At 42.6% G+C, this 115343-nt stretch carries 109 protein-coding genes, 1 tRNA gene and 1 pseudogene (2 of these 111 only partly in view); 61 read left to right on the plus strand and 50 right to left on the minus strand.

The genetic code is table 11. The features are described 5' to 3' along the window. The 4 genes from recG to ubiB form a co-directional block, all read left to right on the plus strand. On the plus strand, positions 1–1063 hold the 3' portion of the coding sequence (gene recG, locus HII16_RS07365) for an ATP-dependent DNA helicase RecG (protein ID WP_211183457.1). Its footprint begins 1016 nt before the window's first position; only the last 1063 of its 2079 coding nucleotides appear in the window; the start codon falls outside the window, past its left edge; it ends in the stop codon at positions 1061–1063. A 97-nt stretch (positions 1064–1160) separates the two neighbouring features. Beyond that, on the plus strand, positions 1161–1916 hold the full coding sequence (gene ubiE, locus HII16_RS07370; protein ID WP_135438404.1) for a bifunctional demethylmenaquinone methyltransferase/2-methoxy-6-polyprenyl-1,4-benzoquinol methylase UbiE: 756 nt from the start codon (positions 1161–1163) through the stop codon (positions 1914–1916). Further along, complete coding sequence (locus HII16_RS07375) at positions 1916–2563, plus strand: SCP2 sterol-binding domain-containing protein (RefSeq protein ID WP_169128837.1); 648 nt, start codon at positions 1916–1918, stop codon at positions 2561–2563. Before ubiE ends, HII16_RS07375 begins: the two co-directional genes overlap by 1 nt. A 16-nt stretch (positions 2564–2579) precedes the next feature. Beyond that, entirely contained in the window at positions 2580–4211 is a 1632-nt protein-coding gene (gene ubiB / locus HII16_RS07380; RefSeq protein ID WP_169128839.1) for a ubiquinone biosynthesis regulatory protein kinase UbiB, read from the plus strand. Positions 4212–4237: 26 nt separating this feature from the next. Here the strand turns inward: ubiB and HII16_RS07385 are convergent, their stop codons facing one another. Continuing rightward, complete coding sequence (locus HII16_RS07385; protein ID WP_169128841.1) at positions 4238–5227, minus strand: hypothetical protein; 990 nt, start codon at positions 5225–5227, stop codon at positions 4238–4240. A gap of 182 nt (positions 5228–5409) precedes the next feature. Between HII16_RS07385 and tatA the strand changes: the two genes are divergently transcribed. From tatA to HII16_RS17120, 7 genes are read left to right on the plus strand one after another with little or no spacing between them, the layout of a single operon-like run. Continuing rightward, positions 5410–5643, plus strand: a complete 234-nt coding sequence (gene tatA / locus HII16_RS07390) for a Sec-independent protein translocase subunit TatA (RefSeq protein ID WP_135438408.1) — start codon at positions 5410–5412, stop codon at positions 5641–5643. 3 nt (positions 5644–5646) lie between these two features. Beyond that, positions 5647–6021, plus strand: a complete 375-nt coding sequence (tatB, locus tag HII16_RS07395; protein ID WP_169128843.1) for a Sec-independent protein translocase protein TatB — start codon at positions 5647–5649, stop codon at positions 6019–6021. Positions 6022–6029: 8 nt separating this feature from the next. Beyond that, positions 6030–6785, plus strand: a complete 756-nt coding sequence (tatC, locus tag HII16_RS07400; protein ID WP_169128845.1) for a twin-arginine translocase subunit TatC — start codon at positions 6030–6032, stop codon at positions 6783–6785. Between the two features lies 1 nt (position 6786). Beyond that, positions 6787–7365 carry a hypothetical protein gene (locus tag HII16_RS07405; RefSeq protein WP_169128847.1) on the plus strand — a complete coding sequence of 193 codons (579 nt, stop codon included), beginning with the start codon at positions 6787–6789 and terminating at the stop codon, positions 7363–7365. 9 nt (positions 7366–7374) lie between these two features. Continuing rightward, the gene (locus HII16_RS07410) at positions 7375–8160 is read left to right on the plus strand and encodes a TatD family hydrolase (RefSeq protein ID WP_169128849.1); all 786 of its coding nucleotides are present in this window, start codon (positions 7375–7377) and stop codon (positions 8158–8160) included. 13 nt (positions 8161–8173) lie between these two features. Beyond that, positions 8174–9187, plus strand: coding sequence for a porphobilinogen synthase (gene hemB, locus HII16_RS07415; RefSeq protein ID WP_169128851.1), 1014 nt, complete (start codon positions 8174–8176; stop codon positions 9185–9187). A 45-nt stretch (positions 9188–9232) separates the two neighbouring features. After that, positions 9233–10054 carry a DMT family transporter gene (locus HII16_RS17120; RefSeq protein WP_348981398.1) on the plus strand — a complete coding sequence of 274 codons (822 nt, stop codon included), beginning with the start codon at positions 9233–9235 and terminating at the stop codon, positions 10052–10054. A 12-nt stretch (positions 10055–10066) separates the two neighbouring features. Here the strand turns inward: HII16_RS17120 and HII16_RS07425 are convergent, their stop codons facing one another. Together HII16_RS07425 and rhlB are read right to left on the minus strand one after the other, a co-directional pair. Further along, entirely contained in the window at positions 10067–11578 is a 1512-nt protein-coding gene (locus tag HII16_RS07425) for a guanosine-5'-triphosphate,3'-diphosphate pyrophosphatase (RefSeq protein WP_348981395.1), read from the minus strand. A 5-nt stretch (positions 11579–11583) separates the two neighbouring features. Beyond that, positions 11584–12843: an ATP-dependent RNA helicase RhlB gene (rhlB, locus tag HII16_RS07430; protein ID WP_169128855.1), complete on the minus strand. Its 1260-nt coding sequence runs from the start codon at positions 12841–12843 to the stop codon at positions 11584–11586. A 219-nt stretch (positions 12844–13062) separates the two neighbouring features. Here rhlB and trxA point away from each other — a divergent pair, with 219 nt between their 5' ends. The 3 genes from trxA (at position 13063) to rluF (ending at position 15909) form a co-directional block, all read left to right on the plus strand. Continuing rightward, positions 13063–13386 (plus strand): thioredoxin TrxA, encoded by a 324-nt coding sequence (gene trxA / locus HII16_RS07435; protein WP_135438416.1) that lies wholly within the window; start codon positions 13063–13065, stop codon positions 13384–13386. A 222-nt stretch (positions 13387–13608) separates the two neighbouring features. Then, positions 13609–14868, plus strand: coding sequence for a transcription termination factor Rho (gene rho, locus HII16_RS07440; protein ID WP_135438417.1), 1260 nt, complete (start codon positions 13609–13611; stop codon positions 14866–14868). 102 nt (positions 14869–14970) lie between these two features. Beyond that, positions 14971–15909: a 23S rRNA pseudouridine(2604) synthase RluF gene (gene rluF, locus HII16_RS07445; protein WP_169128857.1), complete on the plus strand. Its 939-nt coding sequence runs from the start codon at positions 14971–14973 to the stop codon at positions 15907–15909. 137 nt (positions 15910–16046) lie between these two features. Here the strand turns inward: rluF and gpsA are convergent, their stop codons facing one another. The 4 genes from gpsA to HII16_RS07465 are packed head-to-tail and all read right to left on the minus strand — an operon-like array spanning position 16047 to position 18309. After that, positions 16047–17057 carry an NAD(P)H-dependent glycerol-3-phosphate dehydrogenase gene (gpsA, locus tag HII16_RS07450; RefSeq protein ID WP_169128859.1) on the minus strand — a complete coding sequence of 337 codons (1011 nt, stop codon included), beginning with the start codon at positions 17055–17057 and terminating at the stop codon, positions 16047–16049. Continuing rightward, positions 17057–17557: a protein-export chaperone SecB gene (gene secB / locus HII16_RS07455; RefSeq protein WP_169128861.1), complete on the minus strand. Its 501-nt coding sequence runs from the start codon at positions 17555–17557 to the stop codon at positions 17057–17059. The genes gpsA and secB overlap by 1 nt, the downstream gene beginning before the upstream one ends. 47 nt (positions 17558–17604) lie before the next feature. Then, positions 17605–17862 (minus strand): glutaredoxin 3, encoded by a 258-nt coding sequence (gene grxC, locus HII16_RS07460; protein WP_169128863.1) that lies wholly within the window; start codon positions 17860–17862, stop codon positions 17605–17607. Positions 17863–17883: 21 nt separating this feature from the next. Next, on the minus strand, positions 17884–18309 hold the full coding sequence (locus HII16_RS07465) for a rhodanese-like domain-containing protein (RefSeq protein ID WP_169128865.1): 426 nt from the start codon (positions 18307–18309) through the stop codon (positions 17884–17886). 191 nt (positions 18310–18500) lie between these two features. Between HII16_RS07465 and gpmM the strand changes: the two genes are divergently transcribed. Next, complete coding sequence (gene gpmM / locus HII16_RS07470) at positions 18501–20048, plus strand: 2,3-bisphosphoglycerate-independent phosphoglycerate mutase (protein WP_169128867.1); 1548 nt, start codon at positions 18501–18503, stop codon at positions 20046–20048. 46 nt (positions 20049–20094) lie between these two features. Then, positions 20095–21198 carry a peptidoglycan DD-metalloendopeptidase family protein gene (locus HII16_RS07475; protein WP_169128869.1) on the plus strand — a complete coding sequence of 368 codons (1104 nt, stop codon included), beginning with the start codon at positions 20095–20097 and terminating at the stop codon, positions 21196–21198. A 32-nt stretch (positions 21199–21230) separates the two neighbouring features. Here the strand turns inward: HII16_RS07475 and HII16_RS07480 are convergent, their stop codons facing one another. Beyond that, complete coding sequence (locus HII16_RS07480) at positions 21231–21791, minus strand: RDD family protein (protein WP_169128871.1); 561 nt, start codon at positions 21789–21791, stop codon at positions 21231–21233. Between the two features lie 368 nt (positions 21792–22159). Here HII16_RS07480 and HII16_RS07485 point away from each other — a divergent pair, with 368 nt between their 5' ends. After that, the gene (locus tag HII16_RS07485) at positions 22160–22975 is read left to right on the plus strand and encodes a divergent polysaccharide deacetylase family protein (RefSeq protein ID WP_169128873.1); all 816 of its coding nucleotides are present in this window, start codon (positions 22160–22162) and stop codon (positions 22973–22975) included. 17 nt (positions 22976–22992) lie between these two features. Here HII16_RS07485 and HII16_RS07490 read toward each other — a convergent pair whose 3' ends face one another. Together HII16_RS07490 and prsT are read right to left on the minus strand one after the other, a co-directional pair. Further along, on the minus strand, positions 22993–23784 hold the full coding sequence (locus HII16_RS07490) for a serine protease (RefSeq protein ID WP_169128875.1): 792 nt from the start codon (positions 23782–23784) through the stop codon (positions 22993–22995). Continuing rightward, positions 23765–26518, minus strand: a complete 2754-nt coding sequence (prsT, locus tag HII16_RS07495) for an XrtA/PEP-CTERM system TPR-repeat protein PrsT (protein ID WP_169128877.1) — start codon at positions 26516–26518, stop codon at positions 23765–23767. The genes HII16_RS07490 and prsT overlap by 20 nt, the downstream gene beginning before the upstream one ends. 126 nt (positions 26519–26644) lie before the next feature. On the opposite strand from prsT, the gene xrt reads away from it, so the two are divergent. From xrt to HII16_RS07515, 4 genes are all read left to right on the plus strand, one after another. Continuing rightward, a complete protein-coding gene (xrt, locus tag HII16_RS07500) occupies positions 26645–28036 on the plus strand; it encodes an exosortase (protein ID WP_169128886.1) in 1392 nt (463 codons plus the stop codon). Next, positions 28020–28934: a hypothetical protein gene (locus HII16_RS07505; protein WP_169128888.1), complete on the plus strand. Its 915-nt coding sequence runs from the start codon at positions 28020–28022 to the stop codon at positions 28932–28934. The genes xrt and HII16_RS07505 overlap by 17 nt, the downstream gene beginning before the upstream one ends. Before the next feature lie 34 nt (positions 28935–28968). Then, entirely contained in the window at positions 28969–30456 is a 1488-nt protein-coding gene (locus HII16_RS07510) for a right-handed parallel beta-helix repeat-containing protein (protein ID WP_169128890.1), read from the plus strand. Positions 30457–30552: 96 nt separating this feature from the next. Then, positions 30553–31890 (plus strand): alkaline phosphatase family protein, encoded by a 1338-nt coding sequence (locus HII16_RS07515; RefSeq protein ID WP_169128892.1) that lies wholly within the window; start codon positions 30553–30555, stop codon positions 31888–31890. A gap of 7 nt (positions 31891–31897) precedes the next feature. Here HII16_RS07515 and HII16_RS07520 read toward each other — a convergent pair whose 3' ends face one another. The 15 genes from HII16_RS07520 to HII16_RS07590 are packed head-to-tail and all read right to left on the minus strand — an operon-like array spanning position 31898 to position 48897. Then, positions 31898–33397, minus strand: coding sequence for an oligosaccharide flippase family protein (locus tag HII16_RS07520; RefSeq protein WP_169128894.1), 1500 nt, complete (start codon positions 33395–33397; stop codon positions 31898–31900). After that, positions 33394–34416 (minus strand): glycosyltransferase family 4 protein, encoded by a 1023-nt coding sequence (locus HII16_RS07525; RefSeq protein WP_211183444.1) that lies wholly within the window; start codon positions 34414–34416, stop codon positions 33394–33396. Before HII16_RS07525 ends, HII16_RS07520 begins: the two co-directional genes overlap by 4 nt. 28 nt (positions 34417–34444) lie before the next feature. Further along, the gene (locus HII16_RS07530) at positions 34445–35176 is read right to left on the minus strand and encodes a hypothetical protein (RefSeq protein ID WP_169128898.1); all 732 of its coding nucleotides are present in this window, start codon (positions 35174–35176) and stop codon (positions 34445–34447) included. Between the two features lie 2 nt (positions 35177–35178). Further along, positions 35179–36450: an O-antigen ligase family protein gene (locus HII16_RS07535; protein ID WP_169128900.1), complete on the minus strand. Its 1272-nt coding sequence runs from the start codon at positions 36448–36450 to the stop codon at positions 35179–35181. Beyond that, complete coding sequence (locus HII16_RS07540) at positions 36447–37529, minus strand: GNAT family N-acetyltransferase (protein ID WP_169128902.1); 1083 nt, start codon at positions 37527–37529, stop codon at positions 36447–36449. Before HII16_RS07540 ends, HII16_RS07535 begins: the two co-directional genes overlap by 4 nt. 1 nt (position 37530) lies before the next feature. Beyond that, complete coding sequence (locus HII16_RS07545; RefSeq protein WP_169128904.1) at positions 37531–38478, minus strand: hypothetical protein; 948 nt, start codon at positions 38476–38478, stop codon at positions 37531–37533. After that, on the minus strand, positions 38475–40226 hold the full coding sequence (locus HII16_RS07550) for an asparagine synthetase B family protein (protein ID WP_169128906.1): 1752 nt from the start codon (positions 40224–40226) through the stop codon (positions 38475–38477). Before HII16_RS07550 ends, HII16_RS07545 begins: the two co-directional genes overlap by 4 nt. Continuing rightward, positions 40213–41391 (minus strand): hypothetical protein, encoded by a 1179-nt coding sequence (locus HII16_RS07555; protein ID WP_169128908.1) that lies wholly within the window; start codon positions 41389–41391, stop codon positions 40213–40215. The genes HII16_RS07550 and HII16_RS07555 overlap by 14 nt, the downstream gene beginning before the upstream one ends. Further along, positions 41385–42377 carry a polysaccharide deacetylase family protein gene (locus tag HII16_RS07560; RefSeq protein ID WP_169128910.1) on the minus strand — a complete coding sequence of 331 codons (993 nt, stop codon included), beginning with the start codon at positions 42375–42377 and terminating at the stop codon, positions 41385–41387. Before HII16_RS07560 ends, HII16_RS07555 begins: the two co-directional genes overlap by 7 nt. Continuing rightward, positions 42377–43552, minus strand: coding sequence for a hypothetical protein (locus HII16_RS07565; RefSeq protein ID WP_169128912.1), 1176 nt, complete (start codon positions 43550–43552; stop codon positions 42377–42379). The genes HII16_RS07560 and HII16_RS07565 overlap by 1 nt, the downstream gene beginning before the upstream one ends. Continuing rightward, the gene (locus HII16_RS07570; RefSeq protein ID WP_169128914.1) at positions 43553–44692 is read right to left on the minus strand and encodes a glycosyltransferase family 2 protein; all 1140 of its coding nucleotides are present in this window, start codon (positions 44690–44692) and stop codon (positions 43553–43555) included. Positions 44693–44694: 2 nt separating this feature from the next. Next, a complete protein-coding gene (locus HII16_RS17055; RefSeq protein WP_169128916.1) occupies positions 44695–45201 on the minus strand; it encodes a DapH/DapD/GlmU-related protein in 507 nt (168 codons plus the stop codon). Beyond that, entirely contained in the window at positions 45198–46301 is a 1104-nt protein-coding gene (locus HII16_RS07580) for a glycosyltransferase (RefSeq protein ID WP_169128918.1), read from the minus strand. Before HII16_RS07580 ends, HII16_RS17055 begins: the two co-directional genes overlap by 4 nt. Continuing rightward, positions 46294–47505: a TIGR04063 family PEP-CTERM/XrtA system glycosyltransferase gene (locus tag HII16_RS07585; RefSeq protein ID WP_169128920.1), complete on the minus strand. Its 1212-nt coding sequence runs from the start codon at positions 47503–47505 to the stop codon at positions 46294–46296. Before HII16_RS07585 ends, HII16_RS07580 begins: the two co-directional genes overlap by 8 nt. Before the next feature lie 9 nt (positions 47506–47514). Further along, entirely contained in the window at positions 47515–48897 is a 1383-nt protein-coding gene (locus HII16_RS07590) for a TIGR03013 family XrtA/PEP-CTERM system glycosyltransferase (RefSeq protein ID WP_348981396.1), read from the minus strand. A 175-nt stretch (positions 48898–49072) separates the two neighbouring features. On the opposite strand from HII16_RS07590, the gene HII16_RS07595 reads away from it, so the two are divergent. From HII16_RS07595 to HII16_RS07615, 5 genes are read left to right on the plus strand one after another with little or no spacing between them, the layout of a single operon-like run. Further along, the gene (locus HII16_RS07595) at positions 49073–49708 is read left to right on the plus strand and encodes an XrtA/PEP-CTERM system exopolysaccharide export protein (protein ID WP_135438446.1); all 636 of its coding nucleotides are present in this window, start codon (positions 49073–49075) and stop codon (positions 49706–49708) included. A 52-nt stretch (positions 49709–49760) separates the two neighbouring features. After that, entirely contained in the window at positions 49761–51362 is a 1602-nt protein-coding gene (locus HII16_RS07600) for an XrtA system polysaccharide chain length determinant (RefSeq protein ID WP_169128922.1), read from the plus strand. A gap of 1 nt (position 51363) precedes the next feature. After that, positions 51364–52356: an XrtA-associated tyrosine autokinase gene (locus HII16_RS07605; protein WP_169128924.1), complete on the plus strand. Its 993-nt coding sequence runs from the start codon at positions 51364–51366 to the stop codon at positions 52354–52356. Next, a complete protein-coding gene (locus HII16_RS07610) occupies positions 52328–53929 on the plus strand; it encodes a TIGR03016 family PEP-CTERM system-associated outer membrane protein (RefSeq protein WP_169128926.1) in 1602 nt (533 codons plus the stop codon). Before HII16_RS07605 ends, HII16_RS07610 begins: the two co-directional genes overlap by 29 nt. 2 nt (positions 53930–53931) lie before the next feature. Next, positions 53932–55017, plus strand: a complete 1086-nt coding sequence (locus HII16_RS07615) for an AAA family ATPase (RefSeq protein ID WP_169128928.1) — start codon at positions 53932–53934, stop codon at positions 55015–55017. Positions 55018–55161: 144 nt separating this feature from the next. Here the strand turns inward: HII16_RS07615 and prsR are convergent, their stop codons facing one another. Both prsR and prsK read right to left on the minus strand, forming a co-directional pair. Beyond that, positions 55162–56517, minus strand: a complete 1356-nt coding sequence (gene prsR / locus HII16_RS07620; RefSeq protein WP_169128930.1) for a PEP-CTERM-box response regulator transcription factor — start codon at positions 56515–56517, stop codon at positions 55162–55164. A 9-nt stretch (positions 56518–56526) separates the two neighbouring features. After that, entirely contained in the window at positions 56527–58560 is a 2034-nt protein-coding gene (gene prsK, locus HII16_RS07625; RefSeq protein WP_169128932.1) for an XrtA/PEP-CTERM system histidine kinase PrsK, read from the minus strand. Between the two features lie 222 nt (positions 58561–58782). Here prsK and HII16_RS07630 point away from each other — a divergent pair. Beyond that, positions 58783–58859: transfer RNA gene (locus HII16_RS07630), tRNA-Arg, on the plus strand. Between the two features lie 52 nt (positions 58860–58911). Here the strand turns inward: HII16_RS07630 and HII16_RS07635 are convergent. Together HII16_RS07635 and HII16_RS07640 are read right to left on the minus strand one after the other, a co-directional pair. Further along, positions 58912–59553, minus strand: coding sequence for a hypothetical protein (locus tag HII16_RS07635; RefSeq protein WP_211183445.1), 642 nt, complete (start codon positions 59551–59553; stop codon positions 58912–58914). A gap of 42 nt (positions 59554–59595) precedes the next feature. After that, positions 59596–59778, minus strand: coding sequence for a hypothetical protein (locus tag HII16_RS07640; RefSeq protein ID WP_169128936.1), 183 nt, complete (start codon positions 59776–59778; stop codon positions 59596–59598). A 169-nt stretch (positions 59779–59947) separates the two neighbouring features. Here HII16_RS07640 and HII16_RS07645 point away from each other — a divergent pair, with 169 nt between their 5' ends. Together HII16_RS07645 and HII16_RS07650 are read left to right on the plus strand one after the other, a co-directional pair. Beyond that, entirely contained in the window at positions 59948–60652 is a 705-nt protein-coding gene (locus HII16_RS07645) for a response regulator transcription factor (RefSeq protein ID WP_169128938.1), read from the plus strand. A 95-nt stretch (positions 60653–60747) separates the two neighbouring features. Further along, the gene (locus HII16_RS07650; RefSeq protein ID WP_169128940.1) at positions 60748–61938 is read left to right on the plus strand and encodes a HAMP domain-containing sensor histidine kinase; all 1191 of its coding nucleotides are present in this window, start codon (positions 60748–60750) and stop codon (positions 61936–61938) included. Positions 61939–62153: 215 nt separating this feature from the next. On the opposite strand, the gene HII16_RS07655 is transcribed toward HII16_RS07650, so the two are convergent. Further along, positions 62154–62402 carry a cupin domain-containing protein gene (locus tag HII16_RS07655; RefSeq protein WP_169128942.1) on the minus strand — a complete coding sequence of 83 codons (249 nt, stop codon included), beginning with the start codon at positions 62400–62402 and terminating at the stop codon, positions 62154–62156. A 7-nt stretch (positions 62403–62409) separates the two neighbouring features. Next, a complete protein-coding gene (locus HII16_RS07660) occupies positions 62410–62691 on the minus strand; it encodes an SDR family NAD(P)-dependent oxidoreductase (RefSeq protein WP_211183446.1) in 282 nt (93 codons plus the stop codon). A gap of 129 nt (positions 62692–62820) precedes the next feature. On the opposite strand from HII16_RS07660, the gene HII16_RS07665 reads away from it, so the two are divergent. Continuing rightward, the gene (locus HII16_RS07665) at positions 62821–63369 is read left to right on the plus strand and encodes a hypothetical protein (protein WP_169128946.1); all 549 of its coding nucleotides are present in this window, start codon (positions 62821–62823) and stop codon (positions 63367–63369) included. A gap of 545 nt (positions 63370–63914) precedes the next feature. Here the strand turns inward: HII16_RS07665 and HII16_RS07670 are convergent. After that, on the minus strand, positions 63915–64607 hold the full coding sequence (locus HII16_RS07670) for a FadR/GntR family transcriptional regulator (RefSeq protein ID WP_169128948.1): 693 nt from the start codon (positions 64605–64607) through the stop codon (positions 63915–63917). A gap of 287 nt (positions 64608–64894) precedes the next feature. Here HII16_RS07670 and galE point away from each other — a divergent pair, with 287 nt between their 5' ends. The 6 genes and pseudogenes from galE (at position 64895) to HII16_RS07700 (ending at position 69975) form a co-directional block, all read left to right on the plus strand. Next, positions 64895–65902: a UDP-glucose 4-epimerase GalE gene (gene galE / locus HII16_RS07675; protein ID WP_169128950.1), complete on the plus strand. Its 1008-nt coding sequence runs from the start codon at positions 64895–64897 to the stop codon at positions 65900–65902. 15 nt (positions 65903–65917) lie between these two features. Beyond that, positions 65918–67063 carry a UDP-glucose--hexose-1-phosphate uridylyltransferase gene (locus HII16_RS16905; protein ID WP_169128952.1) on the plus strand — a complete coding sequence of 382 codons (1146 nt, stop codon included), beginning with the start codon at positions 65918–65920 and terminating at the stop codon, positions 67061–67063. Further along, positions 66952–68025, plus strand: a pseudogene (galK, locus tag HII16_RS07685) (galactokinase); the annotation flags it as partial. The gene HII16_RS16905 and the pseudogene galK, both read left to right, overlap by 112 nt. 154 nt (positions 68026–68179) lie before the next feature. Next, a complete protein-coding gene (locus tag HII16_RS07690) occupies positions 68180–68854 on the plus strand; it encodes a single-stranded DNA-binding protein (RefSeq protein ID WP_169128954.1) in 675 nt (224 codons plus the stop codon). A gap of 9 nt (positions 68855–68863) precedes the next feature. Beyond that, entirely contained in the window at positions 68864–69295 is a 432-nt protein-coding gene (locus HII16_RS07695; RefSeq protein ID WP_169128956.1) for a thermonuclease family protein, read from the plus strand. Beyond that, a complete protein-coding gene (locus HII16_RS07700; RefSeq protein WP_169128958.1) occupies positions 69292–69975 on the plus strand; it encodes a VTT domain-containing protein in 684 nt (227 codons plus the stop codon). Before HII16_RS07695 ends, HII16_RS07700 begins: the two co-directional genes overlap by 4 nt. Before the next feature lie 121 nt (positions 69976–70096). On the opposite strand, the gene HII16_RS07705 is transcribed toward HII16_RS07700, so the two are convergent. Genes HII16_RS07705 through ccoG form a run of 3 tightly spaced genes read right to left on the minus strand, consistent with a single transcriptional unit; the run spans position 70097 to position 73194 of the window. Next, on the minus strand, positions 70097–70735 hold the full coding sequence (locus tag HII16_RS07705; protein WP_169128960.1) for a thiol:disulfide interchange protein DsbA/DsbL: 639 nt from the start codon (positions 70733–70735) through the stop codon (positions 70097–70099). 27 nt (positions 70736–70762) lie between these two features. Then, entirely contained in the window at positions 70763–71740 is a 978-nt protein-coding gene (locus HII16_RS07710) for a serine/threonine protein kinase (protein ID WP_169128969.1), read from the minus strand. Between the two features lie 8 nt (positions 71741–71748). Further along, the gene (gene ccoG, locus HII16_RS07715) at positions 71749–73194 is read right to left on the minus strand and encodes a cytochrome c oxidase accessory protein CcoG (RefSeq protein ID WP_169128971.1); all 1446 of its coding nucleotides are present in this window, start codon (positions 73192–73194) and stop codon (positions 71749–71751) included. 249 nt (positions 73195–73443) lie between these two features. Here ccoG and HII16_RS07720 point away from each other — a divergent pair, with 249 nt between their 5' ends. Further along, positions 73444–73800: a hypothetical protein gene (locus HII16_RS07720; protein WP_169128973.1), complete on the plus strand. Its 357-nt coding sequence runs from the start codon at positions 73444–73446 to the stop codon at positions 73798–73800. Between the two features lie 139 nt (positions 73801–73939). Here the strand turns inward: HII16_RS07720 and HII16_RS07725 are convergent, their stop codons facing one another. Both HII16_RS07725 and hutG read right to left on the minus strand, forming a co-directional pair. Next, positions 73940–75325 carry a formimidoylglutamate deiminase gene (locus HII16_RS07725; protein WP_169128975.1) on the minus strand — a complete coding sequence of 462 codons (1386 nt, stop codon included), beginning with the start codon at positions 75323–75325 and terminating at the stop codon, positions 73940–73942. A gap of 21 nt (positions 75326–75346) precedes the next feature. After that, entirely contained in the window at positions 75347–76135 is a 789-nt protein-coding gene (gene hutG, locus HII16_RS07730; protein ID WP_169128977.1) for an N-formylglutamate deformylase, read from the minus strand. 238 nt (positions 76136–76373) lie between these two features. Between hutG and HII16_RS07735 the strand changes: the two genes are divergently transcribed. Then, on the plus strand, positions 76374–77144 hold the full coding sequence (locus HII16_RS07735; RefSeq protein WP_169128979.1) for a DeoR family transcriptional regulator: 771 nt from the start codon (positions 76374–76376) through the stop codon (positions 77142–77144). A 15-nt stretch (positions 77145–77159) separates the two neighbouring features. Further along, entirely contained in the window at positions 77160–78989 is a 1830-nt protein-coding gene (gene glmS, locus HII16_RS07740; RefSeq protein WP_169128981.1) for a glutamine--fructose-6-phosphate transaminase (isomerizing), read from the plus strand. A gap of 389 nt (positions 78990–79378) precedes the next feature. Here glmS and HII16_RS07745 read toward each other — a convergent pair whose 3' ends face one another. The 3 genes from HII16_RS07745 to HII16_RS07755 form a co-directional block, all read right to left on the minus strand. Then, complete coding sequence (locus HII16_RS07745; protein ID WP_169128983.1) at positions 79379–81181, minus strand: ATP-binding protein; 1803 nt, start codon at positions 81179–81181, stop codon at positions 79379–79381. After that, positions 81182–82315 (minus strand): hypothetical protein, encoded by a 1134-nt coding sequence (locus tag HII16_RS07750; RefSeq protein ID WP_169128985.1) that lies wholly within the window; start codon positions 82313–82315, stop codon positions 81182–81184. Between the two features lie 150 nt (positions 82316–82465). Next, entirely contained in the window at positions 82466–83188 is a 723-nt protein-coding gene (locus HII16_RS07755; RefSeq protein WP_169128987.1) for an NYN domain-containing protein, read from the minus strand. Positions 83189–83547: 359 nt separating this feature from the next. Between HII16_RS07755 and HII16_RS07760 the strand changes: the two genes are divergently transcribed. The 8 genes from HII16_RS07760 to HII16_RS07795 all read left to right on the plus strand — a co-directional run bounded on the left by HII16_RS07760 (position 83548) and on the right by HII16_RS07795 (position 92802). Then, positions 83548–84384: a TnsA endonuclease N-terminal domain-containing protein gene (locus HII16_RS07760; RefSeq protein ID WP_169128989.1), complete on the plus strand. Its 837-nt coding sequence runs from the start codon at positions 83548–83550 to the stop codon at positions 84382–84384. Then, on the plus strand, positions 84374–86494 hold the full coding sequence (locus tag HII16_RS07765) for a hypothetical protein (protein ID WP_169128991.1): 2121 nt from the start codon (positions 84374–84376) through the stop codon (positions 86492–86494). Before HII16_RS07760 ends, HII16_RS07765 begins: the two co-directional genes overlap by 11 nt. Positions 86495–86504: 10 nt before the next feature. Further along, on the plus strand, positions 86505–88166 hold the full coding sequence (locus HII16_RS07770; RefSeq protein WP_169128993.1) for a TniB family NTP-binding protein: 1662 nt from the start codon (positions 86505–86507) through the stop codon (positions 88164–88166). Further along, positions 88135–89625: a TnsD family Tn7-like transposition protein gene (locus HII16_RS07775; RefSeq protein ID WP_169128995.1), complete on the plus strand. Its 1491-nt coding sequence runs from the start codon at positions 88135–88137 to the stop codon at positions 89623–89625. The genes HII16_RS07770 and HII16_RS07775 overlap by 32 nt, the downstream gene beginning before the upstream one ends. A 21-nt stretch (positions 89626–89646) precedes the next feature. Beyond that, positions 89647–90246 (plus strand): antitoxin Xre/MbcA/ParS toxin-binding domain-containing protein, encoded by a 600-nt coding sequence (locus HII16_RS07780; RefSeq protein ID WP_169128997.1) that lies wholly within the window; start codon positions 89647–89649, stop codon positions 90244–90246. A gap of 452 nt (positions 90247–90698) precedes the next feature. Next, positions 90699–91520: an AraC family transcriptional regulator gene (locus HII16_RS17125; protein ID WP_348981397.1), complete on the plus strand. Its 822-nt coding sequence runs from the start codon at positions 90699–90701 to the stop codon at positions 91518–91520. 139 nt (positions 91521–91659) lie between these two features. Then, positions 91660–92460 (plus strand): SDR family NAD(P)-dependent oxidoreductase, encoded by an 801-nt coding sequence (locus HII16_RS07790; protein ID WP_169128999.1) that lies wholly within the window; start codon positions 91660–91662, stop codon positions 92458–92460. Positions 92461–92583: 123 nt separating this feature from the next. Further along, positions 92584–92802: a hypothetical protein gene (locus tag HII16_RS07795; RefSeq protein WP_169129001.1), complete on the plus strand. Its 219-nt coding sequence runs from the start codon at positions 92584–92586 to the stop codon at positions 92800–92802. Between the two features lie 503 nt (positions 92803–93305). On the opposite strand, the gene HII16_RS07800 is transcribed toward HII16_RS07795, so the two are convergent. From HII16_RS07800 to HII16_RS07835, 8 genes are all read right to left on the minus strand, one after another. Further along, on the minus strand, positions 93306–94607 hold the full coding sequence (locus HII16_RS07800; protein ID WP_169129003.1) for a serine/threonine protein kinase: 1302 nt from the start codon (positions 94605–94607) through the stop codon (positions 93306–93308). 301 nt (positions 94608–94908) lie between these two features. Beyond that, the gene (gene yghU, locus HII16_RS07805; RefSeq protein WP_169129005.1) at positions 94909–95763 is read right to left on the minus strand and encodes a glutathione-dependent disulfide-bond oxidoreductase; all 855 of its coding nucleotides are present in this window, start codon (positions 95761–95763) and stop codon (positions 94909–94911) included. After that, a complete protein-coding gene (locus HII16_RS07810) occupies positions 95760–96281 on the minus strand; it encodes a gluconokinase (RefSeq protein WP_169129007.1) in 522 nt (173 codons plus the stop codon). Before HII16_RS07810 ends, yghU begins: the two co-directional genes overlap by 4 nt. 13 nt (positions 96282–96294) lie before the next feature. After that, complete coding sequence (locus tag HII16_RS07815) at positions 96295–97317, minus strand: Gfo/Idh/MocA family oxidoreductase (protein WP_169129009.1); 1023 nt, start codon at positions 97315–97317, stop codon at positions 96295–96297. 9 nt (positions 97318–97326) lie between these two features. Then, the gene (gene arsJ, locus HII16_RS07820) at positions 97327–98526 is read right to left on the minus strand and encodes an organoarsenical effux MFS transporter ArsJ (RefSeq protein WP_169129011.1); all 1200 of its coding nucleotides are present in this window, start codon (positions 98524–98526) and stop codon (positions 97327–97329) included. 9 nt (positions 98527–98535) lie between these two features. Further along, entirely contained in the window at positions 98536–99543 is a 1008-nt protein-coding gene (locus tag HII16_RS07825; RefSeq protein WP_169129013.1) for an ArsJ-associated glyceraldehyde-3-phosphate dehydrogenase, read from the minus strand. 12 nt (positions 99544–99555) lie between these two features. Continuing rightward, complete coding sequence (locus HII16_RS07830; protein ID WP_169129015.1) at positions 99556–100053, minus strand: dual specificity protein phosphatase family protein; 498 nt, start codon at positions 100051–100053, stop codon at positions 99556–99558. Between the two features lie 10 nt (positions 100054–100063). Continuing rightward, positions 100064–100402, minus strand: coding sequence for a metalloregulator ArsR/SmtB family transcription factor (locus HII16_RS07835; RefSeq protein WP_169129017.1), 339 nt, complete (start codon positions 100400–100402; stop codon positions 100064–100066). Between the two features lie 254 nt (positions 100403–100656). Between HII16_RS07835 and HII16_RS07840 the strand changes: the two genes are divergently transcribed. The 5 genes from HII16_RS07840 (at position 100657) to HII16_RS07860 (ending at position 103329) form a co-directional block, all read left to right on the plus strand. After that, positions 100657–101388, plus strand: coding sequence for a glutathione peroxidase (locus HII16_RS07840; protein ID WP_169129019.1), 732 nt, complete (start codon positions 100657–100659; stop codon positions 101386–101388). A 532-nt stretch (positions 101389–101920) separates the two neighbouring features. Next, on the plus strand, positions 101921–102160 hold the full coding sequence (locus HII16_RS07845) for a VF530 family protein (RefSeq protein WP_135438552.1): 240 nt from the start codon (positions 101921–101923) through the stop codon (positions 102158–102160). Between the two features lie 10 nt (positions 102161–102170). Continuing rightward, positions 102171–102590 (plus strand): GFA family protein, encoded by a 420-nt coding sequence (locus tag HII16_RS07850; protein ID WP_169129021.1) that lies wholly within the window; start codon positions 102171–102173, stop codon positions 102588–102590. 143 nt (positions 102591–102733) lie between these two features. Continuing rightward, entirely contained in the window at positions 102734–103048 is a 315-nt protein-coding gene (locus HII16_RS07855; RefSeq protein WP_135438554.1) for a TraR/DksA family transcriptional regulator, read from the plus strand. A 26-nt stretch (positions 103049–103074) separates the two neighbouring features. Beyond that, complete coding sequence (locus HII16_RS07860; protein ID WP_169129023.1) at positions 103075–103329, plus strand: DUF465 domain-containing protein; 255 nt, start codon at positions 103075–103077, stop codon at positions 103327–103329. Positions 103330–103410: 81 nt separating this feature from the next. Here HII16_RS07860 and HII16_RS07865 read toward each other — a convergent pair whose 3' ends face one another. Further along, positions 103411–104262 (minus strand): EamA family transporter, encoded by an 852-nt coding sequence (locus HII16_RS07865; RefSeq protein WP_169129025.1) that lies wholly within the window; start codon positions 104260–104262, stop codon positions 103411–103413. A gap of 191 nt (positions 104263–104453) precedes the next feature. Here HII16_RS07865 and HII16_RS07870 point away from each other — a divergent pair, with 191 nt between their 5' ends. From HII16_RS07870 to HII16_RS07885, 4 genes are all read left to right on the plus strand, one after another. After that, positions 104454–105038, plus strand: coding sequence for a YhgN family NAAT transporter (locus HII16_RS07870; protein WP_169129027.1), 585 nt, complete (start codon positions 104454–104456; stop codon positions 105036–105038). A gap of 93 nt (positions 105039–105131) precedes the next feature. Beyond that, positions 105132–107210 (plus strand): hypothetical protein, encoded by a 2079-nt coding sequence (locus tag HII16_RS07875; RefSeq protein WP_169129029.1) that lies wholly within the window; start codon positions 105132–105134, stop codon positions 107208–107210. 86 nt (positions 107211–107296) lie between these two features. Further along, the gene (locus HII16_RS07880; protein ID WP_169129031.1) at positions 107297–107890 is read left to right on the plus strand and encodes a YjaG family protein; all 594 of its coding nucleotides are present in this window, start codon (positions 107297–107299) and stop codon (positions 107888–107890) included. A gap of 71 nt (positions 107891–107961) precedes the next feature. Beyond that, the gene (locus HII16_RS07885; protein WP_169129033.1) at positions 107962–108177 is read left to right on the plus strand and encodes a dodecin; all 216 of its coding nucleotides are present in this window, start codon (positions 107962–107964) and stop codon (positions 108175–108177) included. Here HII16_RS07885 and rsmD read toward each other — a convergent pair. Beyond that, positions 108164–108757 carry a 16S rRNA (guanine(966)-N(2))-methyltransferase RsmD gene (rsmD, locus tag HII16_RS07890; RefSeq protein ID WP_169129035.1) on the minus strand — a complete coding sequence of 198 codons (594 nt, stop codon included), beginning with the start codon at positions 108755–108757 and terminating at the stop codon, positions 108164–108166. The two genes, HII16_RS07885 and rsmD, sit on opposite strands and share 14 nt — an antisense overlap. Before the next feature lie 187 nt (positions 108758–108944). Here rsmD and ftsY point away from each other — a divergent pair, with 187 nt between their 5' ends. The 5 genes from ftsY to HII16_RS07915 all read left to right on the plus strand — a co-directional run. Then, positions 108945–110345 (plus strand): signal recognition particle-docking protein FtsY, encoded by a 1401-nt coding sequence (gene ftsY, locus HII16_RS07895; RefSeq protein ID WP_169129037.1) that lies wholly within the window; start codon positions 108945–108947, stop codon positions 110343–110345. Between the two features lie 56 nt (positions 110346–110401). Continuing rightward, positions 110402–111094 carry a cell division ATP-binding protein FtsE gene (gene ftsE, locus HII16_RS07900; RefSeq protein WP_135438563.1) on the plus strand — a complete coding sequence of 231 codons (693 nt, stop codon included), beginning with the start codon at positions 110402–110404 and terminating at the stop codon, positions 111092–111094. Beyond that, positions 111087–112061, plus strand: a complete 975-nt coding sequence (gene ftsX, locus HII16_RS07905; RefSeq protein ID WP_135438564.1) for a permease-like cell division protein FtsX — start codon at positions 111087–111089, stop codon at positions 112059–112061. Before ftsE ends, ftsX begins: the two co-directional genes overlap by 8 nt. Positions 112062–112325: 264 nt before the next feature. Then, entirely contained in the window at positions 112326–113195 is an 870-nt protein-coding gene (gene rpoH / locus HII16_RS07910; RefSeq protein WP_135438565.1) for an RNA polymerase sigma factor RpoH, read from the plus strand. A 284-nt stretch (positions 113196–113479) separates the two neighbouring features. Continuing rightward, positions 113480–115343: the 5' portion of an EAL domain-containing protein gene (locus HII16_RS07915; RefSeq protein ID WP_169129039.1), read on the plus strand. 134 nt of this gene lie beyond the right edge of the window; 1864 of the gene's 1998 nt are visible here — the first part of the coding sequence; it begins with the start codon at positions 113480–113482; the stop codon falls past the right edge of the window.

A 115343-nucleotide genomic window follows, 5' to 3' on the forward strand; every position in this document is an offset into this window, starting at 1 on the left:
GTTTGAACCACTTGGCATTCGCGTCGGTTGGCTGGCCAGTAAAGCCAAAGTCAAAGAAAAGCGACAGGCACTGGAAGATATTAAAAGCGGTTCTCTGCAAATGGTGGTTGGCACCCATGCCTTGTTTCAAGAACAAGTTGAATTTCACAATATGGCCTTAGCTATCATTGATGAGCAACATCGATTTGGTGTGCAGCAACGCTTAGCGTTGCGCGAAAAAGGCATGTTTGAAGGCTGTTATCCACACCAGTTGATCATGACCGCAACACCGATTCCGAGAACATTGGCGATGACCGCCTATGCGGATCTAGATACCTCAATCATCGATGAATTACCGCCAGGCAGGACGCCAATACAAACCGTCGCCATACCAGATTTACGTCGCGATCAGGTGATAGAACGGGTCAGACATAATTGTTTGCACGATAACCGCCAAGCCTATTGGGTATGTACGCTTATTGAAGAGTCAGAAGTACTTGAATGTCAGGCCGCAGAAGATACCGCCGAGCATTTACAACAGCAGCTTGCCGAGCTTAAAGTTGGCTTGGTGCATGGCCGCATGAAAGCCGATGAAAAACAAGCTGTTATGGACGAATTCAAAGCGGGTAACATTCATCTATTGGTAGCCACAACCGTTATTGAAGTAGGTGTTGATGTGCCTAATGCCAGCTTGATGATCATTGAAAATCCAGAGCGCCTTGGTTTAGCACAACTGCATCAGCTACGCGGTCGGGTCGGTCGTGGTAGTGTCGCCTCGCACTGTGTATTGATGTACAAGAACCCATTATCGAAAACTGCAACCAAACGACTTGGCGTATTGCGAGAGTCCAATGATGGTTTTTATATCGCCCAAAAAGATTTGGAAATCCGTGGCCCTGGGGAATTATTAGGCACCCGACAAACCGGCCTGGCCGAACTTAAAATTGCCGATCTGGTACGTGATGGCGATCTCATTCCTGAGATTCAACAACAGGCCTACCTGCTATGGAAACAACACCCTGCATTGGCACAAAAACTGATAGAACGCTGGCTGGCCAACAAAGAAAAGTACTCTAACGCCTAATATTAGTACTTTGTTATTGTTAAAACTATTTTCCCTACCCGCAATAATCCTTTACACTAAGCCCATACCCTGGTTTAGGCAAAAGCAAGCATTTCCAATGAGTAACGACAATAAAGACACCACCCATTTTGGTTATAAAACCGTTAGCAAAGACGATAAAGAATCTATGGTTGCCGGCGTATTTCATTCGGTCGCCAAGCAATATGATGTAATGAACGATTTAATGTCGTTTGGCGTACACAGATTATGGAAACGTTTTACTATCGATGCCAGTGGCGTACGTCCAGGAAACCATATCCTTGATTTAGCTGGTGGTACCGGTGATCTAACCGCAAAATTCTCCAAATTGACCGGCCCAACAGGCAAAGTCATTTTAGCGGATATCAACTCATCCATGCTGCAAGTTGGTCGCGACAAATTACGTGACAGAGGCATCGTTGGCAACGTCGATTACGTGCAAGCCAACGCCGAGGCATTGCCTTTTGAAGACAACAGCTTTGACATTGTTACCATCGCCTTTGGCCTGCGTAACGTCACCAACAAAGACAAGGCATTGGCCTCTATCTTTCGCGTTCTTAAGCCTGGCGGTCGTTTACTGGTATTGGAATTTTCCAAACCTGAACACGAGTTGTTAAATAAAGCCTACGACTTTTATTCGTTTAATATCTTGCCGAAAATGGGTGAGTTGGTTGCTAAAGATGGCGAAAGTTATCAATACCTGGCGGAATCGATTCGCATGCACCCTGACCAAGAAACCTTGAAGCAAATGATGGAAGATGTTGGCTTTGAACAAACCAGCTACCATAACCTGACGGGTGGCATCGTAGCCCTGCACAAAGGTTACAAGTTCTAATGAACGACACTGAGGCGACAGCGACGCTCGATCAACTGATGCCCAAGCAAGCGTTGACGGCATTATTAGAAACCCTTGCCAATCACCTATTGGCTTTGGATAACAACACGGCTGCAGCTCTGGAAAAACTCGACAATCGCTCATTAACATTGCTGATAAATGAAGTGGGTTTTCCGTTGACCTTTCACGTCAGTAATCAACACATCAATGTCATCGCCAATAAGCTCAATGATGATTGCCTTATTGCCACCAATTTAGACACCTTGATCAAACTCAAAGATCTTGAATTGCTGACCTCGCTAATAAAATCGGGCGAGCTCGACATCATTGGTGATGTTAAGGTCGCTCAACAGTTTGCCGCGATTCAGGAAAACCTAGACATCGATTGGCAAACATTACTGGCCGAACGCATCGGTGACGTACCAACTCATCAATTAACTAAACTGCTTGATTGGTTGCAACGTAAGATCAATTTTGCCAAACAACAAATCAGCGAAGATGCCAGCGAATATTTTCTCCACGAGGCCCGATTAGTGGTCACGGAACCAGAAATATTAGATTTTAATCAACAAGTTGCAGAACTCGCCAAGCAGACTGATACTTTACAACAACAGCTCAATTCCATATTGGCCAAACTAACAAAATAATAGGGTAGAAATTCGGGTGCGCAGCAAACGCCTTTATAAAATCGTCAAAACCTTCCTCACCTATGGTTTGGATGAGCTAATTCCTCGTGAGCGACTACCATTCGCCGCTAAAGTGGCGCGCGCGTCGCTGTTTTGGCTGCGTAATAAACACAAAGACAAGCCGGTTGAGCAGCGTTTTAGATTAGCGATTGAATCACTAGGGCCGGTGTTTATTAAGTTTGGCCAAATGCTGTCTACCCGCAGAGATTTGCTGTCTGATGATTTGGCGAAAGAGTTGGCCTTGCTGCAAGATAAAGTGAATGCCTTTGACGGTGAGCAAGCCAAACGCATCATTGTTGATGCCATTGGCGAAGAGAAATTTCAGCAAACCTTCAGTCATTTTGACACACAACCACTCGCTTCAGCGTCAATAGCGCAAGTGCATGCAGCTTTGATGACCATCGATGGTGACGAGAAAAACGTGGTGATTAAGGTTATTCGCCCACGTATCGAAAAAGTTATTCATGCCGATATTCATGTCATGCAAACCTTCGCGGCATTGCTTAGCCGCTTTTATACCGAAGGCAAGCGCCTGCGCCCGGTGGAAGTGGTCAACGAATACAAGAAGACCATTATTGATGAGCTTGATCTGCTGCGTGAAGCTGCCAATGCGATTCAATTAAAACGTAATTTTGAAGGCGACCCTGTGCTGCATGTACCGGAAGTCTATTCTGAATACTGCAGCAAAAACGTCATGGTGATGGAGCGCATTTACGGTGTTGGTGTCGGCGAAGTCGATAAACTTCATGAGCTCAATGTCAATATGCCATTATTGGCAGAACGTGGCGTTGAAGTGTTTTTCACGCAAGTATTCAGAGACAGCTTTTTTCACGCTGATATGCACCCAGGTAATGTCTTTGTTGATGTTAGTAATGTCAACGATCCAACTTGGATAGCCATTGATTGCGGTATTGTCGGTACGTTAAATAAAGAAGACAAACGCTATTTGGCAGAAAACTTTGTCGCCTTTTTCAATCGTGATTATCACAAAGTGGCGCAATTGCACGTCGATTCTGGTTGGGTGCCGCGAGACACCAGCATTGATGAATTTGAGTTTGCTATTCGTACCGTTTGCGAACCGATTTTTGAAAAGCCGTTAGCAGAAATATCCTTTGGCCAAGTGCTGGTCAACCTGTTTAATACTGCACGTCGTTTTAATATGGAAGTGCAACCACAGTTAGTGTTATTGCAAAAAACCTTACTTTATATCGAAGGCCTTGGTCGACAACTTTACCCACAATTGGATTTATGGAAAACCGCCAAGCCATTTTTGGAAGACTGGGTAAAAGAGCAAATGGGCCCGAAAGCTTTGTTCAAATCGATTAAAGAGAACCTACCTTATTGGGCAGAGAAAATGCCTGAGCTACCGAATATGGTGTACCAGTATCTAGATTCTGGCCATAAGAATGCTGAGCAGCAACAGCTGTTGTTGGCCGAGATGCAGCATCGTCAGCATAAGCAATTTAAGCGTTTGCGTTTGGCCATTATTGGTTGTTCACTGATGATCACCAGTGCCGTGTTGTATTCTTTTGAACATGGTGTGAGTGCAGCGATATGTGCTGGGTTAAGTGCGTTTGTCTTGGCATTATCTATGCGCCGAATACGCTAGTGTCGATGCAATTAGCGTCGTTCTAGCTAGTTAGGCTTTTTCTCAAAGTAACCTTCAATGCGAAAGGCAATACCCGGTGTTGCTTTATAGTCTTCTTCTTCTGGCCATTCAACAAACGGCTCTATCTCGAAAAATAACCAACGTCGATAGGCGTTCATGCGAAAGCGGTAATTAAGTAAGTAATTATCGACTAAAAAGCCGCGCTCACCATTGTTTTCACCATTTATAACAACCCCCAAACTGGTGGCCCGATATCTGTCTATTTGATACAGGTAATGATAGCCATTGCGCCAGCGATAGCCGTTAAATGACTCAGATGTACGAATACTGTAATTAGCGCGAAATTGCCGTTTTTCGGCGAAGTTATAGTCATATTCGGTAAAGAATCGGCTACCAAAGCCGTCATCAATATAATAGTAAATCGATGGTTGAATCTCTAATTGGTGCTTGGTGCCAAAGTAATAGGTTATCTTGGCCCGGGATTTTACGAAAATATCGCCACCGGAGATACCGATTCGGGTATCGACAAATTCGCCAATGTTATCAACATTAATCAAACGCAATGCGGCGGTAAAAGTATCTTCGTCTTTATCGCGGTTTGCGACTCGACCACCACCTTGTTTATTGACATCACTGCCGTCATCGTCATCATCGGACAATAACAAGTCCACTTTATCTTCAAGATGTGGCAGCTTGAGGCGCAAGCGGAACTTTTGCGTAAACACATCAAAGTTACGAGCTCGTGGCTCATAACCTAGGCGAATGCGCGCCAACGCCTTAGGGGAAATCTCTTCCGCTTCATCGGTCGCAAAGAATTTATCGAACCACTGGGCCGTACCAAAAACGGAATCGCTTATGGTATTGTGAAAGCCAAATAGCCAGTCTTCTTCTGGATCCGGATAAATTATCATCGTTTCGGCGTATTCTTGCTCGTCTGGTGTTAGCTCTTCAGTAGCAAACCCAGGACCTGAAATCAGCAAAAATCCAGCTAGGATCCAATTCCCCTTTATTCTCATTTACTTAGTTGGTCACAGACATCCTATATCTAAGTATAACCATGTTAACAAAATGACAAAAAATCAATAAGAATCATGCAAATAATTTGTAACTTATAGATTAATCGTTAGGCATTAGGGTTTGTAAATTGATATGATATGACGCAAACTTACAGTAGATATCAATATATTGGGGAAAGCGTATGGGTGGCATTAGTATCTGGCAACTGTTAATCATCTTTGCAATTATCATTTTGTTGTTTGGGACCAAAAAGTTACGCAACATAGGCAGTGACTTGGGTTCAGCCGTAAAAGGCTTCAAAAACTCGGTAAGCGATGACAACAAAGCCGAAACCGAAGATGACAAAGTAGAGCAGCTAAAAGAAGCGCCAAAAAGCGACGAAAACATTACGACTAAAGAAAAAGATCAGGCGTAAGCTATGTTCGACATTGGTTTTTGGGAACTAACGGTTATTGCTGTAATGGGGTTAATTGTGCTCGGCCCTGAGCGCATGCCTGTGGCAATACGTACAGTAAGAGGTTGGCTCCGTAATATCAAACAATTTAGTTCCAATGTGCAAACCGAGTTAAAAGAAGAGTTACGTATTCACGAGCTCCACGAAAATTTGCGCAAAGCCGAACAGCAAGGCATGGATAATTTATCGCCTGAGTTGCAACAATCTGTCGATCAATTAAAAAGTGCAGCTGAGCAAGCCAATAGGCCCTATGCCACGTCGGCAGATAGTGAGCCTAACGCAACACCAGATTCCCCATCTGTAGAGACTGACTCGAACAGCGACAACGTAAACAAGTGATTTAACTGATGACAAACGCATCTTCCGGCTCTTCTCTTTTTGAACATTTACTTGAACTGAGAACCAGGCTTTTGGCCATGGTCGTCAGTGTTTTGTTGGTGTTCTTATGCTTGGCATATTTTGCCCAAGACATATATCAATACCTTGCCGAACCGCTACTTGCCGTAATGCCTGAAGGCAGCAATATGATTGCTACAGATGTCGCCTCACCGTTTTTTGCACCGTTTAAGCTAACCATGGTGGTGTCGGTATTTGTTGCCATGCCCTACATTCTCTATCAAATATGGAGTTTTATCGCACCGGGGCTTTACGCCAATGAAAAGCGCTTAGTGGCGCCGTTATTACTTGGTTCCAGCCTATTGTTTTACGGTGGTGTGTCGTTTGCGTATTTTGTCGTGTTTCCTTTAGCATTTTCGTTTTTCAGCAGTGTCGCTCCAGAAGGGGTCATCATAGCCACCGACATCTCCAGTTATCTTGATTTCGTTCTGAAACTATTTTTCGCCTTTGGCGCCGCGTTTGAAATACCAATCGCAATTATTCTGATGTGCTGGACCGGCTTTAGCAGTGTCGCTAGCTTAAGAGCCAAACGACCGTACGTTATTGTCGGTGTATTTGTGGTCGGTATGCTATTAACGCCTCCAGACATTATTTCACAAACATTATTGGCATTACCCATGTGGTTACTGTTCGAACTTGGACTGGTTTTTGCCTCCTTTTATCGTCCCCGTGATGAGCAGGACGATACAGCTCAAATAGGTGAGTAAGATGAAACGTTTACTTTTAACAATAACAATATTCGCATGTGCCAACGCTATGGCTTTTGACAACCAGCGCTGGTTAGATTGCAGCAACATCAATAACAATGATGATCGCCTTGCCTGCTACGACAGAGTCGCTCAGTCGATTCAATCGAGAGAAACTGTACGCAGCGATAATGCTGTTGATAACAGGGACGACATCCCAGAGCAACCCTTGGTTATTTCGTCATCATCTGCTGAAGCTACTCAGCTGATCTCAGAACCGATCATTCCTGTTAAGGTTGAAAAGCAAGAAGAACAAATCAGCGCCGCAGAAATAGAAGCAGGCTTTGGTTTAGAGCATAAAAAAACACAACAAGAAGAAGACACTGAATCGGTATCGTTCACTATTGAAAAGGCCAAAAAAAGCATTCACGGCAAGTGGACTTTATGGTTTGATAACGGCCAGAAATGGCAAACCATTTCTTCTGAAAAGCTAAAATTCAAAGCCGGTCAAGACGTAAAGATCAGCCGCGGTGTGTTTAATTCATTTGTTTTAAATGTTGAAGGCTCAAATCGCACTGTGAAAGTGAAAAGAACAAAATAGGGTTGCCCTGTGCTTGTTGATATTGGCGTAAACCTGACCAACAGTCGATTTGATAAAGATCGCTCAGACGTTATTGCCAACGCTCGTTTAGCCGGTGTCGAAAAGATGTTAATCACCGGCACCAACGTTAATGAAAGCCAACAAGCGGCAATGTTATGCGAGCAGTTTGATAATCTGTTCAGCACCGCCGGTGTGCACCCACATGATGCCGATAATGTCAGCCGTGATTACCTAGAACAACTGCGTCGCTTGCTTGAACAACCTAAAGTCAAAGCGGTCGGTGAGTGCGGTCTTGATTTTAACCGCAATTTTTCCACACCAGAAAACCAACAAACCGTCTTCGCTGAACAACTGGCGTTAGCGGCAGAGTTAAAGATGCCACTGTTTTTGCATCAACGTGATGCGTTTGCTACCTGGCAAGATATCTTGTTGCAGTATTGGTCGCAAATTCCTGGTGGCGTTAGCCACTGTTTTACGGGTGACTTAGCGCAATTAAAACACTGTTTAGATATGGGCTTGTATATCGGTATTACCGGTTGGATATGCGATAGCAAACGTGGCAGTGAACTCTATGATATCGCGCGCTATATTCCTCTCGATCGTATTATGGTGGAAACCGACGCGCCATACTTAACACCAAAGAACATTCGACCTAGACCCAAATCTAGTCGCAATGAACCAAAATATTTACCGCATGTTGTCAGCACCTTGGCAACGGCGATGCAGGTGGAAGAACACCTGTTAATTGAACACGCAACGCGCAACAGTGAACAACTGTTTGCCTTATCTTGCTAGGAGTTTTGTTACCATGAATAACGTAAATCAATTCGGCCAATTTCCCGCTCGACGTATGCGTCGTATGCGTCGCGATGACTTTTCTCGTCGCTTAATGGCTGAAAATCAGTTAACCGTTAATGATTTGATTTACCCTGTGTTTGTCCTTGAAGGCGAACAACAATGCGAAGCTGTGCCATCGATGCCCGGCGTTGAACGCAAAAGTATCGATCTTTTATTAGAAGAAGCACAAGAATTGGTTGAGCTTGGTATTCCAGCCATTGCCATCTTCCCGGTAACACCACAAGACAAAAAATCGTTAATGGCAGAAGAAGCCTACAGCGATGACGGTTTAGCACAACGCACCGTTAGAGCCCTTAAAGCGAAGTTTCCAGAGCTTGGGGTTATCACCGACGTTGCCCTTGACCCGTTTACCACCCATGGTCAGGACGGCATTATTGATGATAAAGGCTATGTGCTTAATGACGTCACTAAAGACATCTTGGTCAAGCAAGCCTTATCTCATGCCAAAGCTGGCGCCGATGTGGTTGCTCCTTCGGATATGATGGATGGTCGCATTGGCGCGATTCGTGAAGCACTTGAACAACATGGTCACGTCAATACGCGCATATTAGCCTATTCAGCCAAGTACGCGTCAAATTACTACGGTCCGTTTCGTGATGCGGTTGGCTCGTCTAGCAACATCAAAGGCGGCAATAAGTTTTCTTATCAGATGGATCCAGCCAATTCCGATGAAGCATTGCATGAAATCGCGCAAGATATTCATGAAGGCGCGGATATGGTTATGGTCAAACCGGGCATGCCATATTTAGACATTGTGCGTCGTGTTAAAGACAACTTTCAGGTGCCAACCTATGCCTACCAAGTAAGCGGTGAATACGCTATGCATATGGCAGCCATTCAAAATGGTTGGCTGGCAGAAAAGCCATGCGTGATGGAAGGTTTGTTGTCATTTAAACGTGCCGGCGCCGACGGCATTTTAACCTACTTCGCCAAGCAAGTGGCGCGCTGGTTAAAAGAGGCCTAAGCCATAACCAGCGTACGGCAATCCTTTGCGCTATTACATACGGCGATTTTTTTGCTCGCCGTATGTGCCTTGTTTGCCAAATGGATAGACCTACCTGCGCTGTATATCGTCTGGGGGCGATGTTTGTTTGCCACCTTGGCGCTATATATTTATTGCCGCTACAAACGCATTAATCTGACCATCAGTAAAACCTTAGCTCAGCGACTGGTCATAAGCGGGGCATTGCTGGCATTGCATTGGTGGAGCTTTTTCCAATCGATTCAGCTCACTAGCGTTGCCATAGGCCTGCTTACGTTTGCCACCTTTCCTTTGTATGTGCCGCTGCTCAACTTTGTCTTATACCGCACCCCGATACAGCCGCTGTTATTGCTGCAAGGTTTGTTATGCTTGTTTGGTATCTACTTGGTGGTGGCCGCCGATAACCTGACATCAACCGCTTGGTTTGGGCTATTGCTGGGTTTGTTTTCAGCAGCTTGTTTTGCCTTACTGACGGTGTTTAATCGCCATTACGTACAACAACAAAATCCGGTATTGATAAGCTTTTACCAGCAAGGCAGCGCGCTACTGTTGCTCAGCCCATGGCTGTTACTATTGCAGCAATCACCAAGTCTAAACGATTGGTTATTATTTATTGTCTTGGGGGTATTTTTTACCGCATTTACCCATTCACTGATCATTTATAGCCTGCGCTTTATTCCGGCATTTACCGTCAGTCTCAGTTTTACCCTTGAACCGGTATATGGCATTTTCGCCGCGTATTTACTGTTGGGGGAATCGGTTACGGTATTAACCATTGTCGGCGCATTATTGATTGTCAGTACTTGTGCTTGGGCAAGTGTTAAATCGGGGCAATCTAGCTCTGATTAAGTCAATCAGTTGTTATCGGTTGGTGATGACTTGCAACGAAAACTGACATTCGCTGATATCGAGAACTTCTTGTTTTAATTCCGCTGAGATCAAAGGGTGTGATTTCATAAACGACTCAGGTAATGACAATGTCGCACCTGCCTTTTCACCTTGAATACCAAAACTTGGCATCACATCATCTTTTCGGCGTTTTGACAAAATCACCGCCAAGCGCAAAATCACGATAAGGTAAATGGCAGTTTGTTTGTCGGTATAGCTTTGCTTGTCCAACAAAGCCAGATTTAACTCAGTTTTGTGATTGCCAATTAAGGCGATTAACAACATCCGTTCGGCATTACTAAAACCGGCCAAATCAGCATGCTCGATTATATATTGTGCATGTTTTTTACTGGCTTTATATTCCAATAACAAACCGATTTCGTGCAAGGCACAAGCGGATTGTAAAATACTCGCAAGCGCAGGTGATAACGACCAGACTTTTTGCACCTGGCTAAAGGCATTGTCGGCAATATTGGCAACACGATAGGCGTGACGTTCGTCGATGCTAAAGCGTTGAATCAGCCCTGCTAAGGTACGTTGCCTGATGTTAACGTTGCGCATATTAGGCAGTAATTCATACAAAATTCCTTCGCGGATAGCGCCACCGGCAATGTGTACTTCGCTAACGTCAAATTCGAGGAATATGGCAATAAGAATCGCCAAACCCGGCGCAAATACCGGTTTGCGTTCAGTTTGTAAGCCGACAATATCGAGGCGGTCTATATGCTCACAGCCGATCACTTGTTGTTTAATGGCTTGCAGATTGGCTAACGTCAGACGTTGCACCAAGCCTTGCCCTGTTAATATTTCGGCAACCGCTTGCAAAGTACCTGACACCCCAAGTGCCACGTCCCAACCTTGCTGCTTATACACGGCTTTTTGCGTCGATAAGATAGTCCGGGCTTGGCTAATCGCCGCAGTGAAAGCGGATTCAGTTAACGCGCCTTGAGCAAAAAAGGCATTATTGAAGGTAACGCAGCCCATATCTAACGAGCACGCTAGTTTGCTGTCAAAACCGCTACCGACTACAAGTTCAGTACTGGCACCACCAATATCAATCACTAAACGTTTGTCGGCACTGCAGGTTGTGTGAGCAACGCCCAAGTAGATATTTTCGGCTTCTTGCACGCCAGAAATAACCTCAATAGAATGACCGAGAACTTGTTCGGCTTTATCCAGAAATTGTTGACGATTTTTTGCCAGACGTAAGGTCGCTGTGGCAACGACCTTAATATTTTGTTTGGGGATATCTTGCAGGCGTTCGGCAAAAAAGCTGAGACACTCCCAGCCTCTTGCCATCGACTTGGCGTCGAGTTGATTATCATCATCGAGTCCTGATGCCAAACGAACTTTACGTTTTACTTTATCAACCACTTGCACGCTGTCAGCGACAAGACGCGCGATTAACATATGAAACGAGTTCGACCCGAGATCAATCACCGCATATAAAGGCTGCGAACAAGACGGGGTTGGTACAGTACTCACGGTGACTATCTCGACGCGTTACCGCGTTGATTACCGCCACGACCACCACGTTTCGGCCCTGGACGATGACGTCGAGGTCGAGGTTTTGGTTTTGGTAAATCGGTTAGTAATGCATCTGGATCATACTTACTTACCGGTAAACTATGATCGATATACTCTTCGATTGCTGGCAAGTTAAAGACATACTCTTCACAGGCTAAACTGATCGCATGGCCTGTTGCACCAGCACGACCGGTACGGCCAATACGATGCACGTAATCTTCACAATCGTCTGGTAAGTCGTAGTTAAATACGTGGGTAACCGCAGGAATATGCAAACCACGTGCGGCAACATCGGTCGCCACCAAAATATCGAGATGACCTTTGGTAAAGTTATCTAGAATCTTTAAGCGTTTGTTTTGCGCAACATCACCGGTTAACAAACCAACGCGATGCTTATCGGCTTGTAAGTGAGAATAGATTTTTTCACAAACGTGTTTGGTATTGGCAAAGACAATGGCTTTATCCGGCCATTCTTCTTCCATAATGGTTTGCAACAAGGCCATCTTATCTTCGTTAGATGGATAGAATAATTCTTCGGTAATACGAACATTGGTTTTTTGCTCAGGGGCAACTTCAACACTCACCGGCTCATTCATATGCTCAAACGCCAACTCCTTAACTCGATAAGATAAGGTTGCCGAATACAACATATTAAGGCGTTGTTTCGCTTCTGGCATACGACGGAACATATAACGAATATCTTTGATGAAGCCAAGGTCGAACATGCGATCCGCTTCATCAAGTACCACAACTTCAATATTATCGAGGCGATAAATACCTTGCTTGTAATAGTCAATCAAACGACCACACGTACCGATTAATACATCGACACCCTTTTGTAATGTTTGTTTTTGACTCTCGTAGCCTTCACCACCGTAAATAACACCAAGGCGCATACCTGCGCTTTCTGCCATTTCTTTCGCGTCATTAGCAATTTGAATCGCCAATTCACGGGTCGGCGCCATAATAATCGCACGCGGCTTATTATGACCAGGATCCTTGGTTTGCAACAAGTGATGAAATGTGGCTGCCAAAAAGGCAATGGTTTTGCCTTCACCTGTTTGCGCCTGACCAGCGATATCTTTACCTGTCAGTAGAATAGGTAAGGACTGTGCCTGAATCATGGTGCAGTTGTGAAAGCCCATCTTATCAAGACCGGCGACCACTTTGTCGTTGAGGCCAAGCTCGCTGAACTTTATGTCGGTTAAATGTGTCTTATTCATGCCTTTTTTCGATCACAATGAAATTTTATTTGGTTAAGCAATATCTTAACAGAATGAGATATTTATATCTGCTTTTGTACAGATATAAACAAGTTAATTCGATAAAACAAAAATTTTAGCAATAATTTGAATTTTAACCCTTGTATTTATTGCGCTAAGGCCCAATATCGGTAAATATTGCAAATCATTGCGCAAGTCGCATGCATATTGGAGAAAAAAATGAGCGATAAAATTGTACAGCTGACAGATGACAGCTTTGATGACGTTGTTAATTCAGCTACCCCAGTACTTGTTGATTTCTGGGCTGAGTGGTGTGGTCCATGTAAAATGATCGCTCCTATCCTAAATGAAATTGCCGACGAATATGACGGTAAAGTTACGGTTGCGAAATTAAACATCGACCAACATTCTGCATCACCGCAGAAATTTGGTATTCGTGGTATCCCAACTCTTCTACTATTCAAAAATGGTGAAGTAGCAGATACCAAAGTTGGCGCCCTTTCTAAAAACCAATTAAAAGAATTTTTAGACGCTAACGTTTAATTAGTAAAAAAGGCCAACAATCGTTGGCCTTTTTTATTTTATTTGCTTAAAATTCGCCGCAAATAACTGCTAACTTTACCAAACGTAAATTTAATGCTAAGTTAAAACCTATACATACCTGAATTCTTTTTTAAGACTCTTTTCGTTTCGGCCGTTATTCCTTGTTCTAAACCCGAAATAGCTTTAAGCAAAAAATAAACTAAAACCAAAAGACCCCTCAATATGAACCTAATCGAATTAAAAGATAAACCTATCGGCGAGCTATTAAAGCTAGCAGAAAGCATGAATCTTGAGCATCTTGCTCGTAATCGCAAACAAGACGTTATCTTCGCTATCCTAAAAGCCCATGCAAAAAGTGGTGAAGACATTTTTGGTGGAGGGGTTCTGGAAATTCTTCAGGATGGCTTTGGTTTCTTGCGTAGCGCAGATTCATCATTCTTAGCTGGCCCAGATGATATTTACGTATCACCGAGCCAAATTCGCCGCTTTAGCTTGCGCACCGGTGACACCGTATTTGGTAAGATTCGTCCGCCAAAAGATGGCGAGCGATACTTTGCGCTATTGAAAGTTAATGAAGTTAACTTTGATAAGCCAGAGAATTCACGAACTAAGATCCTATTTGAAAACTTAACGCCAGTTCATCCAAATGAACGTCTAACCATGGAGCGTGGTAACGGCAGTACCGAAGATATCACGGCTCGTGTTTTAGACTTGGCATCGCCAATTGGTAAAGGTCAACGTGGTTTGATCGTTGCACCACCAAAAGCCGGTAAGACATTATTACTGCAAAACATTGCGCAAAGTATTGCCCACAATCACCCAGACTGTGAATTGATGGTATTGCTTATCGATGAGCGTCCGGAAGAAGTTACCGAGATGCAGCGCTTGGTTAAAGGCGAAGTCGTTGCCTCAACGTTTGATGAGCCAGCCAGTCGTCACGTACAAGTAGCCGAAATGGTTATCGAAAAAGCCAAGCGTCTAACCGAACACAAGAAAGACGTTGTCATTCTTCTCGATTCTATTACTCGTTTAGCGCGTGCCTATAACACCGTTATTCCTTCATCAGGTAAAATCCTAACCGGTGGTGTTGACGCCAATGCCTTGCATCGTCCAAAACGTTTCTTTGGTGCGGCTCGTAACATCGAAGAAGGTGGTAGCTTAACCATTATCGCAACCGCACTTGTTGATACGGGTTCGAAAATGGATGAAGTAATCTACGAAGAATTTAAAGGTACCGGTAACATGGAATTGCATTTGTCGCGCAAGATTGCCGAGAAACGTGTATTCCCTGCGATTCACTTTAACCGCTCTGGTACCCGTCGTGAAGAGATGCTTACCAAGCAGGAAGAACTGCAAAAACTATGGATATTACGCAAGATCGTTCATGAAATGGGCGAGATTGACGCAATGGAATTCTTAATCGATAAATTGGCAATGACCAAGACCAACGATGAATTCTTTAATGCGATGAAGCGTAAATAGCCTTACTAGATAACGAAAAACCGGTCGAATGACCGGTTTTTTTATGCTTTTTTTTGCTAATTAAGCGATAATTACGCCACAAATTTCGACAGAGACCAGATCTTGAGTACAGACAACGGCAAGCGCCTTAACAAATACATTAGCGACAGCGGTTTTTGTTCTCGCCGTGAGGCAGACAAGCTAATCGAACAAAATCGGGTGACCATTAATGGTAGCACGCCCGAATTAGGCACTAAGGTTATGCCCGGCGATGTCGTCAAGGTTAACGGTAAACCGATAGACGCCGTTGCCGACAATAAGTCTGATCGTATTTACATTGCCTATAACAAGCCGATTGGCATTACCTGTACTACCGAGCGTAACGTCAGAGGGAATATCGTCGACGCTATTGGTCACAGGCAGCGCATCTTCCCTATCGGTCGTCTTGATAAACCGTCAGAAGGCTTGATATTCCTTACCAATGACGGTGATATCGTTAATAAGATATTGCGTGCCGAAAACGCCCATGACAAAGAATATTTGGTTACCGTAGATAAGCCGCTAAGCGAGAGATTCGCCAAGCGTATGGCACAAGGCGTGCCTATTTTAGGTACCATCACTAAGCCCTGCGAAATAGAGGTGCTAAGCAAGTACAGCTTTAAAATCATCTTAACCCAAGGTCTAAACCGACAAATTCGCCGAATGTGTGAATATTTAGATTATGAGGTGAAAAAGCTAAAGCGCAGTCGCATTATGTCGATTTCCCTTGGCCAGTTAAAACCTGGGCAATGGCGTTATCTAACCAGTAAAGAAATGCAGCAGATTAATGATGCAGTATCAGGCTCGCGTAAAACCTCATTAAGAGCCGAACAAAATCTAGGCAAAGAAGTAAAACAAGCGGTAAAGCACAGCGACAACAAGCATACTGGCATAAGCGATCGAGCCAACAAATCGCAGCCGAAAAACGATAAAAACCGTAGTCAGCGCAGCCAAGACAAATCAAACAAAAGCCCTTACTCACAAAAACCTCGGCTTAAGGGTAAATTAACCCTAAACAAGTAAGCCAATGTAGCGGGTATCAATAGCTCTTAAACATAGCGAAACGACCCAACAATAAAAACGCCTGAAGGTAAATCCCGCAGGCGTTTTTTCAATACTTATTACCATATCTATTTCGATATTAGCATCTTGCTTTGTCGTTAAGACTCGCTTTTACGATCACGTCCTAACAAATCCAACGCCGCTTCTTGCGCAGGTTTGCCGTTATACAGCACCTGAAACACAGCTTCGACAATAGGCATTTCTACACCGACGCGGTTGGCCAGCATATGCACTTCTTTGGTATTGCGGTAACCTTCGACCACCTGACCAATATCAGCCATTGCCTTGTCAACGGTCTCGCCGTTACCAAGTGCTAAGCCAAATCGGCGGTTTCGAGATTGATTATCGGTACAGGTTAGTACCAAATCACCTAACCCGGCCATACCCATAAAGGTTTGTGGCTGGGCACCAACGGCAGCACCAAGACGTGACATTTCCGCTAAGCCACGAGTAATCAAGGCCGTTCGCGCATTGGCACCAAAGCCAATACCATCTGCCATACCGGCACCAATAGCGATAACGTTTTTAACCGCACCACCTAATTGTACACCGATGAAGTCTTCATTCTGATACACCCGAAATGAACGCTCGCAATGCAACAATTCAGATAAGGTATCAGCAAAGTCATTGTCTGCTGAAGCAACCGAAATCGCGGTTGGCAAACCAGCAGCCATCTCTTTTGCAAATGATGGACCAGAGACCACCGCTAGAGAAATATCATCCCCTAACACTTCGACAGCCACTTCACTTAACAGTCGCCCCTGTTCAGGGTCGAGACCTTTGGTGGCCCAAGCTAATTTGTGCTCAGCCGTTAGCATAGGCTTTATCAAGTGCAACATATCGGTGAAGGCATGACTAGGCACAACCAACAAGATATTGTTACTCGCCGCTACAGCTCGCTGCAGATCTGCTTCTACAGTTAATGATTCAGGAAAGATGAAACCAGGAAGGTATCGGTCATTACTGCGAGCAGCTTGCATGGTTGCAGCCTGCTCAGAATTGCGCCCCCATAACATGGTCTTATGACCATTGCGGGCCAAGCAAAAAGCAAGCGCAGTGCCGTAAGACCCTGCGCCTATTACGCTAATATCTGCTCGATCGGCTGACATTAAGCGTCTGCTTGTTGTTGCTCACCAGCTTCAGCAGCACGTTTTTGTACGTATGAAGCAAATAGTGCGTCAAAGTTTACTGGTGCAAGGTTCAACTGTGGGAATGTACCACGAGAAACAAGGCTAGCAACGGTTTCACGAGCGTATGGGAATAATGTGTTCGGGCAGAACGAACCTAGCGTGTGTGCTAGTTGTGGTTCTGGCATGTTAGCAACAGAGAAGATACCAGCCTGTTGAACTTCACATAAGAAAGCTACTTCTTCGTCTAATTTAGCAGTAACAGTTAATGCTAAAATCACTTCGTAAGTACCTTCTGCAAGCTGAGTAGAACGCGTGTCTAGGTCAAGCTTGATTTCTGGTTGCCATTCTTTTTGGAACACTGCAGGGCTTGCAGGAGTTTCAAAAGATACATCTTTTGTGTAGATTCGTTGAATCGCAAATTGTGGTTGTGTATGCTCTGCAGCACCGTTTGCTTCTGGGTTTTGAATTTCTTCAGACATGTTTACTTCCTAAAATTATTTACATTGCTTGTTTTATACAAGCTCATTCATTTGTTTAATAGTGCATCAAGGCTGCCGTCGTAATGCAAGGCAAACAAATCATCACAGCCGCCTATGGGCTTATCATTGATAAAAATTTGCGGCACCGTCATTCGACCTTGACTGCGTTCAATCATTTCCGCCCGTTTTTCAGGAAACTCATCAATACTGATTTCCGAGAACTCTACTTGTTTTTGTTGTAGCAACATTTTTGCTCTAACACAAAAACCACAAGTCTGACGGGTATAAATTTCAACCTTGGCCATTTTTATTCCTGAAAGCGAAAATTACTTGGTTACCGGTAAGTTTGCACCTTGCCAGGCACTGAAACCACCTTTTAGTACACTTACCTTGTCAAATCCAGCTTTAGCCATAGCGTTAGCCGCTTTGGCCGCTGTTAATCCAGCAGTACATACCACTATAATGGGTTTGTCTTTACTATTTTCAAGGCCTTGAAATGTATTATTGTTAATTTTTTCTTGTGACAGCTGCTTAGAACCAACAATATGGCCCTTTTTAAACTCAGATTCACTACGAATATCAACAATCACACCATCTTCACGGTTAACCAATAATGTTAACTCTTGGTTGTTAACTTCTTTTACTTTTGACAACTTACCTTTAATAAAAGAAAACAAAAGTAAAGTGGCTATCGCCAACCACAACATGCTTAACATTGGGTTGTTTGTGGCAAAGGTTAAATACTGATCCATTTAATGCGTATCTCTATAGAAAAACTTACAAATAAATTGATGGTCAAGTATACCGATTGCTTTTAAAGAATCCAGTATAATGAAAAAATATAGCCGAGAATTGGCTAAGCCTATGGCGCTTTGCTATGTTATTTGGCAGAATCAAGCGATAATCGCCGTCTTGTTAACATTCCATTCATATTTGGGGCTTTTTGATGAGTAAGAAAAAAACCATGGTACTTCTGATCCTTGATGGTTGGGGACACCGTGAAAACCGTGAATCAAATGCTATTTTTCATGCCAAAACACCGGTAATGGACGAACTTTTCGACACCCGTCCAAGCATGTTGATTCAAACATCTGGTATGGCCGTTGGCTTACCAGAAGGACAAATGGGTAACTCAGAAGTTGGTCACGTTAATTTAGGCGCAGGTCGCATTGTTTATCAGGACTTCACTCGTATCACCAAATCCATCGCCGATGGCGATTTTGCTAAAACCAGTGCCTTAGTAAATGCTATTGATGCCGCGCAAAGTAACGGCAAAGCAGTGCATGTGTTCGGTCTGATGTCACCAGGTGGTGTGCACAGTCACGAAGAGCATATTTTTGCATTACTGGATATGGCGAAACAACGCGGTGCTGAGAAAGTCTACTTGCATGCCTTTTTGGATGGCCGCGATACACCGCCACGCAGTGCTCAATCGTCATTACAAAAAGCACAAGACAAATTCGCGGAGCTTGGTAATGGTCAAGTTGCCTCATTAATCGGCCGCTATTATGCCATGGACCGAGATCAGCGTTGGAATCGTGTAGAGCAAGCCTACAACCTTATGGTTAGTGGTGAAGCATCTTATACCGCAGACGATGCAGTGTCGGGTTTACAAGCTGCGTACCAACGCGATGAAAACGATGAGTTCGTTAGCGCTACTCGTATTCTTGATGACAATGGTGATGCCATTGAAGTCAATGATGGTGATGCGATGATTTTTATGAATTTCAGAGCGGACCGTGCACGTCAATTTACCCGCTGTTTTACCGACGCCGACTTTAGCGGTTTTGAACGTAAAAAAGTACCACAGATTGCCGATTTTGTGATGTTAACTGAATACGCTGCAGACATTGATACCAGCGTTGCATTTCCACCGGAAGACTTAGTTAATGTCATGGGTGAGTGGTTGCAAAATCACGACAAGACACAACTTAGAATCTCTGAAACTGAAAAATATGCTCACGTCACCTTCTTCTTTAGTGGTGGACGCGAAGATACCTTCGCTGGTGAAGAGCGCATCTTAGTGCCATCACCGCAAGTGGCGACTTATGATCTACAACCTGAGATGAATTCAGGCATCTTGACCGACAAGCTTATTGAAGCCATTGAATCTGCCAAGTACGATTTAATTGTCTGTAATTACCCGAATGGCGATATGGTTGGTCATACTGGTAAGTTCGATGCCGCGGTTACCGCATGTGAAGCGGTCGACAGTGCCATTGGTCGCGTGGTAGAAGCACTAGAGCGTAACGGGGGCGAATGTTTGATTACTGCCGATCATGGTAATGCCGAAATGATGGTCAATAATGAAACGGGCCAAGCACATACTGCACATACCACCGAGCCGGTACCACTTATTTATGTTGGTCGTCATGCCAATGTCGCGAAAAGCGGCGCGCTAAGTGACATTGCACCAACCTTGTTACATTTAATGGCAATGGAGCAGCCGAAAGAGATGACAGGTACTCCATTGATGCGCCTAAGTGACTAGCGCACGTAAATTGCAAAGCACATGGTCAAGGTACAGCAAAGCACTTATGCTTTGCTGTTTTTTGCCTATTTCTAGTTTGGCGACGGAACAGCAAAAGCAAGATACTCGCCAAGACCTGAGTAAAGTGAAGCAGCAAATTGCTTCACAAAAAGATCAATTACAACAGAATAATCAGCAAGTAGAAAGCATTCAAAAGCAATTGCGAAAGGACGATTTGGCCATAGCCAGTGCCGCCCGTAAGATCAAAGACACCAAGACTAAGCAAACTCAAACCCGCGCCAAAATTGCCGACTTGCGACAGCAACAACAACAGCTGCAAAAACAAAAGCAACAACAAGAAGGCTTACTCGCGGAACAAATCCGTTCAGCTTATTCATCGGGTCATCATGATTACCTTAAATTGCTGCTTAACCAGCAAAAGCCGGAGCAGGTGCAGCGCACCCTAACGTACTACAGCTACCTCAATGATGCCCGTATGCAAAGCATCGGCAACTTTCAAGATATCTTGCAACAACTGGCGGATGTCGAGCAAGAACAGCAAATACAAGCGGATAAATTGCAGTCTCTGGCACAAGAGCAAAAGCAGCAACAACAACAAATGTTAGCCAATCAAGGCGAGCGCGAAAAAACCCTTAAGTCACTCAATTCAAAAATCCTTACCTCGAAGCAGCGTTTGAACAAACTCGAAGGTGAAGAGAAGTCCTTGATTCAAACCTTGGCACGTATTCAAGCGCAGCTACAAAAACAAAAAGAGCTAACCGGTTTAAGCAAGCTCAAACGTAAACTGAAATGGCCCGTAAGAGGCCGTATCGCCCACAGCTTTGGCACCAAAAAACAAGGCTATTTACGTTGGAAAGGGGTGATGATGAATGCCCCTGTTGGCCGTGACATTAAAGCCATTCACGATGGTACCGTGTTATTTTCTGATTGGCTCAAAGGATACGGTTTGGTCATCGTGGTTGACCATGGTGACGGTTACATGAGTCTGTATGGCCATAACCAAGCACTATTGAAGAACGTAGGAGATCGTGTTGAAATTGGCGAACCAATAGCGCTTGTCGGTCAAAGTGGTGGGGTCAGCCAGTCTGGTGTGTATTTTGAAATTCGCCACAAAGGCAAACCTGTTAATCCAAAACTTTGGTGCCGTTAAAGACTTAGGTTCCGTTAAAGACTTAGGTGCCGTTAAGCAACGGCACTGACTTTACTTTTCTGTTTTACCACAACAATCGTATCCGCCATCATATCGGCAATCGCTTGGCGATTTTTATTGCTGTGCATCAGCAAAAATTCACTTAATAACCAATAACCGTAGAGATTGATGATTAGATTCATATAATCTGGTTTAAACGACTCGTGATAGGCTTCTCGAGCAAAAAAACCGAGACTTTGAAAATGAGTAAAGTCCATAGCAAACAATGCTTGTAGAGCCACTGCGCCAATTACAATGGCAAATAACATATCAATCAAACCACGCACGAACGCAGTGCGATAGGTAAAACGATTACCTTGGCGATCGAGCACGATAATGCCCATAAAGTGCTTACCAAAGGTCGCGCCGTATTTGCCATGAAAATAATAGCTGTAATACCAAAACAAGCCATAGCCGATGACGGTTGCCAATACCGCAACACTGATATCAATAAAGGCTAAAGATGACAGCAGTAGCATAGGTAAAAGTAGTATTAAGCCATCGATGGCATTGGCCATTAAACGTTGCCAAGCACTGGCATATTGATAAGACACGGCTTCTCCCCCAGAAAAAATTTGTTTATTCAACAATCAGCAGGCTTAAGCCATTTTATTATTTTTATTGCAGGTAAGCGGATTATTTGAGTCGCTTAAAACATACTCTTATTTGAACATGTAATCAATATGCAACTGAATCTTTTCGCTCTGTAACCCAGATAAATAAAGGCTTTGTTATATTTGTGAAAAAACAAAGTAAACAAGGGTTTGCACAATTTATGACTGATTGAATTACAAATATGAAAAGAGTGTGGATTTGTTTCGCAACTATGAGTTAAAGTAGGTACATGCTTGATAAAAATCAGCTGTGTGGCAAGCGATTGCCAAATAAAAAAACACACTAAATATAAAAATAAGAATTTCTCGTGCGTATACTTTTCTCCTTATTATTTATTTTTGTATCTGCAAGTGCAGCAGCCAATACAACGGGCTCAAATAAGCTGGCTATCGTCATTGACGATATTGGCTACCGCTCTTCGGATAAATCCGCTCTCGACTTGCCCAAGCAAGTCACGTTTTCGGTGCTGCCGCATACTCCGTATGGCCGACAATTGGCCGAACTTGGGAATCAACAACAACGTGAAATTCTCTTGCATGTGCCAATGGAGTCGATCAATAACTTGTTGCTTGGCCCAGGCGCCATCACCTCAAAGATGGACAAGAGCAATGTCATTAAAACCCTGCAAGCATCGATTGCCGATATACCACATATCATCGGCGTCAATAATCATATGGGCAGCCTGCTAACGCAAAAGTCTGAACCTATGTCTTGGACCATGGAAGTGCTTAAAAATAATGATTTGTTTTTCTTAGACTCAAGAACCAGTCGTTATTCGCAGGCTGAATTTGTCGCCCAACGACGCGGTGTACCAACCCTGCATCGTCATATTTTCCTCGACAATAAAATCGATGAGCAATATATCGAACAGCAATTCAAAAAGATGATTCGTATTAGTCAGAAGAATGGCGAGGCGATAGCTATTGGTCATCCGCATCCGGCGACCATGCGTGTATTGAAGCGATTGATTCCAACCTTAAGACAACACAATATTGAGTTGGTCGATTTATCGACGTTATTGCCGGCAAGTCAGTTGGTTGATAATCAACAATCCGAAAGCAATATTGATGTGACCGCGCAAACCAACCAAGCGGATCAAAGCGAACAACTTTCCCCGCAGTAAATTCTGAAATAAATCAATTAAGACGCTGCAAATACATCGATGTTATTTGCCGTTAGCAAAGCAAATAGATATTTCACCGGTATTGCGTAGGTAATACCGCTTGGTGCACTGATCACCGACTCTTTGCCGTTACGCACCAACACCTTATTAATTATCGCCACCACTTTACCTGACTCAGGCAAATAGACCGGACTGCCGCTGTTGCCCGGATAAGCCGTCGCATCAAGTTGATACACTAGTTTGGGGTTTTTCAGCTTTTTGATCATCGCAGGCGTTAATTGCTTGCTACCCGGTAATGGGATCACATCTGGGGTGATGCTGGCAATCATGCCTTTGTGAGTGACTGGATATAAGCCTAATACCGCACCAATAGGAAACCCGGTAAAGGCGATATCGCTGCCTTCTGCCAATGTTTGCTTATCGGCTAATGGAATCGGTGCCAATTTACCGCTTTGTAATTTTAACACCGCCAAATCATCAACTTCTGAAAAGGCCAATAACGTCGCTTGATGCACCTTGGCTTTTGGCCCCGTTCCAGAGAACACCACTTGTTGTTGCTTTGTTTCGGCATCAAGCCGCTGCAACACATGGTAATTGGTCACCACATAGCGACCATTACCAATCACAAACCCGGTGCCGTATAGGCGACTTTGTGGTTTGCCCGTCGGTTGATATATACCAACGCCAACAATGCCTGGCTTAATTTGCTTGATTGTCTCTATCAGCTTGCTATCAGCGTTAACCAATGGCGACAGCAAACAAGCCAGTAGGCACACCAGTGCCGTAACACTAGCCCTTATTGGTTTCATACAAGCGCACTACTTGCTGTTTATCTTCACTATCGCTGATGCTATCAAGCAGCTTTTTCGCTTGATCAAATTTTTTCAGGTGCACCAACAATTCTGCATAATGAATTTTCACTTCTTCATTATTTGGCAGCTCTTCTTGCACTCTGCGCATCAGTAAATCAGCCTGCTTGTATTCACCATTACGCATATAGGCATACGCCAGCGTATCGAGTACATGCGGATTTTCAGGTGCTAGCTTCGCCGCTTTTTGTGCCGCTCCTAGACCCAACTCTAAATCGTTTGCTTGAATTGCAGCCCAAGCCAAATTATTTTGGATAGCGAAATTATCCGGACTCTTAGTCGCCATACGTTGATAGTATTGCAATGCCGTCGCTGGATCTTGTTCCAGTTGTAGCTCGGCCAATAAGCCCTGCACCATAGCGTTATCACCATGATCGATCTGTGCTTGACGCGCTACTTGCATGGCTTTTTGATGATTACCGGTTTTTTGTAACACTCGTGCATAAGAAGAGGCGCTGGCAAAGCCTTTGTCTACCTCGTACCAATTTGCTGCACTATGAGCCGCTTTGTCCCATTGTTGCAGGCGACTTTGAATCTTGGTTGAAAGTGCCCAATAAGGTTTCGGCTCAAGTGTTTTTGGATCGATATTAGCCAAACGTTTTTCGGCTTCTCGATAGGATTTGGTCTTATACAAAAAGTTAACTTCAAAAAACTTCAGCATCGCGGCATTAGGGAATATCTCTTGGGCTTTTTTCACTTCAGTATAGGCTTGTTGGTTTTTGCCTTGATTTTCAAGCGCCATCAATAAACCCAATTGCGCGGTAAAATCCCTTGGGCTCACTTTCACCAACTTAGCGAAGGTTTGCTCTGCTTTAACAAAATCTTCACTACGGATAGCCACTTTGGCTAATGCCGATAATAATCTTGGATCATCATCAAACTGGGTTTGTAGTCTTTCTAACTGCTGCAACGCTTGCTCTTCTTGACCAATATTGTCATAGGCTTGCGCCCGAGCAATAGCAATGGTCAGACTGTCAGGGTTGTCTTGCGATAGTTGGGTTAGGAAGTCGATGATTTTATCATCGTCAACCTTAGGCGCCATATTGACCGCGGTTCGCAACGCACCTCTGTGTTCAGGGTTTCGAGCCAAGACCTTTTCAACATGAACCAGAGCCAGGTCATATTGCTCGAGTCGATTGTTCAGTTGCGCCAAATTAAAGTGTGCGCCCATAGAATCGGGCTTAACCAGCAATGCCTGTTCAAAGGCTTGCTTGGCTTTTTCAGGTTGACCCATCTCTCGCCAAACCACACCGCGTGCCAAATAACCGCCTTCACTGTCTGGTACTTCTTCAATCCAACGGTCGGCTTCAACCATGGCCAGCTCATTGTTGTCGCTTTGCATATAGTGATAAATTAACGCCAATCGGGCTTCCGACATATTTGGGTCAATCTTTAATGCGTTATTAAGATCCTTAATACCTGAGTCATCTTCAACAGATAGTTTCAAACTACCACGGCGGCTCATCATTTCAGGGTCATCCCCTTCGATGTTCTCCAGACGTTTGATGTAATCTCTTGCTTTGTCTTTATCGCCACTGCGCAATAACTCTACTGACGCATTAGCTAAAGTCGCAAAGTCGCTAGGAGATAAGGAGTTAACGGTATCAATATTGGCAATCGCATCGTCGATATATCCCAGTCTTAACTTCACTTGAGTCAGTACCTGTTGCGCCACATGAGTTTTTGGCAGGCGATTTTCGATTTGTGCCAAATGGTGATAGGCCATTTCCATATTATCGGTTTTGTAATGGCTGATACCGGCAATAAGATTGGCTTTGTGTAGGCTTGGCATACTGGTTAGGGCGATAGTCGCATATTCAGCAGCCTCTTTATATTTACCTTCGCGTAAGCTAATTTCCGCTTTCAACTCATTAATAGACGGCGAGGTAGGCGACATCTTCAGTAATGAGCTGGTATGCATTTTAGCTTCTTCAAGCTCACCACTTTTTACCAACATATTTACGTACAGCAAGCGCACAAAAATATTGTTGCCGTGACGGTCTAAAATAGGTTTAAGCTCAGCCGCTGCGAGTTCAGCATTGTCATCAAGCGCATACAAATTTGCCAATAAAATTTTGACATCATCAAACGAGTTATCTTGGCTAACTAAAGGCTTAATTTCTTCGATGGCCTCTTTTTTCTGACCTTCATTGGCCGCCATCCAAGCTTTTGCCATGGTAAAATACACAGAGTCTTCTGTGCCTTCTTTCATCACTCTAGCCAATAGTTCAAAACCATCATTAAAGCGACTCAAGTAGGTTAAACCAATACCCGCGACGGCTAATAATTCGGTTTTCTTTTCAGGATGGAGCTGGGCAACGCGCTCATCATTAGTCCATTCGAGGACACGATCGGATTCTGCTTTAAGTAAGGCAATACGAACTTGCAGGATCATAATGCGATTGATATCAAAACCGTTATCAAGACTGCGCTGAAATTCTTTTTCAGCACCATCAAAATTGCCAGTTTGCATATACATTTGTGCCAAGATAAATCTGGCATCATTAGATTTAGGCTCGAGTTGAATCGCATTCTTTAATTCGACGATTGCAGCCGAAACTTCATTTTGCTCAATGTATGCCAGTGCGGATTGGACATATTCATCTGCGGTCTTTTGGCCTGAGCACGCCACTAGAGCGGCAACCAAGAGTGCCGGTTTTAACGTTTTTAGCATCCCACTTCCTTGAAGTTCTGTTGATTATTATTCGAACAATGAAAGTATAGATGAAATTTTCAAAGTTATGAGCTAGACCTAATGTAAAGCGTTTTAAAACCTAACTTAAACAAAAACAACAATAGCATGATGAATTTCCGGGTAGCACCGCTGATGCTGATCGCACTGATATTTTTGAGTGTTGCCATCGTCAATCAGCAAATAACCATAACCATATGGCGTCATAGCTTTGATGACGGCAGCTATTCGCACGCCTATCTGATCCCGTTCATTGTTGCCTTTATGTTTTGGCAACTACAAAAACGTGGCGAGTTAATCTCTCGTCAGGCGTTGAGTTTGCCTGCCTGCGTTATTTTTATCGGCGTTGGCATACTGTTATTTATTTCGGTACGAGCACAGCTCAGTCTCGGTTACTGGTTGTCGATGTTATTATTGTGTGTTAGTGGCATTATGTTGTTTTTTCGCTGCAATATCGCCACACTTGCCACCAGTTTCTACCCTATCTATTTGCTTCCAGTATGGGGCGGCTTTACTGATATATTGCAATCGATTTCTGTCGTTGCAACCGGCGTATTATTAAGTTTTTCAGGCATACCGTTCTTCATTGAGCAAGAGTTGGTCACCATTCCCGCTGGCATATTTAAAATTGCAAACGGCTGCAGTGGCTTACGCTATTTATTGGTGTCACTGGCATTGGCACATCTGTATATTTTGCTGTACTTGCGCCATTGGCAAAGCGCGGTGAAATTTTTGGCGGTGGCCATTGCTGGTGCATTGTTGACCAACTGGATACGCATCACCGCATTGATATTGGTCGGTGAATATACGCAAATGACATCGGATCTAATTGACGATCATAATAACTTTGGTTGGTATCTGTATATTCCATTCCTGTTCATTTTATTTAAATACGGTACGCATCTTGAGAACGCTATAGCCAAAAAGCAAAGCCAAGAGCAAAGCCAGCAAGACGAAGAGGCTAACAGCAGCAAGCCGGTCGCTAGCGTATCACTGCCAACAGTATCGGTGTTTATTATTGGTTTGTTTTTGTCGTCTTCATTTTTAGCGACTGTGCACAAGTCAACACAAGTGTTGACGCAAATAGAGACCTTACCGTCACCTCAAATTAGCTATTTTTCATCCATTGACGTCAAACAAAGCGAAACCGACATACAAAAAACTATTGAATATCGGATTTGGTTTGACTGCAAAGAATTAGATTGTAAGCCGGATTTTTATCTTAACAAAATTATCCCTGAAGGCTGGCACGTTGTGCGCCGCTATCAAAACGAGCAGGGCAACCAAGTGATTGTGCGCCGCGGTAGTGACGAAGCAAAAATCACCTATCGTTACCAATTACATGATGCGCAATTTACCAGTTCACTGGCACTGAAATTAGCCAGACTAAAACATTTTATGACAACGGATAGCCGCAGCAGCATCCATTGGCAAATGTCTCGATGTAAAACCACGCAATGCCTTGAACAAGAGAAGATAGCGAATGAAGCCACAATGTAAGCGTGTGCTTATTTTTGGCAATGGGCGTCTGATTGAACAATGGCGGCAAATGACCAAAGACGTCGAGCAAATAAAATACTGTAGCAACTATGACGAATTGGCTCAGTACCCAGTCAAAGACAGCGCCGTGTTATTTGCCAAAGTCGATTTACTGCTCGGCATTAAATTAGCCTTACGCTTTAAACTCAAAGGCTACCCAAAGGTGATGCGGCGATGGATGGGTACCGATGTGCTAAACCTGAAAAAACTCAGTGCATGGCAACGACTTTGGGCGCTACCTATTCTAAAAACGACATTGGATTGTAATCTTGTCTCCGCTTCATGGCTTGGCGATGATTTGCATAACATGGGGTTTAAAAACATTAACTCCTGGGAAGCACCGTCGCCACTGTATTATCAGTGTTTGCAATTAACGGAACAACACATTAAGCACAGATGGCAGCAAAAGCCAAAGACCATCATCATTTACTCGAATGAGCACAGGGAATGGCTTTATAAAACTCAACAAATGATTGAATTAGCCGAAAAGCTACCTGAATATCAGTTCATTTTTGTCGGTCATCCAGATAAACAACTCGGCCAATCCCACAACGTAAAATCAATAGGCATCGTTGACCAAGAGCAGATGCATGAATTGTATTCGCAGGGCCATTTTTTAATTCGCATCACTAGCCACGACGGCTATTCACGCATGGTGGTTGAAGCACAGCAATATGGCCTGCAAGTGATCAGTAACTACCCGCGCGTTCATGGGCATTTTGCAAAAAGCAATGAACAAATAATTGATGTACTCGATTCAATCAACGGCGCTAATCCTGATGCCCGTCGCTATGCATTGGATCAATTTACACCGGAAAAATGGACACAAACCTTGCTAACGCAACTGGCTGCCAGCTGATTGTCTGCAATACTTAACAAAGAGGTTGTTAACTATGCTTTTTATGCGAAATTTTGCCATTATCTTGCTTTGCTCGATGGCTTGCCACACTGGCAAAGCCTATGGCACGGATACGCCACCTCTGTGTGAACCTGAGCCGAAACATCAGCAGACTTATTACGTCGCCCTTGATGGCCATGACTACAAAGGTAAAGGCACTATCAATAACCCTTGGCGCAATATTGCCTTTGCGGTATTTAAAGCCCAAGACGATAGCCTGATTGTGGTCCGCCCCGGAGTCTATGAAGGCCCAGTTAAAATCAGTAAGACTTTTAAAAAAGGCATCACCATCAAATCCGAAGTGCCTTATGGCGCTAAACTAACCGCGCAAAAACGGGTATTGGCGCTGGTAAAGGCTGCTGCAAACATTCGTATTCAAGGCTTTGAGATTTCCCATAAAGGGCCAGGTGCTCGCCCGGTGGTGGTGCACATTGATGCTTGGGGCACGGAAAACGTACATGGTATTAGCCTAGTTAACAACATCATTCACGATAGCTATAACAATGATTTGTTAAAGATAAACTATGGCGCGCACAACATTTTGATCAATTGCAATATGTTCTATAACCAGGGCAATTCAGACGAGCATATCGATATTAATTCGGTTGCTGATGTCCACGTTCGCCATAATGTGTTTTTTAATGACTTTCCCGCAAGCAATCGCGAAATAACGAAGAAATCATCCAGTTACATAGTTATCAAAGACAGTAATAACGAAGATGACCGCTTCTTTGGTAGTACCAACATTAATATTGATGGCAATATTTTCTTTAATTGGCAAGGTTCACATGGCCATGGGTTTATCTTAGTCGGCGAAGACGGCAAGCCTTACTTCGAAGCCGAAGACATCAACATATTCAATAACTTACTTATTGGTAACAGTAAGATTTCGATGCGCTCACCGTTTGCCGTAAAAGGCGCTCACAAAATAAACTTTGATTACAACACCGTGATCGGTGACTTACCCAGTAATGCCTATGCGCTGCGAGTCAGTGTCGAAGGCAACAATAAGGTGCCAACTGACATTAACATGCGTTACAACATTTATTCCGACGCCACAGGCACCATGGGCTCGGGTGATTATCAAATGAGCAATGACTTCACCGATACCGAATATGGTGATGTGGATGACTATCTGCTTAGCAATAATATCGTTTTTAATGGCGAAAAAGGCGCACCGTATTCACTACTTGATGTTGTTAATGCCAGTGATGATGACGATCTGCGCGAATTTGATACTGGCATCACATTGCAACAAACCTTAGTGTCGCCAATTTACCTAAGTAAAAGCAAAAGCTTTGCCGATGGTTCGACTTCAATAGAGCAGGTATTTAAGAAAATCATCAATGATTTGACACCGCCGAAGCAGCCGCAAAAGCTGGCGCTAGATGAGTCAAAAGCAGTGCCATTACACGATATATTAGGTCGTCCACGCACACCGCCGTACAGTATTGGCGCGATCGAATATGAGGAAAATAAGTAGTCGATGAAATTTACTAAACCGCTGGGCCTTGTTGATTTAGCGAAGATGCTATCTAAGGTCTACACTTTAAAAAAATAACCATTTTCTGGGGTTACCGTGAAATCTAAAAAAGTCATTTTGGTTGAGTTTAATGAGCTCTGTCCTAGCCTTATAGATAAGTTTTGTCAGCAAGGCAAACTTCCCAATTTTTCGCGCTTAGCAGCGCAAAGCCAAAAATTTATCACCGATGCTAACTGTGACATTGAATACTTAGAACCTTGGATCCAATGGGTTACCTTACATACTGGGGTTGCCTATGATGAACATAAGGTATTTCGTTTAGGCGAAGCGCAAAACCTCAAACAAAGCTCGATATGGGATCGCTTATCGAAAAAAGGCCTTCGCTCTTGGTTATGCGGAGGCATGAACATTAAATACGACAGCAATGACCCTAATATTTGGGCATTACCAGACCCTTGGAGTCTGGACAGCAAAGCGTCTCCAGCAGAATTTAATACGTTTTTCAATTTTGTTCGAGCCAACGTGCAGGAACATTCCAATGAAAAATTTCAACTGGGTGCAGCAAGCTATCTGCAATTTTTAAGCTTTATGCTGCGCCGTGGTTTATCCATCGCCACCATTAAGCATATTGCCTCGGTATTTTGGAAACGCTACACCGGCGACTCGTGCGCCTGGCGCAAAGCCACTATTCTTGATTGGTTGCAGCTTGATTTATTCAGCTATGGCTTAAAGAAATTCAACCCACATTTTTCGGTATTTTTCTCTAATTCAACGGCGCATTTTCAACATAAATACTGGCGCTATATGGAGCCGCAAAAATTCGCGGTAAAAGCCAGTGAAAAAGAGTTAGAAGAGTTTGGTAGTGCCATCGAATATGCCTATCAAAATCATGACCAATTATTAGGTCGAATTATGAAAATGGCCGATAAAGATACCTGTATCGTATTATCTTCAGCATTAAGCCAACAACCGTTTACCGCCGAAGAAGAGCATGGTGGCAGACGCTTTTATCGACCAACTGATTTTGACCAGGTGGTCAGTTTATTTAACTTCGACGGATTGCTCGATGTCAGTCCTGTTATGTCACATCAGTTTCATATGCGTTTCAACGACACGCAACAAGCTGAGACCGCCTATCAGGCATTACAAGGCGTTACCTTTGGCGATGGCACCCCATTTCTTAAACTGGTTCTAGAAGACGATAAGGTCTTCGCTGGCTGTGCCGCGAATAGCTTAATCGATGAAGACAGTGAATTTGTTATTGACGGTCAGCGCCATAGATTCTTTGACTATTTCTATATGGCGGACAATATCAAAAGTGGCATGCACCACCCTGATGGTATTTTTTGGGTGTCACAGCAACAAGCCAGTGACAGCAATGCAGAACGCATTAAGTTAACGCAAGCGACGTCGTTAATTCTTGAACAATTTTAATCGCTGATTATTCTGGCGTTAAACGCTGGCTCGCCCAACGAAAGTAGATTTTAAGAGGTTGTGGCGACTTGCGTTGTAAGGAATGAAATAAGCGCTGCCCCGTGGTATCAAAGGCGCGGAAAAATACCAGTAAATGTACGTAGCCAATAATAAACACTATGCTTCCGGGTATTACGCGCCACCAACCATCTATATAGCGATTCAAAAACATCACCACAAGTGCCATGCATATACCTGGAATAAGGATGCGTAACAAGCTTGTTATTGGCATCATTTTATAATCAAACGGTTTAGCAAATCGCATATAACCAATCAATTGCACGATCGACAAGCTGCCATAGACCCAAACCGCCGCCATCAAGCCATAATTACTGACTAACAGCAGGCTAAGCAAACACATCAAGGCAAACACCCCTGCGTTTACCCAGGCAAGCACATCTTGCTTGTCATGGCTTATCAAGGTCAAATTAGCTCCCTCTTTTAATAAGCCAATAAATTTGAAAAACATCAACCATTGCAATGGTTGCACCGCTGCCATATAACGCTCACCATACAACAGAGCAATCACTTCTTTGGCGTAGATAATCAGCGGAAATATCACCAGACCAGCGAGAATAATCAAATAGCGTTCAGCTTGTAACACTTCACCGACGGCGGCCTTGTTTTCTCTGGCAACGACAATCTTAGGTAGCAAAATCTCTTTGTAGATACCCGGTACCAATGTTATTGCCGCGCCGGAGAGAATAAAGGCGATGTTAAAAAAGCCCGCGGCTTCGAGAAAATCACTGCTTTGTAATACCAATACCTGACTTTGACGAAAGGTAAAGCCGGCAAAAATCACCACAAAAGTGGCACTGATCATCTGTTTGATAAAGCGGCTTCGATAGTGTTGCTCAAATTGCTCATTAAACTGCGCACTGGGCAGGTCATTGCTAATACGAATTACCACCAGCCAAAACAATAAACAGGTGACCGCGTAAATAATTAAGAAATTAGTCAATCCCGGTAATAACACCGCACAGATGATCACCGCCAATAGGTTAAGAGGGTTTACAATCAAACTTACCAAGGCAACTTTATCAAAACGGCGAATGCCTTTCATTATCGCCAAATTCAACATGTAACGCGCTTTAAATGACGCACCCAACAGAATAAACGCCACCAAACTAGCGGAAACACCAAAGTCAAAATCAAACCAAATCACCAAGGCAATAATGCTAATGGCGATACACAGGCGTATTAAAAACAAGCGATTCACTAAGTGAAAAAATGCCGCTAAGTAATCCGGCGCTTTGTGCTTCACTTCGGCAACAAACTTGGTGACATTGATGTTCATGCCAGCGTTAACCGACAGGGTAAAAACACTGGCAACAAAAATAATGCTGGAATACAAACCGTATTCAGTGGTAGTCAATGAACGGGCAATGGTGATCGATATCAGCATGCCACAGATGTACTCACTGTATAAGTGAAAACCAGCCATTGCGGTTTGCATTATGGCTCTCATGACTGGTAAACCTGATGATAATTTTGTGCGCAAACATCCATGGTAAAGTGAGCAAAAAAGTACTCTTTACAATGGGTCGCAGCCTGCTCTAGTTTAGCGGGCTCGGTAATCACATCATTGATGATTCGCGCCAGTGCATCACTGTCTGCATACTCATAAAGCCAGCCTGTTTGTTGCGGTTTTACCAATTCAACATTACCCCCAACACGACTAGCAACACAGGGTACGCCACAGCTAAATGCTTCAAGAATAACCAGAGATAAACCTTCGGTTTCTGAGGTGACGACTAACAGATCGGCGGTTTGATATATTTTCTCTCTATCTTGCACATTGCCGTGAAAGTGGCTGATTTGCTCAAGCCCAAAGGCCGCTGCACGCTGCTTATTTTGTGCCATTAAAGGGCCGTCGCCATAAAAATTCACCGCCAGTTTTTGTCGACTCGGTAGCGGTAATTTACTGATCGCTTCAATTAGCACATGTTGCGATTTTAAGGCGACAAAGCGCCCCACATGAACGATGTTTAATAACCCTTGCTCGCGATCTTTTTCGCGGCTGATATCAATCGCCGACAAGCCATTTAACACCACTTGGGTTTTATCTTGGTATTGAGGATAGTGTTTGACGAATTTTTTTTGCGCAGCGTCACTAACAAAGATGGCTTTATGCAATCGCATAAACACCAATCGATACAATACTCGCCACTTAAGACTCAGTAATGGGTGTTGGTTATGGCGGGTGTAAACCATTTTCGCTGTTAAACCGATGAGCGCTAATGTGACTCTTAATAAACAGTAACTTGAGTGTACATGAACAACATCGGCGTCTTGGCATATCGCTCTTATTTGCCCTACCTTGCTCGCTAATAGCAGTTTTTGTGAGCTGTTGTTAACTTGCTCAAATAGCGCATCAGAGCTTTGTCCCATGGATAATATGATGCTGTCGTCACCCATCTGCTGACGTTGAAAACAGGCAAGATCAACGACAAAGCGTTCAGCTCCTCCCATATTCAAACTACTCACCACATGCACTATCTTCATTGTCGTTTTATCAATTCAGCTGCCAATCAACACGATATGGCTTGAAGCCCATCTTCTTTTTAAATCGTTTTAAGTTATCACTGGCACCAAAAAATGAACCATAGGCATAGAAATTTACCTGTGGATGGCGTTCGGTAATGTCTTGGTAGGCATCAATAATAAGCTGTGGCACCACCCCGAGTTTTTGTACATCGGCGTGACCGTAGATATGCTCAAGCATGCACAACTGACCGGCAATTAAAAACCCAGCATAAGCAACGAGCTTTTGGTCTTCATCGAAAACGCCGTAATAACAATAGTCATGATACTCATTGTTACTATTGTGGATGGTGCGCTCATGCGGTCTTTGGCTGATAAAGTCAGCCGGCATTTTGCCTTGTCGAACTTTAGCCGATTTGCGAATATCCCAAATATCGTCCAAATGTTCGTTGAAATTAATTGGCCGGGTTTCATAGTTAAAACGCACCGCTTTGCGATAATTGCGTCTGGCAGAACTTTCGATACTCATGAAGTAGTCTTTGTCCGCCTCAGGTGCCGCAAATAAGGCCACACCGTATTGCAACTGCCGCACTAAAAAGTACTTGTTGTGTCGCGACATCGCATTACTATAAAACTCTTCAGTGATCTGTTTAAAAAACGGATCATTGCTGCCTGTTTTATCCAACTGCAAGTCTATAGATACGCTGGGCATATCCATCATTTGCTTGAAAATTGATATAGCTTTCTTAAATTTTTCTTTCATCGTTATATAATTAACAAAATCTTAATGACTAAATAAATAAATACGACGGCAATCGGTGCTATCACCAACGCCATGCTCATTTGTTTCGTTTGCACTTCAGCAATGTCAAATGTCTGCTCATCGCCTTTCACTTTTTTCGTTGACGGTTTGCTTTCTTTATCCTGATGGTATTTTTGCCACCACACTGCAGCACTTAAACCAAGCAAGATATAGAGAATATTAGAAAAGCTTCGAGACAAGAAAAACCCGGTCGACGCGAATGCTAATAAACTGTAAAACATGGTGGTTTGTATTTTGCTGACCTTATCGGCAAAGACGCCGGACATCTGCAACATAGAAAAGCAAAGGCAACCAAACCAAAAAACAAAGCCGAATAGCCCCAGCTCTGCCATCACCAAAATATACGAATTATGCGCGGTCAGTTCGTGAAAATCGGTAAACCAGCCTTTACCAATACCAAACAGCACATTATCGAGAAACATATGAAAGCCGTCATACCAGGCTAAGACCCGATCTTGCGCTGAATTTTCATCCAAATCGATGGTTCTAAACTTACCGGTTATCCATAAAATCGCAGGAAAGGTAATAACACCGACAATCGACGATTTAACCATGCCAAATTTTCTATAAAAGTAATAACCAGCAAGTACTAAAGCACCAACTAAGGTGCCTCGGGAATTTGAAATCCATATACCGTACATGCTTGCTAATATCGCTAAGCGATAGTAATTTTTGCCGAAAAAGCTTTGGCTTTGTCCTAGCAAATAAAACATCATTGGCAAGGTGATAAGCACATACATACCAAAGTCATTGGGATCGCTGTAAACACCAATATAGGTGGCGCGATCCATGATCAAACCTTGCCCAGACCAACCGATACCAAGTGGGGAATTCATCTGCACATAGCCGTGATAAACCATGATACAGGTCGCCAGCACCATGATGCGCATCACCCACTCTACCTGCCATTGATGTTTAACGATATTGCCGATAAGCAGTACCGGAATCACCGATGAGAAAAAAAAGATACCCATACGAGTAACACCACCGCCAACCCAGCCGGTGAACAGCATCGACAATAAAATAGCCAGCGCCACCCCTAACAACAAAGTCAGTTGTTTAGGCCAGAACTTATTATCCTCAAACATGACATAAGCCACGGCACAGACTAATACGGTATATCGCGCCACTTCCCATTCTTCGGTCGCCTTAAACCATTCGTGTGGACGAATAATGACGAAGACAAAGTACAAGCACAGGATCAGGAAGGTCATATCACTGGCCTCCTAAAGTTGACCATCAACTTGTCTTTAAATGCCAATAGCCTCTGCGCCCAGTTTTTTGCCGAAAAGCGACAGCGTAAACTAACCACAGGTTCTGTATTGGAGGTGATAAAACGCTTATAGCTCACCGATGATGCTGCCATCAAATCATACTGTGAAAGGCCGTTAGATTTCGCCAAGGTTAACGCTTGTGCGTGCATCACATAACCAATGTTATTGACCTCGTGAATATCAAGGCCACTCTGATAATAACTGAGAATATCGCCGTCGATGACGCCATAGAAAACACCAACGGTTTGCTGCTCGCGCTGTAACGCAAACATCATAATCCGTCTTTGCTGCCATAGTTTGCGTATATACTGACGATGAAATTCAATAAACTTGGCGCTACTAAATGCACCAGGTTTTTGTTTGGCGCGCCATGCCGACTGATGCAAGGCCACCAGCTGTTGATACATGTTTTCAACCTCTTTGATGCTATCGGGCAAGACCAAGGTCAAACCGTATTCAGAGAGGTTCTTGAGCATTTTTCGGCGTGCGCTGGCACTGTTAATGGAACGAGCATAATTGGCGACAGGCAAAAAGTAACGAACGCGACTTGCGCTCTCAATAAAATCAGCATCTGCAGGTAAATAATTTTGGCAAAACTGAGCACAATGACTGTTACTTAGCACCTGACTGAATTGCAACCTTTGCAGGTTAGTCATTGATTTAAGGTAACGATTAAAGGCGGTAAACACTTCTTTCTGGTAAGTCGAGTCGAGTAGAAAATCCTGAAATTCACTGGCGACTTCTTCATGCTCAGACTCGCCTTGGCCAAGGAAAAACAACTCTAGACCTGACCAAGTCGATTGAAAGTAAATAGGTATCACAGCAACCAGTTTTTGCTCGTTATAATACAATTGCACCGCCAGCTTATCTGATTTGTTCAGATAACGTTCCGCCCATAAGTACAACCAATCAAAGCTGCTGCAAAAACCAAGATTAACCTCTTGACGCAACTGCTCCCAAGCTTGCCGATAAGGGAGCAATTTTTCTAATCTGGTGATGTGTTTTACCGTAAACGCCATATCAGTAGTCCCACCGGTAAAATGGGTTATCAAAGGCCTGAAAAATCTCAGCCAGTAATGGCTGTTTGCTAATGTCTAATTTGTCGCGCCAACCTTCACATAATTGCTCTTCGTCATAGCGTTCAATTTTTTGTCGCGAGTCAAATGCGTTGTATGATGGCTTGCGATAATTGGCCATAAACTGCTCGCTGCCGGTCAATTGCAACTGCGAGCTTAATTGCTTGGCGGTATCTTCGGGTTTGCGCACCATATGTTCATATTGCAGCACCAGCCAAGATGATTTCGGCGCTAAGCTAATTGGTATCCAGTTTTCTAAAAACCAACCTAGCACATGCTTTTCAAGCGAGCTGCCATGTTGCAAAACTTGCTGCCCGACATGACGTTGTTGTTCAGTCAGTAAACTGCCCAGTTGCTGGCTCGAAAGATACGCTTGGGCGCAACAAGGCCAGCCAAGCCTATCTATCGACATCGCCGTTGCAATAGGATGGCGCATTTGAAAAATGATTTGACCACTGAAATTCTCAGCGAAATCGGCAATATAGTTTTTTACGTAAAAGAATTTAAATATTTGCCGGTCATAAACAAAATTATAAGGCGGCTGCCAAAACTTCCATTGCGTGTTGTAAACAATCTGCCCGGATTCAATATCTCGGTAGTAGTCTAATAATTGTTGTTTTTCGCTGTCATTCAAATCGACAAAAAAACCGTCTTGGGCTTGCGGCAAACGATGACGATACGGATTGTGGTTTAAGGTGACATCAAAAATCTCTACGCTGCGTTTGGTTCTAGGTTCGGCTGACAGCAATTCAATTAGCCAAGTCGAACCACCACGGCGATTTGAAAACAACAAAATATTCTCTTTGTCGCTTTGTTGGCGCAGATGCAATCGGCCCAAACTATTATTGGCAATATGACGCAATTGGGATTTAATGGCGTATTTCAAGCTCATCTTAATGCACGTTCCTTGTTACGTTGAAAATTGATACCTACATCGTCACTGGACGAGACTGTTGATTTGTTGTCGGTACAACGGCTTTGAGAAAATAAATCAGTGAGGTAGCTACCGCCATTGAAACGCGCCAATAAGTGCAAATTCACTAACAACCAATACACCTCATAATCTGTATCATGGCTGAGTTGCGAATAATCAACATGCAAGCTATCGAGGATAGTTTCAGCCTCGCATGCCAAAGCCTGTAACGGACCTTTTATCCATTGTCTGGCAGGTACGGGAAAGCCTAACTTTTGTTGATAAAGCCAATCGCGAGGATAATATTGACTCGCTAAGTGTCGTAAAATGGGTTTAGCCCACTTACTGCCGAAATACTGCTTATCGGTTAACGACAGTGAGATGTTGTATACCTGTTGGTCCATAAATGGCGAGATAATTTGCCTATTGCTTAGCTCAGCGATGGCCTCAGTTTCGTCATAATGTTGTGCCACCTCATTATCGATAGCGAAATTCATGACGCCAATACGAGACGCATCCTCAGCCAAGCTGACGCAATCTATTTTATCCATATTACTGATTGATTCTGGACATTGAGATTGCCAGAAATCCAACGAATGTTGTTTAAATTGGATGGCGAAGCTGCGCAACAAAATACACTTTTCAGAGCTTTTCAGAGCCTCTTGAATAAACTTAAATTTCCCCGACTGTGCTAAGCTAAGTTTTTCAATGAGGTATGCACACTGTTTTGGTAGACAGCGTTTTAGCATTAATCTGGTCTTAGCTTTCTTTACCGCGTTTGAACCCATCACCGTATCAGCCGCTTCACCGTAAACAATACCGGTATATTGCGTTGGTATTGCTTTAAGCATGGCCATCATCACCAAGGAACTGTAGTGCCTCAATGGTTTGCGATAATGCTTGAGAATGGTCGTCAGGTCATGCTCAATGTCTTTCTCATCGATATCAACCACCAAATGTGGCAGCTTCAAGGCGCCGGCAAACTTAGAGGCCATGGCCAATTCGCCAGGATAATTGTTATAACGAGCAGAGACTAAAATACAGTCCTCAAACACCTTTTTGGACATCGCAGCCAATAGCGAACTATCAACACCACCACTGAGCAAAATTGCCACTTTACGGTGCTGTTTTTTGGCGTTCAGTAAATTATTAAACAACGCTTGCTCCGTACGTTGGCATTGCTGTTCAAAATTGGTTTGACTGAGCGCTGTATTATTCCAATCGTATTGGGACACCTGTTGCTGATGTTTTTCTATAACCGCATAGCTTCGTGTTGGTAAGCGATCAATGTACAAATAATAACCTTGGTACCAAGTCTCCAATCTAAATCGGGTACATTGCTGCCAACCTTTCTGGCTGAACTGCAAATCACCGGCCGGAAAGTTTTGTAAATGACTGGTGAGCTGCAATTGTTGCTCGACTTGGCGCCAATACATACCTTTGCCGCGATAGCGATCAACAAATAAGAACACCTTGCCTTGGCTAATAATTACACCGCAAAAATGACCATCTAAATTGCATAACTTAGTAAATTGTCGAGCTTGCATGTCGGCACGCAACTCTTTTAGCGAGCATCCCCAGAAATAACCAAATAACAGCAGGCGATCACCATTATCTAAGGTTTCATCCAACCAATTCTGACTGCAGTCAGCGACATCAACCTGCGCCGATTGTGGCCAAGCAAGTGGATCGCTGTTCATATCTAATTGCAGGTTAAAGCCGAACATTATCCCCCCTGCTAAACTTTCGGGTTAATGCCAAAAAGGAGCGCTTAAGTTGCACGTAACCAACCACCAAGGCGGGCCAAGGATCGCGCCAGCTAAAATAGATAAAAAAGTAACGACTACCTAAGGTGCGCCAATATGCTTTGCATATGTCGGCGAAGCTCTGTCCATCTCGATAGCGCGAATATAAATCTTCGTAAAAACTCAAAAAGTAACAGCCATTTTGCTGTTGGTAAGACGGCACAGGTAGATTCAAGGCAACCTGGTACGACGCGAATACGTTGTTGACGCCGCACTGACTATCAAAATAATTGCACATGCCAAGCCGCGGATTGAGTTCAATATATTTGTATTTGCCATCACTGGCATCAAACTTAAACTCCACCATAACCGGTCCAACGAGACGGCAACCGATACCGAGCTTATATACTTGCTCTATGATGTCTTCGTTATAGTCGCTGCGTGCATGACAGGTGACGCCATAATGCGGTGGTGATAACTGCAAGCGTTGAAATGTAAAATAACTGACCAGTTGATGTTGTCGATCGAAAACACAATTGCATACCCATTGGCTGTCGTCATCGCCAGCAATAACGTGTTGGCCAATAAACATATCCAATTGACTCGCGTATTGCTGGTAAAAATCTTGCAACTCACCAAGGCTGTTAACCACCAAGTTTTTGCGGGCAAAAACGTTGTGCTGGTGGCTACGCGGTTTGATTATAATCGGCAATTGACATTGCTCTACCAAGGTCTCAGCAGTGTCAGGTAAATGCGTCATCGATACCGGTAAATTGACAAACGCTTGTACCTTTAATACTTCTTCGCGCTTATCGATAAAATCGCCATTTTTATACTCTGACGGCAAGGCATACTTAAACTTTTGCGATAATACCTGCTGATGACGTTCAATAAAATTAACGTACCAATCGGAGGTAGGAATCAACACCTGATTTTTGCCGGGCCAGCTACGCAGCAACGACATCAATTCACTATCGTTATCATGATTAAAGCGTTGTTTGTTGACAGGGATACGGGAATACCAGCTGACATCATCATGGCTATCAACGATAACATCACAGCTAATGCCGGCTTTTTGCAGGCTGCGCAAAGCCCCAAGACCATTAGGTCCCGTCGCTAGGATCAATGCTTTAGCTGCCTTTACCATACAATACAATTCAGTTTTAAAGTGGAAAGATCACCCTCATCAAAGCAGTAGCGATTGATACTGTAACGTTCTGAAATAAAGCGATTTTTGCCTTTTTCATTGTTAAACGCTAATGAGTATCCCGCGACTTTTGCATTGTCGAGAGTGTGCTGATCGAAACAGTGATAACGCCCCACCGGGTACGCCAGATATTTAATCGGTTGATTCAGTTGCTGCTCAAGAACTTGTTTAGATAAAGTCAATTCATGCAGTTGTTGTTCTGTGCTCATGCGCGCCAAAATATTATGAGTTTTGGCGTGCGAACCGATGTCCATACCCATATCTTTTAACTGGTGAATATCCTGCCAGTTCATAAATAACGAGTTACTTTGTTGCGCTAGTTGCGCCCGTGCCTGAGGAAACTGCTCGCGCATGTCGTCAAGAATCTGCACTAGAGTGTGATTGTTGTCTCGCTTACTGGTAAATATGACTTGCGCGATTTGTTTTTCAATGGTGTTCGGTTGCAGATTGATGTCTTGCCCGGTACTCAAGCTTTTAAATATGCGGCCAGTAGACTGGCGCAACAAAAATGCCATTTCATCCCACCAAGGAATGCGTTCACTGCCAACAAAATCAGTGGTAATGAAAAATGCTGCAGGTAATTGATATTTAACTAATAACGGCGCGGCTTTATCAATGCAGTCTTTGTAGCCATCGTCGAAGGTAATGACGGCTAAACGTTTATTGATAGGTTGCTGTTCATCAAGAATTTGCGATAACGTAGCAACATCGACCACGTCAAAACTGGCTTTAAGTAGTAACAGGAATTGTTCAAATTGGTCGACACCACAGGAAAAAATATTACGGTCAAACTGACAACTATGGCGATCGCCAATACGATGTAAATTAAACACATAAATGCCGTTCGGCAAAAACTTGAACAGCAGGTTTTCCAGCTTCAAAGTACGAATCAAGCGACTTTTTAAGCGCAGTATCGAATCCTTCACTACGCCTCCTTAACCGCCACCGAGCGAAATGAAGGTTTATTTAATTCATAATCCCGAAACTGATTCGGGTTACCTTGTTCACCGGCTTCCGCTGCTTTAGCAATATTGTACATTTCTCTGGCACTAACGTAGTGCAACAGGTAGTTTTCACCATCGTTATAGGTTTGCTCTAAATAGTCATGCATTTCATCACGGGCACGACCAAGTAGCGTCTCCATATCATCGTCTTGCGTGCCATGGGTGTGTACTTTGACAAAAATCCACTCCGGTCGTCCTTTAACATGAATATGTGAATTTACCCACAAATCGACCCGCGCTGGAATTGGTGGCAATTTCTTTCTGACATCGCCATTTTCAATATGAGGCACACCTTTGCGCCCCGGCATTTTAAAATTAAAGCCAAGTGGCCCCTGAATAAGCATCAAGTCACCGCTGGCAGCGACATTAGTTTGTACATCAACGCCCCAATCATGGTTCTTATGCTTGCCAGGTACATTGCTGGCATAATAAATAGAGTTAACCTTGCGGGTTTGTGTCTCACTTGGTGCAGACGGCAAGGTCATGTCAACATAGCAACCGGTTTCTTTAAGCAGTTGCAACTCATTATCGAGCCCACACCACATGCAATCTGAACGGGAATTATCTAAGGCCCAGTTACCATGAATAAACGCATATTTTATTTGTTCCGATTGCGAACAATAGGGCAATGCGCCATGTTCATAATGCAGGGTATGCGCAAATTCTCGCATGGTTTGGCAAAAGTTATCCGGCGTATCATTGTCGTGATGCAAATGAATTTCGATTTCGCCAAAACCTTCGGCACACAATGCGGATAGTTTCGCCAAGTGCTCATAGCGGTATTCTTCAGCGGGATAAAAAAAGCTGTGTTTAGGCACACAACCGTCACTGTCTTTATGTTTGCTTGCCATCACGCGATAGTCTTTACACCAGCGATCAACGCGGCGTCGCTCGACGTTAATATCATCGGTACGCCACATAGGTTCAAAATGATCGGCAAAACAAAACAACACGTGCTTGGTACCGCTTACCTTTGGCTTGTTTAGCTTTGCACGCAAGAAAGATGGCAACCAAATATGCATATTCTTTTGATAAATGACCCGTAAAACCGCCACCGAGCCGAGTATCAGTAGTAATAGAACAACTAACATAAACATCTAGCTATCACCCCCTCTTGCGGTGCGCTGCCATTGGCCTTGCTTATTGCCAAGGCAGAACTGCCAAAAGCCTTTTAGCAGAGCCAAGTTCATTAATAGAAAAAATGCCGCGGTAGCCTGTAAACTGGCGACATAATTGTGATTTTGTAATTTGTGTATGGCATGCCATGCAACGCCATAAAAGACGATTTGCGCTAATAAGGTGAACTGAAAAAAACCATGTTGTAGTAAAAATAAATTGCTGAATAACAACAGCACCAGCATATGTGGAATAAACCAACGCACGACTTTATGCGACCAAAAACACCAGGCCAAAATGCCATGTTCAGGGGCTAGCGCCCAAAGGCACTGTTTTAACGCTTTGTAATTGCCTAAGCCAATACGGACGCGACGACCAAACTCATCGCCCAAAGATGGTGCTACTTCTTCTCGCGCACTTGCCAGCGTGCGATAGACAACTTTATAGCCCTGCTTTTTAACATTCATGACGATGGTAAAATCATCGACGACGGTGTCTTTGGGCAAGGGTTGATACAAAGATTTGCGCATCGCATAGATAGCACCATTGGCACCCAGTAAGGCGCCCAATCGGGATTCATGAAATTTGAGAAAGTTCTCATAACGCCAATACATACCGTCTTGGTTTTGATTATCTTGCTTGTTATATAAATGCAGTTTGCCGCACACCGCACCAACACCGTCGACAAAGCCACTGACCAATTCGCTTACCGCATCAACGGCAAACTCGGTATTGGCGTCACTTAACACCACGATATCTTGCTCAACTTGTGCCATTAGATCGTTAAGCACACTTATTTTTCCGCGGTTTTCACTGAATGCAAACACCTGCAAACGCGGGTCATCTATTTGCGCCAAAATGTCATTGGTATTGTCGCTGCTACCATCAGAGCCGATATAAAAGTGCAATTGGCCTGGATACTGCAATTGCTGTAAATTCTCAATTCGTTGACCAATGCTTTGCTCTTCATTAAACGCGGCAATAACGATTGCGACATCAGGATAATCGCTGCAACTGCCCGGCTCTTCACCGTATTTTTGCGACAGCCAATACAGCACCGCCGGATAAATAAAATAGCCATATAGGATCAGCAATAGACAAATAAAAAATACCAGGGTCATGTCTACTTCCTTACAATTTCTTTTGCCGGAATGCCCACCACGGTAGTGTTTTCAGGGACATCTTTAACAACCACCGCATTGGCACCAACTTTTGCATTAGAGCCAATGCTGATACCACCAATTACCTTGGCGCCACTGCCAATAAATACATTGTCACCAAGCACCGGGGCTTGGCCTTTTTCATCGCCTATGACCACACCACTTTCGATAACCACATTGCGCCCGCCTTGAACTTTAGAATTAATCACCACGCCGATTGGGTGTAACAAGATAAAACCGGTGTCGAATTTGGCGCGTACACCAATCACACAGCCCGTGGCCAACACATTGAACTTATGGGTTAACCACGCTAATGGTGATAAGCGATATTTAATAAAGAAACCAGTTAAGCGATACAACATCACCGCTAACGTACCGTCGCTGCTTAACGCTCGTAAGAAGCTGGTATAAAAGCCTTGGCTTTGATAAAAGCGCTGCTTTTGGCGAATATCATCAATAAACTGCTTCATATCAACTCCATACGCTGGCGTACAAAATCAACATTGCGTTGCCAATTAAAATTACGGGCATGCGCCAGTATTTGCTGTTTATCCCAGACATTGTGCATGGCTTTTTCAATCGCATCGTGCAATTGCTGAGCATCACCTTTGCGCACCAAAATACCGGATTGTTCGGTAACAACCTCTGGAATACCACCGACATTGGTTGCCACAACGGGCACGCCACAAGCAAAGGCCTCAAGTACCACGTTAGGCACACCTTCGCGATAACTGGGCAAAATTAACAGCGATGATTTAGCCAACAATTGACTGACTTTATCGGCGGCAATGCTGCCATGTAAGCTAATTTGCTGTTGCATGTTTGCGGCTATTATTTGCTGTTGCAGCTGCGGATATAGCGGCCCTTCGCCAACCACATCAAGGTGATATTCAGGATTGCCCTGACTTAATTGCACAAACGCTTCGATAAGCTCGTTGACGCCTTTGCTCGCAATCAAGCTGCCGATAAATATGCAACGATTTGCTTGCTGACTATCTTCAGGATGAAATAACTGTTGATCGACACCGTTATAGTTAACCCACAATTTATCGTCGGCGATACCAATCGCATTAAGCTGGCTTTGTAAGTCTTTACTAACCACGAAAATGCCTTGCACTTTGCCAAGGTACTTGCGCATTAAACGTCTGCGCCTTGGATATTGAATATGTTCGTTAATGTCTGTGCCATGTACTTTGACAAACATCGGCAACTTTAAATGGCGGTTTAACATCGAGACCGCCACTGCATCTGGGTAACCCCAGCTGGCTAAAATTGCCGAGGCTTTAAATGCACGTATCCGTGATAACAAACACACTAAGCTAAGGTACTGGAAAAATGGCACCAAAGAGCGGGCAAATTTAGGGATATAAAAGTAGGGGCAATAGAGCACGTGTTCACTGCTTTTTGCCTGATGACGATGACGCCACCACTCCAACCAACCGACTAAGACCACCATATTGAGTTGATGATATTGGGCCAATTTTTGAAACTGCGTACGGTTAAAACTGGCACGGTTAGGTGCCCATGGAACCGGATATAAATTGGTAATCACCAATACAGACTTACTCATGCGCGCTAACCAGCTTCCTATAAACATCAGCGTATTGAGCAGCGGTCGCATCCCAGGTTCTTTGCACGGTGACATAATCGAGGCCATTGGCGGTTATTTTCGCCAATTCCTGTTCATCATCGATAACGTTTAGTACTTGTTGCGCTAACGCTTTAGCGTCATGCGCCGGCACCAAATAGCCCGTTTCACCGTCTTGTATTAATTCACGATGGCCACCGATATCTGAGGCGATAACCGGTTTATTTTGTGCCATTGCCTCCAATGGTTTTAGCGGCGTAACCAATTCGGTAAGACGGATACTTTCGCGTGGATAAATCATGATATCGGCGAGAGAGTAATAACGCGCAACCTGATCGGCACTGACCCTGTCGACAAAGGTGACATGTTCAGCCAATCTCAGCTTAATGGTTTGCTCCACTAGGTTTTCACGTTCGTTACCGCCGCCAACTAACAGCAAATGAATATCTTTACGCTGTTTGAGGATATGCGACATGGCTTTTAGTAAATAAGACAAACCTTCGTACTTAAAAAAGCTGCCGATAAAGGCGATCACTTTTTTATCTTCCAGTCGGTAGCGTTGCAGTAACTCAGGATCTTTTTCGATTAATGGCTGAAATTTACTTAAATCAACCGCATTCGGGGTGATAAATATTTTGTTGCTGGCAATGCCACGCGCTTGGATGTCTTTTTTCAAACCTTCACAAATACAGCTCACCGCATCGACGGTTTCAAACGCTTTTTGCTCTACCGATTTGATCAATCGATACATCGGGCTATTGGTTTTCACTTTACCGGTATCAACCGCGGCATCTTCCCATAATGCGCGCACTTCATAAGCGATAGGAATATTGTGCTTACGGGCAACACGTACCGCCGCCAAGGCATTCAACATTGGTGAATGGCACTGAATAAGATCAGGCTTCTCGGTTACTACGTGTTGTTCAATATGCTTGGCTAAATGACGAACGTAAAATAAATAACCAATAATGGGAATTTTCGCTAACCAAGACTTGTCTGCAGGGGTACGAAAATACTCAATACCTCGTGCGGTTTCTTTAACTGATTTAAATTCTTGGTATCGTTGACTGGTCATTTGCACCGTTTCGATACCCAATTTTCGTTGATGGCGTAAAATAGCATCCGAGCGCAGCGAATAACCGCTGATATTCGGTAAAGAGTAGTCAAATACATGTAACACTTTCATCTCGATCTCCTAACGTCCCTTACCAAATAAAACGATTTCTGCGGTTTGGATTAGAATGTACAAATCCAATAGGAAACTGCGATGCTTGATGTAATAAAGATCGTATTTAAGCTTTTCCTCTGCATCGGCGACGGTTGCGCCATAAGGGTATTTAAGTTGTGCCCAGCCTGTCAGGCCAGATTTAACATTATGTCGTTCGTTGTAATAAGGAATATGCTGCTTTAGCTCATCCACAAATTCAGGGCGCTCAGGCCTTGGCCCAACAAAACCCATGTCACCGGCGATTACGTTGTAGACTTGCGGCAGTTCATCGATGCGATATTTGCGAATAAAGCGGCCGACTTTGGTCACTCGATCATCATCACTATCAGCCCACTGCGCACCATTTGCTTCAGCATCAATACGCATCGAGCGAAATTTCACAATGGCGAACACATTACCATGTAAGCCAACCCTTTTTTGCCAATAAAAACAAGGTGCTGACCAGCCATCTTCAATTTTGATGGCAAAGTAGGTAAGCAACATGAATGGCCAAGTAATAAGAAATAAAATGACCGATAAAGTGACATTGAATAAGCGGTCAAAGCCATTACGCAGGTCATTACTTGACTGAAAGCCGGCGGAATAAATTACCCAGCTTGGATAAATTAAATTAACCGCTATTTGCCCAGTTTCGCGCTCAATAAAATCAAGAATTTCCGATACCACCACACCGTGAAGTTTGCACGCAAACAGTTCGCGAACCGGCAACATCGCGCGTCGCTCATCGGTTGCTACAACAATTTCGTCAACATTGTTATTGATCACATAGTCATATAGAGAGCCATTGAGATGGATAATATTTTGCGTATCTATATCGGAGTTAATATCGCCCTCCATATAGACAAAACCGATCAGTTTAAAACTTTCTCGGTCAACCTCCCTACGCATCCGTTTTTGCACGATCAAAGCACGTTGCCCAGAACCAAGAATCAACACATTACGCTTGGTAAAGCCAAGAACATTAAATTTGACGAGTAAATAACGCAGAATAAAGGTCAATAAAGCGGCCAATAAGCAGGCGCTAAATAGATTTTCACCACTTAAGGCGGTAATAGAAAAGAGACTACGTGCCATGGTCATAAGAACAAAGCCAATGGCAAAAGCTAAGCCCAGCCGACGGAATATACCTGGCAGCTTTTCACGTAATTTTGATTTATACAAACCCAAGCCTAAAAAGCAGGTTTGCATACAGATGATAAATACAACGATCACCCACCAGTTACTGATCGCCAGCAACTGTGTTTCAGGGAGACCGTCTGCGATAAGCAGAGCTCCGCCTAGCAACACAACATCCATGACATATAACAACTTCTGCATAAACGTTGAGTAGTTCGTATTATTATTGTTCACCAACTTGTCCTTAGTCAGGTACATCTTTACCCGGAAAATTTAGCCTGACAATGTCTAATGATAGACCAATCAATCAGATAGCAAGGTCTTTTTAAAAAAAATTTTGTGCAAAAAATCAGCGATGAACTAACCTCTAACTATACGAAGAAGAAACTGATATGTTGGGGCATTTGCAATGAGTAAAGGATTTATTCCTGCCAGAAATTGGTTAACTGCTACAGCTCTTTTAGCTTTATTTGGATGCACAAGTAGTCAGGGTTTACCCCCTGCAACCATTTATCCCGCCAAAACCGATTCGGCGGCGTCATATAATTATTTAATTGGGCCGGGTGACCAGCTCAATATATTTGTGTGGCGTAATCCGGAAGTATCGGGGAGTTTTGTTGTCCGTCCAGACGGTATGATAACAACCTCTTTGGTTGAAGATATTCCCGCCTCGGGTAAAACACCAACTCAACTGGCTCGCGCCATTGAGGATCGCCTATCTACCTATTTGCGAGAACCTATTGTTACCGTCACGGTGAGTAACTTTGTTGGTCCTTACAATGAACAAATACGGGTAATAGGTGAGGCAGCGCAACCACGTGCTGTCAGTTACGGCAAAAATATGACATTACTTGATGTCATGATTGCGGTTGGTGGTTTAACTGAATTTGCTGACGGTAACCAAGCCGTACTCGTGCGTATCGAAAATGGCAAGCAGCGCCAGTATCAGTTGTCTATTGAGGACTTAATAAAGTCCGGTGATATTAAAGCCAATGTTGATGTGCTTCCAGGAGACATTATCGTTATACCGGAAGCTTGGTTCTAATAGCTAATCCGCTGATTATTAACCTAAATCAACAATAACAAAGATTGTCGTTATGCATGAACAAATTGATAAAATCAAGGAACTGCTGCTAGGCGTTTGGGCGAAAAAACACTATGTGATAATTTCCACATGGTTACTTTGTCCGATCGGTTGGCTGGCTGTGTCTTCATTACCTGACCAATATGAGTCATCGGCTCGTGTATATGTAGATACACAGTCTTTGTTACGGCCGTTAATGAAAGGCATCATGGTTGAAACCGATCCAAACCAGCAAGTTCGCTTGATGGTGAAAACACTGCTTTCCCGTCCTAACTTAGAGCGCATTGCGCGCATGACCGACTTGGATGTATCAGCCAAGAATAATGACGAATATGAGTCAATCATTGATGATCTGAAAGACGAAATTTCTATCCGTAGCCTTGGTAAAGAAAACATTTACTCGCTGTCGATGACTTCGGCTAACCCACAGTTAGCAAAAGATATTGTACAGGCGTCATTAACTGTATTCATTGAAAATACCTTAGGTGAAACGCGCAGTGACACCGATACCGCACAACGCTTTTTGCAAAAGCAAATCAATGAATATGAAAGTAAATTGCTTGAAGCAGAACGTAAGTTAACCCTATTTAAGCAAAAGTATTCCGGCATTATGCCTTCAGATTCCGGTGGTTTTTATTCGGCATTATCGAGAGTTAATGCCGACTTAAAAGCGACTAGACTTGAACTGCTTGAAGCTCAAACTCAATTATCATCTGCAAAACAACAACTTACTCGCGAAAATGCGATGAGTGAATCGATTTCAGAAAACGTTATTGATAATGCAACGGTGACCACAACCTATGATGAGCGAATTGTGCAGCTGCAAACTCAGCTTGATTCTCTGTTGATCAGCTATACCGAACAGCACCCTGATGTAAAAGAGTTACGAAGAACGCTAAAGGAACTAAAACGCTTACGTAAACAAGAATTAGAAAGCTACTTTGCCGCCATAAAAGAAAATCCTGACGCACAAGGGGCGTTAAACACCAGCGCAACCAATGAGAACTTGGTCTATCAAGAGATGCGCATTCAGGTGAATCAGCTGGAAAATACCGTTGCTTCACTAAAAGTACGGGTTGCCGATTATGAAGGGCAAGCAAACGAACTCAATAGCAAAATTCATACTTTGCCAGAAGTTGAAGCGGAGCTTGTCGGCTTAAACCGAGATTATGAAATCAATAAAGAAAAGTATGAAGAATTATTGTCGCGTCGTGAAACCGCAGCGCTGGCAAAACAAGCAGATGCGACTTCCGACAAAATTCAATTTCGCGTCATCGATCCACCACGGATACCATTAGAACCGTCTGGGCCAATGCGAATATTGTTTTTTATCGCGGTATTAATCGTTAGTGCGGGTTTGGGTGCGGGTGTTGCCGTCATCGTAATTACCTTAAGTCCAAAAGTCCTTTCCGCGGTGCAACTAAGCCGTGAAAGCGGGCTGCCAATATTCGGCATTGTTGCCGCAACCGATAATTTGAATATACAAGCAACGTACCGTAGCAGCGTGAGAAAGTTCATTGTCTCCAATCTACTGCTATTTCTCGTGCTAGGTGCATTGATAACCTACCACTTGGTACCTGCCATCGCGTCCGGTCAATTAAGAGGGGTGTTTTAAGATGTCGTTAATCGAGCAAGCCCTAAGAAAGCAGCAACAAAAGCGTCAACAGCAGGGCAAAGAAGAGAATAAAGTAGAATCGGTTGAACCAGATAACGATGCATTACTTAACAAAGATGCAACCGCTGAAACAACCGACACAGCACAAAAAAATGCCCAGCAGGTTTCGCAAGACGTAGAAAAAGACCTTGCACAAGAAGAAGTGCAGCAAAAGCCGCGAGTGGCCGCTGAAACAAACAACAAAAGCATTTTTATTAATGAGGCTTTATTATCGCAAAAAGGCTTTATTGTCGCCTCTGAGCTTAGTGGTCAACGCACCATTAAAGAAGAGTTTAGACAGATTAAACGTAAAATTCTTAATAACGCCTTCGGCCCTGCGAAAGAAACGCTTGATAACCCCAATTTGATTATGGTCACCAGTGCCAAGCCAAATGAAGGTAAGACCTTTATTTCCATAAACTTGGCGTTGAGCGTGGCACTAGAACAAGATAAAACCGTGTTGTTGGTAGATGCCGATGTATTAAAGCCGAGTATTTTAAAAGAACTTGGCGTTAAACCTAAAGCTGGATTAATTGATTACCTTATGGGTGATGTCACCAGCATTGGCGATATCATTTACGACACCAATATCAGTAAATTAAAAGTCATGCCGGCAGGTAAAACCCACCACCTTGCCAATGAATTATTGGCGAGTGAGCGCATGGCGAAAATGACCACAGAATTATCGGAACGCTATAGCGACCGACTGGTTATTTTTGATTCACCGCCTTTATTGGGCATCAATGAAACCTCCATATTGAGTAACCTCATGGGACAAGCATTGATAACCGTCGAAGAAAATAAAACCAACCTTAACGATGTTAAGCATGCGAATCATTTATTAAGAGATGAATTGGCGAAAGGTTTGGTACTAAATAAAGCATTTTATTCGCAAAAGGAGAGCTACGGTTACTACGGCTACGGATATGGTTACGGCGAGAACAATAACGAATAAGTACATAATTCCTATAGCATTTCTCTCTTTTGCTAACTCGCTTTACGGCGCTGATTGGCAGATCCAGCCTCGCGTTGGTATTGAAGAAGTCTTTAGTGACAACGTAGAGTTGACCGAATTTGGTGACGAATCTTCTCTTGTCTCATTATTCACGCCTGGCATAAATGCATCTTTTCAAACTCAGCGCTCAAGCTTTGTTGTGGATTATGGTCTGACCCAAGCCATTTATACCCATGATGGCGACCTCAATGATGATTATCATGACTTACTCGCCGAAGGTCGAGTCTCACTCGATATTGACGGCTTGTTCGCCGTTGGCTCTGCGTCAATACGTAATGTCGCCGCCAATGATGCTCGCAACTCATTAGCCGATCAGGTATCTGGTGATACCGCTCAATACCAAACCTATCAACTCGGTCTTGAATATTTCGTCGAAAACTCTCGTTATAACATCATTGCCAGTACCAATATGTCGATAAGCGAAGCCGATGACAATATTGGTGAACGAGAAGGGTTCGATACGAATATAGAGACCAGTAATGGCTCGTCTGCTCGTTATGTATTTTGGCAAGGCAGTGCCAATTACTCAGATTATGAAAACAATACCCGTGAAGGTAATTTTCACCGCATAGATGCCAAAGTAGGTTATATCACCAATTTTCGCTTGAATCCGTTTATACGTTTTTATGATGAAGACACCAGTGGCAATGTGAACAACTCAGGTATTCAAGGCACATCGTCAATCGGTGCCGGCTTACGTTGGCTACCAACAGAACATTTGTTTATTGATTTAAGTTATAACTGGGTCGATGAAGATGAGCCTGCTGTGGGCTCAGTTTCTGAAGATCAAGAGGATTATTTAGCTGCAGAGATTGAGTGGCGCCCATCGCAACGTACACGACTGAGCGGTAAATATTATCAACGATTCTTTGGTGATGCCTATGAGTTTTCCTTTACACATCGAACCAAACGCCTAACCAGCTCGATCAGATACACCGAAAAAATAGATGTGTTTGACCGCCAAGAATTGGCGCCAACCAATATCATTGACATCTGGTGTTTGGCTGGCAGTGAAATCAGCCCAGAAAACTGTGTGTTTGCGCCCGATGATGATTTTGATTTAAGTGACTACACCTTCGCGGGCTTTACCGCAGAATTTGAACTCGTTGATAGTAATACTTTTTCTCTTGCCGAGTCGTTAACTGTCTCAACCAGTCTTAGACTGCCTCGTTCAACCATTACCTTAACAGCGACGCATACCGACCGAACAAATTTAGATTTTGGTGATGAGGACGAATATGAGACCTTGAGATTTAACTATGATCGACAAATCACTCGATTAACCAACTTTATCGTTGATCTCAGCTATCGCCGCAATGCATTAAATAGTAATGATGACGCATTGATACAGCAGGTTGATTACTATCGCGTTTATCGCCTCGGTTTGGACAAGCAATTAAATCGTACCTTGGAGTTTAGTAGCTACATTCAACATTTAAATCGTAGCTCAAATCGACTTGGCTACAGTTATGAAGAAAACCGTATCGGCGCACAACTAGTGAAGAGGTTTTAATAATGTACGAATCTCATTACGGCATCAGTCAAAAGCCATTTCAATTAAGTCCTGATCCTAGATTCTTTTTCGCTTCGAGCCGACATCAACAAGCATTGTCTTACTTAGAATATGGCTTACAACAAGCCGAAGGCTTTATTGTTGTTACTGGCCCCATTGGAACCGGTAAAACGACGCTAGCACAAAGCTTATTGGCATCAATTGACGATTCTGATATTGAAGCGGTCAATATTGTCACGCCTAACCTAAGCCCACTGGACTTGTTACAACAAATCGTCAACGAGTTTAACTTGGGGGTGGTCGATAGCAGCAAATCAAATTTGCTGGTACTGATTGAGCAACACTTGATTCGACTGACCAGTCAAGATAGACGTGCGCTATTACTGGTTGATGAAGCGCAAAACCTGCCACTGGAAACACTCGAAGAGTTGCGCATGTTGTCCAATATACAAAAGAAAGGTAAACCCCTGCTGCAAAGCTTTTTGCTTGGTCAAGAAGAGCTCAAAGACTTACTGCAAATGCCGCAGATGGAGCAATTTCGTCAACGGATCATTGCCTCATGTCATTTAAAGCCGCTCAACATAAACGAAATGAAAAGCTACATCGAACATCGCTTGGCTACCGTTGGTTTTAAAGAACAAACCTTATTCGCCAACTCATGTTATCCATTAATGATGGATGCGACAGGTGGTATCCCGAGGAAAATCAATCTATTAGCTGATAGGGTCATGCTATTTGGTTATCTAGAAAACACCTTATACTTTGAAGCCGAACATATAGAGGCGGTGCTAACAGAAATGAAACAAGAGCTTAGTGCGTCGATTGGTAGAGCAGACGATAACAAACAAGAGCCAGTCAAAGCGCCAGTGCAAGCTATCAAGCACAGCACGGAAACCATGACGCTGCAACAATTAGGTGAACAGTACCAACAGTTAGGCGTAGATGATGACTTGCGTAATACCTTAATGCGAGTCGACAGATACCTGCAAAAGAACATCGATGAAAAGCTAAAAATGAATCGTTATTTAGATAAACTGTTACGTCAGAAACAATCTGAAGTGAATCAGAAAATATCCAATGGCAATTAAACCCACCCTGTAACTGAATGATTAATATTAGCTTAGTAACCTTAACTTAAGATCTTCAATTAGGCCCTTAAATTAGCTTATCTTAAACAAATTTTATCAATGCGGCATGCTGCGACACAGCATGCCGTTTGTGTTAAACCGGCCCTAAACTGACTCTTTGAGATTGAGATCATATTTCTCTAACAAGCCATATAAGGTTGGTCGAGTAACACCAAGCATTTGCGCAGTTTTACTCATATTGCCTTCCGCTAAGGTATAGGCTTCTTTAATGGCTTTTGACTCCGCTTGACCTCGCACCGAACGCAAATTAAATTGCTGATCAATATCCAACTCGACCTCTTCATAAAAACCTAGATCTTGGCTACTGATCAACTGGCCAGCGGCCATGATCACCGCCGATTTGATTTTATTTTGCAACTCGCGAATATTACCGGGCCAATCATGGGCTTTAAGCGCCGCGACGGCAGTATCGGTAAAACCTTTAATTTTCACATTGTAGTCTTGGGCAAATTTCAGCAAAAAGTAGCGGCCAAGAACCACCACATCAAAATCACGATCTTTTAATGGTGGAATGTTGATCACCATTTCACTGATACGGTAATACAAGTCTTCACGAAAGGTCTTTTGTTCAGCCATTTGCAATAAGTCTTGATTGGTTGCACAGACAACGCGCACATCCACCGGGATCTCCTGACGCCCGCCAATGCGTTCAATCACCCGCTCTTGCAGAAAACGCAATAACTTGGCCTGCAAATTAAACGGCATATCACCTATTTCATCGAGAAATAAGGTTCCGCCTTCGGCCATTTCGATTTTACCTTTGGTGGTTTTATGGGCCCCGGTAAATGCTCCTTTTTCAAAACCAAACAATTCGCTTTCTAATAACGTTTCAGGAATCGACGCACAGTTGATGGCGATAAACGGTTTCTTCACCCGATTACTTTGTTTATGCACCGCATTAGCAAGTACCTCTTTACCGGTACCGCTTTCACCAAGTAACAGCGCGGTAATTTCAGTTGGGGCAATACGTTCAATGATATTACGCACTTTGTCCATGACCACGCTATTGCCGATAATACCGCTATCAACACCACCCAATTCGCGAATATGGCGATTCTCTTGCTCGAGCTCGGCCATCATAAACGCACGACGAACAATCACGTTGATGACATCGCCATCGAGTGGTTTTTGGTAAAAGTCATACGCCCCATGAGAGATTGCATCCAATGCCACTTGATGCTCGTCATTGCCGGTGATCACAATCACTTTGGTAAAAGGAGCGAGCGACAATATTTGCTGTAACGCAGCGAGGCCCTCACTGGCATTGGCCTCATCGGGCGGTAAACCCAAATCAAGCAACACTACTTTCGGTTCATGCAATCGCAGAGCACTAATGGCGCTGTCTTTATCGGATGCTAACACTACATCATAATCCGCCAAGCTCCATTTGAGTTGTTTCTGTATCCCTTTGTCATCATCGACTATCAGCAATTTTTCCATATTCAATTCCTAACTCGCTGTTGATTTTGGCAAAAATAATGTAAAGCAGCTGCCTTTCCCTGGTTCACTGCTGACATCAATACTGCCTTGATATTCTTCAATAAATTGTTTCGCTTCATACACGCCAATGCCCATCCCGGCATTGCCTTTGGTGGTGGTGAATGGCTCAAATAAAGAGTGTTTAATAAAGTCTGCACTCATGCCACAACCATTGTCTTTTATATCTACGACGATTTGATCATGCTGCTGATGACCGTTGATTTGCACCAAGCCTTCGCCATTACAGGCATCTTTTGCATTTTGCAGTAAGTGCAAAAATACGTTTTCTAGACCTTCTTTATTGGCGGTAACATACAAGTCACCGTCTAAGTCAGACTCAATTACCACCTCAGAACTTTTGTTCATCGCCAGACAATTATTGATAATTTCAGCAATATCGACGGTTTCATTGCCATGCTTTTTATGCACATCCTGACTTTTACTTTGTAACTGTGAAACCATCTTGCCCATGCGTTCAGAGGCGGACTCAACGGTGGCAAATACATCTCGAATAAATTCTGGATTGTCGCGGTGACGTTCGGCGTTGCGATTTATTAACGACAATTGCGCCTGCACGTTTTTTAAATCGTGCAATACAAAGGCTGACATACGGTGAAAAACCGCAAATTGCTGGCCTTGTGCCAATTGCTTTTGTGCGGTTTGCAATGTTAGGTAATTACCCAGTTGTTTCGAAACCGCAAACAAATAGTCTCTGTCTTCCCAATTAAGCACCGGTTTATGCGCCGGTCCGGCGAGAATGAAATAGCCGAGTAAGCGCTGCTGTGACAAGGTTGGAATAAATAAATCCAGACGATGCTCTGCCAACAATTTTGCATCGAATTGCAACTCGGGGTATCGATAGGGATAGGTTTGAAACTCGCGAACATCAACTAACCAATTTTGTTTTTGCGAAAACTGATGCAAGGTCTCAATTTGCTGCATTATGTTATCGTCAAGGGTGTAATCGCCAACATATTTAGCTTGCAAACGTGCCTGTTGTGCATCAATAAAGCCACAACGACTGACACCAAAACACCCACCCATCGCCGCACACGCATTGGCATAGGCATCTTGAGAGTCTTGCTGCTCTATTGCTTCAATAAGTTTTAACCACTCTTGCCGATAGTCATATTTATTGGCGAAGAAATGCTTGCCAATAAACACGCGAATTTTATCGCGCAATCGGTTGGTAATAAGCAGTGCCAATAACACCAGCAAACCCGCCGCCATAAACATGATGCTGAGCATTTCACTCCATTGCCCTTCAATGAAGCGAATTACATAGCCTGAAAATGCCAATACCAGTAAATAAACCGCACTTAATCCCACCATAGAGGAATAAAACACAACATCACGAGAGATATATAAATCAGGGCTCCAGTTGCGCATACGCTTGGCGCTTAACAAAATAAACGGCATCACTAATAAGGCTATATAGCCACGGCTGTACCAGAAATAGAAATCAACTCGATTTAACAATGCCGCTTGTGCGTACATCACAAAGTCGAACACCAACATACCGCCTAAGCCAATAGTGAGAGGCCAAAGTGCCCATTTGAGTTGTTGCGAATTGCGATACAGTTGCTCAAGTACCACCAAAGTTAGCAAGTTCATGCTCAGCAAGCCAATGAATAGCCACTGATAACCGGGATTGAAAAACAGATTAACCAAGATTACCGCAGTGAGACCGAGGTACAGCAGAATAAAGTTTTTACTGGCTGGCAATTTAACTAAGCTGGAGACTTTATCGCTGCCACTTATCACCAGTAAAAATAATGCGCCCCATGCCATTAACCGCAGAGATTCAAACACAAAACCAAATCGTAATGAAAACGATTGATAGACTTGCCAGGCATTTAACAGGTATACAACGAGGCTTATGGCGATGCTGACCAACAAAATTTTGGTCGCAACAGAGGGTTGCCGATGGGAGATCAGCAAAACAAGCAAAAATAAGTACGCTATAGCCGCCAAGCCATAGCCAATTAAGCCTATTGTTTCCATACAGGTATGTGTTGTTATTATCCGACTGTTTATTAATTAAGCATCCACTTAAAAGCTTAGTCGAAATAGCGCTAAATGCCCGTAAAAACAGCAACATTGCCAGTTTTTTATTGGCACTAAGTACGGCACCTGTTGATTATTTAAACTATCGGTAGATATGGGTGAGAGATTTGTTGACAGTCAACACCAGCATTATAGAATGGCGACATACACATCGTATTTCCACCCGTAGCTCAGCTGGATAGAGCGCACCCCTCCGGAGGGTGAGGCCGCAGGTTCGACTCCTGCCGGGTGGGCCATTAAGCCCTAGCCTATGCCCACCAAATTTTGTGTAAAAGATTTAGCTTGGCGCTATCTAAAGGCTGATTTTCTCATTACCACCATGACCAGCCAATAAATCATCGACAAAATGACAAACACAACGGGTATAGCCAATATCTCGATAGACTTTAAAACTTCTGGGAACAATTTAGCTTGTCCGAAAAAGAAGGCTGCCGTTGCCATAAATAGCGGGAAAAACATACGCCATAAATGCCTTACTAATTTCTGAATGGTTGATAAACCAGATTTCAATAAATAGCGAATATCCGCAATACCTGCGAATAACATTACTGTGCCAAAAACAATATATTCAGCGACACCAAAACCACCTAATTGACCACTTTCTGTCTGCGTTACCTGCAACGCGCACCAAGCAAAGGCAGCCACTAATACCCAAGAAAATACCGTCAACCATTTGTCAAAGACACTTATTTTATATTCTGCGTTTCTGATCGCAGAAATTGAAGACAAAACAAAATAGCACAGTACCGCGCCGTTCAGCATTGATAGTGGTATCTCTCTTATTACAGCAACAATAGTGCCTGTGGTTCCCAGTAACAGCATCGCGACGACATAGACTTTGCCATAGCGTTTATGGCGTGCATTACCCTTTGTAGTAGCAATCGTCATGAAGCCAAAAATTAACGCGATTGCGCCAGCAATAATATGCAAAATAATTAAAGTAGATAACATGTATTTAAAAACCCGTGGACGTTATTTGGCGATTTGATAGTTAAATGGATTTAACGCAAGCGGCTTACGTGTGAAACCTTTGATAATCCAAGCAACAGGCTCGACCATCAGCGAAATGAATAGGAAAAGCATCCACTCCACAACAAGCGGTACACTTTTCAATGCATGATTATTGGTTTGTTTGTTTATTGCTGTATTGCGCATAAAATTCGCCTTAAGTGAACATTCGTTTTCAATGAGAAAATTATATCGACAATAAATTATCGCTGGGTAACGAAGTGTAACAATTGTAAATTAGGCTTTGCTTTCTCGAGCGTGTGACGCAAACTAACTGAAAATGAGAGCAAACCTTTAACCGAAAACGAATAAGTCTATGCCAAAGATATTAATGATTGATGACGACTTTGCCTTGTGTCACAGCCTTGCTGCCTATTGCAGTCAGTTTGATCTTGAACTGATTTATGCCAATACGCCGTCTGATGGGGTGTTAAAGTTACAGAGCGAGTCACCGCAATTATTGCTTTTAGATGTCATGATGCCTGAGATGGATGGTTTTACCTTGTGTAAAAAAATTAGGCTCAATCACTCGCTGCCGATTATCATGCTCACGGCTCGAGGACAGCTAAATGACAAAATAACAGGTTTAGAACTGGGCGCTGACGATTATGTGGCGAAACCTTTTGAACCGAGAGAACTGGTTGCTCGAATACAAGCACTATTGCGTCGCCTTGATAAATCAAAACAATCAAACGAAAACGCTGATGCACCCAAAGTACTGATGTTTGATGGCATCAACCTGCATCCAGAGCAATGTCGCATCGAGGTGGATGGAAACGAGATTAAATTAACCGGAATGGAGTTTAGCTTGTTAAATATGCTTGCCAGTAACACGGGTAAAGTTTTTAGTCGAGACCAAGTCATAAGCGAATTAAAAGGTATAGATGTTGAACTATATAGTCGTTCCGTTGATATTTTGTTAAGCCGATTACGACAAAAACTAAATGACGATCCACAACAGCCTCGGTTCATCAAAACATTAAGAAATGTGGGCTATACCTTTGTGGCAAAGAAACTATGAGCATTCAACACTTAGGCTTGTATAGCCGATTCTTTGTGTTATTCACCTCTACCACTCTGTTGCTAGTTGTCTTTATTATAGTAGGCGTTTTTGCCATGTCTGAAGACGAAGCCAAACAAATTGTGTTGGAACGACACCAACAACTATTTGCAATGATGACCGATGTTGCAACCCCGCCGGTTAATATCGAAAAAATCAAAGTCGAGGCCAAAAAAAATCGTGTTCAAATCCAAATAAATAGTGGTACTAAAAGTTGGCATACATCGCAAGAATTACCATTGCAGGATGAATTACTTGTCACCGCTGAAAAACTAGGCAGTCTGTATTTTACCAGACACGGAAGCAAGTATTACTTGCTCGCCGAAAAGAATAATTCTTGGACAATTATCACCTCTCAAATTGCCAACTTAATTATTTATCCAAGCTGGTTAGTTTACTGGCCTTGGCTGATTGTTGTTTTGATCCTTTTTGTTAGTTACCGGTTATTAATCGGTCAACTAAAACCAATTAAAGCCGCCATAGACAGTGCCAAGCAAATTAGTGCGGGTAACTTTGAGTATAAAATTGGCCATCACCCAAAAAATGACTTAGCAAAACTAACGCATGGATTGGATACTATGGCTGATGAGCTTAATAAGCTTTTTTCTGCCAAGGATGACCTACTGCTAGCGGTAAGTCATGAATTACGCTCTCCAATGGCGCGCATGAAAGTATCTTTTGCACTGCTAGAACAAAATGAAATTGTGCAACAATTAGATAAAGATCTAAATCAAATGGATTTAATTCTTGGCCAATTATTAGAAAGTGCACGTTTACAGCAATCAAATAAAGCCTTGCATATCGACACCTACTTTCTACCGAATTTCATCAATGAAGTCATCGAGGAACATGAAAACCGCAGTCGACTTGTGCTTGATGGTGAGGTACCAGAAATAGCGGTTGCTATCGATAATGGTCGTATTAAATTTGTCTTACGTAACTTAATTAATAATGCATTAACCCATTCAGGCGACCAACAAACTATCTCTATGTCATTTGCTATCAATGACACTCATGTTTCCATGGCAGTAAAAGATCAAGGCTGCGGGATAGCGAAAGAGTATTTACCAAACATCTTTGAGCCATTTACATCAAGCAAACCGGTAAATAACTTAGGTACCAAAGGCTTGGGGCTTGGACTATATCTATGTAACCGAATTGCGGTTGCACACGGCGGTTTTTTAACTGCCGAAAGTAAGCTGGCAAAAGGCAGCGTATTTACGTTAACGATTCCTTATTGCACATGATGTAAATTGCCTAAAAGGAACACTCATACCCTAGCGCGTTGGGTAGGACGTCCCTCTACACGGTAAGTCGCAGGCTCGGCCCCGCTCGCGTCGGCCATTATATCTGCAGCAGAAAATCGGCACCTATCGAGAGCTACTTAAAGACGCCGCTTGCCCAAGCAATAAAGCCAGCTATAAATTAGCTGGCCAATATATATCAATAAATCGCTATATTGTTAGATAAAGCTAGGCTTTTTCGGGCTATTTGTTCGTCTAGTGATATAGGCCATTGCATCTTGTTCACCATGATTACTAAAGCTGCGAACGGCGTTAATCGGGGTAGAAAAATTATCACCTTTGGTTAACTCTACTTGTTGTCCATCAACCGTCATTATTAATGTGCCTTGATGGACGAAAACCACCTCTTCTTCATAGCGAATGTGATCCGCGATGCTGGCTCCTGGTGCCAATCGAATCGCACTCATGACAAAGTCATGCAGCCAATTTAACTTGCTCGCTCATTGGTGCGGCACGGTTGATACCAACGTTATTGATCAGGCCGTCAATCGTCTCAAGCTCAGTGACTTTAAGAAAAAACTCAGCCAAATTGACATCAACTGGCCATCCAACAATGCGCGCATCCGCCTCGGCTAAAGAGTCTAAATCCGACTGAGAGCGAGCAACGGCAATGACCTTTGCGCCAAGGCTCGACGCCAACAATGCACAAGCCCTACCAATTCCCTTACCGGCACCGGTAATTAATATAATGGTCACTTTAATTTTAAAAAAAGTAATTATTCGCGGCATTGCAAGTTCGGATAGTAATCTAAACCTCCAATTATATATTATAAATAGTATATTTTGTGTCTACTTAAAGAATGCCAGAGACCATTGGATAATATAATGCCTAAGTTAAGACACCTAACACGCCTGACATTGTCGGTAATTATTAGCGCATTGTGCTTTGCACAACTGCCCGCTGTCGCTACGGAATATTACGTCAATCCTACCATTGGCAACGACAACAACCTAGGCACATCAAAGGATGCACCAATTAAATCGCTTGATAAAGCCAAGCGAATAAAACTGCAGGCTGGTGATAAGTTATTATTTGCGGCAGGCAAAACCTATTGGGGTTCGCTTGTTCTAAATAATCTAAAAGGCAGCGCAGACAAGCCTATTATTGTCTCTACCTATATAGACGATAAAAATAGTGACGACGCTCACGCCAAGATTATCGCCAAAGGCATGCTAAGAGGCATCGAAGTCGTTAATTCAAGTCATCTGCAGATCAGTAACTTTATCATATTGATGGCTGCAACTTCACTCGATCGCATACCACCAACAGTAATGACTTCGATTTCGTCTTCTTTAATAGCTTGTTCTTTCGCTTCAGCTTTTTCTTTTGCTGTTTGCGCTTCCGGTGCTATCTCTTCTTCTGCAAACGCATAAGAAGTAATTGGCGCCTGAATCGCCATCGCTGCAAGCAAGGCTAAGCTTATTTTGGACTTTCTCATTGTTTCCCCGCCCTTGAATACTTCAAGTGTCACTTGTTATTTTTTGATTGTTATTGTTATCGTTAAACATCGTTATCTCGAAGATTACTTATCAACGCATAAGTAACAGAGAGAACAACCATTAACCAAAACGTTAACATAGGGTTAAATACGAATCAACATTTATGTTACATATATTATAAATAAGAAAGTATTGTGTTTACTGAAATATCACATAAACAAGCGAAAGCTTTATTTTTAAAGGTCTAGGTAAGTTTATAGCGGTAATTTAGTTTTCAAGGATGTTCATATATATAATCATATTTAATATGATTATATCGATATCGACTATTGTTATAGTTATCAGTTTAAACCAATAATAAAGGCCAATACATCGTCAACACTGCGCACGATGGATGTGCAGGATGGGCAGTGTTAACGCAAGACCATAAGATGTTGCCCGATAGAAACTTCATCATCGAGCAGCTGGGCAAAAACGCTTTAGTTTAGGTTTTTCTCTATCAAGGCTAATGACTCATCAAGAATCTCTTTCACCGCATCGTGTGCCTTAACCGGATTTCTCGATTTAATGGTATCCAATATGTAGGCGTGTTTTTCAACGTCACCGGATTCACCTTTAGTGGCATTAGTATAGCGAATACTTACTTTTAACGCGGTCGCAATAAAGTCGGTAAGTTGCACGATAAATGGGTTACCACTGGCACGCAAAACGGAGGTATGGAACTCAATATCAGAATCTAAGATATCATCTAAACCTTGCTCCGCTGCTTTCATTCTTTCAAGCGCTTTTTCAATCATTTCCAACTGTTCAAACGTTGCATTCGTCGACGCCAGAGCTGCAGCTTGCGGTTCAATAGCCGCACGAACTTCGGTAAACGATTTCAGCAATTGCAAAGAAGGGTTACTGCTTAATATCCATTCCAATACATCTGGATCAAACATGTTCCAGTTGGTTTCAGAGAGAACATGAATACCCTTTTTAGGTCTTGATGCAATTAAGCCTTTTGCTGATAGCATTTTTACCGCTTCACGTGTCGCGCTGCGAGAAACATCAAATTGCTCACAAAGTTCAGCTTCCGTCGGTAAACCGTCTCCAGGCTTGTATTGTCCGGTGACGATCGCTTTACCTAAATCATGGGTTAACTGATAGGTTAGATTGTGTTTTTGTGCCATGTTTCCCTCAAAAGATTAGGTTAATGTCTGCTATCTGTATTTTAATCATATAATAAGTAACTATGGCCTTAAATAGCAACCATTTAGTGAGGCAATTAACCACCTATATATAGGTATTTTTAAAACAAGCGCGATTCTACTGATTTTTTCGCTTAGCTTAGGCAATTTTTATAACTAAGAAACAAAGAGCTACGACATTTATCATCAAATTGTCATAAATCTTCTTGCACAAGCCTTTAATAATATTTATCATATAAATAAAGGTCTTGTAATAATTAGAATAAAATATGAAAGTTCTTGTTACCGGTGGTCTAGGTTACATTGGCAGTCACACATGTATCGCGTTGCACAATGCCGGTATAACGCCAGTCATCCTTGATAATCTCAGCAACTCAAGCATCCATGTATTACAACAGTTGCACAAAATTTGTGGTCAAACGTTCAGCTTCATTGAAGGTGATATTCGTGATCAACATCAACTCGAACAGATCTTTAAACAACAGTCATTCGACGCAGTATTTCATTTTGCAGCGCTTAAAGCGGTAGGTGAATCTTGCCAGCAACCACGTCGTTATTATGAAAATAATGTCTGCGGCACGGTTACCCTGCTCGACGCAATGTATAACAATGATGTTACGCGCATTATTTTCAGTTCTTCTGCAACCGTATATGGTGAACCGCAGTATTTACCGATTGATGAACAGCATCCTATCTCGGCCACTAACCCATACGGCTGGAGCAAAGTTATGGTCGAGCAAATACTCGCGGATAACTGTCAATCAGACTCGCAGCAACTGGCGATTAGCTTGCGCTATTTTAATCCCGTTGGCGCACACTCTAGTGGCCTTTTAGGGGAAAGCCCTAACGGCATCCCAAACAACTTAATGCCTTACATCGCACAAACCGCGGTTGGTAAGCGCGCCAAAGTCAGTGTTTTTGGTGACGATTATGACACCAATGATGGTACCGGTGTGCGAGATTACATTCATGTTATGGATTTGGCGGAAGGTCATGTTGCCGCATTTACTAATCACCAACAAGATTCAGGCTTTTTAGCCTATAATTTGGGCACAGGACAAGGATACTCTGTGCTGGAAATCATCGCTGCATTTTCCAAGGCATCCCGTCAGCAAATTCCCTTTCAGATGGCCCCTCGCAGACAAGGCGATATAGCCTGTAATTATGCTGATGCTAATTTAGCCAAGGCCAAACTTGGCTGGCAAACCAAATTAACCATTAACGATATGACACGCGATACCTGGCGTTGGCAGCAAAACTACCCTCAAGGACTGTAACAAGAGCACAACAGTATGAGTCAATTAGAATTTACCCACAGACGTAAGAACCCATTAACTGGAGATTGGGTGTTGGTATCACCGCACCGTAACAATCGTCCATGGTCAGGTGCCACAGAAAACAGCACTGATCTGCAACTGCCCGTTTACGATGAGGCGTGCCCTCTTTGTCCAGGTAATCAACGAGCTAATGACGTTGTTAACCCAGATTATGATAGCACCTTTGTTTTTGTGAACGATTTTGGCGCTCTAGTGAGTGACAATGACAACCGCGTCGAACAATCAGCAAATAATTTCATCGAGGCTGATGTCGCAACAGGTGAATGTCGAGTGATCTGCTTTTCCGCGGATCATAATAAAACATTACCGGAGCTATCTACCTCTGACATTTCACAAGTCATTGAAGCCTGGCAACAAAACTTTGTTGAATTGTCACAAACGTATCGATGTGTGCACATCTTTGAAAACAAAGGCGAGGTCATGGGTTGTTCACAGCCTCATCCACATGGACAAATATGGGCACACAACCACTTGTCTTCAGAGATCGCCGTAGAAGAACAAAACCTGCGCCACTACCAGCAGCAAAATTCAACAAATTTGCTCGGCGATTACGTTGACTATGAAATAGAACAAAATGAACGCGTTGTATTTTGCAATGAACATTGGCTTGTTGTGGTTCCTTATTGGGCGGCATGGCCTTTTGAAACATTATTGCTTGCCCGTGATGACGTGCGCCATATGGGGCAGCTGAATCAAGCGCAAAAAGACACATTAGCTGACGCTTTAAAAGTGCTCACCACAAAATACGACAATGTATTTAATTGCAGTTTCCCGTATTCTATGGGTTGGCATGGTGCACCTGGTGATCTTAATGATGACAGCCATTGGCGACTGCATGCGCATTTTTACCCGCCATTATTGCGTTCAGCAACGGTGAAAAAGCATATGGTTGGCTACGAGATGTTGGCAGAAAGTCAACGCGATCATTATCGGTGCTGTTTGAAGAAATATATCAAGCACCTGCACAAGCGTTATCCTCAGCACCAGGAAGGGTCAATATTATCGGTGAGCATACTGATTACAGTGAAGGGTTTGTCTTACCTTGCTCACTGGAATTTTGTACCAAAGTATTGTATCGCAAGCGTAACGATTCTTTGGTGACCGTGCATTCAACCCAATATCCAGGCGAACATGACCGGTTTGATGTCTCTGCAGACATCAGCCAAGGCGATTCACAATGGGGCAATTATATTAGAGCCATGGCATTTGTATTAAAACGCCAAGGCCATCAACTGAGCGGTGTTGATGTTTTAATTGACTCTGATGTGCCACAAGGCAGTGGCTTATCATCATCTGCAGCACTGGAAGTGGCTATTGGTGGTATGTTTAATGACACGGCTAATTTAAATTTAAGCACCGAAGATATTGCTCTACTTGGTCAACAAGCTGAAAATGACTTTATGGATTGTCAATGCGGCATCATGGATCAGATGATCTCCGCCAAAGGCGAACCGGGCTGTGCCCTAAAAATTGATTGTCGCGATTTATCAACTCAGTCTGTCCGTATTCCAGACGATCTAAACTTGGTCATTATCAATTCCAACTACCCACGTAAGTTAGTAGATAGCGAATACAACCAACGACGCATAGATTGTGAAAGTGCAGCGCAAAAGATGAATATCAAATCGCTTCGTGATGCAAACCTGGATATTTTGCAACAATTTAAAACCGTTTTAACAGACGATGAATATCGTCGTGCCCGCCATGTAATTACCGAAAATCAGCGCGTTGTTAGCGCCATTGATGCGCTAGCCAGCAATGACTTAGAAAAGCTCGGTGATTTAATGCAGGCATCCCATGAGTCGTTGCGCAATGATTTTGAAGTAACCGTTGCGGCTACCGATGGCATTGTCGATATCATCAAGGGTGCACTCGCCGATAAAGCAGCTGTGCGCATGACCGGAGGCGGTTTTGGTGGTGCGGTTGTCTGCTTATGTCGTGCTGAAGATGTCGCGACCGTGAAACGTGCCATTGAGCAACACTATCACGCACAATTTGATCTAATCGCCGATATCTATGACTGTCGCGCAGGCAGTGGTTTGGAAATCCTACCCGTTGCTTAGCCGGTAATTTTACGCATCTCATCGAACGATCACTAAAGGCCCAATCACATTGGGCCTTATTTCTGTACATAGATAACACTCAATAACTTTGAAATGGTTGGCGAATCACAGCAATTCGAATATGATGAGGTATCTTTACAAACGCTACACTTTTATGTCTGAAACTCTACGCCCAATCAACAAAAAAGTTGAACAAAAACAACAATGTCATATTATTTTGGCCGGTAATTTGGTTGCCAAGCCAGAAATTCGCTATCGTGCTAATCCCGTGGTGCCGGTTGCCGAGTTTGTGATTGCCACCAATCACTCTTGGTTTGATAAGAAAACCAACAGTTATAAAGACTGGACCAGTTATCATGCCTGTCACTTTGAAGGCCAACATGTTGAAGACCAGTTCCTTTATGCGGGTAAAGGTCAGTTGGTGTTAATTCACGGCGCATTAGCGACCAGCAGCAAACGAGAAAAAGACTTTGTGCAAGTTGAGTCGTTATCGTTACTTGGCCACGGCGTGCACAATGGCATAAACCAAATCATTTGTAATGCTATCTTAGCCAGCGAGGTAAAATTGGTAAAAACCGAGAACAATGCCACCTTGGCAGAATTTAGTGTAAGCATTAATGAACCAGGCTTTGCTGAGTCAGACCATCACTTTAATGGCCAACGTATTGAGCGTTTAGTGCATTTGTGGGGTAAAGCCGCGGATTATTTTTATAATAAATCGGTGCTTGGTCAACAATTACTAATTGAAGGCAGCTTAAGCTATGTCGCCAATAATAAGCGCCAACAATTTATTGAGGCAAAAAAAGTCATTATTTGCCCAGATAAATAACCGCCAGTCATGCAATTAAACACTCTCTGCGCTCTAATGTTGGGCTTGTTCTGTGTCAGTGCTTTTGGCAAGGATTATGGCAGCATTACCTCGGTTGTGGTTGCCAGTGTCTACGATGGTGACACCTTTCGCGTTAATATCGACAATTGGCCCAGTGTAATTGGTGAAAATACGCCGGTTCGCGTCAAAGGCGTTGATACTCCAGAATTAAGAGCAAAATGTGCGGCTGAAAAACAAAAAGCCAAACTTGCAAAGCAATTTACTTCACAGCTATTGGAAAACAGCAACAAAGTGGAATTACGTAATATAGAACGTGGTAAATACTTTCGCTTATTGGCTGATGTCTACGTCGATGGCCACAACTTAGCTGAGCTGCTGATTAACGCCGGCCATGGCTATTCCTATGCCGGTGGTCAACGCAGGTCATGGTGTGAGCTGTGAGTCATTTTTATCAACGTCACAAGGCGCTGCTCAAACTGATACTGATCTTTTTACTGATCAGTGCAGCTCTAGCCGGCAGCTTTCATGTGCTCGGCGTGTTTGACCATTTCAATCAACAATGGGTCGATACCACGATACGTAATCAAGGCGCGCAGGGCGTGTTTTATTTTATCGCCGTGGTTGCCTTGGCGATTGCTGTTAGCCTGCCAAGACAAGTCGCCGCATTCGCTGCAGGCTATGCCTTTGGTTTTATTTACGGCACCTTAATTGCAACGTTTGCCGCCGCCATTGGTTGTGCTCTTACCTACAGTTTTGCGCGTTTTATTATCGGTGAAAAAATACGAGAAAGGTTTAGCGATAAAGTAGCCTTGGTCAACAATTTTCTCAGTCGCGATACCTTTGAAAAAACCTTTATCATTCGCTTAATACCCGCCGGCAATAACTTTTTACTCAACCTGAGTGCTGGCATTGCCCATATTCATGCTGGACGTTTTATTGGTGCATCTTACTTCGGGTACTTTCCGCAAATGGCGATTTTTGCGTTGGCGGGCAGCGGTGTGCAACTGATGTCATTTTGGCAAATCGGTGCCAGCATAGTACTCAGTATCATTGCCACCTTATTGAGTCTGAGATTATATCGTCGTTATCAACAGGAATTGGCCAACAAACGTTATTACTAAGACGGTATTATTAGCGCGGTATTGTGAGGAAAGAATTTCGAGATGAATTGCCATTCGGGTAGATGACATCAAGGTAATAAAAAAGGCTCCTATAGGAGCCTTTTTTATTAGTGAATCAATCTTATGACTTCAATGTCAAAAGATACAAAACGATGTTCTTGTAATCGTTTAGGAAGTCGCCACGATCTAGTTCGTTGGCATTTACTCGATATTTACCATTAACGATAATGGTTGGAACACCGGTAAGTGCACCGTTTTTGGTGTACTGATCTTGAAGCTTTTTCATATGCTTGGCTTTTGAATTCACACCAAAGCTTTTCATTAGCTTATCAAATTGCTCACCATCAACACCTTGCTTGGTAAACAGTTCACGTAATTCAGCTTGTGATGCTAACGGCTTGCGTTGTTTTTGAATCGCATCAAAAATCGCAGCAATCAACGTTTCTTCTTGTGGTAATTGTTGTGCCACAATCATTGATTTGGTGATTTCAAATTGCACTTGTGGGCTTGCTGCACGCATAAAGTCAACGTGGTTCTTTTCGAAAGTTGCGCCTTCTGGCAATGACTTAGCCAAATCTTTCATGAACGGTTCGAAGCTCAAACAGTGCGGGCAGTAGAAAGAGAAGAATTCACGCACTTCTGGTTTTGCCGTTAAGGTTTCGCCAACCACGGTGTAGTGTTTGCCTTCTTGGTAGTCTTTTGCACAAGCAGCTAGTGGCAGCATTAATGCCAGCACAAAGATACTAAATAATTTTTTCATCTTTTAAAGATTCCTTTAGAGTTATTGCTATAGACCTTGATTCAAGCTTAGCACGGGTTCCTGCATAGTAGCATATTGCTCTTTGAGCATAAGTATTTGCTGTTCCCAGTATTTCTCAGTGTTAAACCAAGGGAAATTACGAGGAAATGCCGGATCTTGCCAGCGCTTGGTTAGCCAAGCCATATAGTTTATCAATCGCATTGAACGCAATGATTCTAACAATGAAAGCTCGCTATGTTCAAATGAAAAAAACTCTTCATAGCCCATTAGCAAGGTATCGAGTTGTAACAATTTATTTTGTCGGTCGCCGCTAAGCATCATCCACAAGTCCTGAATTGCTGGCCCAGTGCGACAGTCATCAAGGTCAACAAAGTGCGGTCCGGCGTCGGTCCATAAGATATTACCGGCGTGACAATCACCGTGCAGACGAATTTGTTTACCAGGCTTATATTGCCCTAAAGTAAGCTCAATCACTTGATCAAGTACGGTAAAGAACGGCAATTTCAGACCCTGCGAAATGTCTGCGGTCTTGATAATGTCTCGCGCCTGCAGTAAATATTCATCGCTATTAATGGCTGGGCGATGGATAAACGGCTTACGATTACCAATGGCGTGCATGCGGCCAACAAAGCGCCCCATCCATTCCAACTGATCGAGGTTATCTACTTCAAATATGCGTCCACCTCGGCACGGAAACACCGCAAAGCAAAAGCCTTTATAATGAAACACAGATTCACCATCACGCTGCAACGGCGCAACCATAGGCACTTCTTCATGCTCCAGCTCTAGAGCAAAATCATGCTCTTCTTGGATTTGCGCCAAGTTCCAACGCTGCGGTCGATAAAACTTGGTAACGTATTTTACTTTGTCGTCATCGTGAAATTGATAGACACGATTTTCATAGCTATTAAGTGCTAAAAGCCCGGAAGCCACATAAAATCCGTGGGCTTCCAACGCGTCGAGAATAAACTCAGGGGATAGTTCCTGAAAACTGAAATCTGCCATCAATACCGTTATCGTTTGTTAAAAAACACACTGGATTGGCGAATCATAACATCTTCATCATCAGGTTGAACCTGTTTCACCACAAAAGATATATCGGTTTGAAATTCTTGCAAATCGTATGGATCGACAGCAATAGAGATGGTTATTGTATCTATGGTCGCGGCCTTAACACTTACCGTGCTTTGTCCTTGCCACTGATGATTTTGCAAACCTTCAACCGTGAGTTGATAGGTCGAATCAATTTGCGACTTATTAAGAATTTTCAGGGTGTATACGTTTTCTATTAAACCATCGATATTTTCTCTCGATAAGGCATTACGATCACGAATGATATCAAGTTGCAATGGCACTCGAGTCGCTAAATCGGCAACAAAAAAGCCACACATCACCAATAAAACCACTGCATACATATACAATTTAGGTCTGAGAATATGGACAATTTTGCCCTTTAATGCGGTTTCTGTGGTGTAGCTAATAAGCCCAGGTTTGTACTTCATGCGCTCCATTACACCGTCACAAGCGTCAACGCAGGCACCACAGTTGATGCACTCATATTGTAAGCCGTTACGAATATCAATGCCGGTTGGGCATACCTCAACACACAGGTTACAATCGATGCAATCACCTAAGCCCAACTCTTGCGGGTTGGCTTTTCGAGGTCTTGGACCACGAGATTCACCGCGCTTGGTATCATAGGAAACAGTCAGAGTATCTTCGTCAAACATCGCTGATTGAAAACGAGAATACGGACACATATGTAGACACATCACTTCACGCATCCAGCCGGCATTACCATAGGTACAGAAGGTGAAAAACAAGATCACCGCCGTTGCGGTAAGTGATGCTTTAAACGTGACAAAATCAACCACCAATTGCTGCATCGGCGTGAAATAGCCAACAAAGGTTATGGCGGTGAGTAATGAGAAAAAGATCCAACAACTGTGCTTGGCGGCTTTACGCCAAAATTTGTCGATGTCTAACGGTTTTTGATCGAGTTTTTTACGCTTATTGGCGGAACCCTCGAATTTTTCTTCAAACCAAATAAAGATAAAGGTCCAGACGGTTTGTGGACATAAATAACCACACCACACCCGACCGAGGAAGGTGGTGACAAAAAACAAACTAAAGGCGCCAATAATAAATAGCCACGCCAATAACGTCAGATCTTGTGGCCATAAGGTTAAGGCAAAGATATTAAAGCGCTGTTCACCAATATCGAATAAAACCGCTTGCTGACCATTGTAAGAAATCCACGGAATCGCCGCGAACAAAGCCAAAAAGAACAAGTTCATCTTGCGACGTAAACGCTGAAATAAGCCTTCAACTTTACGCACATATATTTGGTCGCGAGGTTTGTATTGCTGAACATCTGCCGCTTTGGGCTTATGAACTTTGATCTCTTTTACCGGAATCACCTTGCGGGGTGCTTGATTCGGCTTGTTTTCTGAGGTCATAATTTATTCCGAAGTGCTAGTCTCGAACATACAAATGTGTATAATCTGAACTAGGGTCTGGCGCTTTTTATTGTAACTTGTGTTAATTATATCAACCAAATCGCGCTAAAGTATGATTTAGATTAACTTTTTTGCTGTTTTTAACAAAAAGTTAACGGCTAAAAAATAGCCCCTAGTAATACACCTTGTATAGTATGGACCACATATAGCATTTGCGGTTGCTATTAAAACAACAATAAGTGAACAACTATGTTTAAAAAAATTTTGGTTATTATTGTCGCTGCTGCCGTTTATTTGCACTTCTATCCTAATGCAGAACTAACGGCGTGGTATAACGAACAAATTGGCAGCGCGAAACAAAACTTTAGTGAAATTGCCGATACGAAAGCCCGCGTTGCACCGAGTAAAATCCTTACGGTGTTGCAACCGGAGTTTAAAAAATACTCTAAGCGAGAAGTGGCCTATGTTGAATCCATCGCCGCCAGTCGTGATGAGCTTCGCCTGTTTTATGATGAGTATTGCCCTAACCTGAAGACCAATACCAGGTTGCGCCGTGCGTATTTGCAACAAGTTTGCGATACCGTTGATCAGTACCGCATTCTCTAGCCCACATAGTGCAGAGATAAAAGCCAGCAACTGCTGGCTTTTTTAATGGCCGAATTACACTGATTCGGCTTCGTAACGGTAGGATAGTTCGATGACGATATCGTAAAACTGCTATGTCACAGACCTCAATATCAGCTCGTTATCGGTTGTTGCCTAAATCTTGTAGCACTTTAGCAAAAGCGTCGGCAATCGCAGCTTGCTGCTGATGTTGACCGTTTTTGATCTGCCATTGACCGTTGACCATTACATCCTGAATGGGGTTATCTTGGCTGGCAAAGATCATGCTATCTAATAGATGCTTATTGGCATTTGCAAACAATCGATTACGGCTTTCATCGAGAACCAATAAGTCGGCCTGCTTGCCTATCGCCAATTCACCACAATTACTGTTGGTCGACATAGCACCAGCCTTTGTCGTGTGATGCCATAAATATTGACCAACAGAAGCGGTGGTATTATCCGCTAAAATAGCCCGCTGTTGGCGCACCAGACGTTGTGCGTATTCCAATAAGCGCAGCTCTTCGATTGCCGAAACACTGATGTGGCTGTCGGAACCAATAGCCACTTGACCACCTTTGGTCATAAATTCCGTTGTTGGGAAAATGCCGTCACCAAGATTGGCTTCTGTGGTTGGACAAATCCCTGCCACCGCACCGCTGTCGATAATACCTTGCAGTTCACTGTCATCGATATGAGTTGCGTGAATCAAACACCAGTGTTGGTCAAGTTGCATGTTATCCAATAACCATTGCACCGGGCGTTTACCGTAATGGGCAATACTGTCATTGACTTCTTTTTGTTGCTCACTGATATGAATATGTATTGGTGCTTTGCTATCTAAACTGCGCACATGACTCACCACGGCTTGTAACGATGGCTTGTCTACGGCTCTTAATGAATGCGGCGCAATACCAACGTTGGCATTGTCATGGTGTTCAGTTAAGGCAAAACATTCGCTCACCAATTGATTGAATTGCTCGACATCATTAATAAAACGTTTTTGCCCTGCATTGGCGGGCAATGGCCCAAAACCACTAAAGCGATACAATACCGGCAGCATGGTTAAACCAATGCCTGACTCATTGGCGGCACTGAAAATAGCCTTAGCCATCATCGATAGCTGCGGGTAGTTATCGCCATCGTGTTGATGGTGTAAGTAATGGAATTCAGCGACTCGGGTATAACCGGCTTTAAGCATTTCAATATACAATTGCGTGGCAATCACTTGCGCCTGTTCTGAGCTGATCGCATCGAGAAATTGGTACATGATATTACGCCATGTCCAAAAGCTGTCATTACCTTCTGAGCCTTGCTCAGAAAAGCCAGCAAAACCACGTTGGAATGCGTGTGAGTGGCAGTTAACCATACCTGGAATAACGGGACCGGTGGCTATTTCGGCGCCATCGAGCTGGCCATCAATGATATCGCTGATCACGCCATCTTCAATAACCAAGGTCTTATTTTGATGCCATTGGCTGTGGTCGCAATGGCTCAATAAAATATTTTCTGCGAATAGTTTTGTCATTTCAGTATCCAACATATAAGGTTATTGCTGAGCAAATTCAATAAGTTGTTTAACTAAGTTTTGCAACTTAGGTTTTACCGCATCGGCTTTTTGCTGATTGTAGTCAAGCGTGTCTTCATCAAGATAGGCGCGTTGTGATAACTCCAACTGCAAGGTATGAATATTGGCATCTGGCTTGGCGTAAGCGCGAGTAATATAACCCCCTTTAAAGCGACCATTCGACACTTGGCTGTAGGGTGCAAAGTCTAGCTGTTCAATTGCTTGCAACATTTCTGCGGCACAACTTTCACCACTGTTGTTACCAAAATTAAAGTCCGGTAACTGGCCATCAAAAAAGCGTGGCACAACCGAGGCAATAGAGTGCGCTTCGAGCATCACCGCTTTACCGAAACGTTGTTTGATTTGCGCTAAGGTGTCACTGATTGCTTGATGGTACGGCTGCCAATAAAGGCCAACACGGCGATCGATTTCTTGTTGATCAGGTTTTTTGCCTGCTAAGTACAATGGCTCTGATTTAAAAGAGCTGGTTGGACAGAGTTCGGTCGTATCGGCGCCAGGGTATAAACTCACGCCACTTGGGTCACGGTTTAAGTCAATCACATAGCGATTGTATTTCGGCATTAAAATATAGGCACCCATGGCTTTGGCAAAATCATACAATCTATCGAGGTACCAGTCGGTGTCTTCTACCTTGCCAGCGACATCGGTCATAACCGCCTTAATATCTTCTGGGATCTCAGTACCATTATGTGGCATAGAGATTAATAAAGGTAAGCTTCCTTCGATTAACGTATAACTTGCTTGACTCATAGTTCCCCTCATTGGCTTGCTAATGCTGATCGATTGACTAAAGTCATGAATACCATGGCACCAGCAGCTTGTATATACAATTAAATTTTTGGCGGCTAAATGTAGCATTTTTGCCATCAATAGGCAAAAAATCCGTAGATAATTTGCGTTTTCATGAATGTTTTGTTTTAATTATAAAAGTTTCGAAACGAAAGTTACGAGCCCGATATAAAACTAAAAATCACAACTAACGAAACTTATGTCTAAACGAAATACGCAGCTTCGCCGCCATACCATCCTTACTCAACTCAATGATTTGGGTGAGGTCAGTGTCGATCAACTTGCCGAACAATTTCAAACCTCAGAAGTGACCATACGCAAAGATTTGTCAGCCCTTGAGCAAAGCGGTTTGTTACTGCGCCGCTATGGTGGTGCAATCCCATTGCCGGCTGAAATCACCTCCGCCGAGCACAATGATAAGGTGTCGCGGCAAAAGCAGGCCATCGGTAAGCAAGCAGCACAGCTAATCAAAGATCATAATCGCATCATCATTGATAGTGGCCGCACCACAGCAGCGATGATTAAACAACTGAGTAATAAGAAAGGCTTGGTGGTGATGACCAATTCGCTCAGTGTTGCCAATCAATTAAATGAACTTGAAAGCGAGCCGACGTTATTGATGACCGGAGGCACTTGGGATTCCAGTTCAGAAGCGTTTCAAGGACAAATTGCCGAACAGGTGTTGCGCTCTTATGACTTCGATCAATTGTTTATTGGCGCGGATGGTATCGACATTGACCGTGGTACCACAACGTTTAACGAACTTATCGGTTTATCGCGGGTAATGAGTGATTCAGCAAGGGAAGTGATTGTAATGGTTGAGTCAGAAAAAATCGGCCGTCGTATTCCAAACCTTGAACTTTCTTGGAAATGCGTCAATACCTTAATTACGGATGACAATTTGTCTGAGCAAGTGAAACAACAAATACAAGCACAAGGCATTAACGTGATTTGTGCACCAATAGAATAACAAGCAGGTATTATTATGTGTGGAATTGTAGGTGCAGTAGCACAACGTGATGTAGCAGATATCTTAGTAGAAGGACTGCGTCGTTTAGAATATCGTGGATATGATTCGGCCGGTGTGGCGATCATCGACAGTGACAATAACTTAGGTCGCGTTCGCCGCCTCGGTAAAGTGCAAGAGCTGGCTAATGCGCTTGTTGAAACCCCAGCCATAGGTGGTGTTGGTATTGCCCATACTCGCTGGGCAACCCATGGCGTACCAAGCGAAAACAACGCTCACCCGCATGTCTCTGGACAGATTGCCGTGGTGCACAACGGCATCATCGAAAATCACCAAGAGTTACGTGACAAGCTGCAAGGCCTTGGTTATGTCTTCAGCTCAGAAACCGATACCGAAGTCATCGCCCATTTGGTACATCACGAATTGCAAACAAGCAACAGCTTAGTTGAAGCGGTGCAAAAAAGTGTTAAGCAATTTGAAGGTGCCTACGGCACAGTGATCATGGACAGCAATGATACCGAGCGTTTGGTTGTCGCCCGTTCTGGTAGCCCATTGGTTATCGGTTATGGCTTAGGTGAAAACTTTCTAGCTTCTGACATGATGGCATTGTTGCCAGTGACCCGCAGATTCGCGTTTTTAGAAGAAGGCGATGTTGCCGAGATCACCCGCTTTGAAGTCAATATTTTTGACCAACAAGGCAATCCGGTTGAACGTGAAGCAACCGAAGCCAGTGTCAGTCATGACGCCGGTGATAAAGGCGAATACCGCCACTACATGCTGAAAGAAATTTATGAACAGCCAACGGCAATTCGTAATTCTTTAGCCAATCGTTTTAAAGATCAAAGTATTGATATCAATGCCTTTGGTGATAACGCCGAGTTGATATTCAAAGACATCGAACACGTGCAAATCATTGCCTGTGGTACCTCATATCATTCAGGTATGGTCGCGCGTTACTGGCTTGAAGAACACGCTGGTGTCAGCTGTAACGTCGAAATCGCCTCAGAATTTCGATATCGCAAATCTTTCGTCCCTAAAAATGCCTTATTGGTCACCATCTCACAATCTGGTGAAACCGCTGATACCTTAGCAGCATTAAGATTAGGTAAAGAGCTTGGCTATAAGGCCTCGCTAACCATATGTAATGTACCAGGCTCATCTTTGGTGCGCGAATCAGATTTGGCCTTTATGACCAAAGCAGGTGCGGAAATTGGTGTTGCATCAACCAAAGCCTTTACTACTCAGTTGGTTGGCTTGATGATGATGACGCTAGCTCTTGGTAAGTACAAAGGTATGAGCGACGACAAGCAAGCCAGCCTTGTTTCAGCCTTGATGTCATTGCCCGCTAAAATCGATGAAGTATTGGCTTTGGCGGATGAAATCGAAGACCTTGCCGAAGATTTTGCCGACAAGCATCACTCTTTATTCCTTGGCCGCGGTGATGAATATCCGATTGCCATGGAAGGGGCGTTAAAACTAAAAGAAATCTCATACATTCATGCAGAAGCCTATGCGGCGGGTGAGTTAAAACATGGTCCATTGGCGCTAATCGATGCCGATATGCCGGTTATTGTTGTTGCACCAAAAAACGATTTGATTGAGAAACTAAAATCAAACGTTGAAGAAGTACGTGCTCGGGGTGGCTTAATGTATGTCTTCGCAGATGTAGATGCACAGTTTGAATCAGACGACACCATGAAGGTCATCAACGTGCCACATTGTGATGATGTCATCGCACCAATCATCTACACCTTGCCACTGCAATTATTATCATATTATGTGGCAATCATTAAAGGTACCGACGTTGACCAACCGCGAAATCTTGCGAAATCAGTAACGGTTGAATAGTGGATTCAGGCACACAAAAACGTGTACGAGTTAAATAAAGTGTGAAATAAAAAATAAAGCACGAAATTAGCATTAAAGTATAAAACTATTATAAGTATGAAACTAAAAATAAAGTATGAAACTAGAAGCGATTACTCTTATGAGTAGTCGCTTTTTTTTAATCAGTAGACATATATTTAGGATATTTCATCTAATTTAGTAAAGTATTTACTTCAAATGAATTGCTTTGATTCTTAATTGATATAAGTGGTTAATCTGGTCGGGAATGAGAATTTTCTCGGTATTCTCATTTAGGGGCAGATTCTCATTTATAAATGAGTAATTTCGAACAATCCTGTTTTGTTAAATTAAGCTCATGTCTAGATAGCTGCATCGGACGTTATTGCTAGTTATGCATCTTGGTCATTAATTCCCCATAGAACTCCCAAATCCACATCGTCACTATCTGGGCGGCTTTCTTTTTCTTCTATGTAATCAACTTGCATTACAATAGGCAAGTCAAATGCAGTACCCGTGATAACACAGCTTCCTTTTGACAAATTTGGTATTAAGCTTTTTGACATCCTATCAAGAGTGCTAATTGTGTTATCGATTAAGAACAAATCTTTATCATTCACTAAACGATGAATAAAAAAGTTGTGTATTTGCGACATTATTGTTGGAGAAATATCTGCTGGGCGTTGGCTTGATAGTGTAAGGTACATACCAAATTTCCGGCCCTCCTTTACAATTTCTTCAAACATTTCGAGTCGATAGTCTTTCCAACTTTCGTGTTCTCGATTTGATTGTTGTGACAAAATATTATGAGCTTCGTCAATGATGAAATGGAGTGTCTTATTAGGCGTGTTTTCAACAGTATCTCTATGACCTTGGTAAAACATTTTGGCTAGCAACAAAGGTACAATTTTTTTATTGGCTTGATTGCAGTTTCTTAAAGACACAACATTTAGTAACTTAAACTCAGCATCCGCGTTTTCTTTGACATCAAAAATTTTATGTAGATCTTTAATTGATGCCTCAACTCTTTTTAACAGTGGTTGTATATGATCAAATTGTATATAACCGTACGTCAGGTCTCTAAGTAACTGGATATTTATCCGTACAACTAATTCATCAAATGTGTCTACCTGAGCGGTATCAACTGCTGCTAGCAATGGCCGCAAATTATCATTAAAACCTTGCTCTGTTTCAAACCATTCCCAGTTAATTCCTTGTTGAGGTTTGTATGCAAACTTGTCACCTTGATCGTACCAAAAAATCCTATCAAGCTTTTCAATCAAAGCCTGATGGTTAAGGTGCTTTGCAATGACCTTGAGATGAATCAAAAACTCCTTATTTTGAGCTGGATTTACAAAACAAATGTAAAATGTACTGATCACATAATCTTTTAAACTATCTGCCCTATCTTTATGCTTTCCACGCTTCGTGATTACTCGGTTTAAGAATGGTGTTTGGGTATTGGAGGTTGCCTGGAAAAGCAAAGCCAATATTTCAGTATTCCAGATTTGTGAGCTGGGAAGTGGGAACTTATTCCCTTGTCTATTTCCTGTAGAAAGTTTATATGTTTTCTTATTATCAGCGTCTTTAATCAACTGATTGCCAGTATATTCTCCGTTGAAGTCTATGAGTAAGAACTTACTTTTGTCCTTTAATTTATCTTCATAGTTTGCAAATAGTTCAGAGTACAATTTAGTTAACGTATTGGATTTTCCACTACCTGTATTGCCAAAAATGCCTATATGACTGTTAAATATCTTATGCCAAGGTAACGATACTGGAAGGTCCTCTTTCAACATTTTACCTATATTAAAATTTCCATCTGTTCCCTGACTAAAAACTTGAATTACTTGGCTTTCATTGAGTAAAAAAGCCTTATCTTTAATCATTGGCATCAGCTTAATGCCATCAGTAAATTGATTTTGCTCAAAATAGCCAATAGGCTTTATTTCTACTTTGCGAATGTACTGTTTTTTGTTGTTATCAATGTCAAAGCGATTTTCATCAAGGTACTCCCCTTCAATTACACAAACAATTAAACAAAACCCTCGTTTAACACCTATGTATTCTCGAATAGAAACACCTTTGTATTTTTTACCGTCATAATATAATGTCTCCAGGCTAGACTCTTCAAAAATTCGTAATGTAACTTGGGTTCCTCTAACAGCTACAACTTCACCTACATTAATACTCATTTATTCAGCATCCCTGAGAATACTTGCATTAAATACTGACTCGTTGAATTTAGAGAAGTCTAAATCATTGTCTTCGAAAGCAATCAACTTAACATTCTGATAACCATTAAAGCGTGATTCCATAACGATTTTTTCCTTTTCGTTATAACAGCAAACAAATACTTGTAGCTTTGGATTGGATAATGAACGCTTTACCAAGTTAAGGATATGCTCATCAGCAAAAGAGAAAGCGAAACTTACTAATACTGAGTTCGGCTCCTCTAATTGGTAGCTTAGTAGTCTTAACATTTGGTAGTAGTGCTCTTCAAATACCGTTTCGTGAAACTTCCACTTAGTAGGATTTACAATTGGTAATTTGTTGTAAGCACTCCAAAAAGATTCTTCAATGTCTTTTGTTAATTCTACATCAATTTCGAGTACATCAGTCGTGGTTTTAGTTTCATCGTTAAGAATAGCGTCAAGTTGGTCTAGCCAAACTTCAGCTTCAGGTGGTATAGCAACATCTGCCTTGCTTGATGAATAATCTACTACGATAGATTCATCTCTTTTTCGCCAATATGCCGAACCATGTAGGTTGATATAATTCACTTGAGGAATATCAGATGAGTGCCTCCCAAAAACACCTGTTTCACATAAATAGGTATTAAAATTTTTTGCTGATAACGATCGCTCTAAAAAACCACTTGAGCCATCATTAATATGGAATGCAAGAGCGCCTTGCTTAATTAGCTTGTCGGCAACAAGGGGAATACAGCCGTCGTAGTTTGTAGTGAATAAGTTACAGCGTCGTAAAAATTCACCTTTTTGCTGTAATAGCCTGACTACTGAATCAATAAACACTTCGTAATTATTAATGACTTCCTGCTGTCGTGCTTCATTAGCATCACTAATTTTGAACTCACACACAGGCTTTATGATTTTTTGATAATAATACATAAACAACAATGTATGATGGTGCTTATGATTAGACAAAGCTAACTTTGTAGCTAAAGTTTCAATCGTTTCTTCTTTGGTTTCATCATCTGAGTCTTTAACGGAAAGCCACAGTGTAGGAAAAAGCCCGCTTGAAGCACCAGCACCAATTAAAAAATTAAGCTTGTGTTGATAAATTTCATTTAATGGGATGCTTTCCATATCGAGTAATTCCCTTATTTTTTAATAACAAATTCAAAGCCATCATAGCAGGTGGTTTAAATACTTAAAATAGACCTTAAACACCTGAAGTTTAAAGATTATCTTATTAAAACCTAAATTTAAAAAATTCATATCACTTGTTTGCAGCTGCTATACAGTCGTAACTAATTTCGCTCGTTTTTTATCTCTAATCCAGGTTGAAGAGCCATGGGTTTGTTTCATTTCAAATAAATCTATAGCTGAAAAAAGGTCGCTGAGCTTTTTGTATCCGTAATTACGAGGGTCGAACGATGCATGATTTGAAATGTGCTGGCCTATTGTTCCAAGTTGAGCCCATCCTTCATCATTCTCAGAGGCTTCTACTGCTTGGCGAAGCATATTCATTAACTTGGTATCACTTTTAATACTTGGTTTACGTATCTGAACAGGCTTTTCTTCTGTGCTCATATCGTCAAGATAAAGAAACTTTGAACAGCTGTTAACGAAGGCCGATGGAGCTTTTCGCTCACCAAAGCCAATAACGAATTTTCCGTCAGCTAATGCACGGGTTACGAGTGGGGTGAAGTCACAATCTGAAGAAACAAGGCAAATTGTATCTACATCTTTAGTGTAGAGAACGTCCATGGCATCAATGACAAGTGCTATATCGGTAGCATTCTTACCTTTGGTCAAATCAAATTGCTGGATGGGTTGAATGGCATATTCGTGGAGAACATCTTCCCAAGGCTTGATGCATGGGCTTTTCCAGTTGCCATAAGCTTTTCGAATATTAACGACACCATAGCGTGCCAGCTCAGAAAGTATGATATCAATTTTGACCGCTGGTGCGTTATCTGCGTCGATAAATAACGCTATTTTTTCCTTATCTTTCAAACGTATCTCCCTCTAAACGTATTGAGCTATTCCATAGTCTCTTTATGCCATATATACAATAAATAGCAATGAATTATATAAGGTTATTTCTAGAAGCTAAATTGGCAATTATTATTGTTATTCATTAGACAAAAATTTTTTTTATAAATAGGGCATTTTTTTGAAAAAAGTTTCACCAAGCTAACTAACTGTTCTACAAAGAATCTTGATTTTATTAATGATAATGTAGTGTTATATTGTTATATAAATCAACGTGTTGGATGCGAATCGCACTTGATCATTCTTTAAGCTGTATTAAACTATACCTCTACCTAAAATGTGATCGCCAGGATGGCGAGTAGTTCTATATGGAGAATGGTATGAGTAAAGTAATAATGGATCTGTCAAAGATTCTTTCGATGTTTGGTTGCAACAATGTTGTACCTGATGAGTGGCAAAAGTTGCTGGAAGATGACGTTGAAAAGCATCAAGCAGCAGTAACTGTTCACAATTTCTCTTCTCGAGGAAGAAGTTGGCGTATTAAGTGCAAAAAACTTGGTCTTGTTCGTTATTTTGAATCTGATCTTGAGTACAAGATATTTCGATTTCTTGAAGAGCATCCTAAAGTGAGAGCTATTAGGGAACAATTTGCACACCCGCTTGAGCATACAACCCTACTAGCTGAAGACGCAGGTATTAATCACCCACCACAAGAGAGCCCGAAAAAGGTATCAATAACGACCGATTTTATTGTCGATATTGATAATGAGTTTTTTCCAAGAGTTGCAATATACGCAAAGTATGCAATTGAATTGGAAAACCCAAGAACAATCGAAAAACTCCTACTTGAAGCTATCTCACTTGCTTCGGCAAATATTCCACTTTGGATTATCACTGAACGTGAAATCGAAAAGAGTATTATCAAAAGCTTTGAATGGATTGGACGTTTTGATGATAGTGAAGTTGATATGGTTGGTTGGAGCGATTTGGCAAGGTACTACAATGCCTATTTGCTTAAATTTCCTGATACTAAATTGACAACTGCTCTTTTCGAACTTGATAAAGCAGAAGGCGAAGAAGCGGGTACATCGATTGGCAAAGTTAAGGAGTTGATTAGCTTGGGTTTTTTTAATTTTGATTTTAGGAAAGATTGTAACTTCTTAAAGTGCCGAGACATGGTAATTTCCACTCCATGGGAGAATAGTCATGTTTTATGAAGAGTGCAGAGCATATCGAATTGACGGTGTCATCTATCGGTTACTGCAAATGACAGATGAAACCTTTGTATTGGTTGATGTACTTTCAGAAAAGGATGTTCCCAGACACTTCGACCGCAAGGAAATTGAGCTTGCTCTCGCTAAAGAATGTAATGACAGGTTGGAGTTTGACGAAGACCCATGGTGGGATCATCAACATAGAGAGTATTCAGAAAATCACGAGCATGTGAAAAAAAGGGATGAAATCCTAGCTCGTATAGCCCCGATAATTAATCACCCTGATTGCTTTGATTCAGCAGTCAGAGGAAAGCTGATAGCCCTTTTAGAAGCAGAAGGTATGGGCTCGCGCAGTACAATATATCGTAATTGTCGTCGTTATTGGCAAAGAGGGATGTCCCCTAATGCATTGCTGCCAGATTTACCCAACTGCGGTGGAAAAGGAAAATCAAAAACACGTGGAGAAAAGCCTCTAGGTGCTCCTTCTTCGATAGACCCAAGAAAAACTGAACAACTATCCGAAGGTATCAAAAAGATGATGAGGGCATCACTCAATGCAACTCGATTCTCTGGAAAGTATAGATCGCTTGCGAAAGGCAAGAAGAAGAACATGTCATTTCTCAAGTTTGCCTATCATGACTTTACGTTGAGGTATTGTGATGGAGATCCGTCAAAGGTTGACAAAGGATTACCGAAAGAAAGCTTGTTAAAGAGCTTTTATTACAATAACTACGATCATGAAACTCAGGAACGTACAAATGTTGGTGATAAGAACTTCAATGCGAATAACCGTCTTTTAACATCGACAATTCGAGAAAATGGCGGATATCCAGGCAAAACCTATGTCATCGACAGCACGCCAATTGATATAGGAACTGCAAATGAAGAGCGACTTCCTGGTGCTCGCCCAACGCTCTATGCTTGTGTGGATGAATTCACTTCGGCTTGTGTAGGTTTTTGGCTTGTATTAACACCGCCTTCATATATCAATGTGGTGCACTGTTTGAAGATGGCAATGGAGGGCAGCTCAAAGCTTTGCAAGAAGCTTGGCTTTTTTGTCGATATGAGGGATTTCCCATTCTCAGGTAAACCCGAAGAAATTTTCGCTGATTTAGGCGCTGACTTTAAGACCAAGAATATGAATGCATTGGTTACCGTTCATAATGTTGCTATTAAACACAGTGGTGCAGGACAACCAGATAAACGTCCATCTGTCGAAAAGTTTTTCGATAGACTGCATGGTGAAATACTTCATAAAGTTCCTGGTGTGGTGTCCGAATATTCATCGAAAAAAAGTGGTGGGCAGGATAGCCGAGAAAACTATAGCTTGCTGTTAAAAGAGTTATATGAAGTGGTTATAGATGCAGTAGTGACGTTGAATAATACGCCGCTTTCTGATTTTGATGATGATGGTGACTACCCAGGTGGAATGTCAACCACACCGATTGATATTTGGCACTGGGGAATCCCTCATCGTGGAAAAAAATTACCGGCAATTGACGGTGACCAATTCTTTTTTACAATGCTCAAGCGTGAAGAAGCAACGCGTCATAGAAATGTGTTAAAGATTGATGGAATTCGGTTCTTATGTAAAAAGTTTTCAGGTATTCGCCGAAAGATTAGAGGTGGCCATGAAAACTATCAAGTTGTACGTGACCCTATGGACGCGTCACAAATCTGGCTTGTGCCTGAAGAAGGTAAGTCCAAGTACATTGAATGTGAAATACACCCCAAGGATAGAGGTCATAAATGCCGAACATGGACTGATGTATTGGCTTATGACAAGGCCCGAAAAATCAAGAATGCTGAAAAGAAAAGGGAGAACCTTAAAAAGCTGGTTGTTAGCAACCCCAAACAAGTGGCTATGTTGAAAAACGCTGAACTTGAAAACAAGAAGGCAGTGAAAGGACTGACAAAGCAGCAAAAACTTGCAGGACTCTCAGATAAAGAAGGTCATAGACAGAGAAGTCAGTCTATTTATAATTTATCCACACCAAGTTCATCCTCAGAGCATGTTCTTTCAATGGATGAGCTAAAGTTTATTCCCGCAGAGTTAAGTGATGCAACGGATGCAAAACAAAAATCTGCAAGAACCCAACGATTCATGAAGTAAGGAGTATCAAATGAATCATCAACAATTATCGATGGATTTCGAAGGAAATAAGCGGAAAGTATGTATACCGCCCAAAGCTATTCAAGCGCGATTAATACCGTCTCGAAGAACCACAAATCAATTTGTTTGTGCTCTAAGGCCAACGATTAAAGTAGACGACTTTATTGGTTCGTTTGTTTCTCGATGTGAACCTGGTGATCAGGATTTATTAACGGAAGAAGAACGGATTGATTATGCACTTGAGTTACCTTTCGAAGCATATGAAGTGGTAGAGGAAATGGATGAGTTGTACAGACTTATCAATCAATGCATGAGGCAAAGCACACTATCGAGAGGCTCTTTCAGTCAAATGACAGCACAAAGACAGGCTTTATATGATGGCGCTTTAAATGACGGCACTATTTGGTCAGAAGAGTGCTTGGGCAAATCTCAGACATTATCAATGATGTTAGTTGGGAATAATCAATCCGGTAGAACGGGTGCTCTAAAACGCTGTTTATCAATAAATGGTCAAGTGTTGTGGCATAAGCGAGACAATATGACACAAATTAATTACTTACATATTGATTGCACAGGATTGAACTCCGTCAAAGACCTATGCCTTCGACTGATGACTCAATTTCAAAATGCTCTAGGTGGTGAAAAATATAATCAGGGAGTCTACTTCGGTAGGGCTTTAGAAGAACAGAAGTCGGTCATTCTCACTCTGATGTCAACATATCATGTTGGTATCGTTGTATTCGACTCATTTGAAAGTGCATTAGAGGGTAAACCCAAAGAACAAAAAGAACTGATGAATTTTGTCACGAGCATCACGACACATGTATCGACGCTCTTTGTTTTAACCCCTGAATCAGCCCAAACACTGGCTGATAGTGAAATTCATTTTAGAAGAATGATCGGCATGGGAATGCTTCAATGGGACCCATTAAAAACGTCGATGGGCTATAACGTGGAAACAAATGAGCGTTGGAATTACTTGTCTCAGAGCATATGGAAACAAGGAAATTTGAAAGGTTCTTCTCCGGAGGTGTCAGAAGAAATCAAATCAACATGGTTTACTTTGAGTAAAGGAAAGTTAGGACTAGTGTTATCGCTATTTTCGGCTTGTTTGGTTGAGGCTATTACTAGTGGCTCCGAATGCATTGATACGAATCTCATGATGAGAGTGTATGCGAAAAAATTTGCATTGTTGGATTGTGAAATCGATTCAATTATTGAAGAGGAACAAGTGGCTTCGGATGTAAAGATCAATAAAAAGAGTTCTCCTTCAAGCGTGAATTCTTCTGTTTCGGATAATGTATCAGTTGAAGCAAATCAGCAGCTTACTAAGCAAGGGTTTCAGCTTTACATTACATTGCTTGATAACGGTATTGATGAAGAGATTGCATATCAAAGTTGTAAGAATGTTTACTTAGATAAGCCAGGTGCAAGTGATATCGATGCATTATCAGCAGCTATCAAGGAGGCAAAAAAGTTGGCTAAACAAAGAGTGTGCTCACATCGTATCCCTCGCAAGGACTGGGCGTCTTTGCCTCAAAATGATTTGAGGCAAATGTTTGTGAATAAAGGAGATGAGAGCTTTTACGATGTGCTCAATAATGCAGGGATGATACTACCAACGTCTGAGTTGATGAATCATGATCAATTTCCCGTCCCCACTACCGGATGAATTGCTATATAGCGTATTGGCTCGAGCGCGAGTAAAATACCTAATACGAAGCCCTAAAGCCCTTATCCAAAGGGCTTTATTTTCAAGAGGTGTCATCGCCTCTCTCAACTTTCCTTCACACATATCAGCGCTGACAAAGCACTATTTAGATCATGATAAACAATCCCTAATTTATGGGCATACGCTGTTTCCTCTGTATGCGCCTTTTATTCGTGAAGACACAAAGCACAAGTGCCTAAATCAATTATATGAAAAATCAGACGGTACTCCCCACTTAGCTAGTGGTTATGCAGCTTCAAGGCTACCTAAGCAACGTTCAATTCGATATTGCCAAATATGTATTGAGGAGCAAAGAGAAAGGCTAGGTGAAGCTTATTGGCAGCGGATACATCAAATCGTTGGCATAACAACATGCGTTAAACACAACTGTACACTTGAAGAAGTGAGTAATTTTGATATTAAACGTCATCGTCACGAGTATCTGCCTGCATCATCAGTAAGCCCTGTATCGAAGCCTACAATTATTTATGATGAAATCAGTCATCGTGTAACACCTTTTGTCGAAGCGCTTCTAAATACGGGCGAAAGGATCTCACCTTCGCATCAGCAATGGACTCAGTATTATCGAGAACTCATTCAAAAATCTCATTGCTGCAAAGGGCAATATTGTTCATTCGAGCTTGTTATAGAAAAAGTCTTATATTATTGGCCAGTAGCATGGCTTAATCGATATAACCTATGGCCACTTGATACCTCAAGCAGCTGGTTGCATGGCATAACACGCAAACATAGAAAATCATTTTCATATCTTGAACACATAATAATATTGCACGCCCTTCATGAGGGACAGTGGAATATAGAAAGCGAATTAGCTGATATTGGCTCACAAAAAGTAATCCAACATCACGTAATTAAAAAGCCTCTAGCTATTCCTTTAGTTCATTATCGACAGTTGAAAATGAAGTGGCTTAAACTTGTCAAAGCGGTAGGCACGAAGCGAGCCCGCAATAGTTGTGCTGGCGGTTTGTATATGCAGTTATACCGTAATCAACATGATTGGTTAATGAAGATAAATAAGAGGTATCAGCGCCCTATCAATAACATGACAAATAGAGTTAATTGGCGCCAGCGTGACATAGATTCAACGAAATATCTCATAAAGGTTAGAAACAAAGCTGAATGTGACCTCTCTTTACCCCGACTGTCGAAACTATGGTTTCTGCAACAACTACCTAACAAAGCAAGTATAGAAAAAAATCTCAACAAATTGCCTCTTACCCTTCACTTTCTAAATGCCTATCAAGAGACAGTGACTGAATATCAAGTTCGTCGTATTGCTCGCACGTTGCTTCAAGAGGGGCCTCTTCCTTCTTGGGTGCTGCTGAGGCGTGCTGGATTAAGTGAGGAGCGAATGACTTCTGTAACGAGAAAGCTATGCGAATCGCATGGTTTTATATAGTAACTTTTTAAGGAATCAGCAATGTGCAGTGATGAAAATGCTTTATCTGAAAACAGTCTTGAAGAGGTATCAAAAGTAGCAATATCGACGTATATGAATATTATGCAACAGTGGGACGTTTCAGACGAAGACCAGCTTTCATTGCTTGGTCTCAACGCTGTCGCAAATGTCGAAAAGCTTAAGGAAGAGCTTGTTTCTTCAATGACGTCTGAAATGCTAGACCGTATTTCATTCGTCTTAAAAATATATAAGTATTTACAGGTGCTATTCCCCGAACGTGAGCAATCAAACTCTTGGATTAATAAAGGTAATGATGCTTTTGATGGAAAAACAGCATTAATGGTCATTCTATCTGACAATGAAAATGGTTTGCTAACTGTAGCCAAATACCTTTATAGTCAGTTTCAAATGCCCAATGTCCCCCTAGATAAACAAGCACAAAAAGAATACATCTTGTTTTTGATTTTGGAGTGGGTCGATTCAACAGAAGATGCGCTAAGTTGGTACGAAAATGAAGTGTTACCGGCTCTTGGTATGACTGCTCAACAAGCAGTTGAGTACGGTGAGTATCACTTGGTATTGAAATATATAAAGCTGGTTGATTTAGGTGGTTATGCTTGATAACGATATCGTTCGGATGATCATATAAAAACATGATGATTGTAACGTCACTTCCCTAGCCTCTTACCAGCATTAGATGGATTATATGATTACCAAGGGTCCTGACTGGCGGGAAAGTGCCATTTTCTGACTTTCGCAAACATTCATCTAAATTGTTGCTTTTAGCAGAAACTAGACATTAAATTAGGATAAGCAGTTGCGCGGAAATTGGTCATTAGCTAACCTAATATAAAATTTTGATGGTAGCATCAGTTAATATAAATGTTGATCTTTCAACCCATCCGTTATTTGTTTAAAAGGATTTAGTATGCGTCATCTCAACACAGTGTGTTTCACGTTTTTGTTTCTTTTTACCACTGCCTTGAGACTAAAAGGAGTTTGTTAGTTGTGTGGCTCAAACTCTTTAGTTTGTATTACCCATTAGCCTAATGTAATTGAATAGTGTGTTTAAAGTGAAAACGATAAAATATAATGGGCGTGTTGTTTTTCAAAAACAAGATATACCCAGTTTCAAACGTATGCCGCGTGTATTTGTAGACAGTGAAGCTTGTTTTGCCTTTGTTACTCATGGCGATTTTAACGTCAGGGAGCAGACAGAATCTGTTTCATTGAACAAAAACAGCGGAGTGCTAGCAAAATGTACCAACTACTTTTATGAGAACGCTAGTTACCATAATGATGAAGGTGCTGGCGAAGCAATTGGTATCCTTCTTTACCCTGAAATATTTCAGACACTGTTTAATTTTGATATTAGCCAGTCAAACTATACGGTAAATTATAATGTCATGCAGGTTGAAGTAGATAGGTTACTTGAACACTATCGCGACAGCATAAGTATATTACTTGATTCTCCAGAGTTGGCTGACGATTTACTCATAGAGAGTAAACTACGTGAATTTGTTATTCTTATGGCGAAAAGAACCAACGCCCCATCTGAACTCGATTTTCTCGCTTCCATGTTTAAACCTAACTTTGCCAAATTTGAAGATATCATCCAAAGCAATCTGTACACGGATCTGAGTGTTAATGAATTGGCGGCGTTGTGTCATATGAGTGTTTCTACCTTCAAGCGTAAATTTAAAGAGGTGTATTCAGAACCACCAATGAAATACATTACCAAATTAAAAATCAACAAAGCTAAGGTACTGCTGAAAGATAATAACTTACGTATATCCGACATTGTTTTTGAAACAGGCTTTGAGTCTATTTCCACTTTTAACCGTACCTTCAAAGGACAAACTGGCCTATCTCCTTCTGCATTTCGTTTAGCCTGATAACAAATACTTACTCCTTTTGCTCAGGTTGGTTCAATTGAGCTAATCTGAGCAATACTTGAACTTTTCTGAAGAGTTTTCCTTCCTCAAACTCCATATAATTACCTCATAAGATAAACACAAAGAAAGGTAACGAATTATGGGCATTAGCTTTAAAGAAAAATATGGCGACTGGGCACTTATCACAGGTGCAACGTCTGGTATCGGTGCTGAAATGGCAAGTCAAATTGCAGCAAAAGGATTGAATATTGTTTTGGTCGCTCGTCGAGAAAAAGAACTTGAAGAGCATGCAGCATTGCTTGCGGATCGCTACGGAATCAAAACAATGACTGTTTCAGCAGATTTAGGTACGACTGAAGGAGTTGAAAAAGTTAAGCAGGTGAAGCAAGAAATAGGTTTGTTGGTTCTAGCAGCGGGTGTTGAAATAAATGGCTCGTTTGCTAAGACATCGTTAGCTAAAGAATTACAGATGGTTCAGCTAAATGTAACCTCTGTATTACAGCTAACTCATCACTTTACACCAGAGATGGTGAAAAGAAAGCGTGGTGGTATCTTAATGGTATCAAGTCTTTCTGGTCATATGGTTTCCCCATATTTTTCAAATTATGCAGGCACTAAAGCCTATGTTCTTCAGCTAGGTACATCTCTCCATGGAGAACTCAAGCGTAAAGGTATTGATGTAACCGTCCTTTCACCGGGGCTAACAAGCACACCGATGACAGCGGATAATGGAGTTGATTGGGCCAAACTGCCAATGGCTGCAAAAGATCCTGCGGAGGTAGCTGAAATTGCTATCAAAGGTTTAGGAAAAAAAGCAGTTGTTGTTCCCGGTAAACGAAATCGAATGACCGCTATTCTTTCAGGGATAATTTCGTATCAAAGACAGGCCATCATGGGTGAATCAATGATCGGTAAAGCAATGCCAGCGAGTAAAAAGTAGATTCTATATCTTAAAATTCAGATCAAACATAGTGGAAATCTCATGTTTAAAGTAAACGTACTGTACCCAAATAAAGACAATGTCACTTTTGATTTTGATTAATACAGCAACAAACATGTTCCTATGATAGAAGGAATTATTGGAGAAGCAGTAAAAAGGGTGACTGTCGATGCAGGTATTGCCAGTATTGGTCTAGAGGTAATAGAAGCAATGAAGTTGCTTGATGACAATAAAACCCGCAACAATGTTCTTGTTCAAGAGCAACAAAGGAAACAAGCGGGAATATCCGGTATGCCAACGATTGTATTCAATCTTGAGAGTGCTATCTCTGGATACATATAAGCAATTATTAGCTGAATTAGCTGGGATGTAATTCATACATCCCTTTTAATCAAACTTTCTGTATTTTATCATTCAGAAAAGACAACAAGCTTGAAACCGACTGTCCGCAATTCGCTCACAGCAGACTAAAGCTGTTGAGATAATAATCTGCAAATGCAGTTTCATACTTTATCGAGTACGATTTTGAGAGTGGTGGAGTTAGAGTTAGTTTAGTTCTTAACTTTGATCAAACAGAAGGTGTTTTATAGCCCGTTTTTAAAGGGCTCGCTGGAACAGTCAGTTTCATGCATTATTCAACTTATACAAAACGTGTAACTGATAAATAGAAATGAAACCTATAAAGCGACTTACTCTTTTGAGTGGTCGCTTTTTTATTAGTATGTTTATTAGATTCAGTCTTAGGATATTTCATCTAATTAGGTTAATCGATATATCCAATCCACTTTGATATTTACCTAGCCAAGAGATGTTTTACCTAGCCAAAAAGCACCAATAAAAACTGACTATTGAGGAAAAACTAACACGCCCTCACGCACCCTTTGCGGGTGATCTCCAACATCTATACGAGCAACTTCGGCTGCATCTTGATAATTTATCACCGAGACTTGATCTGTTTCGCTCCAAGAGACAAAACAGTGTGAGCCTGTCTTATCTGTTACTACCCAGTAAGGCTTTTTGCCTAATCCGTCCAAGATTTGATACTGCTCAGACTGAATATCTACAATGGCAACATAGTCGTCCATGGTTCCTGCGACACAAAGCGTTTTATCATCGGCGCTTATCGCAATACCGTGATGCGCAGAATCGTTGACGTATTTAGTTTTCGGGGCTGTTGTTACCTTTGGTAAGTCTATTTTGCGCGTTATTTTGCCAGTGGGTAAATGGTATTCCACAAAGCCATGTAAGAAAGACAGTTGAAAGTAAAAATATTCTTCATCGCTGGTGTGCGCCATTGGGCGAACAGCAGGACTGATGTGTTCTAGGCCTACCGCATCTAATTTGTCTCTCATGTCGAACTTTTCAACGATAGTGTAGTTGGTTGTTTCTACCACTTGTACAACGCGTTTACCTTTGAGCAGGCCGCCACCATCGATATCTAAAGGAGAGAAAACATTACCTATACTGGCGTGGAAAAGGTGCTTGCCATCTTTGGAGTATATGTTTTCATGCGGAGAGTCTCCGCTGGGAAACTGTGCATGTTCTAAACCAGTTTCAACATCAATAATATGCACCAAATCCCCCGTTGAAGCTGACACTGCAACGTATTTGCCATCGGGAGAAATTGCCATGTGATCGGAACGAAAGCCTGCAACAGGGAATCGCCAAACAACCTCGCCAGTTAAGGAATCTATGGCGACTACATCGGCGAAACTCGGGCGAGACACGATGATCTTGCGGCCATCATTTGAGCTATACATATCATCAACAAATTGGTCATTCCCTTCGCCAACAAGCTCTCGAATACCGATATATAACATGCGCTCAATAAACTGAGAGCGTACTTCTTTTAAGCGCTCCAGTTTATCGGGAATACCATCAATTACGCCAATTTTGCGATAGCCATCCAACGCAATGACCGTAATACTGCCTTGCCAGTTGTTACCGACAAATATTACGTTGACCAAATCATTGTCATTAACGGTTAAATCCGAAGCCGTTGTCTGCCATTTCGACAATGGCCTAGTTTCTGATTCCGCTTGTTCTATCAGTGTGTCTAAAGCTGAAATAGATACATATTGAATAATGCCAATCAGTGCGACGCACAATGTCAGCACGCCAATAAATATGTTACGGATGAATTTCAAAATTGTGAACCTATAGTTATTAAAACTGCTGCCTGATGAGACAGTAACTAATCGAAGTATTAAAGCGAATATTTAACATTTTATCTACAAGATTAATGCAATTAGACACATCTCTGCCCCAATTTACCATAACTTGTTATTATTCTCATTCGAGCTGGCTAAAGAATGACCAATTTCTCGTGCGACGTCTATACCCCAATGGTTGCAAACCATAATTTAACTTGAAAAAACACCAAGACAAAACGAAAAGGGACCACAATTAACGTCGGTCCCTTTTTATTGTCGTAATTACATGCTTTGACTACGGCGCTTTTGGCACTTTAGCAAAATCACTGGCGTCATGGCGTTCTGGCAACTGCTCATGAGGCTCTCCCCAGTCACGGTTAACAATTTTACCGCGCTTAACCGTTTCGCGTTCAGCGAGTTCTTCTGCCCAGCGTACCAGGTGTGTATAACTTTTCACATCAAGGTATTCAGCCGCATCGTACAATAGACCTAAGACTAAACCACCGTACCAAGGGAATATCGCCATATCAGCAATAGTATATTGATCACCACACATGTAATGATTATTGGCCAGATGAATATCAAGCACATCAAGCTGTCGTTTGGTTTCCATGGCAAAACGCTCGATTGGGTATTCAAACTTTTCTGGTGCATAGGCATAAAAATGGCCAAAGCCACCACCTAAATATGGGCCACTGCCCATTTGCCAAAATAACCAGTTCATACATTGCGCCCGTTTGGCTGAGTCTTTCGGTATAAATTCACCGAATTTATCTGCCAGATACAGCAAGATAGACCCAGATTCGAATACATTTATCTCTTGCTCACCACTGCGATCGACCAGCGCCGGTATTTTCGAATTTGGGTTCACCGCGACAAAGCCAGAAGAGAACTGGTCACTATCAAGAATTTTAATGATGTGCGCATCATACTCGGCTTCTTTAATGCCTTTGGCCAATAGCTCTTCAAGCAAGATGGTAACCTTCACCCCATTTGGCGTTGCTAATGAATACAATTGCAACGGGTGTTTGCCAACTGGCAATTGCTTTTCATGCGTCGCGCCTGCGATAGGGCGATTAATACTGGCAAATTGGCCACCATTGCCTTGTTTCCAGGTCCACACTTTTTCTGGTTGATAACCTTCGCTCATGACGATTCCTTATGCTTGTTAGTTAGCTGCTGCAGGCAATTGTCGACCACCTGCTCAATGCTGCAATCAATATCGACAATAAAGACATCGCCTTCATCTTCGGGTCTTTGCAATATCGCAAATTGACTGGCCAGCATAGTATCTTTCATAAAATGATTCTGACGTTGCCGCATTCGTTTTTCGATCAATGACTGATCGCCATCAAGATAGATAAACTGCAATCCCTGGGCACTTTCACGCAACATATTGCGATAAGATTTTTTTAGCGCAGAGCAAACCACAACACCAGTTTGCTTATGGCGCAGCCAAGTGCGCAGCAAAGCATTAATACTTTCAAGCCAAGGTTTGCGATCACTGTCGCTCAGTGCTTGGCCAGACGCCATTTTGTCGATGTTGCTTTGCGGATGCAGATCATCACCATCAACAAACTTAGAACCGAGTTTTACGGCAATACTTTCACCAATAGTAGATTTACCACTACCCGATACGCCCATAACCACAATAACTTTCGCCGCCAAACCGCTCTCCTATCTACGACACATAAATCGTATTGCCACTATCACTGGCTTTTATCGCCGCTTCAATGACTTTAATCACTTGCCAAGCTGAGTCTGCGCTAACTGGCGGGGCGTGCTGTTGTTGCAGTGCCAACAATAGCTGCTGATAAAACGCCAAATAGTTGCCTTGCTGCAAGGCCATCTCCTCATCACCGGCAACCGTTGATAAAGTCGCCAATCGTTCTGTGTCATTGCCTAATGCCGTGACTGCCACACCCTGTGCTAACTGCTCTTCTTGATTATCAAGACCATAGATATTTAGGCTGCCTTTATCGCCTTGCAAGTTAAAACGATGATTTTTTCCCGCATTAAATGGGCTAGAGCCAAGCTGTACTTCAAGCTCTGGGTAATGCAAGGTAATTTGAAAATAGTCAGTGGTTTGTGAATGCTCGCGTAACGTTAAACAACGACCCGATACCGCCTGTGGCCAACCGAACAATTGCAACGACTGGTCAATTAAATGCGAACCCAGATCATACAAGGCGCCATTACCAGGGCCTGGGTGTTCTTTCCATTTATCACGCACGTCAGGCCTAAACCGATCAAAGCACGATGCGACACGACGCAGGTTACCCAAGCGATTTTGTTCGATGACTTTTTTAACAGTTAGGAAATCACCATCTAAACGACGGTTGTGATACACGGTCAATTGCCGTTGTTGACTTGCCGCCAGAGCAATAAGCTCTTCAGCCTGTTCACTGCTCACCGTAAACGGCTTTTCAACGACAACATGGCATGCCGCATTAAGCGCGGTTTTTGCCAGCTTATAATGACTGTCATTGGGGCTAGTGATAATCACTAAATCGATATTAGCGCCGGCCAATAACTCAGTTAATGTCGGGTAAGCCTGACACTCAGGGTACTGCTCTAAAATGGCCTGCTGCTGTGATGAGACAATCGCCTGCAGTGAATAACCATCAACTGCGTTCACAAACGGTAAATGAAACACTTTCGCCGATAAACCAAAGCCGACAATAGCCACATTAATATTACTCATTGATGCCCCCTATTTAGGTAGCTTAACGGACAATATTGCCGCAATAGCAATAAACGCGGCAGAAAAATACAAACACGCCTGTAAGCCGTATTCCTGAAACACCCAACCTGACAATATGGTGCCTAATAATCTGCCCATGGCATTGGCCATATAATAAAAGCCGACATCCATAGACACACCATCACTGTCGGCGTAGCTGACAATCAGGTAGCTGTGCAATGACGAGTTGATGGCAAATAAGGCACCAAAAATAAGTAGACCAACAATCAGTACGGTTTCGCCAAACTGTTGACTTGGCAATAACACCGCAATCAGTAATGGCACCACAGCTAATATGGCTGCCCAGCCAACCGCGGCACTGCCTGACGGAGTTTTACCTTGCTTTTTGCCAGTAAATCGCGGCGCTTGCGATTGCACAAATCCATAGGCAATCACCCAAGTCGCCATAAAGGTACCTATCCAGTAACGATCCCACGCGAACACCGTCGCCAAATAAACCGGCAACGCCACCACAAACCAAACATCACGGGCACCAAATAAAAACAATCGCGCTGCGGACAACCAATTAATGGCCTCACTTTTAGAAAGTATTTCGCGGAATTTTGGTTTGGATTTGGCCTTACCTAAATCCTCAGATAATGCGTATAAGCTAAACAGCCATACCACCAATAGCATTACCGTCATAGCTAAAATAGCACCGCGAAATTCCAGCAAGGTCAGCAATAAACCGCCGAGAAAAAAGCCTACGCCTTTGAGGGCATTCTTAGAACCGGTAAGAATCGCCACCCATTTATACAGTGCGCCTTCTGCGCCTTTTGGTACCAATAATTTGATTGAGCTTTTTGCGCTCATCTTGTTCAAATCTTTGGCAATACCAGACAATGCTTGCGCCGCCATGACGTAAGCGACGGTTAACCATTGATTCGGTACAGTGAGCATAAGCAAGGCAATAATTTGCATCGCCAAGCCTATGTTCATGGTTTTATTTAGACCAAGTCTGGCGCCTAACCAACCACCAATTAGATTGGTGATAACACCAAAAATTTCATAGAACAAAAACAGCATAGCAATTGCCAGCGGGCTGTACCCCAATTGATGGAAGTACAGCACGACCAGCATTCTTAGCGCGCCATCGGTTAAGGTAAACGCCCAATAATTACCGGTAATGACCAGATACTGTTTTACCTGTTTCGACAGGTTTGCCAACATAGTCTTGCCTTATTTGTCGCTTAAACCCACTTTGCGCGCTAATTCTGCGGTGCGATTAGCGTAACCCCACTCATTGTCATACCAAGCGTATAATTTTAGTTGCGTGCCATTAATCACCATGGTCGATAACGCATCGATAACTGATGAACGTGGATCGGTTTTATAGTCTATTGACACCAATGGGCGTTCTTCAAAACCAAGAATATCTTTGAGTTCATTATCAGCTGCCGCTTTTAACGCGTCATTTACTTGTTGCTCTGTGACCGCTTGCTTCAATTCAAACACACAATCGGTAATGGATGCGTTCGCCAAAGGCACACGAACCGCATGACCATTTAGGCGACCTCTTAACTCAGGGAAAATATGAGTGATGGCTGTTGCCGAGCCTGTGGTGGTTGGAATCAAGCTCATGCCACAAGCACGGGCTCGACGTAGATCTTTATGCGGTGCATCTAATATCGTTTGCGTATTAGTGATGTCATGTATGGTCGTCATTGAGCCATGCTCGATGCCAAAATTTTCATGAATGACTTTCACCACCGGCGCCAAACAGTTGGTCGTACAACTTGCAGCAGTAACAATGGGGTGTTGTTCTGGTTGATAGAGGTGTTCATTTACGCCCATAACCACATTGAGCACGCCTTCTTCTTTCACCGGTGCGGTAACTACGACACGCTTTACGCCCTGATCAAGATATGCTTGCAACAAGGCTTTGGTCTTCATTTTGCCACTGGCTTCAATAACCACGTCACAGCCTGACCAATCCGTCTCGGCGATTGTTTTATTTTGGCTGCATGGAATAACGTTACCATCAATCAACATATTGTTGCCGTCGCTCGTTGCTTGGTGATGCCAAATGCCATGCACAGAATCAAACGTTAACAAGTGCGCCAATGCTTCTGCATTACCTGCAGGATCATTAATCTGTACTATCTCTATATCTTGCCAATCAAATCCAGCACGCATTGATAAGCGCCCCATACGGCCAAAGCCATTGATACCAATTTTAATGGTCATGTTGTCATTCCTCTACAGCGAAAATTTTTCGAAAAAATCTAATTGTTCAGCATTTTTAAGTGCTTTCGGTCTTAGCTCTTGTACAGAGCGTATGATTGTCTGATCAGCGTAACCTAACTGCTTCATAATCAAAGCAATCACTAACCCTGTGCGCCCGCTCCCCCCCTTGCAATGCACTGCAATAGTGCCGTTATTAGCAAGTACCGCGATAATGTCATTAATGGCAGCGGCAAAGGCTATACGAAAATCTTGATTTGGTGCCGCATCATCTTTGATGGGCAACTGATGCCAACGGATACCTGCAGCGGTGACTTGTTCACCAAGGTCAGCGACGTCCAAGCGTTGTAATTCTTCATCGTAATTGGTTGAGATGATCATCTCTGTGCCGGCTTGCTTTAAGGTTGAAATGGCATCTTGCAACGTCGTTGCTTTGGTGCCTGGGCAAGGGGTGAAAATAAATTCGCCATTATCTGTCAATGGCATAACGTCATATGGGTGTTTATCGGTCATAGTTGGTTCTCTAACAACATTTATCAGGGCGATTTTGCATTAAGCTTAGTCTTTGTCCAGCATCAGACAAATAATCTTGATTATGCTGCAAACTGGTTTCTAGTACGTGCTGACACCATTGCGGTAAGGCTGGGTTTAAACGATAAAACACCCATTGTTTTTGTTTGCGATCGACCAGCAGATTCTGTTGTTTTAACAGCGCCAAGTGACGGGATATTTTAGGTTGGCTGCATTGCAATGCTTCGACCAACTCACAAACACATAATTCCTGCTCAGCGACCACCAACAACATGGCCTGTAATCGGGTGTCATCAGCCAGTGCTTTATAAAATTCTACGGCAGTTAACATAGTTCACCTCTTCAATATATGAAATACATTATATATGAGAATTCATATATAACAAATTAAATGGCTTGGAGTAACGCTTTGGTTGGTCTATACCTTAAGGGCAACATTTAATGTGCACCGGTTTAGACACGCTATCGAATCTATTTTTTAAATTAATATAATAGATTTTATTCGTTTTAATTAATTAAAATTAGTATCTATACTTATTGTAGATTCGCCGTGTGGCAAAAGATTAATACTTAAGTGGAGTCCCTATGTTAGAGAACAGAGAAGGTTTAACCGTACCAAGTGTAAACTTTAAGACTCGTGTAAATGACGAGTGGAAGACCATCAGCAGCGATGACTTATTTAAAGGCAAAACCGTAGTCGTGTTTTCATTGCCAGGCGCCTTTACGCCAACATGTTCAAGTACACACTTACCAAGATATAACGAATTAGCGTCTACCTTTAACAAGCATGGTATTGACGACATCATTTGTATGTCCGTCAATGACACCTTTGTTATGAACGCCTGGGCACAAGATCAAGAAAGCGACAATGTAACCTTGATTCCAGATGGCAACGGCGAGTTTAGCGACGGTATGGGCATGTTAGTCGACAAAGCAGATTTAGGTTTTGGCAAACGCAGTTGGCGTTACTCTATGCTGGTTAAAGACGGCGTTATCGAAAAAATGTTTATTGAACCAAACGTGCCAGGTGACCCATTTGAAGTATCTGATGCTGACACCATGTTAGCACATGTCGCGCCAGATGCAGTGAAGCCACAAGCGGTAAGTATTTTTACCAAACCAGGCTGTCCTTTCTGTATTAAAGCGAAAGAATTGCTAACAGATAATGGCTACCAATACGAAGAAATTGTACTCGGCAAAGATGCAAGTTTAACCTCATTAAAAGCCATTACGGGTCGCGATACCGTGCCACAAGTCTTCGTAGATAATAAGCACATTGGCGGTAGCGACGAGTTAGCGTTATTTCTGCAACACTAAGCCCCTAAACTGATCTTTTTAACAGGCTAATAGGTATACTAATTAGCCTGTTTTGTTTTTACTGCGCTTTGACAACGCGGGCTAGACGACACTGCCTTTGCAAGCCACAAGTCTTAAGACCTGAGCTTGAAACAAATGATGTTGTAACGGTGTGTCGCGTTGTCCGGTATAGGGAATTGCCGGGCTTTTTTGTACACGGATGTATTTATACCCGGAAGGCAGGACAGCCTGAGAGGGTTTTGTACACGGATGTATTTATGCCCGGAAGGCAGGACAGCCTGAGAGGGTTTTGTACACGGATGTATTTATGCCCGGAAGGCATCCCGCCATCGCTGCATACCTCACATCCTTGTGTATATACCTCAGCTCTTACTCTTTTTGTTAGTCCTTAGTTCGTCGCTCTTTTCTCAGCTCTTCCTAGCCCCTAGCTCCTTTGCCCTCTAAAACCTTTAACCCCCTAAAACTAAACTCCAGCGGCGTTTTGATATATCATTAAAGGATATCGAATTTTACTGTCATATAGGCCAACAACTTGGAACAACAACCGTACAACCCGCTTCACGGCATCACTTTAAAAACAATCGTTACCGAGTTGGAAGCCCATTTTGGCTTTGAAGAGCTGGGCCAGCGCATCAAGATACGTTGCTTTACCCACGATCCTAGCATTAAATCCAGTCTAAAATTCTTACGCAAAACACCTTGGGCAAGAACAAAAGTAGAAGAACTGTATATTCGCAACAGGCACGACATAAAACACAGTCCACAACCTTAAAGAGGCAAGTATGGCAATCGAAACAACCTATAATGGCAGCTGCTTATGCGGCCAAGTGACGTATCAAATCGAAACACCATTAAGTATTTTTCAATATTGTCACTGCAGCCGCTGTCGCAAAGTTACCGGCTCAGGATTTGCGCCAAATATTTTTGTGCCACTGTCGCAATTCTCATGGCTAACCGGTGAGCATCTGCTAAAACGCTATGAAATTCCAGATGCGAAATACTTTGCTAGCTGTTTTTGTGGTCAGTGTGGTTCAAACCTACCTTGGTTGACTAAAACCGGGCAAATTTATGTGTTGCCAGCAGGTACGTTGGACGATGAAATCGAAATAAAGCCAAGTCAAAACATCTTTTGCGACGAACGCCCCAATTGGCACGTCGGCTGCAATGAATTAAAAATGCGTCCACAAGGACCCAATAGTTAATATTTATCATTAACTTATGATGACCAATAGATTTTGCATAACACCCTTTGCGAAACAGTTTTCTAATAAATTGTTATCCAATTGAGCCAGATCAATATTCTCTAAAATCGTCGCTGTACTCTAAACATAAAAGGAGAACAGCGATGATAGTTGCCAAACTCACACAATCATTACAAGCAAAGAAACAAGAGTTAAGTATTCGCTTAGCTGCCATAGAAGCTGACTTTAAAAAAGGTCGTAGCCAAGACTTTGCCGAGCAGTGTACAGAATCGGAAAACGATGAAGTCCTCGATGAGATTCATCAACAAACCCAATTAGAACTGCAAAAAATAGAACAAACACTGCTGATGTTGCAAACCGAACAATACGGTATCTGTAGCAACTGCGGTAAAGCCATTGATGAACGCCGTTTGGAAGCCCTTCCATACGCGAAAACCTGTATCGATTGCGCTAAATAATTTTATTAACTTTAGGAAGACATATTATGTTTATTGAAAAGCACGACTTACACCACGAATTTCCAGAGTTTAAAGATGAAATCCGGACCTTAAAAATGACTGACAATCACTTTGCCCGTCTATTTAAAGAATATCATGACTTAGATCACGAAGTTATTCGCATTGAAGAAGGTGTCGAAAACACGGCCGATGATTACTTGGAAGGTTTAAAGAAAAAACGTTTACAACACAAAGACATGTTGTTCGCTATCATCAAAAAATATCAAGCCTCTAAAGCATAACGCTCAATTTGCCACGGGGTTGGCAAAGCCATTGGCAACCCCGCAAAGGCCCAAACACAAAGGCATCAACACAAAGGCACATTAAGTGCCTTTGTTCATTTTATCCGCCAGCCACAGGGCACTCACCAGTAAACCACTACCGATCAGCAAGCGCAGCCAATCGGCACTTTCGCCAAAAATCAGCACCGCAAACAGCACAGCTAAAGGCACATAACCATTGTTCATAATGGCAAGCTGTAATGCCGATACACGGCTTGCACCTTTGTTCCAACAGTAAAACCCAATACCTGAAGCGATGACACCAAGGTAGACCAGCACCATAAATTGGCGGTTAGATATACTAACAAGGGCAACGTCGACGGTTAGCAAAGTGGCGATAACGGTTAATAGTGCGCCGCCTAAATACATCCAAAACATGTTGCGGGCATGGCCTTCATCACTGGCGATGCAGCGATAGGCAACTTGGCCGAAAGCAAAGGCGACATTAGCAAACTGCAAATACAAAAAGCCAGTCAAGTATTGACCTTGCTCAGGGGTACGAAAAACAATGACAGCGGCCGCACAAATCGACAACAACACCGGCCACAGCAACTTTGCCTGCCAACGGCGATGCCAAATGCAGTCAATTAATATGACGTATAACGGCGTAAAAATGGTAAATACCGCAACTAAGTATCCAGGTAAGTATTGATAGGATTGAATATAGGCAAGATACATCACGCCAAATTGAATTGCACCTAAAGCGATAAGTTGACTGGCTTTGCGCAACGACAGATTGGTTGCTTGCCTAAACCATAGCAGAGGTAAGAAAACCAACGCACACAACGCCAACCGTATTGCTGCAACCAGTTGCGAATCAATACCGGTCAATTCGCCTTTAATTAAGCCAAAAGAGAACGCCCATAAGGCACTAACAAAAATAAGATATTTCATACTAACTTTTATAATTTCTTTATATATGGCATATGCTTGCCAATTAACAGCATAGCTATGCAAGGGCAATTTATCTCGCCGATTTGCAAATGATAACATTGGTGCAATTTGTCACCTAGAACTTTGAATTTGCCATCATAAATCTGCTAAAGTTGCCCTTAACTAACCCCGACAACAACTAGGTCATCACTATGGAAATGTTAACCGCCGCAGTCACCTTATTTTTAATCATGGATCCATTAGGTAATCTACCTATTTTTATATCCGTATTAAAAGGCATCGACAGTAAGCGTCAACGCATCATTCTCATTCGTGAGCTGATCATAGCCCTTGGCATCATGTTATTGTTTCTTTTCGCTGGGCAAAAGATTCTCGACTTTTTACATTTACGCCAAGAATCGGTATCCATTGCCGGCGGTATCATACTGTTTCTTATTGCCATAAAAATGATTTTTCCATCGCATGGTTCAATCAGCGGGTTACCTGAGGGCGAGGAACCCTTCCTCGTGCCATTGGCTGTACCTATGATGGCCGGTCCATCGATATTAGCGGCATTAATTTTAATGGCTAACCAAGACCCAAACCGTATGACCGACTGGACTTTGGCACTGATTATTGCCTGGTCTGTCAGTGCGGTTATTTTATTCTTCTCATCAGCTTTCCAACGAATTTTAGGTAACCGTGGTTTAACCGCTATGGAACGCTTAATGGGTATGATTCTAGTGATGATTGCGGTACAAATGTTACTCGATGGGATTGCCAATTATCTTGGTTAATAACAAAGCTTTAGAGGTAAGACTTTTTAAACCTTGGTAAACGTGATTAAATAGAAGCAGCGCAAAAACAATAACAACATGGTCGAGTCATCTATGAGCAAGTCTGTGATCAACACTGAAATAGAAGAACAACTGCAACTATTAGCAGGTGATATCTTTATTCAGCTGGAAGACAAGTTTAACCAATTGGCAACTCGAATTGCCGATAACGCAGAGCAGGAAAAGCAACAAGCTTTATCTGAGCAAAAGCAAAAACTTGATGAAAAATATCATCTGGTGCACGAGAAGTTAAGTCGCTCCAAGCATGATTCTGTTAATCTAAAATACAGTGAAATAGAGCAGCTGAGAAAAAAGCTGTTGCATTCGGACACCCAGTTAGAAAAACTGCAAGAGCATGCGGTTCAAATTGAGACTCATCTAAAAATCAAACTGCGCGATGAAGAAATTCTCAATGAAGAGTTGCGCCTGACCAAAGAAAATCGCGAACTGCTGCAATCACAGCTTGATCCGCTGAATAAAGATAATTCCGCGCTTAATAAAAAGTTAGACAAGTTAAATCAAGAACTTGAAAAACAACAAATAGCGCATCAACAGCTTAAGAAAGACAGTGATTATCAAATTGCGCAATTAAAAACGCAATCAGCCGATGGCCAATCGGATGTTAAAAAGATCACCCAGCAGCAACAGCAACTAAACAAAGAGCTAGAGCAAACAACCGCCAAGCTGAGCAAAGCCGAAGAGCAAAACCAAGATCTGCAACAGCAACTGAGCGAACAGCAGAGCCAGCATCAACAACAGCTGAAAACCTACGAAAAAGCCTCCGGTTCTAGCACCACGGTTATTAAGGCACTTGAGATCAAGCTGAACAAAGCACAAGAAGGCACGCTCAAACTTAAACAACAAATCAAAGACCTTAATGCTGAATTCAAGAAGCAAGAACAGCAAAATAAAGAGGCGACAACAGAGCTCAAGAGCCAGCAAAAACTGCATTCAACGGCGCTGCTTAATGTTGAAAAACAACACGATAAGCAGTTAAAAGAGAAGCAAAAATTAGTCGATAGTGCCAATAGGCAACTTGAAAAGAAAATCGCTGAATTTGATAAGGCATTAGCCGAACAAAGCAAAGATGTGCAACAGCAACAACGTCAAATCAAGCAAGCTAGTGACAAGCAAGTCACGAGCTTAAACAAACAGCTAGAGACGGAACAACAGTTAACACAACAACTGCAAGGCGACATTGAAGATCTTAATGAACAACTTAAAGATTTAAAATCTGCGCATCAAGCGGGACTCGATAAATTAATCAGTGACAGCAGCAACAAAGAAAAAGCCTTGAAAAATCAACTTAAACAAAGCGAAAAGCGAGTTGAAAAGATTACCACACAGCTTGATACGCTGAATCAATCCTTGAGTGGCGAACAAGCCCAACTTAGCGAGCTGCAACAGCAACATCAACAACAATTAGAAAGCCACACAGCAGACTTGCATAAGCAAGTTGAAGCGCTAGAGCAACAATTAGAGCAAAGCGAAAAGCAGCAAAAATCTACTTGGGTGCAAAACAACGCCCTTACCGACAACCTCGAGCGACAAAAAGAGAAGTTAGCCGAACTGGAAAGCAAATACGGTAAAGTGAACGTGCAACTTAAAGCTGCCCGTGACGTCGCACAAAAAGACAAAAGCTCACTGGAAAGCGACTATAAGCAGCAGTTTAGCGACTTGCATAATCAGTCAAACCAAGCACTGCAAAGTGCACAGCAGCAAATTAGCGTGTTAACCGAAAAACTTTCCGGCGAAAGCAAACGCTTTGAGAGTTTGCAGCAAAAAACCGATGACATTATCGAGATTCTCAATGGTGATAAAAACACCTTGAAACAACAAATTGACGAGCTTAAGAAACTCAATAGCAGTGAGTTATCGCAAGTGAGCAAACTCGAGCAACAACTCGAAGCTGAGCGCGAAAAAGTATCTGAGTTTGTGCAGAAAAATGCCACATTACGCTCTAGACATGATGCCAATGACGAGCAAATTCGCAGCACCATGAAACAGCTTCGTGATGAAAACAATGAGCTAAAACAGCGCATCAATGATGACGTTGCAGAACTGCAAAATCAGCTAACCGAATATCGTCTCAAGTTTGAATATGCACAAAAACAACTTGAGGTTGCTTCCTAAACAACATTCTCGGAGCACAGACTGCTGGTTAATCTCCTTTAAAATTGCGCTATAATGAGCGCAATTTTCTTTTATGAGCATTTATTTTGGCTAAACCTCTCCCGTTAAAGAGTTTGTCTTTATGGCAACACACTGCATTTGCCTGTGCATTATTGGAACGCATGCTACCGAACTATCAAATGTTTAGTGAAGCAGCGGACTTTGGTGACATCAATGTTTTGCGCAATCAACTTAACCTGGTTTGGCAACGACTGGAGCAAGGCAAGATAAAAATCAACTATGACGCACAATTGGAAAAGCTAGAAGAGGTGATTCCAGATGTCGATAACTTCGACTTTTTTGGTGTCTACCCAGCACTTGATGCGTGTATGGCGTTAGGCTCTTTATTGCAAGGCATTCAAGAAAACGAAGCGACCACCATAGCCAATGTCGCCATGCTATCTACCGGCAGCGTCAGCTATTATCTAGAGATTTTGCTTGCGTCCGAGTTTGAGCAACAAGATCAAATCGTTATCAATCAACAAGATATTGATCAACACCCGCTTATGCAGTGGGAGCAGGAGACACATCAAGAATTGATCGATTTGTTGGCGAAAAGCAAAGAAAATCAACAAACATGCCTGCATCTTAAACAGCTTGTTACTGAGCAACGACTTTCCAACCTTGGTATTGAATATTAAATACTGATCGACACTGCTGCAGACTGAAAAATTTTGGCTATGCTTACTTTATACACAGGAGGAGGATAGCCATGTCTGAACATCATACTTACAAAAAACTGGAAATTGTCGGCTCTTCACCAACATCAATCGAAGAAGCCATTGAAAACGCTATTGATGAGTGCTCGAAGACCGTCTCAAATATGAATTGGTTCGAGGTCGTTGAAACCCGAGGTCATATTGTTGATGGTAAAGTTGCCCATTATCAGGTCACCCTGAAAATAGGCTTTCGTCTTAGGTACAGTTAAGCCGGTATAACCGATAACTTACTTGACCAGCGTTTTTGTCTTTTACAAGGTGCCAGCTTTGTGGCACCTCTAGGGTAGTTTGTTCGCTTTCAACTTCGACATAGACCAACGCCTGGTCTGCTAATAATTCAGCCTGTTGCAATGTGTCGATGGTGCGCTGTGCTAAGCCTTTTCGAAACGGCGGATCAATAAACACCAATTCATACTTTTGCGCCAAGGCCGGTAATATGCTCAGGCAATCGCCCTGATGAACCTTAGCATTATTCGCTTTAAGCAAATTTATGTTGGTTTTTAATTGCTGGCCTGCGGCTTTATCCATTTCAATAAAATCCACCGAACGAGCCCCCCGAGACAACGCTTCAAAGCCAAGACTGCCTGAACCGGCATAACAATCTAGACATATGGCATCGCGCACATCCATCATTAGCCAATTAAACAAGGTTTCTTTGACTCTGTCCGTGGTTGGTCTCAAGCCGTCACTGTTTAGCACGGCAAGTTTACGACCACGGTGCATTCCGGCGATGATTCTTACTTGTCCACTGACTTGTTTGTTATTGGCGGGATTACGTTTTTTTGCCATTTGCTTGCTAAAATTCCTTGGATATTCACATTTCGGCGGTTTTTCCAACGCTACGATGATGATATTATAAGCGCTATTTGAAAATCCAAGGCATATCATATCAACTCACGTTGCAAATTGCTCGCACCGAACAGCGTATTCGAGCGGTTATGATAATCCCCTAACACGGCAAAGTAAGATTCAAACTATGGCAAAGAAAAAAGGCCTGTTTGGCTGGTTTAAGAAAGAAAAACCGGTACAAGACAATGCAAAAACTGAACAGTCTGCACAACCTGTGGAAGAGATAATTGAGCAAACTGACCTTGCTGAAAGCGCACCGGCCGAACAAGTCGCTGATGCCGAACAAGCACCAGCAGAACCTGTACCATCAATTGAGGCTGACAGCACGAACCAAGCCGACACTGAAACAGCTACCGAGGCTGTACCTGAAGTTGCTAAGCAAGACATCGCCGATAGCATCGATAGCTCGCAAGACGCAGAGCAAAACGATGTTAATGAGTTTGAGCCTGTCGCTGCAGTAAACATTGATACAGACGCAGACACAGATACAGACACAGCAGTCAACGATGCAGAAATGGCAGCTGAGCCTGAGCCTGAGCCTGAGCCTGAGCCTGAGCCTGAGCCTGAGCCTGAGCCTGAAGTGCAACAAACAGCCGCGAAAAAACAAGGATTTTTTGCACGACTTAAGCAAGGCCTAAGCAAAACCCGCCAAAATATTGGTGGTGGTTTGTTCGATCTGTTCAGCGGTAAAAAAATCGACGACGAGTTATTTGAAGAGCTTGAAACTCAGCTATTGCTTGCCGATGTTGGTGTTGATACCACAACCCGAATCATCGACTCACTGACCGAAACCGCCAGCCGTTCGCAATTAAAAGATGCCGAAGCATTATACGATTTGCTTAAACAAGAAATGGCTAAAATTCTTGAGTCGGTGGATCAACCTCAACCCGATATGAGCCAAGGTCCTCATGTGATCTTAATGGTTGGTGTAAATGGTGTTGGTAAAACCACGACCATAGGTAAACTGGCCAAACAATATCAAGCACAAGGCAAGTCGGTTATGTTAGCTGCAGGTGATACCTTCCGAGCTGCCGCTGTCGAGCAATTGCAAGTTTGGGGCGAGCGCAATGATATTGCCGTTGTCGCTCAACATACCGGTGCCGATAGTGCGTCGGTTATTTATGACGCTATCCATTCAGCCCGAAGTAAAGGTGTCGACATTTTGATTGCCGATACCGCAGGCCGCTTACAAAATAAAGCGCACTTGATGGAAGAGCTGAAGAAAGTCGTACGAGTGATGAAGAAAATCGACGAAAATGCGCCGCATCAAGTGATGCTTACCATTGACGCCGGCACTGGCCAAAACGCCATCAGTCAAACACAACTGTTTAACGAAGCCGTCGGATTGGATGGCATTAATGTCACCAAGTTAGATGGTACCGCCAAAGGTGGTGTTATCTTTGCTTTGGCAGATAAATTTCAGGTGCCGATTCGCTATCTAGGTGTCGGTGAAGGTATTGATGATTTGCGACCATTTGATGGTACAGAATTTATCGACGCCTTGTTTGCCAAACAAAACGAATCCTAGTAAGTTGGGGTGATACGCCCCAATTTTAATTAACTAATAATAATAAAAAATCCATTATGATCCGTTTTAAAGCTGTTAATAAAACCTATCCAGGTGGATTTAATGCACTGAAAAATATAAATTTCTCCTTAGAAAAAGGAGAGATGGCGTTTCTTACCGGTCACTCAGGTGCGGGTAAGAGTACGCTTTTGAAGCTTATCAGTGTCATGGAAAAGCCAACCTCTGGTCAGGTGATGATCAACAATACTGATGTCTCTAACATCAGCTATCGCCAAATCCCATATATGCGCCGCAACATAGGGATGATTTTTCAAAATCATAACCTGTTAATGGACCGCACTGTGTTTGACAATATTGCCTTGCCATTGGTGATCGAAAACGAAAGCCTAGGTGAAATTAAAAAACGCGTTATGGCTGCTCTTGATAAGGTTGGCTTGACCGCCAAAGCCAAATGTTACCCGCATATGCTCTCTGGTGGTGAACAACAACGGGTCGGCATTGCGCGGGCGATTGTCAACAAGCCTCCTATTATTCTTGCCGATGAGCCAACCGGTAACCTTGATCCAAAACTGTCATTGGATATCCTCAAATTATTTGAAGATTTCAATTCAGTGGGTGTTAGCGTGTTAATCGCCACCCATGATCTGGGTTTAATTGCGCGCATGAAATATCGTACCTTAACGCTAAAGGATGGCCGCATGATCACCGACGGATTGAGCCAAAGTGAAGAGGAGTTTGTTGATGAATAAAGACAATAATACTTTTCGCAAACGCTCGGCGTTTTCATTCAACAGTTTGATTATGTTGCCAGTGCGTCATTTGCAACAAGCGACTGGCAGTTTAGGCGCTCTGTGGCGCACGCCGATGGCATCGATCATGACCATATTGGTATTGGGCATCAGTTTAACTTTGCCGGCTACCTTGCACTTATTTACCAAAAACGCCCAACAAGTGAGCACCAATTGGGAGTCTGCGGCGCAAATCAGTGTTTTTTTGAAACTAAACACCAACGATAAAAGCGCACAAAACGTGGTCAATCGTATTCGCCTCTATCCGGAAGTCGATAAGGTAAAATACATCAGTGCTGAGCAGGGTTTGGCAGAATTTAAAGCTTTGTCAGGATTTGGCAAAGCATTGACCTACCTTGATGAAAACCCACTACCGGCAACCATATTAGTGACGCCAAATGAACGTTACAGCCAACCTAATGCTGCCAAAGCGTTGTTGGAAAAAATCGAAAAAGAACGCGAAGTCGCACAAGGCAAATTGGATTTAGAATGGCTAACACGTCTTGAGGCGATCATGTCACTGGTACAAGATATCGTCACCTCATTAGCGATATTATTAAGCCTATCAGTCGTGCTGATCATAGGTAACACCATACGCTTGGCGATCCTCAATCAACGCAGTGCTATTGCTGTGATGAAAATGGTTGGGGCAACCGACGCCTTTATTCAACGACCGTTTATGTACACCGGTTTTTGGTATGGCGTGTTTGGTGGTTTACTGGCAGCGCTCACCGTAGCTTTGCTAGCAGCTTATTTGGATATCGCGATTATTGAGCTTGCGCAACTGTATGATAGCCAGTTCTCATTACAATCATTAGATTTTAGCGAAACCATGACGCTCATCCTAACGGCAATTGTGTTGGGACTGCTCGGCAGCTACATATCTGTGCGTCAGCATATTAGAGATATCGAACCAAGCGCTGAATAAACAACATTTAAGCAAATTGATTAAAAAAGGCGCTATTTGCGCCTTTTTTACCTGCTGTAACAAAACCTTAAGGATAAAATTGAACTTGTTTAAGTTATATTAATCATATAGTTAAGCTAGTAATTCTATTCACCTATTTTTTCGATTAAATAATCCATTTTTTTATATTAGCGATCTCTAGAAAGCTATGCTAGTATCCAGAGTTCTAGCCAAATTTTTATTGGCTTTGCTTTACAACAAACCTAGATTTTATAAGGGGTACAGATGACTAAGAATGTGCAATCAATGGCCTTAACTGTTCCACAAAGTGGCAGCATTGAAGCATACGTGCAAATGGCTTACGGCATTCCTATGCTGACAGCTGAGCGCGAACAGGAACTTGCCTCCAGTTTATATTCAGATAACAACCTAGCTGCAGCACAAGATTTGATCATGTCGCACCTACGTTTCGTTATCCATATTGCCAAAAGCTACTCAGGCTACGGATTACCTCAAGCGGATCTTATCCAAGAAGGTAACATCGGTCTGATGAAAGCCGTTAAACGATTCAACCCAGAAGTTGGTGTGCGTTTGGTGTCATTTGCTGTGCATTGGATCAAAGCTGAAATTCATGAATTTGTTTTGAAAAATTGGCGTATTGTTAAAATTGCCACCACCAAAGCGCAACGCAAATTGTTTTTCAATCTACGTAAAAACAAAAAACGCCTAGGTTGGTTTAGCCAAGAAGAAGTGAATACCGTTGCCGAAACACTCGGTGTCAGCACCAAAGATGTGTTGGAAATGGAAAACCGCATGGCGAGCTCGGATCAAGCATTTGATTTGACCGATAACGACGACGATGGCGGTCAAGGTGGTAGCACCTATGCACCAGCTCAGTTTTTACAAGACCAATCATCAGATTTGTCTGAGCAAGTTGAATCGGCTAACTGGGATAACCATGTTAACGGCCAACTATTCAATGCCCTGTCAACGTTAGACGAACGCAGTCAAGATATCATCAAGACCCGTTGGTTAACTGAGAACAAATCAACCTTGCAAGATTTGGCTGATAAATACCAAATATCTGCTGAACGTGTGCGTCAATTAGAGAAAAACGCCTTAAACAAGCTTAAGGGCTCTATTACCGATATCTAAGCCTCACGGCAGCTATTCCGCACCGAGATAAAAATCACATGTGGATAGATAAGTTTATGAAATAACCGGGATTTTCCCGGTTTTTTATTGCCTCAAACATACCAAATTTAATCATTGTTAATCCTCAAGAAAGTCAGAGTTTTTCTATACTATGAGCATTTTTAACGGTGTTGAACTTGGCGTTGTGGCGGTTGTTCACCTACACTAGGAACTCAGGGTGTTTATAAGCCCATATAATCGATAAATTAACCGGGTAAACGCTCTTTGATGGAACAAGGAACTTGATGCTAACTGGCAAAGGCACTTCGCCTGCTAAACTAAAACAATTACTGGGTCGATACAAAACAACCAAAAAAACCCAGACAGGATTATTGGAACTCGCTGAGCTTTGTAGCACAGTGACAGATATGGCTGTGTTTTACCCACAGCTTCAAGCTATTATTCGCCGTTATTTTCCTGCCAAAAATTTATATATTCAGCAGTTCACTCAAGGCAATCAATTGCATGCCGATCATTACTACGTTGACGAGTTGAATTGTTCGCCGATAGAACAACAACTGACACCAGATGTGGTCGAGTTTATTACCTCCATCGCCAAGCCGGTATTAATCAATCATGATACCGTGAGCATTTGGGAGCCTGACAGCAGCATTGTCGAACGACCATTTCCGAAGCGACAAAAGCACACCCACTTGGTTGATGTATGGTTGGCCGCGCCGTTATTAATTGATGATGTGATTATCGGCATCATTGGCATCAAAGGTTTTATTAACCAGAATAAACAAACCTCGGTTAACCTTGAGCTGATTCGTTTTATCGCCCGTATTATTGCCGCTGCGATTCATCGCAACAAAGCCAGTGAACTGCTCAAAATGTACAGTAAAGACGTAGCAGACATTGTGTTTGCGAAAACCCAGCACCTACAAAAGAGTAACTTGAGTTTACGTCAGCAAGTCGAGCAGAAACGCAAAAGCGAACTGAAATTATATTATGATGCCCATCATGACGCGTTAACTAAATTGCCGAATCGCGCCATGTTTACCGACCGTCTTGAACATGCCATTAAGCACATCAAACGTCACCCAAATCACCGTTTTGCGGTACTGTTTATCGATATCGACCGCTTTAAAGTAATTAACGATACCCTTGGTCATCATGTGGGAGATTTATTATTGATTGAAATCGCCAAGCGTATCCTTGAATGCATTCGTGGCAACGATATCTTGTCTCGCCTTGGTGGTGACGAATTCGTTGTTTTACTCGATAGCCTGGCACACAATGACGATGCTGAAGACATTGCAGGTCGTGTTATTGAAACCATCAAAGCACCTTTCGAACTGGAAGGAAACAACCTTTATACCAGTGCCAGTGTTGGTATTGCCATTTGCGATCATAAATACCAAAGCGCAACGGAAGTGCTTCGCGATGCCGATGCCGCCATGTACCAAGCTAAGTCAATGGGTCGTGGACGCTTGATGTTTTATGATGAGTCAATGCGTGAAGAACTTCTGTGTAACCTGAACATTGAACAGCAATTGCATAAGGCCATTATTAACGACGAATTCAGTCTGTTGTATCAACCAATTTGCGAATTACAGTCTAAAAAAGTCATTGGCTATGAAGCATTGTTGCGTTGGCAGCATCCTGAACACAAACAGATGACACCTGACACATTTTTGCAGATCGCCGAAGATAGCGGCTTGATCATTGATATTGAGCACAGGTTAATGCAACAAGTCGCAGATCAATTAGAACAATGGCAAGCGCAGCAAGAGAACTTGTTTATCAGTATTAATTTGTCTGGTAAACATTTGCAGCACAACAAGCAGACTCGAGCCTTGATAAAACTGATCAGAGATAATCTGGTCGAACCCGAAAATCTTATTATCGAATTTAATGAGAAAGCTTTTAATGAGCAGGCAAAGCAAACATTGCAGAATCTCAAGCTGCTTCAGCAAACCGGAGTACGCTTAGCACTCGATAATTATGGCAGTGGCATATCATCACTTAATTACTTAAATAATTACCCATTCAAACTGATAAAACTGGATCAACAATTTGTCCGCTCTTTTGTAAATAACGATAAGAATCTACAACTTGCCAAGTCATTGGTCAGTTTAGGGCAAAGTTTTGGCTTTAATCTTGTCG

This window comes from Thalassotalea sp. Y01, from assembly GCF_012932945.1.
In the GTDB taxonomy this organism is placed as follows: Bacteria; Pseudomonadota; Gammaproteobacteria; order Enterobacterales; family Alteromonadaceae; genus Thalassotalea_A.

What these genes read in the sequence shown, in the direction of transcription:
- HII16_RS17055 (WP_169128916.1), bottom strand. Translation starts at nt 45,201, where the DNA reads ATGAAGCAGTTTATTGATGATATTCGCCAAAAGCAGCGCTTTTATCAA.
- HII16_RS07760 (WP_169128989.1), top strand. Translation starts at nt 83,548, where the DNA reads ATGAGTAAAGTAATAATGGATCTGTCAAAGATTCTTTCGATGTTTGGT.
- HII16_RS07850 (WP_169129021.1), top strand. Translation starts at nt 102,171, where the DNA reads ATGGCAATCGAAACAACCTATAATGGCAGCTGCTTATGCGGCCAAGTG.
- HII16_RS07790 (WP_169128999.1), top strand. Translation starts at nt 91,660, where the DNA reads ATGGGCATTAGCTTTAAAGAAAAATATGGCGACTGGGCACTTATCACA.
- HII16_RS07465 (WP_169128865.1), bottom strand. Translation starts at nt 18,309, where the DNA reads ATGGATCAGTATTTAACCTTTGCCACAAACAACCCAATGTTAAGCATG.
- HII16_RS07580 (WP_169128918.1), bottom strand. Translation starts at nt 46,301, where the DNA reads ATGAGTAAGTCTGTATTGGTGATTACCAATTTATATCCGGTTCCATGG.
- HII16_RS07870 (WP_169129027.1), top strand. Translation starts at nt 104,454, where the DNA reads ATGGAAATGTTAACCGCCGCAGTCACCTTATTTTTAATCATGGATCCA.
- rhlB (WP_169128855.1), bottom strand. Translation starts at nt 12,843, where the DNA reads ATGAATAAGACACATTTAACCGACATAAAGTTCAGCGAGCTTGGCCTC.
- HII16_RS07770 (WP_169128993.1), top strand. Translation starts at nt 86,505, where the DNA reads ATGAATCATCAACAATTATCGATGGATTTCGAAGGAAATAAGCGGAAA.
- HII16_RS16905 (WP_169128952.1), top strand. Translation starts at nt 65,918, where the DNA reads ATGAGTCAATTAGAATTTACCCACAGACGTAAGAACCCATTAACTGGA.
- HII16_RS07875 (WP_169129029.1), top strand. Translation starts at nt 105,132, where the DNA reads ATGAGCAAGTCTGTGATCAACACTGAAATAGAAGAACAACTGCAACTA.
- HII16_RS07595 (WP_135438446.1), top strand. Translation starts at nt 49,073, where the DNA reads ATGAGTAAAGGATTTATTCCTGCCAGAAATTGGTTAACTGCTACAGCT.
- HII16_RS07735 (WP_169128979.1), top strand. Translation starts at nt 76,374, where the DNA reads ATGTCTAAACGAAATACGCAGCTTCGCCGCCATACCATCCTTACTCAA.
- HII16_RS07405 (WP_169128847.1), top strand. Translation starts at nt 6,787, where the DNA reads ATGAAACGTTTACTTTTAACAATAACAATATTCGCATGTGCCAACGCT.
- HII16_RS07550 (WP_169128906.1), bottom strand. Translation starts at nt 40,226, where the DNA reads ATGTTCGGCTTTAACCTGCAATTAGATATGAACAGCGATCCACTTGCT.
- HII16_RS07505 (WP_169128888.1), top strand. Translation starts at nt 28,020, where the DNA reads ATGAAGCCACAATGTAAGCGTGTGCTTATTTTTGGCAATGGGCGTCTG.
- HII16_RS07705 (WP_169128960.1), bottom strand. Translation starts at nt 70,735, where the DNA reads ATGAAAAAATTATTTAGTATCTTTGTGCTGGCATTAATGCTGCCACTA.
- HII16_RS07570 (WP_169128914.1), bottom strand. Translation starts at nt 44,692, where the DNA reads ATGACCCTGGTATTTTTTATTTGTCTATTGCTGATCCTATATGGCTAT.
- yghU (WP_169129005.1), bottom strand. Translation starts at nt 95,763, where the DNA reads ATGAGCGAAGGTTATCAACCAGAAAAAGTGTGGACCTGGAAACAAGGC.
- rpoH (WP_135438565.1), top strand. Translation starts at nt 112,326, where the DNA reads ATGACTAAGAATGTGCAATCAATGGCCTTAACTGTTCCACAAAGTGGC.
- rsmD (WP_169129035.1), bottom strand. Translation starts at nt 108,757, where the DNA reads ATGGCAAAAAAACGTAATCCCGCCAATAACAAACAAGTCAGTGGACAA.
- grxC (WP_169128863.1), bottom strand. Translation starts at nt 17,862, where the DNA reads ATGGCCAAGGTTGAAATTTATACCCGTCAGACTTGTGGTTTTTGTGTT.
- ftsX (WP_135438564.1), top strand. Translation starts at nt 111,087, where the DNA reads ATGAATAAAGACAATAATACTTTTCGCAAACGCTCGGCGTTTTCATTC.
- HII16_RS07780 (WP_169128997.1), top strand. Translation starts at nt 89,647, where the DNA reads ATGTGCAGTGATGAAAATGCTTTATCTGAAAACAGTCTTGAAGAGGTA.
- galE (WP_169128950.1), top strand. Translation starts at nt 64,895, where the DNA reads ATGAAAGTTCTTGTTACCGGTGGTCTAGGTTACATTGGCAGTCACACA.
- arsJ (WP_169129011.1), bottom strand. Translation starts at nt 98,526, where the DNA reads ATGTTGGCAAACCTGTCGAAACAGGTAAAACAGTATCTGGTCATTACC.
- hemB (WP_169128851.1), top strand. Translation starts at nt 8,174, where the DNA reads ATGAATAACGTAAATCAATTCGGCCAATTTCCCGCTCGACGTATGCGT.
- HII16_RS07490 (WP_169128875.1), bottom strand. Translation starts at nt 23,784, where the DNA reads ATGAAACCAATAAGGGCTAGTGTTACGGCACTGGTGTGCCTACTGGCT.
- rho (WP_135438417.1), top strand. Translation starts at nt 13,609, where the DNA reads ATGAACCTAATCGAATTAAAAGATAAACCTATCGGCGAGCTATTAAAG.
- HII16_RS07665 (WP_169128946.1), top strand. Translation starts at nt 62,821, where the DNA reads ATGCCTAAGTTAAGACACCTAACACGCCTGACATTGTCGGTAATTATT.
- HII16_RS07520 (WP_169128894.1), bottom strand. Translation starts at nt 33,397, where the DNA reads ATGAGAGCCATAATGCAAACCGCAATGGCTGGTTTTCACTTATACAGT.
- HII16_RS07535 (WP_169128900.1), bottom strand. Translation starts at nt 36,450, where the DNA reads ATGACCTTCCTGATCCTGTGCTTGTACTTTGTCTTCGTCATTATTCGT.
- HII16_RS07860 (WP_169129023.1), top strand. Translation starts at nt 103,075, where the DNA reads ATGTTTATTGAAAAGCACGACTTACACCACGAATTTCCAGAGTTTAAA.
- HII16_RS07475 (WP_169128869.1), top strand. Translation starts at nt 20,095, where the DNA reads ATGCTTTGCTGTTTTTTGCCTATTTCTAGTTTGGCGACGGAACAGCAA.
- HII16_RS07695 (WP_169128956.1), top strand. Translation starts at nt 68,864, where the DNA reads ATGCAATTAAACACTCTCTGCGCTCTAATGTTGGGCTTGTTCTGTGTC.
- HII16_RS07690 (WP_169128954.1), top strand. Translation starts at nt 68,180, where the DNA reads ATGTCTGAAACTCTACGCCCAATCAACAAAAAAGTTGAACAAAAACAA.
- secB (WP_169128861.1), bottom strand. Translation starts at nt 17,557, where the DNA reads ATGTCTGAAGAAATTCAAAACCCAGAAGCAAACGGTGCTGCAGAGCAT.
- prsK (WP_169128932.1), bottom strand. Translation starts at nt 58,560, where the DNA reads ATGGAAACAATAGGCTTAATTGGCTATGGCTTGGCGGCTATAGCGTAC.
- HII16_RS07375 (WP_169128837.1), top strand. Translation starts at nt 1,916, where the DNA reads ATGAACGACACTGAGGCGACAGCGACGCTCGATCAACTGATGCCCAAG.
- HII16_RS07655 (WP_169128942.1), bottom strand. Translation starts at nt 62,402, where the DNA reads ATGAGTGCGATTCGATTGGCACCAGGAGCCAGCATCGCGGATCACATT.
- HII16_RS07840 (WP_169129019.1), top strand. Translation starts at nt 100,657, where the DNA reads ATGTTAGAGAACAGAGAAGGTTTAACCGTACCAAGTGTAAACTTTAAG.
- ubiE (WP_135438404.1), top strand. Translation starts at nt 1,161, where the DNA reads ATGAGTAACGACAATAAAGACACCACCCATTTTGGTTATAAAACCGTT.
- HII16_RS07775 (WP_169128995.1), top strand. Translation starts at nt 88,135, where the DNA reads ATGATCAATTTCCCGTCCCCACTACCGGATGAATTGCTATATAGCGTA.
- hutG (WP_169128977.1), bottom strand. Translation starts at nt 76,135, where the DNA reads ATGAGTCAAGCAAGTTATACGTTAATCGAAGGAAGCTTACCTTTATTA.
- HII16_RS07825 (WP_169129013.1), bottom strand. Translation starts at nt 99,543, where the DNA reads ATGACCATTAAAATTGGTATCAATGGCTTTGGCCGTATGGGGCGCTTA.
- HII16_RS07530 (WP_169128898.1), bottom strand. Translation starts at nt 35,176, where the DNA reads ATGAAAGAAAAATTTAAGAAAGCTATATCAATTTTCAAGCAAATGATG.
- HII16_RS07645 (WP_169128938.1), top strand. Translation starts at nt 59,948, where the DNA reads ATGCCAAAGATATTAATGATTGATGACGACTTTGCCTTGTGTCACAGC.
- HII16_RS07540 (WP_169128902.1), bottom strand. Translation starts at nt 37,529, where the DNA reads ATGGCGTTTACGGTAAAACACATCACCAGATTAGAAAAATTGCTCCCT.
- HII16_RS07565 (WP_169128912.1), bottom strand. Translation starts at nt 43,552, where the DNA reads ATGTTTATGTTAGTTGTTCTATTACTACTGATACTCGGCTCGGTGGCG.
- HII16_RS07720 (WP_169128973.1), top strand. Translation starts at nt 73,444, where the DNA reads ATGTTTAAAAAAATTTTGGTTATTATTGTCGCTGCTGCCGTTTATTTG.
- xrt (WP_169128886.1), top strand. Translation starts at nt 26,645, where the DNA reads ATGATGAATTTCCGGGTAGCACCGCTGATGCTGATCGCACTGATATTT.
- HII16_RS07585 (WP_169128920.1), bottom strand. Translation starts at nt 47,505, where the DNA reads ATGAAAGTGTTACATGTATTTGACTACTCTTTACCGAATATCAGCGGT.
- tatA (WP_135438408.1), top strand. Translation starts at nt 5,410, where the DNA reads ATGGGTGGCATTAGTATCTGGCAACTGTTAATCATCTTTGCAATTATC.
- HII16_RS07795 (WP_169129001.1), top strand. Translation starts at nt 92,584, where the DNA reads ATGATAGAAGGAATTATTGGAGAAGCAGTAAAAAGGGTGACTGTCGAT.
- HII16_RS07765 (WP_169128991.1), top strand. Translation starts at nt 84,374, where the DNA reads ATGTTTTATGAAGAGTGCAGAGCATATCGAATTGACGGTGTCATCTAT.
- HII16_RS07865 (WP_169129025.1), bottom strand. Translation starts at nt 104,262, where the DNA reads ATGAAATATCTTATTTTTGTTAGTGCCTTATGGGCGTTCTCTTTTGGC.
- HII16_RS07600 (WP_169128922.1), top strand. Translation starts at nt 49,761, where the DNA reads ATGCATGAACAAATTGATAAAATCAAGGAACTGCTGCTAGGCGTTTGG.
- HII16_RS07745 (WP_169128983.1), bottom strand. Translation starts at nt 81,181, where the DNA reads ATGAGTATTAATGTAGGTGAAGTTGTAGCTGTTAGAGGAACCCAAGTT.
- HII16_RS07835 (WP_169129017.1), bottom strand. Translation starts at nt 100,402, where the DNA reads ATGTTAACTGCCGTAGAATTTTATAAAGCACTGGCTGATGACACCCGA.
- HII16_RS07830 (WP_169129015.1), bottom strand. Translation starts at nt 100,053, where the DNA reads ATGACCGATAAACACCCATATGACGTTATGCCATTGACAGATAATGGC.
- prsR (WP_169128930.1), bottom strand. Translation starts at nt 56,517, where the DNA reads ATGGAAAAATTGCTGATAGTCGATGATGACAAAGGGATACAGAAACAA.
- HII16_RS07855 (WP_135438554.1), top strand. Translation starts at nt 102,734, where the DNA reads ATGATAGTTGCCAAACTCACACAATCATTACAAGCAAAGAAACAAGAG.
- HII16_RS07545 (WP_169128904.1), bottom strand. Translation starts at nt 38,478, where the DNA reads ATGAGCTTGAAATACGCCATTAAATCCCAATTGCGTCATATTGCCAAT.
- tatB (WP_169128843.1), top strand. Translation starts at nt 5,647, where the DNA reads ATGTTCGACATTGGTTTTTGGGAACTAACGGTTATTGCTGTAATGGGG.
- ccoG (WP_169128971.1), bottom strand. Translation starts at nt 73,194, where the DNA reads ATGACCTCAGAAAACAAGCCGAATCAAGCACCCCGCAAGGTGATTCCG.
- glmS (WP_169128981.1), top strand. Translation starts at nt 77,160, where the DNA reads ATGTGTGGAATTGTAGGTGCAGTAGCACAACGTGATGTAGCAGATATC.
- HII16_RS07640 (WP_169128936.1), bottom strand. Translation starts at nt 59,778, where the DNA reads ATGCGCAATACAGCAATAAACAAACAAACCAATAATCATGCATTGAAA.
- trxA (WP_135438416.1), top strand. Translation starts at nt 13,063, where the DNA reads ATGAGCGATAAAATTGTACAGCTGACAGATGACAGCTTTGATGACGTT.
- prsT (WP_169128877.1), bottom strand. Translation starts at nt 26,518, where the DNA reads ATGCTAAAAACGTTAAAACCGGCACTCTTGGTTGCCGCTCTAGTGGCG.
- HII16_RS07885 (WP_169129033.1), top strand. Translation starts at nt 107,962, where the DNA reads ATGTCTGAACATCATACTTACAAAAAACTGGAAATTGTCGGCTCTTCA.
- HII16_RS07385 (WP_169128841.1), bottom strand. Translation starts at nt 5,227, where the DNA reads ATGAGAATAAAGGGGAATTGGATCCTAGCTGGATTTTTGCTGATTTCA.
- ftsY (WP_169129037.1), top strand. Translation starts at nt 108,945, where the DNA reads ATGGCAAAGAAAAAAGGCCTGTTTGGCTGGTTTAAGAAAGAAAAACCG.
- gpsA (WP_169128859.1), bottom strand. Translation starts at nt 17,057, where the DNA reads ATGTCAGCCGATCGAGCAGATATTAGCGTAATAGGCGCAGGGTCTTAC.
- HII16_RS07610 (WP_169128926.1), top strand. Translation starts at nt 52,328, where the DNA reads ATGGTTACGGCGAGAACAATAACGAATAAGTACATAATTCCTATAGCA.
- HII16_RS07815 (WP_169129009.1), bottom strand. Translation starts at nt 97,317, where the DNA reads ATGAGTAATATTAATGTGGCTATTGTCGGCTTTGGTTTATCGGCGAAA.
- HII16_RS07605 (WP_169128924.1), top strand. Translation starts at nt 51,364, where the DNA reads ATGTCGTTAATCGAGCAAGCCCTAAGAAAGCAGCAACAAAAGCGTCAA.
- HII16_RS07510 (WP_169128890.1), top strand. Translation starts at nt 28,969, where the DNA reads ATGCTTTTTATGCGAAATTTTGCCATTATCTTGCTTTGCTCGATGGCT.
- HII16_RS07650 (WP_169128940.1), top strand. Translation starts at nt 60,748, where the DNA reads ATGTCTGAAGACGAAGCCAAACAAATTGTGTTGGAACGACACCAACAA.
- HII16_RS07670 (WP_169128948.1), bottom strand. Translation starts at nt 64,607, where the DNA reads ATGGCACAAAAACACAATCTAACCTATCAGTTAACCCATGATTTAGGT.
- HII16_RS07750 (WP_169128985.1), bottom strand. Translation starts at nt 82,315, where the DNA reads ATGGAAAGCATCCCATTAAATGAAATTTATCAACACAAGCTTAATTTT.
- HII16_RS07725 (WP_169128975.1), bottom strand. Translation starts at nt 75,325, where the DNA reads ATGACAAAACTATTCGCAGAAAATATTTTATTGAGCCATTGCGACCAC.
- HII16_RS07710 (WP_169128969.1), bottom strand. Translation starts at nt 71,740, where the DNA reads ATGGCAGATTTCAGTTTTCAGGAACTATCCCCTGAGTTTATTCTCGAC.
- ftsE (WP_135438563.1), top strand. Translation starts at nt 110,402, where the DNA reads ATGATCCGTTTTAAAGCTGTTAATAAAACCTATCCAGGTGGATTTAAT.
- tatC (WP_169128845.1), top strand. Translation starts at nt 6,030, where the DNA reads ATGACAAACGCATCTTCCGGCTCTTCTCTTTTTGAACATTTACTTGAA.
- HII16_RS07555 (WP_169128908.1), bottom strand. Translation starts at nt 41,391, where the DNA reads ATGGTAAAGGCAGCTAAAGCATTGATCCTAGCGACGGGACCTAATGGT.
- HII16_RS07615 (WP_169128928.1), top strand. Translation starts at nt 53,932, where the DNA reads ATGTACGAATCTCATTACGGCATCAGTCAAAAGCCATTTCAATTAAGT.